Source organism: Gordonia heveisoli (genome assembly GCF_030315745.1).
GTDB lineage: Bacteria > Actinomycetota > Actinomycetes > Mycobacteriales > Mycobacteriaceae > Gordonia.
Map to the genome: position 1 here is coordinate 230,687 of NZ_JASXSH010000002.1, position 113,803 is coordinate 344,489.

114 protein-coding genes and 1 pseudogene (2 of these 115 cut by a window edge) are annotated in these 113,803 nt (G+C 67.9%); 51 read left to right on the forward strand and 64 right to left on the reverse strand.

The features are described from left to right. Positions 1-395: the 5' portion of a DUF3499 domain-containing protein gene (locus tag QSJ18_RS02745; protein WP_286324678.1), read on the reverse strand. The gene continues 127 nt to the left of window position 1, outside the view; only the first 395 of its 522 coding nucleotides appear in the window; the start codon lies at positions 393-395; its stop codon lies beyond the left edge, outside the window. A 105-nt stretch (positions 396-500) separates the two neighbouring features. Here QSJ18_RS02745 and QSJ18_RS02750 point away from each other — a divergent pair, with 105 nt between their 5' ends. Beyond that, positions 501-1,022, forward strand: coding sequence for a metallopeptidase family protein (locus QSJ18_RS02750; protein WP_286324679.1), 522 nt, complete (start codon positions 501-503; stop codon positions 1,020-1,022). A gap of 43 nt (positions 1,023-1,065) precedes the next feature. Here QSJ18_RS02750 and QSJ18_RS02755 read toward each other — a convergent pair whose 3' ends face one another. Continuing rightward, positions 1,066-1,323, reverse strand: a complete 258-nt coding sequence (locus QSJ18_RS02755) for a WhiB family transcriptional regulator (protein WP_286324826.1) — start codon at positions 1,321-1,323, stop codon at positions 1,066-1,068. 600 nt (positions 1,324-1,923) lie between these two features. Between QSJ18_RS02755 and cofD the strand changes: the two genes are divergently transcribed. From cofD to QSJ18_RS02770, 3 genes are read left to right on the forward strand one after another with little or no spacing between them, the layout of a single operon-like run. Continuing rightward, positions 1,924-2,946, forward strand: a complete 1,023-nt coding sequence (gene cofD / locus QSJ18_RS02760; protein WP_286324680.1) for a 2-phospho-L-lactate transferase — start codon at positions 1,924-1,926, stop codon at positions 2,944-2,946. After that, on the forward strand, positions 2,943-4,298 hold the full coding sequence (locus tag QSJ18_RS02765) for a coenzyme F420-0:L-glutamate ligase (RefSeq protein WP_286324681.1): 1,356 nt from the start codon (positions 2,943-2,945) through the stop codon (positions 4,296-4,298). The genes cofD and QSJ18_RS02765 overlap by 4 nt, the downstream gene beginning before the upstream one ends. Further along, a complete protein-coding gene (locus QSJ18_RS02770; protein WP_286324682.1) occupies positions 4,295-4,870 on the forward strand; it encodes an NUDIX hydrolase in 576 nt (191 codons plus the stop codon). The genes QSJ18_RS02765 and QSJ18_RS02770 overlap by 4 nt, the downstream gene beginning before the upstream one ends. 22 nt (positions 4,871-4,892) lie before the next feature. Here the strand turns inward: QSJ18_RS02770 and glgC are convergent, their stop codons facing one another. After that, positions 4,893-6,107 carry a glucose-1-phosphate adenylyltransferase gene (gene glgC, locus QSJ18_RS02775; protein ID WP_286324683.1) on the reverse strand — a complete coding sequence of 405 codons (1,215 nt, stop codon included), beginning with the start codon at positions 6,105-6,107 and terminating at the stop codon, positions 4,893-4,895. Between the two features lie 118 nt (positions 6,108-6,225). Here glgC and glgA point away from each other — a divergent pair, with 118 nt between their 5' ends. After that, the gene (gene glgA / locus QSJ18_RS02780; protein WP_286324684.1) at positions 6,226-7,389 is read left to right on the forward strand and encodes a glycogen synthase; all 1,164 of its coding nucleotides are present in this window, start codon (positions 6,226-6,228) and stop codon (positions 7,387-7,389) included. 34 nt (positions 7,390-7,423) lie between these two features. Here the strand turns inward: glgA and QSJ18_RS02785 are convergent, their stop codons facing one another. The 10 genes from QSJ18_RS02785 to QSJ18_RS02830 form a co-directional block, all read right to left on the reverse strand. Beyond that, positions 7,424-8,263, reverse strand: coding sequence for a putative RNA methyltransferase (locus QSJ18_RS02785; protein ID WP_462475966.1), 840 nt, complete (start codon positions 8,261-8,263; stop codon positions 7,424-7,426). 83 nt (positions 8,264-8,346) lie between these two features. After that, the gene (locus QSJ18_RS02790) at positions 8,347-8,514 is read right to left on the reverse strand and encodes a DUF3117 domain-containing protein (RefSeq protein WP_004019232.1); all 168 of its coding nucleotides are present in this window, start codon (positions 8,512-8,514) and stop codon (positions 8,347-8,349) included. Positions 8,515-8,578: 64 nt separating this feature from the next. Beyond that, positions 8,579-9,064, reverse strand: coding sequence for a DivIVA domain-containing protein (locus QSJ18_RS02795; RefSeq protein WP_286324686.1), 486 nt, complete (start codon positions 9,062-9,064; stop codon positions 8,579-8,581). A 113-nt stretch (positions 9,065-9,177) separates the two neighbouring features. Continuing rightward, positions 9,178-10,233, reverse strand: a complete 1,056-nt coding sequence (locus QSJ18_RS02800) for a glucosyl-3-phosphoglycerate synthase (RefSeq protein WP_286324687.1) — start codon at positions 10,231-10,233, stop codon at positions 9,178-9,180. Continuing rightward, positions 10,230-11,042 carry a dihydropteroate synthase gene (gene folP / locus QSJ18_RS02805; protein ID WP_286324828.1) on the reverse strand — a complete coding sequence of 271 codons (813 nt, stop codon included), beginning with the start codon at positions 11,040-11,042 and terminating at the stop codon, positions 10,230-10,232. Before folP ends, QSJ18_RS02800 begins: the two co-directional genes overlap by 4 nt. Positions 11,043-11,271: 229 nt before the next feature. Then, on the reverse strand, positions 11,272-13,050 hold the full coding sequence (locus QSJ18_RS02810; protein ID WP_286324689.1) for a long-chain-acyl-CoA synthetase: 1,779 nt from the start codon (positions 13,048-13,050) through the stop codon (positions 11,272-11,274). A gap of 119 nt (positions 13,051-13,169) precedes the next feature. Next, positions 13,170-13,727 (reverse strand): LOG family protein, encoded by a 558-nt coding sequence (locus QSJ18_RS02815; protein WP_286324690.1) that lies wholly within the window; start codon positions 13,725-13,727, stop codon positions 13,170-13,172. Further along, positions 13,724-14,581 carry an LOG family protein gene (locus QSJ18_RS02820; protein WP_286324691.1) on the reverse strand — a complete coding sequence of 286 codons (858 nt, stop codon included), beginning with the start codon at positions 14,579-14,581 and terminating at the stop codon, positions 13,724-13,726. Before QSJ18_RS02820 ends, QSJ18_RS02815 begins: the two co-directional genes overlap by 4 nt. Before the next feature lie 50 nt (positions 14,582-14,631). Next, positions 14,632-15,729, reverse strand: a complete 1,098-nt coding sequence (gene dapE / locus QSJ18_RS02825; protein WP_286324692.1) for a succinyl-diaminopimelate desuccinylase — start codon at positions 15,727-15,729, stop codon at positions 14,632-14,634. 35 nt (positions 15,730-15,764) lie between these two features. Then, complete coding sequence (locus tag QSJ18_RS02830; RefSeq protein WP_286324829.1) at positions 15,765-16,274, reverse strand: DM13 domain-containing protein; 510 nt, start codon at positions 16,272-16,274, stop codon at positions 15,765-15,767. A gap of 222 nt (positions 16,275-16,496) precedes the next feature. Between QSJ18_RS02830 and QSJ18_RS02835 the strand changes: the two genes are divergently transcribed. Continuing rightward, positions 16,497-16,913 (forward strand): VOC family protein, encoded by a 417-nt coding sequence (locus QSJ18_RS02835; protein WP_286324693.1) that lies wholly within the window; start codon positions 16,497-16,499, stop codon positions 16,911-16,913. Here the strand turns inward: QSJ18_RS02835 and QSJ18_RS02840 are convergent. Beyond that, complete coding sequence (locus QSJ18_RS02840) at positions 16,895-17,638, reverse strand: helix-turn-helix domain-containing protein (protein WP_286324694.1); 744 nt, start codon at positions 17,636-17,638, stop codon at positions 16,895-16,897. The genes QSJ18_RS02835 and QSJ18_RS02840 overlap by 19 nt on opposite strands. 28 nt (positions 17,639-17,666) lie before the next feature. On the opposite strand from QSJ18_RS02840, the gene dapD reads away from it, so the two are divergent. Continuing rightward, positions 17,667-18,635 carry a 2,3,4,5-tetrahydropyridine-2,6-dicarboxylate N-succinyltransferase gene (gene dapD, locus QSJ18_RS02845; RefSeq protein ID WP_286324695.1) on the forward strand — a complete coding sequence of 323 codons (969 nt, stop codon included), beginning with the start codon at positions 17,667-17,669 and terminating at the stop codon, positions 18,633-18,635. Positions 18,636-18,725: 90 nt separating this feature from the next. On the opposite strand, the gene dapC is transcribed toward dapD, so the two are convergent. After that, entirely contained in the window at positions 18,726-19,859 is a 1,134-nt protein-coding gene (dapC, locus tag QSJ18_RS02850; protein WP_286324696.1) for a succinyldiaminopimelate transaminase, read from the reverse strand. Between the two features lie 8 nt (positions 19,860-19,867). Then, positions 19,868-20,197, reverse strand: coding sequence for a ferredoxin (gene fdxA / locus QSJ18_RS02855; RefSeq protein ID WP_286324697.1), 330 nt, complete (start codon positions 20,195-20,197; stop codon positions 19,868-19,870). 508 nt (positions 20,198-20,705) lie between these two features. Here fdxA and QSJ18_RS02860 point away from each other — a divergent pair. Beyond that, positions 20,706-21,353 (forward strand): cysteine dioxygenase, encoded by a 648-nt coding sequence (locus QSJ18_RS02860; RefSeq protein ID WP_286324698.1) that lies wholly within the window; start codon positions 20,706-20,708, stop codon positions 21,351-21,353. Beyond that, entirely contained in the window at positions 21,350-21,745 is a 396-nt protein-coding gene (locus QSJ18_RS02865) for a rhodanese-like domain-containing protein (RefSeq protein WP_286324699.1), read from the forward strand. The genes QSJ18_RS02860 and QSJ18_RS02865 overlap by 4 nt, the downstream gene beginning before the upstream one ends. A gap of 126 nt (positions 21,746-21,871) precedes the next feature. Here the strand turns inward: QSJ18_RS02865 and cofG are convergent, their stop codons facing one another. The 7 genes from cofG to typA all read right to left on the reverse strand — a co-directional run bounded on the left by cofG (position 21,872) and on the right by typA (position 31,231). After that, the gene (cofG, locus tag QSJ18_RS02870; RefSeq protein WP_286324700.1) at positions 21,872-23,185 is read right to left on the reverse strand and encodes a 7,8-didemethyl-8-hydroxy-5-deazariboflavin synthase CofG; all 1,314 of its coding nucleotides are present in this window, start codon (positions 23,183-23,185) and stop codon (positions 21,872-21,874) included. Between the two features lie 21 nt (positions 23,186-23,206). Next, a complete protein-coding gene (locus QSJ18_RS02875) occupies positions 23,207-24,724 on the reverse strand; it encodes a flavin-containing monooxygenase (RefSeq protein WP_286324701.1) in 1,518 nt (505 codons plus the stop codon). Further along, positions 24,721-25,845, reverse strand: a complete 1,125-nt coding sequence (locus QSJ18_RS02880) for an FO synthase (RefSeq protein WP_286324702.1) — start codon at positions 25,843-25,845, stop codon at positions 24,721-24,723. Before QSJ18_RS02880 ends, QSJ18_RS02875 begins: the two co-directional genes overlap by 4 nt. A 64-nt stretch (positions 25,846-25,909) precedes the next feature. Next, the gene (locus tag QSJ18_RS02885) at positions 25,910-26,443 is read right to left on the reverse strand and encodes a facilitated glucose transporter (protein WP_353507197.1); all 534 of its coding nucleotides are present in this window, start codon (positions 26,441-26,443) and stop codon (positions 25,910-25,912) included. After that, positions 26,443-27,339 (reverse strand): N-acetyl-1-D-myo-inositol-2-amino-2-deoxy-alpha-D-glucopyranoside deacetylase, encoded by an 897-nt coding sequence (gene mshB / locus QSJ18_RS02890; protein WP_286324703.1) that lies wholly within the window; start codon positions 27,337-27,339, stop codon positions 26,443-26,445. The genes QSJ18_RS02885 and mshB overlap by 1 nt, the downstream gene beginning before the upstream one ends. Continuing rightward, a complete protein-coding gene (locus QSJ18_RS02895; protein ID WP_286324704.1) occupies positions 27,336-29,054 on the reverse strand; it encodes an ABC transporter family substrate-binding protein in 1,719 nt (572 codons plus the stop codon). The genes mshB and QSJ18_RS02895 overlap by 4 nt, the downstream gene beginning before the upstream one ends. Positions 29,055-29,320: 266 nt before the next feature. Continuing rightward, positions 29,321-31,231 carry a translational GTPase TypA gene (gene typA, locus QSJ18_RS02900; protein WP_286324705.1) on the reverse strand — a complete coding sequence of 637 codons (1,911 nt, stop codon included), beginning with the start codon at positions 31,229-31,231 and terminating at the stop codon, positions 29,321-29,323. Positions 31,232-31,391: 160 nt separating this feature from the next. Between typA and QSJ18_RS02905 the strand changes: the two genes are divergently transcribed. Next, on the forward strand, positions 31,392-31,568 hold the full coding sequence (locus QSJ18_RS02905) for a hypothetical protein (RefSeq protein ID WP_286324706.1): 177 nt from the start codon (positions 31,392-31,394) through the stop codon (positions 31,566-31,568). Positions 31,569-31,620: 52 nt separating this feature from the next. On the opposite strand, the gene QSJ18_RS02910 is transcribed toward QSJ18_RS02905, so the two are convergent. Further along, entirely contained in the window at positions 31,621-32,247 is a 627-nt protein-coding gene (locus tag QSJ18_RS02910) for a lysophospholipid acyltransferase family protein (RefSeq protein ID WP_286324708.1), read from the reverse strand. A gap of 83 nt (positions 32,248-32,330) precedes the next feature. On the opposite strand from QSJ18_RS02910, the gene QSJ18_RS02915 reads away from it, so the two are divergent. Continuing rightward, the gene (locus QSJ18_RS02915; RefSeq protein ID WP_286324709.1) at positions 32,331-32,954 is read left to right on the forward strand and encodes a TetR/AcrR family transcriptional regulator; all 624 of its coding nucleotides are present in this window, start codon (positions 32,331-32,333) and stop codon (positions 32,952-32,954) included. A gap of 10 nt (positions 32,955-32,964) precedes the next feature. On the opposite strand, the gene QSJ18_RS02920 is transcribed toward QSJ18_RS02915, so the two are convergent. Genes QSJ18_RS02920 through QSJ18_RS02930 form a run of 3 tightly spaced genes read right to left on the reverse strand, consistent with a single transcriptional unit; the run spans position 32,965 to position 36,685 of the window. Continuing rightward, positions 32,965-33,984, reverse strand: coding sequence for an ABC transporter ATP-binding protein (locus tag QSJ18_RS02920; protein ID WP_286324710.1), 1,020 nt, complete (start codon positions 33,982-33,984; stop codon positions 32,965-32,967). Further along, a complete protein-coding gene (locus QSJ18_RS02925) occupies positions 33,984-35,606 on the reverse strand; it encodes an ABC transporter permease (protein WP_286324832.1) in 1,623 nt (540 codons plus the stop codon). The genes QSJ18_RS02920 and QSJ18_RS02925 overlap by 1 nt, the downstream gene beginning before the upstream one ends. 11 nt (positions 35,607-35,617) lie before the next feature. Beyond that, positions 35,618-36,685: a thiamine ABC transporter substrate-binding protein gene (locus QSJ18_RS02930; protein ID WP_462475967.1), complete on the reverse strand. Its 1,068-nt coding sequence runs from the start codon at positions 36,683-36,685 to the stop codon at positions 35,618-35,620. A 306-nt stretch (positions 36,686-36,991) separates the two neighbouring features. Between QSJ18_RS02930 and QSJ18_RS02935 the strand changes: the two genes are divergently transcribed. From QSJ18_RS02935 to QSJ18_RS02945, 3 genes are all read left to right on the forward strand, one after another. Next, a complete protein-coding gene (locus tag QSJ18_RS02935) occupies positions 36,992-37,831 on the forward strand; it encodes an Rv1157c family protein (RefSeq protein WP_462475968.1) in 840 nt (279 codons plus the stop codon). Between the two features lie 324 nt (positions 37,832-38,155). After that, entirely contained in the window at positions 38,156-39,004 is an 849-nt protein-coding gene (locus QSJ18_RS02940; RefSeq protein WP_286324711.1) for a hypothetical protein, read from the forward strand. Then, a complete protein-coding gene (locus QSJ18_RS02945) occupies positions 39,001-39,687 on the forward strand; it encodes a lysoplasmalogenase (RefSeq protein ID WP_286324713.1) in 687 nt (228 codons plus the stop codon). The genes QSJ18_RS02940 and QSJ18_RS02945 overlap by 4 nt, the downstream gene beginning before the upstream one ends. 33 nt (positions 39,688-39,720) lie before the next feature. Here QSJ18_RS02945 and QSJ18_RS02950 read toward each other — a convergent pair whose 3' ends face one another. Beyond that, on the reverse strand, positions 39,721-41,238 hold the full coding sequence (locus QSJ18_RS02950) for a sugar porter family MFS transporter (RefSeq protein WP_286324715.1): 1,518 nt from the start codon (positions 41,236-41,238) through the stop codon (positions 39,721-39,723). Positions 41,239-41,358: 120 nt separating this feature from the next. Next, entirely contained in the window at positions 41,359-41,898 is a 540-nt protein-coding gene (locus QSJ18_RS02955; protein ID WP_286324716.1) for a hypothetical protein, read from the reverse strand. Positions 41,899-41,976: 78 nt separating this feature from the next. Here QSJ18_RS02955 and QSJ18_RS02960 point away from each other — a divergent pair, with 78 nt between their 5' ends. Both QSJ18_RS02960 and QSJ18_RS02965 read left to right on the forward strand, forming a co-directional pair. Beyond that, positions 41,977-42,555 carry an HhH-GPD-type base excision DNA repair protein gene (locus tag QSJ18_RS02960; RefSeq protein ID WP_286324718.1) on the forward strand — a complete coding sequence of 193 codons (579 nt, stop codon included), beginning with the start codon at positions 41,977-41,979 and terminating at the stop codon, positions 42,553-42,555. A gap of 36 nt (positions 42,556-42,591) precedes the next feature. After that, entirely contained in the window at positions 42,592-43,473 is an 882-nt protein-coding gene (locus QSJ18_RS02965; protein ID WP_286324719.1) for a hypothetical protein, read from the forward strand. Here the strand turns inward: QSJ18_RS02965 and QSJ18_RS02970 are convergent. Both QSJ18_RS02970 and QSJ18_RS02975 read right to left on the reverse strand, forming a co-directional pair. Continuing rightward, a complete protein-coding gene (locus QSJ18_RS02970) occupies positions 43,460-44,794 on the reverse strand; it encodes a WS/DGAT domain-containing protein (RefSeq protein ID WP_286324721.1) in 1,335 nt (444 codons plus the stop codon). The genes QSJ18_RS02965 and QSJ18_RS02970 overlap by 14 nt on opposite strands. Before the next feature lie 73 nt (positions 44,795-44,867). Then, on the reverse strand, positions 44,868-46,121 hold the full coding sequence (locus QSJ18_RS02975; RefSeq protein WP_462475969.1) for an acyl-CoA dehydrogenase family protein: 1,254 nt from the start codon (positions 46,119-46,121) through the stop codon (positions 44,868-44,870). Positions 46,122-46,341: 220 nt separating this feature from the next. On the opposite strand from QSJ18_RS02975, the gene QSJ18_RS02980 reads away from it, so the two are divergent. The 4 genes from QSJ18_RS02980 (at position 46,342) to QSJ18_RS02995 (ending at position 52,735) form a co-directional block, all read left to right on the forward strand. Then, complete coding sequence (locus tag QSJ18_RS02980) at positions 46,342-48,735, forward strand: acetyl-CoA acetyltransferase (RefSeq protein WP_286324837.1); 2,394 nt, start codon at positions 46,342-46,344, stop codon at positions 48,733-48,735. A 373-nt stretch (positions 48,736-49,108) separates the two neighbouring features. Further along, the gene (locus QSJ18_RS02985; RefSeq protein WP_286324839.1) at positions 49,109-50,266 is read left to right on the forward strand and encodes an AI-2E family transporter; all 1,158 of its coding nucleotides are present in this window, start codon (positions 49,109-49,111) and stop codon (positions 50,264-50,266) included. Between the two features lie 101 nt (positions 50,267-50,367). Further along, the gene (locus QSJ18_RS02990; RefSeq protein WP_286324722.1) at positions 50,368-51,600 is read left to right on the forward strand and encodes an acyl-CoA dehydrogenase family protein; all 1,233 of its coding nucleotides are present in this window, start codon (positions 50,368-50,370) and stop codon (positions 51,598-51,600) included. Between the two features lie 13 nt (positions 51,601-51,613). Further along, complete coding sequence (locus tag QSJ18_RS02995) at positions 51,614-52,735, forward strand: acyl-CoA dehydrogenase family protein (RefSeq protein ID WP_286324724.1); 1,122 nt, start codon at positions 51,614-51,616, stop codon at positions 52,733-52,735. Between the two features lie 84 nt (positions 52,736-52,819). On the opposite strand, the gene QSJ18_RS03000 is transcribed toward QSJ18_RS02995, so the two are convergent. Then, entirely contained in the window at positions 52,820-53,605 is a 786-nt protein-coding gene (locus QSJ18_RS03000; RefSeq protein ID WP_286324725.1) for an enoyl-CoA hydratase, read from the reverse strand. Between the two features lie 440 nt (positions 53,606-54,045). Between QSJ18_RS03000 and QSJ18_RS03005 the strand changes: the two genes are divergently transcribed. From QSJ18_RS03005 to QSJ18_RS03045, 9 genes are all read left to right on the forward strand, one after another. Then, positions 54,046-54,372, forward strand: coding sequence for a transglycosylase family protein (locus tag QSJ18_RS03005; protein ID WP_286324726.1), 327 nt, complete (start codon positions 54,046-54,048; stop codon positions 54,370-54,372). Between the two features lie 188 nt (positions 54,373-54,560). After that, positions 54,561-57,605 carry an AfsR/SARP family transcriptional regulator gene (locus QSJ18_RS03010; RefSeq protein ID WP_286324727.1) on the forward strand — a complete coding sequence of 1,015 codons (3,045 nt, stop codon included), beginning with the start codon at positions 54,561-54,563 and terminating at the stop codon, positions 57,603-57,605. Positions 57,606-57,668: 63 nt separating this feature from the next. Continuing rightward, positions 57,669-58,619, forward strand: a complete 951-nt coding sequence (locus tag QSJ18_RS03015; protein WP_286324728.1) for an ATP-binding cassette domain-containing protein — start codon at positions 57,669-57,671, stop codon at positions 58,617-58,619. A gap of 38 nt (positions 58,620-58,657) precedes the next feature. Then, the gene (locus QSJ18_RS03020; protein WP_462475975.1) at positions 58,658-59,452 is read left to right on the forward strand and encodes an ABC transporter permease; all 795 of its coding nucleotides are present in this window, start codon (positions 58,658-58,660) and stop codon (positions 59,450-59,452) included. Positions 59,453-59,455: 3 nt separating this feature from the next. Beyond that, a complete protein-coding gene (locus tag QSJ18_RS03025; protein WP_286324730.1) occupies positions 59,456-60,817 on the forward strand; it encodes a hypothetical protein in 1,362 nt (453 codons plus the stop codon). Next, complete coding sequence (locus tag QSJ18_RS03030; protein WP_286324731.1) at positions 60,808-62,052, forward strand: nucleotide disphospho-sugar-binding domain-containing protein; 1,245 nt, start codon at positions 60,808-60,810, stop codon at positions 62,050-62,052. The genes QSJ18_RS03025 and QSJ18_RS03030 overlap by 10 nt, the downstream gene beginning before the upstream one ends. A gap of 466 nt (positions 62,053-62,518) precedes the next feature. Beyond that, on the forward strand, positions 62,519-63,997 hold the full coding sequence (locus QSJ18_RS03035) for a condensation domain-containing protein (RefSeq protein WP_286324732.1): 1,479 nt from the start codon (positions 62,519-62,521) through the stop codon (positions 63,995-63,997). After that, positions 63,994-65,388, forward strand: a complete 1,395-nt coding sequence (locus QSJ18_RS03040; protein ID WP_286324733.1) for a condensation domain-containing protein — start codon at positions 63,994-63,996, stop codon at positions 65,386-65,388. Before QSJ18_RS03035 ends, QSJ18_RS03040 begins: the two co-directional genes overlap by 4 nt. Further along, positions 65,385-66,674: a condensation domain-containing protein gene (locus tag QSJ18_RS03045; protein ID WP_286324734.1), complete on the forward strand. Its 1,290-nt coding sequence runs from the start codon at positions 65,385-65,387 to the stop codon at positions 66,672-66,674. Before QSJ18_RS03040 ends, QSJ18_RS03045 begins: the two co-directional genes overlap by 4 nt. A gap of 8 nt (positions 66,675-66,682) precedes the next feature. On the opposite strand, the gene QSJ18_RS03050 is transcribed toward QSJ18_RS03045, so the two are convergent. Then, positions 66,683-68,242, reverse strand: coding sequence for a phospholipase C (locus tag QSJ18_RS03050; protein ID WP_286324735.1), 1,560 nt, complete (start codon positions 68,240-68,242; stop codon positions 66,683-66,685). A gap of 99 nt (positions 68,243-68,341) precedes the next feature. Next, on the reverse strand, positions 68,342-68,761 hold the full coding sequence (locus tag QSJ18_RS03055; protein WP_286324737.1) for a hypothetical protein: 420 nt from the start codon (positions 68,759-68,761) through the stop codon (positions 68,342-68,344). 185 nt (positions 68,762-68,946) lie between these two features. Between QSJ18_RS03055 and QSJ18_RS03060 the strand changes: the two genes are divergently transcribed. Genes QSJ18_RS03060 through QSJ18_RS03070 form a run of 3 tightly spaced genes read left to right on the forward strand, consistent with a single transcriptional unit; the run spans position 68,947 to position 73,780 of the window. Next, positions 68,947-70,908, forward strand: a complete 1,962-nt coding sequence (locus tag QSJ18_RS03060; RefSeq protein ID WP_462475970.1) for an amidohydrolase family protein — start codon at positions 68,947-68,949, stop codon at positions 70,906-70,908. Next, positions 70,905-72,308: an MFS transporter gene (locus QSJ18_RS03065; protein ID WP_286324738.1), complete on the forward strand. Its 1,404-nt coding sequence runs from the start codon at positions 70,905-70,907 to the stop codon at positions 72,306-72,308. The genes QSJ18_RS03060 and QSJ18_RS03065 overlap by 4 nt, the downstream gene beginning before the upstream one ends. Beyond that, positions 72,305-73,780, forward strand: a complete 1,476-nt coding sequence (locus QSJ18_RS03070; protein ID WP_286324741.1) for a pyridoxal phosphate-dependent decarboxylase family protein — start codon at positions 72,305-72,307, stop codon at positions 73,778-73,780. The genes QSJ18_RS03065 and QSJ18_RS03070 overlap by 4 nt, the downstream gene beginning before the upstream one ends. Before the next feature lie 9 nt (positions 73,781-73,789). Here the strand turns inward: QSJ18_RS03070 and QSJ18_RS03075 are convergent, their stop codons facing one another. After that, positions 73,790-74,830 carry a PHP domain-containing protein gene (locus tag QSJ18_RS03075; protein WP_286324742.1) on the reverse strand — a complete coding sequence of 347 codons (1,041 nt, stop codon included), beginning with the start codon at positions 74,828-74,830 and terminating at the stop codon, positions 73,790-73,792. Further along, a complete protein-coding gene (locus tag QSJ18_RS03080; protein WP_286324743.1) occupies positions 74,827-75,033 on the reverse strand; it encodes a hypothetical protein in 207 nt (68 codons plus the stop codon). Before QSJ18_RS03080 ends, QSJ18_RS03075 begins: the two co-directional genes overlap by 4 nt. Before the next feature lie 35 nt (positions 75,034-75,068). Between QSJ18_RS03080 and QSJ18_RS03085 the strand changes: the two genes are divergently transcribed. Then, positions 75,069-75,767: a guanylate cyclase gene (locus QSJ18_RS03085; protein WP_286324744.1), complete on the forward strand. Its 699-nt coding sequence runs from the start codon at positions 75,069-75,071 to the stop codon at positions 75,765-75,767. A 12-nt stretch (positions 75,768-75,779) separates the two neighbouring features. Here the strand turns inward: QSJ18_RS03085 and QSJ18_RS03090 are convergent, their stop codons facing one another. Then, a complete protein-coding gene (locus QSJ18_RS03090; RefSeq protein ID WP_286324841.1) occupies positions 75,780-76,835 on the reverse strand; it encodes an oxygenase MpaB family protein in 1,056 nt (351 codons plus the stop codon). Between the two features lie 133 nt (positions 76,836-76,968). Between QSJ18_RS03090 and QSJ18_RS03095 the strand changes: the two genes are divergently transcribed. Continuing rightward, positions 76,969-77,565, forward strand: a complete 597-nt coding sequence (locus QSJ18_RS03095) for a TetR/AcrR family transcriptional regulator (RefSeq protein ID WP_286324747.1) — start codon at positions 76,969-76,971, stop codon at positions 77,563-77,565. Here QSJ18_RS03095 and QSJ18_RS03100 read toward each other — a convergent pair. The 4 genes from QSJ18_RS03100 to QSJ18_RS03115 form a co-directional block, all read right to left on the reverse strand. Further along, positions 77,562-78,836, reverse strand: coding sequence for an MFS transporter (locus QSJ18_RS03100; RefSeq protein WP_286324749.1), 1,275 nt, complete (start codon positions 78,834-78,836; stop codon positions 77,562-77,564). The two genes, QSJ18_RS03095 and QSJ18_RS03100, sit on opposite strands and share 4 nt — an antisense overlap. Before the next feature lie 70 nt (positions 78,837-78,906). Beyond that, positions 78,907-79,407: a GAF domain-containing protein gene (locus QSJ18_RS03105; protein WP_286324750.1), complete on the reverse strand. Its 501-nt coding sequence runs from the start codon at positions 79,405-79,407 to the stop codon at positions 78,907-78,909. A gap of 97 nt (positions 79,408-79,504) precedes the next feature. Continuing rightward, positions 79,505-79,987, reverse strand: coding sequence for a GNAT family N-acetyltransferase (locus QSJ18_RS03110; protein ID WP_286324751.1), 483 nt, complete (start codon positions 79,985-79,987; stop codon positions 79,505-79,507). An 80-nt stretch (positions 79,988-80,067) separates the two neighbouring features. Beyond that, a complete protein-coding gene (locus tag QSJ18_RS03115) occupies positions 80,068-80,625 on the reverse strand; it encodes a hypothetical protein (protein WP_286324752.1) in 558 nt (185 codons plus the stop codon). Between the two features lie 49 nt (positions 80,626-80,674). Between QSJ18_RS03115 and QSJ18_RS03120 the strand changes: the two genes are divergently transcribed. From QSJ18_RS03120 to QSJ18_RS03150, 7 genes are all read left to right on the forward strand, one after another. Continuing rightward, complete coding sequence (locus QSJ18_RS03120) at positions 80,675-81,142, forward strand: PNPOx family protein (RefSeq protein WP_286324754.1); 468 nt, start codon at positions 80,675-80,677, stop codon at positions 81,140-81,142. Then, positions 81,139-82,464, forward strand: coding sequence for a diacylglycerol/lipid kinase family protein (locus QSJ18_RS03125; protein WP_286324755.1), 1,326 nt, complete (start codon positions 81,139-81,141; stop codon positions 82,462-82,464). The genes QSJ18_RS03120 and QSJ18_RS03125 overlap by 4 nt, the downstream gene beginning before the upstream one ends. A 158-nt stretch (positions 82,465-82,622) precedes the next feature. Further along, a complete protein-coding gene (locus QSJ18_RS03130) occupies positions 82,623-83,867 on the forward strand; it encodes an alkane 1-monooxygenase (RefSeq protein WP_286324757.1) in 1,245 nt (414 codons plus the stop codon). Positions 83,868-83,875: 8 nt separating this feature from the next. Continuing rightward, positions 83,876-84,043 (forward strand): rubredoxin, encoded by a 168-nt coding sequence (locus QSJ18_RS03135; protein WP_286324758.1) that lies wholly within the window; start codon positions 83,876-83,878, stop codon positions 84,041-84,043. Continuing rightward, entirely contained in the window at positions 84,040-84,219 is a 180-nt protein-coding gene (locus tag QSJ18_RS03140; RefSeq protein ID WP_286324759.1) for a rubredoxin, read from the forward strand. Before QSJ18_RS03135 ends, QSJ18_RS03140 begins: the two co-directional genes overlap by 4 nt. Then, the gene (locus QSJ18_RS03145) at positions 84,216-85,424 is read left to right on the forward strand and encodes an NAD(P)/FAD-dependent oxidoreductase (RefSeq protein ID WP_286324760.1); all 1,209 of its coding nucleotides are present in this window, start codon (positions 84,216-84,218) and stop codon (positions 85,422-85,424) included. The genes QSJ18_RS03140 and QSJ18_RS03145 overlap by 4 nt, the downstream gene beginning before the upstream one ends. Further along, positions 85,421-86,041, forward strand: coding sequence for a TetR/AcrR family transcriptional regulator (locus QSJ18_RS03150; RefSeq protein WP_286324762.1), 621 nt, complete (start codon positions 85,421-85,423; stop codon positions 86,039-86,041). Before QSJ18_RS03145 ends, QSJ18_RS03150 begins: the two co-directional genes overlap by 4 nt. A gap of 21 nt (positions 86,042-86,062) precedes the next feature. Here QSJ18_RS03150 and QSJ18_RS03155 read toward each other — a convergent pair whose 3' ends face one another. From QSJ18_RS03155 to QSJ18_RS03185, 7 genes are all read right to left on the reverse strand, one after another. After that, entirely contained in the window at positions 86,063-87,697 is a 1,635-nt protein-coding gene (locus QSJ18_RS03155) for a hypothetical protein (RefSeq protein WP_286324763.1), read from the reverse strand. 48 nt (positions 87,698-87,745) lie between these two features. After that, positions 87,746-88,696: a DUF1254 domain-containing protein gene (locus QSJ18_RS03160; protein WP_286324764.1), complete on the reverse strand. Its 951-nt coding sequence runs from the start codon at positions 88,694-88,696 to the stop codon at positions 87,746-87,748. Between the two features lie 79 nt (positions 88,697-88,775). Continuing rightward, positions 88,776-89,714, reverse strand: a complete 939-nt coding sequence (locus tag QSJ18_RS03165) for a glycoside hydrolase family protein (protein WP_286324842.1) — start codon at positions 89,712-89,714, stop codon at positions 88,776-88,778. A 167-nt stretch (positions 89,715-89,881) separates the two neighbouring features. Then, positions 89,882-90,319: a VOC family protein gene (locus tag QSJ18_RS03170; RefSeq protein ID WP_286324765.1), complete on the reverse strand. Its 438-nt coding sequence runs from the start codon at positions 90,317-90,319 to the stop codon at positions 89,882-89,884. Positions 90,320-90,450: 131 nt separating this feature from the next. Continuing rightward, the gene (locus QSJ18_RS03175; protein WP_286324766.1) at positions 90,451-91,407 is read right to left on the reverse strand and encodes a pseudouridine synthase; all 957 of its coding nucleotides are present in this window, start codon (positions 91,405-91,407) and stop codon (positions 90,451-90,453) included. 12 nt (positions 91,408-91,419) lie between these two features. Continuing rightward, a complete protein-coding gene (locus tag QSJ18_RS03180) occupies positions 91,420-92,733 on the reverse strand; it encodes an MFS transporter (protein WP_286324767.1) in 1,314 nt (437 codons plus the stop codon). Positions 92,734-92,824: 91 nt separating this feature from the next. Continuing rightward, positions 92,825-93,250, reverse strand: coding sequence for a MarR family winged helix-turn-helix transcriptional regulator (locus tag QSJ18_RS03185; RefSeq protein WP_286324768.1), 426 nt, complete (start codon positions 93,248-93,250; stop codon positions 92,825-92,827). A gap of 97 nt (positions 93,251-93,347) precedes the next feature. Between QSJ18_RS03185 and QSJ18_RS03190 the strand changes: the two genes are divergently transcribed. From QSJ18_RS03190 to QSJ18_RS03210, 5 genes and pseudogenes are all read left to right on the forward strand, one after another. Beyond that, positions 93,348-93,785, forward strand: coding sequence for a carboxymuconolactone decarboxylase family protein (locus QSJ18_RS03190; RefSeq protein WP_286324769.1), 438 nt, complete (start codon positions 93,348-93,350; stop codon positions 93,783-93,785). Positions 93,786-94,035: 250 nt separating this feature from the next. Continuing rightward, positions 94,036-95,187, forward strand: a complete 1,152-nt coding sequence (locus tag QSJ18_RS03195) for a DUF222 domain-containing protein (RefSeq protein WP_286324770.1) — start codon at positions 94,036-94,038, stop codon at positions 95,185-95,187. Next, entirely contained in the window at positions 95,184-95,534 is a 351-nt protein-coding gene (locus QSJ18_RS03200) for a hypothetical protein (protein ID WP_286324771.1), read from the forward strand. The genes QSJ18_RS03195 and QSJ18_RS03200 overlap by 4 nt, the downstream gene beginning before the upstream one ends. A gap of 44 nt (positions 95,535-95,578) precedes the next feature. After that, positions 95,579-96,781, forward strand: coding sequence for a zinc-binding dehydrogenase (locus QSJ18_RS03205; protein WP_286324772.1), 1,203 nt, complete (start codon positions 95,579-95,581; stop codon positions 96,779-96,781). A 149-nt stretch (positions 96,782-96,930) separates the two neighbouring features. Then, positions 96,931-97,554, forward strand: a pseudogene (locus QSJ18_RS03210) (MBL fold metallo-hydrolase); the annotation flags it as partial. A gap of 181 nt (positions 97,555-97,735) precedes the next feature. Here the strand turns inward: QSJ18_RS03210 and QSJ18_RS03215 are convergent. The 11 genes from QSJ18_RS03215 to QSJ18_RS03265 all read right to left on the reverse strand — a co-directional run bounded on the left by QSJ18_RS03215 (position 97,736) and on the right by QSJ18_RS03265 (position 104,481). Then, positions 97,736-98,422 (reverse strand): TetR/AcrR family transcriptional regulator, encoded by a 687-nt coding sequence (locus QSJ18_RS03215; protein ID WP_286324773.1) that lies wholly within the window; start codon positions 98,420-98,422, stop codon positions 97,736-97,738. Continuing rightward, positions 98,419-99,033, reverse strand: coding sequence for a dihydrofolate reductase family protein (locus QSJ18_RS03220; RefSeq protein ID WP_286324774.1), 615 nt, complete (start codon positions 99,031-99,033; stop codon positions 98,419-98,421). The genes QSJ18_RS03215 and QSJ18_RS03220 overlap by 4 nt, the downstream gene beginning before the upstream one ends. A 67-nt stretch (positions 99,034-99,100) precedes the next feature. Next, positions 99,101-99,496 (reverse strand): hypothetical protein, encoded by a 396-nt coding sequence (locus QSJ18_RS03225; protein ID WP_286324775.1) that lies wholly within the window; start codon positions 99,494-99,496, stop codon positions 99,101-99,103. A 119-nt stretch (positions 99,497-99,615) separates the two neighbouring features. Then, positions 99,616-99,972 (reverse strand): zinc ribbon domain-containing protein YjdM, encoded by a 357-nt coding sequence (locus tag QSJ18_RS03230; RefSeq protein WP_286324776.1) that lies wholly within the window; start codon positions 99,970-99,972, stop codon positions 99,616-99,618. A gap of 86 nt (positions 99,973-100,058) precedes the next feature. Beyond that, positions 100,059-100,349, reverse strand: coding sequence for a putative quinol monooxygenase (locus tag QSJ18_RS03235; protein WP_353507198.1), 291 nt, complete (start codon positions 100,347-100,349; stop codon positions 100,059-100,061). A 3-nt stretch (positions 100,350-100,352) separates the two neighbouring features. Then, positions 100,353-100,655 carry a HigA family addiction module antitoxin gene (locus QSJ18_RS03240; RefSeq protein WP_286324778.1) on the reverse strand — a complete coding sequence of 101 codons (303 nt, stop codon included), beginning with the start codon at positions 100,653-100,655 and terminating at the stop codon, positions 100,353-100,355. After that, positions 100,642-100,923, reverse strand: a complete 282-nt coding sequence (locus QSJ18_RS03245; RefSeq protein WP_286324779.1) for a type II toxin-antitoxin system RelE/ParE family toxin — start codon at positions 100,921-100,923, stop codon at positions 100,642-100,644. The genes QSJ18_RS03240 and QSJ18_RS03245 overlap by 14 nt, the downstream gene beginning before the upstream one ends. A gap of 103 nt (positions 100,924-101,026) precedes the next feature. Beyond that, a complete protein-coding gene (locus tag QSJ18_RS03250; RefSeq protein WP_286324780.1) occupies positions 101,027-101,581 on the reverse strand; it encodes a VOC family protein in 555 nt (184 codons plus the stop codon). 86 nt (positions 101,582-101,667) lie between these two features. Further along, entirely contained in the window at positions 101,668-102,744 is a 1,077-nt protein-coding gene (ychF, locus tag QSJ18_RS03255; RefSeq protein ID WP_286324781.1) for a redox-regulated ATPase YchF, read from the reverse strand. 45 nt (positions 102,745-102,789) lie between these two features. Further along, positions 102,790-103,968, reverse strand: coding sequence for an AI-2E family transporter (locus QSJ18_RS03260; RefSeq protein ID WP_286324843.1), 1,179 nt, complete (start codon positions 103,966-103,968; stop codon positions 102,790-102,792). 123 nt (positions 103,969-104,091) lie between these two features. Further along, positions 104,092-104,481, reverse strand: coding sequence for a hypothetical protein (locus tag QSJ18_RS03265; RefSeq protein ID WP_286324782.1), 390 nt, complete (start codon positions 104,479-104,481; stop codon positions 104,092-104,094). 119 nt (positions 104,482-104,600) lie between these two features. Here QSJ18_RS03265 and QSJ18_RS03270 point away from each other — a divergent pair, with 119 nt between their 5' ends. From QSJ18_RS03270 to QSJ18_RS03285, 4 genes are all read left to right on the forward strand, one after another. After that, entirely contained in the window at positions 104,601-106,073 is a 1,473-nt protein-coding gene (locus QSJ18_RS03270) for a DNA-3-methyladenine glycosylase 2 family protein (RefSeq protein WP_286324783.1), read from the forward strand. Between the two features lie 81 nt (positions 106,074-106,154). Next, positions 106,155-106,685: a methylated-DNA--[protein]-cysteine S-methyltransferase gene (locus tag QSJ18_RS03275; RefSeq protein ID WP_286324784.1), complete on the forward strand. Its 531-nt coding sequence runs from the start codon at positions 106,155-106,157 to the stop codon at positions 106,683-106,685. A 46-nt stretch (positions 106,686-106,731) separates the two neighbouring features. Beyond that, positions 106,732-107,901 (forward strand): DNA recombination protein RmuC, encoded by a 1,170-nt coding sequence (locus QSJ18_RS03280; RefSeq protein WP_286324785.1) that lies wholly within the window; start codon positions 106,732-106,734, stop codon positions 107,899-107,901. A gap of 23 nt (positions 107,902-107,924) precedes the next feature. Then, positions 107,925-108,749, forward strand: a complete 825-nt coding sequence (locus QSJ18_RS03285; protein ID WP_286324786.1) for a DUF6542 domain-containing protein — start codon at positions 107,925-107,927, stop codon at positions 108,747-108,749. On the opposite strand, the gene QSJ18_RS03290 is transcribed toward QSJ18_RS03285, so the two are convergent. The 5 genes from QSJ18_RS03290 to trhO all read right to left on the reverse strand — a co-directional run bounded on the left by QSJ18_RS03290 (position 108,730) and on the right by trhO (position 113,447). Beyond that, positions 108,730-109,281, reverse strand: a complete 552-nt coding sequence (locus tag QSJ18_RS03290) for a nucleosidase (RefSeq protein ID WP_286324787.1) — start codon at positions 109,279-109,281, stop codon at positions 108,730-108,732. The genes QSJ18_RS03285 and QSJ18_RS03290 overlap by 20 nt on opposite strands. Before the next feature lie 46 nt (positions 109,282-109,327). After that, positions 109,328-110,269, reverse strand: a complete 942-nt coding sequence (locus QSJ18_RS03295; protein ID WP_286324788.1) for an SDR family oxidoreductase — start codon at positions 110,267-110,269, stop codon at positions 109,328-109,330. Positions 110,270-110,322: 53 nt separating this feature from the next. Continuing rightward, positions 110,323-111,354 carry an N-acetylmuramoyl-L-alanine amidase gene (locus tag QSJ18_RS03300; protein WP_286324789.1) on the reverse strand — a complete coding sequence of 344 codons (1,032 nt, stop codon included), beginning with the start codon at positions 111,352-111,354 and terminating at the stop codon, positions 110,323-110,325. 216 nt (positions 111,355-111,570) lie between these two features. Next, positions 111,571-112,602, reverse strand: coding sequence for a CobW family GTP-binding protein (locus QSJ18_RS03305; RefSeq protein ID WP_286324790.1), 1,032 nt, complete (start codon positions 112,600-112,602; stop codon positions 111,571-111,573). After that, on the reverse strand, positions 112,599-113,447 hold the full coding sequence (gene trhO, locus QSJ18_RS03310) for an oxygen-dependent tRNA uridine(34) hydroxylase TrhO (RefSeq protein WP_286324791.1): 849 nt from the start codon (positions 113,445-113,447) through the stop codon (positions 112,599-112,601). Before trhO ends, QSJ18_RS03305 begins: the two co-directional genes overlap by 4 nt. Positions 113,448-113,449: 2 nt before the next feature. Between trhO and QSJ18_RS03315 the strand changes: the two genes are divergently transcribed. Continuing rightward, positions 113,450-113,803, forward strand: the 5' portion of a protein-coding gene (locus QSJ18_RS03315) for a hypothetical protein (RefSeq protein ID WP_286324792.1). It continues 507 nt past the right edge of the window; only the first 354 of its 861 coding nucleotides appear in the window; its start codon is at positions 113,450-113,452; its stop codon lies beyond the right edge, outside the window.

The window sequence follows — 113,803 nt, forward strand, 5'->3', positions numbered from 1 at the left end:
GCGTCGTCGTCGAGGCCGTCGAAGAGATCCGGAGCCGATGTCCGCGGACCCAGGCCGGCGCGGTCGTAACCTGCGCCACGGTCATATCCGGTGTGCTCGGCGAATGCGCCGCGGCCACCCGCGGCGACCCCGGCCTCGCGGACCGCCTCGGCGAGCGCGGTGAGTTCATGATCCTCGGCCAGAGGCGCGGAGAAACCGCGCTCGCTGCGCAGCATCTCCCAGCCGCGGGGCACCGTGATCCGACGTGCATGGTCGTCGCAGAGATCCCACGAATGCGGCTCGTCGGCGGTGGCCAGCGGGCCGATCACCGCGGTCGACTCCGCGTAGACAAAGGTCAACGTGGCCACCGCGGACCGGGCGCAGCCTGGCCTGCAGCACTGTCGGGGAAGCTTCACGTGTCGAGATTAGCCCCCTACGGCCGACAACACGATCTCGACACGCGGCCACCGCTTCGCGCGGCCACACGAGACAATGTCGCGCCGAACTCCTACACTCACGCCATGCGAATCGAGCCGTCCCGCCGACGTGTGGTCGGCGGGCACCGCGGTGGCCCACCCCGGCCGCCACGCCGACCAGCGCGTTTGCGCGATCGACGGGGCCGCGGCCTGCGTGCACCACTACTCCCGCCGTCGGTGCCTGCCTGGAACAGCCGATCCGACGAGTTCGACGCGGTGGCGCTGGAGGCCTTCGCCGAGATCGACGCGTCCTGGCACGATCAGATTTCCGAACTCGACATCGCGGTCGACGAGATTCCACGTCTACTACCGCGCGATCCAGAGACGGTGCAGTGGCCCGACGAGGTCACCGCGGATGGCGCGGTCCCGTTGGCACGACTGATCCCCGCAGGCATCGACGTACACGGACTCCCGACGAGGGCGCAGATCATCTTGTTCCGCCGCCCCTTGGAGAGCCGGGCGAAGAAGGGCACCGAGCTACTCGAATTGGTGCATGAGGTACTGGTCCAGCAGGTGGCCACTCATCTAGGCGTGGATGAGGACGTGATCGACCGCGGACCTGAGTGAAATCGGCCCGCGGTGATCGATCGACGCTGATCGACGTGTCGACTCAGATGATGCCGCGCTTGAGGCGACGACGCTCCCGTTCGGACAGTCCGCCCCAGATGCCGAAGCGTTCGTCGTTGTGCAGCGCGTATTCCAGGCACTCCGCCTTGACCTCACAGCCCGAGCAGATGCGCTTGGCCTCGCGGGTGGAGCCACCCTTCTCCGGGAAGAAGGCCTCGGGGTCGGTCTGCGCACACAGTGCGCGATCCTGCCACTCCTCCTCGACAGCGTCGAAGAGACCATCGAAGTCGTTGGACACCACCGAGAGATGACGGCGGTGATTGGGTTCGCACAGTTCTTCCGATGCCGGAGCGGACTCGACAGCAGTGCCGCCGATCATCGAAACATCCACGGGCCCAAGACTCTTGAAGAGATCGTCCGCCTCGGCGACGATGCTCGGGCGACCCGGTGACCCCTGCGGCCGAACAGGTTCAAGCGGATTGCCGATCGTGTTGTCGAAAGCCATCGTCGGCGCCTCCTAACTCGGGAAGTCGTAGTCTGTCTTGTCGTCTGCCGGCGTCGGCCGGGCCTCCCCGCTGTCGCGAGGCGCCCCATCCACGTCGGCTACATCTGCCACACCATTTTTCGATCTTCACCAAGTGCCCGAACGAACGACCGTACCCACGGTGCCCGTTCTCACCACCCGGATTCGAACACCTGATCGAAACCGTTGCCCTTCAGCGGTTCTCGATAGCAAACCCGGAATGACACTGTTGTGATTACACACGCCCAAGGCGGTTCGGGTCAAGCCGAGATAGAAAAAATCTCAATACCACCGTGAAGGTTCATCCTGTGGATTGACACGAACCGGCGTGCCCGGAGTGTGCTAAGTCACATGCGGGTCGACCAGTAGAGTGTTCGTGTGAAGGTGACCGTACTCGTCGGTGGCGTCGGTGGCGCCCGATTCCTCAGTGGCGTCCGCGAATTACTCGGCGCCACGCCGTTTCCCGCACACCAGGACGACCCGGGCACCGGCGGCGACCACGAGATCACCGCGATCGTCAACGTCGGCGACGACGCCTGGATGCACGGTGTACGGATCTGCCCGGACCTGGACACCTGCATGTACACCCTAGGTGGAGGTATTGACACCGAACGGGGATGGGGTCGGGTCGACGAGACCTGGCACGCCAAGGAGGAACTCGCCGCCTACGGTGCCGATCCCGATTGGTTCGGCCTCGGTGACCGAGATCTCGCCACCCATCTGATCCGCACCCAGATGCTCGACGCAGGCTACCGCCTCTCGGACGTGACCGCGGCGCTCTGCAAGCGCTGGCAGCCCGGTGTCCGCCTGCTGCCGGCCACCGACGATCGACACGAGACCCACGTGATCGTCGCCAAACCCGACGGCGAGGACGGCGAGCGCGTGGCAATTCACTTCCAGGAGTGGTGGGTTCGTCATCGGGCCCAGATCCCGACATTCGGTTTCGCCCAGGTCGGCTCCGACGACACCGTGGCCGCACCCGGCGTCGTCGACGCCATCACCGGTGCCGACGTCGTGCTGCTCGCCCCGAGTAATCCGGTGGTCAGCATCGGCGCGATCGTCAGCGTCCCGGGTATCCGGGCCGCCCTGCGTACCACGGCCGCGCCGGTCGTCGGGATCTCACCGGTCATCGACAATCGCCCGCTGCGTGGGATGGCCGACGAGTGTCTCTCCGTTCTCGGTGTCGAGACGTCGGCCGAGGCCATCGCCGAGCACTACGGCGCACGCAGCGGCAACGGCATCCTCGACGGATGGCTGATCGCGGACGGCGACAGTGCGAGCGTGGACTCCATCGCGATCGGATCGGCCCCGCTGCTGATGACCGATCCGGCCACCACCGCGGACATGGTCCGCGCGGCCTGCGCCCTCGTCGGTGTCGCCACCCCGGGCGGCGACGCGTGAACCTCTCGCCACGGGCCGATCACCGCGCACCCGGCAGCATCGAGATCCGACCGGTCACCGGACTTCCCGAGTTCGCCGACGGCACCGACGTCGCCGCCGAGATACTCAGCGCCGCACCATGGTTGACCGACGGCGACATCCTCGTCGTGACCAGCAAGATCATCTCCAAGACCGAGGGGCGGATGGTCGAGGCCCCCACCGACCCGGACGCCCGCGACGCCCTGCGCCGCCGGCTCGTCGACGAGGAATCGGTCCGCGTCCTCGCCCGCAAGAACCGCACCCTCATCACCGAGAACCGCATCGGTCTCGTGCAGGCGGCAGCCGGGGTCGACGGGTCCAACGTGCCCGCCGATCAGCTCGCCCTGCTGCCGGTCGACCCGGACGGCAGTGCTGCCCGCCTACGAACGGCGCTGCGCACGCAGGCCGGCCTCGACGTCGCGGTGGTCATCACCGACACGATGGGACGGGCGTGGCGCACCGGACAGACGGATGTGGCCATCGGCGCGGCCGGCCTGACGGTCACCCACCCCTACGCCGGCGGGAGCGACGAGCACGGAAATGAGTTGCTGGTCACCGACATCGCCATCGCGGACGAGGTGGCAGCGGCGGCCGACCTGGTCAAGGGCAAACTGGCGGGTGTGCCGGTGGCGGTGGTCCGCGGTCTCGACCCCGTCGACGACGGCACCACCGCGGCCAAGCTGATCCGGCCGGCCGAGGAGGATCTGTTCCGCCTCGGCACCGAGGAGGCCATCGCGCAGGGCCGGGCGGAGGCCGTGCTGGCGCGACGGTCGGTGCGCGAGTTCGCCGACACCCCGGTCGACCCGGACACCGTGCGCGCCGCGCTCGGACAGGCGCTGACCGCACCGGCCCCCCATCACACCCATCCGGTCCGGTTCGTCTGGGTGCGCTCGGCCGAGCGCCGGGCCGCGCTGCTCGACGCGATGACCGCGGCCTGGCGCCAGGACCTGGAGTCGGACGCCAAGACACCCGACTCGATCGAACGTCGGCTACGCCGCGGTCAAATCCTTTACGACGCACCCGAACTCATCATCCCGTTCCTGGTCCCCGACGGCGCACACGACTACCCAGACGAGCGTCGCAACGCCGCCGAGCACACCATGTTCACCGTCGCCGGGGGTGGCGCGGTGGCAACTCTGCTCATCGCCCTGGCCGCGCACGACCTCGGTAGCTGCTGGGTCGGCTCGACCATCTTCGCCGCCGACACCGTGCGCGCCGCCCTCGACCTCGGCGACGATTGGGAGCCACTGGGCGCTGTCGCCGTCGGGTATCCGGCGGCCGCGCAGGCACCGCGTGCGGCCGCCCCGACCGGTGACTGGGTGATCGAACTGTGAGCCGCGAATCCCTGCACGCCTCGGCGACCGAACTGCTGACCGGCTGGCGAGCGCCTGACCAGGACCAGGACGCGCTGCGGCACGCCTATCTGGCGTTCCTGGCCGCCACCGACGACGCCTGCCTACGCGCCTGTGCGGCCGGACATCTGACGGCCTCGGCGATCGTCTTCGACACCGCACGCACCCATGTGCTGCTGACACTGCACCCGCGGGTCGGTGCATGGATTCAGCTGGGCGGGCACTGCGAACCCGAGGACGCCACCCTGCGCGACGCAGCACTGCGCGAGGCGCGCGAGGAATCGGGCATCCCCGACCTCGTACTCGTCGGCCCCATCGCCCAGCTGCACACCCATCCGATCACCTGCTCACTGGGAGTGCCGACCCGCCACCTCGACGTGCGATTCGTCGCGGTGGCTCCCGCCACCGCCGACGGTTCGCTACCCGCGATCGTGTGCAGCGACGAATCGGTCGACCTGCGCTGGTGGCCGGTCGACGATCTGCCCGCCGACACCCGCGACAGCGACGTCGCACGGCTGATCGAGCTCGGGCGTACCGCCTCGGCTCGAACGTAGGGACGACCGGCCACGCCGGGCGCTAGACGCGAATCCCCTTGCCGACCGTCACCACACCACCGGCGGACACCGAATAGCGTTCCCGGTCGTGGTCGAGATCCACACCGAGGTGCTCGCCCTCCCCCACCACCACGTTCTTGTCCAGGATGGCGTGCCGGACCACCGCACCCTTGCAGATGCGGACACCCGGCATCAGCACCGTACCCTCGACGATCGCGCCGTCCTCGACGACGACATTCGACGACAACACCGAATCCCGCACGGTCGCAGCCGAAATGATGCAGCCGGCACCGACAACCGAATCCTGTGCCATCCCGCCCTGCACGAATTTGGCCGGCGGCAGATTGTGGGTCTCACCGCGGATCGGCCAACGCCGGTTGTACAGGTTGAAGATCGGATGCACCGACACCAGGTCCATGTGGGCGTCGTAGAAGGCGTCCAGTGTGCCGACGTCGCGCCAGTACCCACGATCGCGTTCGGTGGCCCCGGGTACCTCGTTGTTCTTGAAGTCGTAGACGTAGGCGGCGTTGCGTTCGACGAAGGCGGGGATGATGTCGCCGCCCATGTCGTGATCGGAGTCGGAGTCGGCGGCATCGGCGCGAATCGCCTCCACGAGTGCCTCGGTGGTGAACACGTAGTTACCCATCGAGGCGAAGGTGACGTCAGGATCGTCGGGGGTGCCCGGCGGATCGCTCGGCTTCTCCAGGAAGCGCGTGATCCGGCCCGACTCGTCGGAGTCGATGCAGCCGAACGCGGTCGCCTCCGACCGCGGCACCCGGATACCGGCGACCGTGACGTCGGCACCGGATTCGATATGCGCCTCCACCATCTGCGAGGGATCCATCCGGTACACGTGGTCGGCGCCGAAAACGACGATGTACTCCGGCTGTTCGTCGGTGATGAGGTTCATCGACTGGAAGATCGCGTCGGCGCTGCCGGTGTACCAACGCGGCCCCAGGCGCTGCTGCGCGGGGACCGGCGTGATGTACTCGCCGTGAAACCCAGATGTCCACCAGGTCTGCGAGATATGACGGTCGAGTGAATGCGACTTGTACTGTGTCAGCACGCAAATGCGTTCGTAGCCGGCATTGACCAGGTTCGACAGCACGAAGTCGATGAGACGGTACGCACCACCGAACGGCACCGCGGGTTTCGCACGATCCATCGTCAACGGGTACAGGCGTTTACCTTCTCCGCCGGCGAGGACGATACCGAGGACGTGCGGCTGGGATCTCACCCTGTCAACTTAACCGCCATCGCACGCGGGGGCCAGACGAAACCGCCCGCTGCGACAGCTCGGCACGCCGAGCGCTCATCGGATGCGCCCGGCGCCGGTTGGCACTAGCGTTTCCCCCATGAGGGTGGCGATGATGACCCGGGAGTACCCACCCGAGGTGTACGGCGGTGCCGGCGTACACGTGACCGAGCTGGTCCGTCACCTGTCCACCCTCGCAACCGTCGACGTGCACTGCATGGGCGCCGCCCGGGACACCGCACAGGTCTACGGCCCCGACCCGGCGCTGGCGGGCGCAAATGCCGCGATCACCACGCTGTCGGCCGATCTGCGGATGACCGTCGGCGCCGCCGCCGACATCGTGCACTCACACACCTGGTACACCGGGCTGGCCGGCCACCTCGCCGCCGCCCTTTACGGGATTCCGCACGTACTGACCGCCCATTCGCTGGAACCGATGCGCCCATGGAAAGCCGAACAACTCGGCGGTGGTTACCGGGTGTCGAGTTGGGCCGAACGCAACGCGGTCGAATATGCGGACGCCGTGATCGCGGTGAGTTCGGGGATGCGCACCGATGTCTGCGACACCTACCCGCGACTGGACCCCGACCGCGTCCACGTCGTACGCAACGGAATCGACACCACGGCATGGTTTCCGGTGGACGATCCGTGGGGGCCCGAGTCGGCACTGGTGCGGCTGGGCGTCGACCCCGACCGGCCGATCGTGGCCTTCGTCGGTCGCATCACCCGACAAAAGGGGGTGGCCCACCTGGTGGCCGCCGCGCACCGCTTCGACCCCGACATCCAGCTGCTGCTGTGTGCCGGCGCCCCCGACACCCCCGAGATCGGCGCCGAGATCGAAGTCGCGGTCGCCGAACTGTCCGCGACGAGATCCGGGGTGTACTGGGTACGCGAGATGCTGCCCCTGCCGCGCATCCGCGAGATCCTGACCGCGGCATCCGTTTTCGTCTGCCCTTCGGTGTACGAACCGCTGGGGATCGTCAACCTGGAGGCGATGGCCTGTGCCACCGCGGTCGTCGCCTCCGAGGTCGGCGGCATCCCGGAGGTGGTGCGTGAGGGTGTCACCGGCCGCCTGGTCCGCTACGACCCGGCCGACCCGCGCACCTTCGAGATGGCCTTCGCCGACACCGTCAACGCCGTCGTCGCCGACCCGCAGACGGCCCGCACGATGGGCGCGGCCGGGCGCGAACGCGCACGTTCAGAGTTCTCCTGGGATGCCATCGCCGCTCAAACCCTGCAGGTCTATCGCGGCGTGCTGCACTGACGATTCGCCGCGAACACCGCCGAGGTTCCAGCGATCAGCGGCGTGGCCGGCACACCGTCAGTGTCACCGACACCGTGACGTCGATCGTGCTGTCACCGACGAGCGACCGTGCGGTGTCCGCGATCTCGTCGGCCGCCAGGTGGAAGGCCGATGGACCCATGCCTGCCAGGTCAGCGACCGTCCGGGCATCGAGTGCGCGCCGATAGGTGAGCGCATACTCGTCGACGATGTCGAAGTGCTCCCCCACCGAGTCGTGCACCCGTGCCGATTTCGCATCGCCGACGGCGAGCATGCCCATCGCGGAGACGATCTCGCCCAGATGGTCGGCGCGCGGATGGACCACGAACAGCGCTCCGTCGGCGGCGAGCACCCGGGCGAAGTCGGCGACGTTGCGGGGCGCGAATACCGACAACACCACGGTGGCACTGTGGTCGGCGACCGGCAGGCCCTGCCAGACATCACCGATCACCGCGGAGATCGAGGGCCGGCCGCGCAGCATCGCGCGCGCACCGGCTTTGGACAGATCGATACCGAGTGGGCGCGGTTGGCGCGTCGGGTCGGCGGCCGTCGCCGCTTGCGTGACCGCCCGGAGATAGTGTCCGGCACCGGCACCGGCGTCCACCAGCACTGGATGCCCACTCGCAGCCGCGGTGATCACCGGTGTGGTCCGGTCGGTCAAGGTGTTGATCAGCGGGGCGAAGACCTCGGCGCCGTGTACGCGGTCCCGCGCGTCGATCATCGCAGCGGTATCGGCCCGCAGCGTCCCCGACGCACCATGGAGCAACGACACATACCCCTGCCGGGCCAGGTCGAAACTATGCCGCTGCGGACAACGCAATACGCCGCCGACCAGTGTGAATGTGGCCATACACACTGGACAGCGGAGTACGTCGAGAATCGCGCGGACAGCCGCCGTCCGACCCGGAGCCGGGTCGGTCGACGCTTGGTCGTCTCCGGTCAGCCGGTGACTCCGCGCAGTTCCTCGCCGAGGGCCGCAGCCTCATCGGCGGTCAACTCGACGACGAGCCGCCCCCCACCTTCGATCGGAATCCGGACAACGATTCCACGCCCTTCCTTGGCCGCTTCGAGGGGGCCGTCCCCAGTACGTGGCTTCATTGCCGCCATTTCTCAAGCTCCCTTCAGAAGGCACTGCTGGACATCATGATACTTGGCAGTCACTACTGACAGGTCAGCTGGCGGACGTGTCCGTGTTGTCAGCCCCGTCCGCAACGCCGGAATCGGGGTCCGGGGCACCGTCGATGAGGTTCGGCGACGCTGTCTCGCCCCCCTCCTCCGCAGCCGCAACGGACGGTTCAGCGGTCAACGGAGTGGACTGTGTCGCCGTCGGCCACTCGTCGGTGACCTCGTCGGCGATTGCCTGCGGGATGGGACCGGCATGCACATACGCCAGCCGTTGACGGAGTTCGTCGATCTCACCGGCCAGCCGGGCCAGCGCCCAATCCACCTCGGACTGCCTGTAACCGCGCAGGGTGACCGCGAATCGCAACGCGCGCACGTCGTCTCCGGCAACGCCGGATCGGGGCAGCGTCGTCAGTGTCGTCCCCGGCTGCAGCGGCGGCAGGTCCTCGCCTCGCCCGAATACGAACCAGACGACGGCGAAGACGGCGGCGACGACGATCGCCATGATCAGCAGGTACAGCAGTATCGTCTGCATACCGTCAATCTTGGCAGACGTGCCGGTCGGCGATCCGGGGGCACAGATGCGCCGGCGGCCGGGTCATCACGACCCGGCCGCCGGCCACGTTCTCGACGGGTGACACCCGCGGGTCAGGAAGCCATCTCGGCGTCGGAGTCGTTCATCGAACGCAACGTGTTCATCGCCGGTCGGTCCTCGAGGTACACCTCGGTGGTGTGCGGGGTGAACGAACCGTCCGGTTCCGCGGTGAACTGGGTGAGTCCGACACCCGAGTCCGACAGCCCACATCGACGCATCAGGGTTCCGACGATCTGCCTGCTCATCACCCCGAGTTCGATCAGCGGACGGTTGCGGTGGGTACGCACCCCCAGGTTGACCTGGCCGATGCCCTCCAGACCGTAGCGATCGTAGGTGTCGATCAGCAGGCCGATCTCGACGCCGTAGCCGGGGGCGAACGGCACCGACGACAACAGTTCGCGGGTACCGGCGTATTCACCGCCCAGCGGCTGCAGCACCGCGGTGAGATCGGGCTTCTGCGAGGCGAGCAGCGGGCGTGCCACAAGTTCGGTGACGCGGCCGCCACCGTTGGCGTCCTGGGTATCCCCGGTGCGCAGCGGCCGACGGTAGTAGCCCTTGACGAGCTGAATGTCGGGGTTCACGAGCAGCGGACCGAGCATCTTGGGGACGAACATCGGGTCGGGATCGATCAGGTCGGAGTCGACGAAGGCGATGATGTCGCCGGTGGCGACCGCGATCGACCGCCACAGCACCTCGCCCTTACCCTTGACGGGTTCGAGTTCGGGCACCGCCTCCTCACGGGAGACGACCTGCGCACCAGCGGCTGTCGCCCGTTCCGCGGTGGCGTCGGTGGAGCCGGAGTCGAGCACGATCAGTTCGTCGACCAGGGTGCCGACGAGCGGGCGGATCGAGGCGATGACATCGGCGACGGTCTCCTCCTCGTTCAGCGCGGGCAACACCACCGACACGGTTCGGCCGTCCTTGGCGGCGATGAGTTCGTCGATCGTCCAGTCGGGCTGTTCCCAGGTGTGGGTCGTCGACCAGCGCTGCTTGCGTCCGGCCGTCTCCGCAGAGGTCGGCCAGATGGCCGTGCGGTCGCGATTGTTGTTTGCGGTCGCCTTGCGGGCGGCGCGGTTGAGCGGTTGGTCTCGGCGTACCTGTTTGGTCATGCGAGTCCCCTGACTGTTCGGGCGGGAGGTCGTGTTCCCGCTATGGCAGCAACCATGTCGATCGTGCGCCGGGTGGCGGCAACCTCGTGAACGCGAAAGATCCGGGCGCCCTGGGCGGCGCTCAGTGCCGTCGCGGCGAGTGTTCCCTCCAGCCGTTGTTCGAGTTCGACACCCAGAGTCTCCCCCACAAAGTCCTTGTTGCTCAGCGCCATCAGCACTGGCCAGCCGGTATTAACAAGATCTTTTACGTGGCGTAACAAGGTCAGCCCGTGGTGGGTGTTTTTGCCGAAATCGTGCGTCGGATCGATCACGATGCCGTCACGCGCGACACCTGCTGCCAGGGCACGTTCGGCCGCTGCGGTGACGTCGGCGAGCACATCGGCGACGACATCGGTGTAGCCGACCCGATGTGGGCGGGTCCGGACGGTCGCCCCGCCGGTGTGCGAGCAGACGATGCCCGCCCCGTGCGCGGCGGCGACCGCGGACAGGTCGGGGTCGAAACCCGCCCAGGTGTCGTTGATCAGGTCGGCACCGGCCGCGCAGGCGGCATCGGCGACGTCGGCACGCCAGGTGTCCACACTGATCAGCAGGTCCGGGTAGCTGTCGCGGATCCAGGCGATCATCGGGACCACCCGGGCAGCCTCGGTGACGGCGTCGACCTCGTCGCCCGGGCCGGCCTTGACCCCGCCGATGTCGACCAGATCCGCACCCTCGGCGACGACCTGGGCGATGCGGGCCTGCGCGGCTTCGTCGGAGAAGCTCGCACCCCGGTCGTAGAAGGAGTCGGGGGTGCGGTTGACGATCGCCATCACCAACGCCCGATCGGTCGCCACCGGACGCCCACACAGCGTCGGGGAGATACCGGCATCGGGTCCGATGCCGGTCTCGGCGTCGGCGTCGAAGCCGGCCACGAGGCCCCTGTCACTCATGCGACCCAGGGTAGGCGACCGCGATGCGGACCAGTCCCAGGGTGGCCCAGCGGTTGGGGCACTCAGCGCTGTGGGTATTCAGCGCGGTGGGTATTCAGCGCAGGGACACTCAGCCCTTGGGCACCCGGGCCGCGGCTACGTCGGCGGCATAGTCGTCGTAGTAGGCGACATACCCGCCCGCGCGTCCCGCGAGTACCAGCACGGTGTCGTCGGCGGTGTCGGTGTAACCCTCGTCGCGGAGTTCCACCTTGCGGTTCTTGAAGGTGGACGTCTGTTCCAGATGGTCGACCACCCGGATGAACAGCGGCACGGCGTAGGCAGGCAGCGCGTTGTAGAGGTGTTCGGCGAGCTTGCGCCCGTCGAGTTCGGCGCCCTCGTGCAGGGTCACCGCGGCCATCCCGGCCTTACCGTCGGTGCCGGGTACCTCTACACCGAAGGCGACCGAACCGGTGATCTCGTCCATGCCGTCGAGGCCGGCCTCGACCTCCGTGGTGGCCACGTTCTCGCCCTTCCACCGGAAGGTGTCGCCGAGACGGTCGACGAAGGCGATGTGACTGAAACCCTGATCGCGCACGAGATCGCCGGAGTTGAACCAGACGTCGCCCTCTTTGAAGGCATCCCGGACGATCTTCTTCTCGGTCTCGGCCGGATCGGTGTAGCCGTCCACCGGAACCCGATCGTTGACGCCGGTGATGAGCAGACCGGTGCCGCCCCGGCCGACGCGGCGCAACCGTCCGTCGGCACCGCGTTTCGGTGCGCCGTGCTCGTCGTAATCGACGATCGCGTACGGGAGCGGGCAGAAGCCCGCGGTCCGGCTGGCACCGAAAGCGTTGACGAACACCAGGTTCAGTTCACTCGCACCGTAGAACTCGACGATCCGGTCGATGCCGAATCTCTGCTGGAACTCGTCCCAGATGTCCGGGCGCATACCGTTGCCGACGATCAGCCGAACCGAATGTGCGCGGTCGGTGGGTTTGGGCGGTTGCGCCAGCAGATAGCGGCACAGCTCGCCGATGTAGCAGAAGGCGGTGGCCCGGTTGGCGATCACGTCATCCCAGAATCGCGACGCGGAGAACTGTCGGCCGATGGCGATACAGGCACCCGAGGCCAGCACCGACGACAACGACACCGACAGCGCGTTGTTGTGGTAGAGCGGCAGCGGCACGTACAGGGTGTCGCTGGCCCGCAGCCGAACGGCGAGTCCGCCGATACCCGACATACTGGCCAGCCATCGGTTGTGGCTCATCACGCTGGCCTTGGGCAGCCCGGTGGTGCCCGAGGTGAAGATGTAGAACGCCTCGGTCGAGGCGGGCAAGGTGGCGGTGATCGCCGGATCGGTCTCCGGCTTACCCTCGGCGGCGGCGTCGAAGGCGGTGAAGTCGTAGACGTGGGCGGGCAGTATCTGGCCAGGGATCGAGTCGAAGGCCTCGGCGCAGTCGGGGTCGTGGACCAGCACCCGCGCGCCGAGCAGCTTGACGCTGTGTTCGAGGACGCCGCCCCGCTGGTTGTAGTTGAGCATGCCCGCGATGGCGCCGATCTTCACCGTGGCGAGCATCAGCAACAGATCGGTCGGACAGTTCTTGGACAGGATCGCGACCACGTCGCCCTTGCCGACCCCGTCGGCGGCCAGTGTCGCCGCATAACGGTTGACCCTGCGGTTGGCCTCCCCGTAGGTCATCGACTTGCCTTCGAACCGAAGGAACGGACGATCGGGATGTGCGGCGGCGTGCTGGGCGAAGATGCGGCCGATGGTCCTCTTCGCCTCCGGCGGGCGGCGGAGCATGCCCGGCGCGTGCCGCAACATCAGCGGCGCCTGCGGCGCCATCTTGATCACGCCCTTGAGCAGATCGGTGATTCCGACAACCGATTTGGTGCCCGATGAGGCCATCACGTGTCTCGCTCTCTGACGCAGGAAGCGGGTGAATGAATTACCGTGCGCGAACTCATACAACGCGCGTTGACGAAGTATGCCCTATCTTACCGACCAGTAGGAAATGTGGGTCACAGTCACCCGACGCCCTCGGCCGCATCGCCTGGGCCGATCAGTGCCAGGGCCGCATCGACCGATCCGACGACCAGCAGGCGGTCCAGCGACCGTCGGCTCACGAACCCGCGGGTCGACAGGTCCTCGAGCCACCCCCGCAGCGGCGCGTAGAAGTCGAACGGGTCGAGTAGCACCACCGGTTTGTCGTGCATCCCAAGGTATCCGCCGGTCCAGGTCTCGAAGAGTTCCTCCAGCGTCCCGATCCCACCCGGCAGGGTGATGAAGGCGTCGGCGCGGTCGTCCATGATCTGCTTGCGCTGCCGCATGGTCTCGGTGACAACGAGTTCGTCGGCATCCAGATCGGCCACCTCACGGGCCATCAAGGCCCGCGGGATCACCCCGACGGTCCGACCGCCGGCCGCGCGCGCGGCGACGGCGAGCGCACCCATCATCGAGATGTTGCCGCCGCCGGACACGGTCACATGACCGCCCCGCGCGAGCGCCGTGCCGAGGTCGGCAGCGAGGTCGATGTAGCGCTGCTCAACCGGCCCCGACGCACAGTAGACGCAGACCGCGCTCATGGTTTGACAGATCCGCTGCCGGCCCGGCCCGCGCGCGCCGCGTCGATGATCTCGACGACCTCCGCGGGATCGTCGACGATATGCAACAGATCGAGATCCTCGGCGGCGATCATCCCCTTGTCCAGCAGCACGGTCCGCATCCAGTCGACCAGTCCGCCCCAATGCGCCGAACCGACCAACACGATCGGGAAGCGCACCACCTTCTTGGTCTGCACCAGGGTCAGCGCCTCGAACATCTCGTCGAGGGTGCCGAAACCGCCGGGCAGACAGACGAAGGCCTGCGCGTACTTGACGAACATCGTCTTGCGGACGAAGAAGTAGCGGAAGTTCATGCCGAGGTCGACCCACGGATTCAGGTGCTGCTCGAAGGGCAATTCGATATTGAGCCCGATCGAGGTGGCCCCCGCTTCGGAAGCACCCTGATTGGCCGCCTCCATCGCACCTGGTCCGCCACCGGTGATCACCGCATAGCCCGCCTCACCGAGGACCCGTCCCACCTCGACACCCAGCTCGTAGTCGGCGGTGCCGGGCGCGCTGCGCGCCGACCCGAACACCGTGACCGCCTCGGCGACATCGCTCATCGCGTCGAAACCGGCGACGAATTCGGACTGGATGCGCAGCACCCGCCAGGCGTCGCGGGTGGTGCGTTCGGCGCGAAGGCCGGTGTCGCGCGGATCGATCCACTCCAGCAGCCGCCGATCGGTGGTCTTGACGTCGTCGGTGTCCCGGCGGACCCGCATCGGCCCGATATAGCGGGTGTACTGGCTTTCCTCGTCCACGATGGTCGTCTCCCCGATCGAGACCTCCTCGGCGGGAGCCGGCGGAACATGATGGGCTTCTGGGGTGCTGGGCATGACGGCCACGCTAGCAAGCGCCGACGACGCCACGCGCCCGTCGCCACACCTCAGGACAGGTAGGTGCGCAGAATCTCGGTCACCTCGCGGATCTGGGCGACCGGTACCCGTTCATCGACCCGATGGGCCAGGTTCGGATCCCCCGGCCCCAGGTTGACCGCCGGGATCCCGAGTGCGGAGAAGCGTGACACGTCCGTCCAGCCGTATTTGGCGCGGAAGCGACCGTCGGCGGCCGCCACGAGTGCGGCCGCGGCCGGATGCGCCAGGCCCGGTAGCGCACCCGACGCCGAGTCGGTCACCTCGAAACCGAGGGTCCCGTCGGCCAGATGATCGGCGAAGACCTCGCGTACATGGTCGATCGCCTGCTGCTCCGACCGGTCCGGGGCGAACCGGAAGTTGACGTCGACGTGGGCGGCATCGGGGATGACATTGCCGGCCACCCCACCGCCGACACCGACCGCCGACAACCCCTCCCGGTACTCGCAGCCGTCGATGTCCACCCGCCGTGGGGTGTAGGCGGCCAGTGTGGTCAGCACCGCACCCAGCTTGTGAATCGCGTTGTCCCCCATCCATGCCCGCGCCGAGTGGGCGCGTGTCCCGGTGGTGCTCAACCGGATCCGCGCGGTGCCCTGACAGCCCGCCTCGATCTGTCCGGCGGTCGGTTCACCCAGGATCGCCACGTCCCCGCGCAACCACTCGGGTAGCTCCCGTTCGATGAACCCGAGGCCGTTGTACCGCGCGGCGATCTCCTCGCAGTCGTAGAAGACCAGCGTCAGGTCATGGGCCGGCTCGGCGAGGGTCGCAGCCAGATGGAGGAAGACCGCATCCCCCGATTTCATGTCGACGGTGCCGCAGCCGTGCAGGACATCACCTTCGGGGCCGGCAGGTTCACGACGATGCGGCAGGTTGCCCGCGACCGGCACGGTGTCGAGGTGCCCGGCCAGGATGACCCGCTGTGCGCGACCGAGATGTGTGCGGGCGAGCACCCGATTGCCGTGGCGGAGGACCTCGAAGTTCGGCGCCTGCGCGCGCAACGCCAGCTCGACGGCGTCGGCGATGGCCGCCTCGTGATGGGATTCGCTCTCGATATCGACGAGGGCGGCGGTGAGATCGACGGGATCGGCGGTCAGATCGAGAGCAGACGGCATGGTCTCACCGTAGTCCGGTGTCGGCGCCCCGCGGATCAGGCGGGTTCGAGCGACGCGGCCCCGAAGGAGACGCTGAAGCGCACACACCAGAGGAAGACCGCCGGATACTTCGCGAGGTCGACGTCGGCCGGGATCATGTACACCTGATTGCCCTTGTTGCCCTTGATCTCACCGAGGTCGACGTTGTCTGCGTTGGCGGCCTTGCGCCACCCACCCACTCCCCCGACCACTGCGCCGTCGGACAGATAGACGTGGACGTCGGGGCCGGTCGTCGTATCCAGATCGGCGATCGCCAAGATCCGGGTCCCGTCGGGCCGCTCGATGATCGACGCCGAACCCGAGGTGTCGTGCTCGTGGCTGATGAATTTTCCGGTCGACAGCAGCACGGGCTGTCCGGGCGGCACCGGAGCACCGGGTGACGGGGCGGTCACCGCGACCGGGATCTCGTCGTCGACCACGGTGTCGACGAAGATCAGCCAGGGCTGGAACAGATATGCGCCGACCGACAGCGCGATCACGACGACTGCGGTCACGCCACCGAGAATCCATCGTCGGCGCCGTTTACGTCGCGCCGGCGACAGCTGTGTGGACGTCGCCTGCGTGGGCGGATCCTGCCGGCCGAGATCGGACATACCGCCACGGTAGAGACGCGACAGCCGCCTGACCAGAGGTGTGGCCCGAATGTATGACGCCCCGCAATCGCGACGATCTCATCCCGTGTCCGATTCGTTCATGACGACGGTCGGGCGATCGTGTTGGCTGGATCCATGAGCATCCCCGATCCGGCCGCATCGGCCACGCCGCGTCCCAACGCCCTCTCGATCGTCGTCGCCGATATGGCGGCAGCGCTCGCCTTCTATCGGCGCTGCGGGCTGACCTTCGACGACGGTGCCGAATCCGCACCGCACGCACAGGCCCAGGTCGGCGATTTCGCGATCATGTTCGACACCCAGGAGGTGGCGCGGTCCATCGACCCCGAATGGACGCCGGGGACCGGTGGCCCGCAGATGTCGCTCGCATTCGCCTGTACCGATCCGGCCGCCGTCGACGCCATCCACGCCGACCTCGTCGCGGCCGGATACCAGTCGGAACTCAAACCTTTCGATGCCTTCTGGGGGCAGCGGTATGCCAAGGTGCGCGACCCGGACAACAACACCGTCGACTTCTACAGTGCGCTGACGTGAGTCCCAGCGGCGTGTGAGGACGGCGCACGACCGGTGAGGGCGCGCACTTCGCGATACATATGCGCGTAGTCGGCATAGCCGCACCGCGCCGCAACGTCGCTGAGCGAACCCGCCCCGGGCGTCGAAAGCAGGGCAGTCACCGACCGCATTCGCAGGATGCGGCCCAGCGTCTTCGGGCCATAGCCGAAGTACCGCAACGACTGTCGATGCAACGACCGCTCCGTCATGCCGACCGTGCGGGCGCAGTCGGCAACCGACGTCCCGGCCCGCAGCGCGTCGACCGCAACCCCCACCCATTCCGGTGTCACCCCGCGCGTATGGGCGGCACACCAGCGTTCCAGGTCGGCACCGGGGGTCGGCGACTCATGCAGCCGCTCGGCGAGCCGCTCGATCTCGTTGCCCGTCCAGATGTCGCGGGCGGGCACCCGGACGTCGCGGAGGTCGGCCGCCGAGACGCCCAGTACCGCGGGCGCACAACCGGGATCGAAGCGGATCCCGGTGACCGTCGCAGTGGTGTCGGTCGCCGCAAGGTTCGCGACGGTGTCGGGACCGGCCACCAGAAGTGTCCGCCCGGTCCAGATCAGGTCCATACACCCGTCGGGATCGATACTCGAGCCACCGGCCTGCCGTTCGACCCGCCAGATCGTCGCAGGCAGCACCGCTGCCCGGACCTCACGGTAGGGCTGAGGCGGGTTCGCGCCGGAGTCGGCCGTCACCTGTTCCACTATTCCTCATCGCCTAGACTGACGTCCCGTGACTACGACTGGCGCAATCGCAACCGGCATCGCGACCGTGACCAACGGCGGCTCCGACGACCTCGGGGTCGTCCTGGACGTCTGGTTCCCGGCACCCGAACTCAGCACTGAGACCACCTCGGAGACGACCTTCCCCGACTCCGCCGCCGTCCCCGCCGAACTCCGCGAGCTCGTCGGCGTGGATGAGGCCCGCGGGGTGAAGACGATCGCCGTGCGCACCACGATCAGCGATCTGTCGGCAGCCCCGGTCGACGCCTACGACGTCTACCTGCGCCTGCACCTGCTGTCGCACCGGCTCGTCAAGCCGCACGGCGCCAACCTCGACGGTCAGTTCGGGCTGCTCGCCAACGTCGTGTGGACCAACCACGGTCCCTGCGCCGTCGACGGTTTCGAGCAGGTACGCGCCAAGCTGCGTGCGCGCGGACCGGTGACCGTGTACTCCATCGACAAGTTCCCGCGGATGGTCGACTACGTCGTGCCCGGCGGTGTCCGCATCGGCGACGCCGACCGCGTCCGTCTCGGCGCCCATCTGGCCGCCGGTACCACCGTCATGCACGAGGGTTTCGTCAACTTCAACGCGGGCACGCTCGGCTCGTCGATGGTCGAGGGCCGCATCTCCGCGGGCGTCGTCGTTGGCGACGGCTCCGACATCGGCGGCGGCGCGTCCACCATGGGCACTCTGTCCGGCGGCGGCAAGGAGATCATCGCGCTAGGTAAGCGCTGCCTGCTCGGCGCCAACGCCGGCTGCGGTATTCCGCTCGGCGACGACTGCGTCATCGAGGCCGGGCTGTACGTGACCGCGGGCACCAAGGTCACCGGACCCGACGGCACCAGCATCAAGGCCCGCGAACTCGCCGGCCAGTCGAATCTGCTGTTCCGGCGCAACAGCCTGACCGGCGCGGTCGAGGTGGTGCCGTGGAAGGGTGACGGCATCGCCCTCAACGAGATGCTGCACAAGCACAACTGAGCCGGTCACGGCCGGAGCGACGACGGCGCCGGTGGGATTCCCGAATGGGATCTCACCGGCGCCGATGTCATCTGTGGCGTTGTGGTCGCGTCAGGCGGTCAGCCGCCGTGCGGCCTCGGCGATCCGTTCGTCGGTGGCGGTCAGCGCCATCCGGACGTGGCGGACCCCGGCCGGACCGTAGAAGTCGCCCGGCGCGGCCAGGATGCCGCGGGCGGCCAACCAGTCCACGGTGTCCCGGCACGGCTCATCCCGGGTGGCCCACAGGTACAGACCGGCCCGCGACTCGTCGATGCGGAAGCCCGCGTCGAGGACGGCCGTGCGCAGCACCTCCCGGCGGGCGCGGTAGCGCTCGTACTGCGCGCGGATGTGCTCGTCGTCGGCGAGCGCGGCGGTCATCGCCCCCTGGATCGGGAAGGGCAGCATGAGTCCGGCATGTTTGCGGACCGCCAGCAGTTCGGCGATCAGCTCCCGATCGCCGGCGAAGAACCCGGCCCGGTAGGACGCCAGGTTGGAGACCTTGGACAGCGAATGCACCGCGATCAGCCCGGTGTGGTCACCATCGCAGACGCGCGGGTCCAGAATCGACAATGCCTGCTCATCCCAGCAGAGATCGAGATAGCACTCATCGGACACCAGGATCGTGCCGCGTTCCCGCGCCCACTGCACAACCTTGCGCAGATGGTCGACGCCGAGCACCTTGCCGGTGGGATTCGACGGCGAGTTGATGAACATCAGGGCCGGCCTGGACGGTCCGAGCGCCACGGTGGAGTCGGCGCGCACCGGAGTCGCACCGGCGAGGAGCGCACTCACCTCGTAAGTCGGATAGGCGACCTCGGGGATGACTACGACGTCACCGGCACCGACACCCAGCGTCGACGCCAGACCGGCGATCGCCTCCTTGGTGCCGATCACCGGCAGGATGCCCGACTCGTCCAAGCCGGTGACGGAGTGCCGTCTGGCCAGGGCATCGCAGGCCGCGGTGCGCAGGTCCAGGGTGCCGATCGTCGTCGGATATCCGGGAAACTCGGCGGACGCGGCCAGCGCGCGCTGGATCAGCGGGTCGACCGGATCCACCGGGGTACCGACCGACAGGTCGACGATCCCGCCGGGATGCGCGGCCGCCGTCGCCTTGGCTGCGGCGATGGTGTCCCACGGGAAGTCGGGCAGGATCGCACTCACCCGGCGACGCCCGGCCCGTCGGCCTCCGGCTGAATCCGCGGTCACCGGTGCCGTCACTCCTCTTGGTTCATCGGCGGCAGGGCCTTCACGAACGGTGCGTCGTAGTCGGTTTTGCCGATCTTGCTGGCACCGCCCGGCGAGCCGAGCTCGTCGAAGAAGTCGACGTTGGCACCGACGTAGGGTTCCCACTCGTCGGGCACATCATCTTCGTAGAAGATCGCCTCGACCGGACACACCGGCTCGCAGGCGCCACAGTCCACGCATTCGTCGGGCTGGATGTACAGGCTGCGCCCGCCCTCGTAGATGCAGTCGACCGGGCATTCCTCGACGCAAGCCTTGTCCATGACATCGACGCAAGGCTCGGCGATGATGTACGTCACCACACTCTCCTTCGCTGAAAATCTGTATGCGGCAGGGGCGTCACGGCTCGCCGCGAACCCCGGTCCGGCACGACACAAGGGCTGGTTGTGCCGTCTGTGCGGACACCCGGCGGTGCTGGATCGGCAGCCGAACAGACGGCACGCCGCGCCCCCGGGCAGTCCACCCGACAAGAGTATCCGCCCCGCATCCACGTACCGAACAGCCGCCCCCTGGCGACCTGGCCGGATATCGGGGTTTCGTAACGTGGATCACACCGCGGCGGCATGGTCGGATGATCCCGCCTTTGGAATCACGCCGCCGCGAACCCTGGTCCGCGCGCGCGAGATGCTTCATCGTGACCACATGATCGTCGTTCCGAGCTCGGCCGAAGCCATGGGTTCCCGCACCCTGATGGCCATGCGCTGTCGTCACGTGTCCTGCTGTCGCTGACACCGACGCACCCGAGCCGACCTGACCGATCCATCGTCGCGACCCGTTGTCGTCGTGACGGATTCTCCCAAGGAACATCCGATGACCTCCACGCTCACCCGGCCCACCGTCCGGACCCCGGCCTCTCGCAGCGCCGCCGACCGCGCCCGCGCCCGCGCCGACCGCACCCTCGACCCGGCCACCGTCACCCGGCCGCGCACGCATCTCCCGACTCGGCTACGCCCGGCCGACCTCCTGCGCATCACCGATCAGGGCGTCGCCGACGTCCTCGACGGACGGCACGACCATCTCCTCCCCGCGACGTGGGACCCAGTCGAGCGCTGGGCGACGCGCATCCACGCCGACGACGACGTCGACGTCTGGCTGATCAGCTGGACTCCCGGCGAGGCGACCGAGTTGCACGATCATGCCGGCTCCCTCGGCGCGCTGACCGTACTGTCCGGTTCGCTGCGCGAGTACCACTGGACTGGCCACGACCTCCAGGTCCGCATCCTCGACGAGGGCGACCAGGCCGCTTTTCCACTGGGCTGGGTGCACGACGTCATCCGCAACGAACCACCCACCAACCCCGCGCCGGTCACCACCGCCAGCGCGGCGGTCGACTTGGCCACGCCGACGCTGAGCGTGCACGCCTACTCACCGCCGCTGACCGCGATGTCCTACTACGACGTCACCGAGGCGGGGCACCTGCGCCGAGACCGCACCGAGCTGACGGATCAGCCGGAATGACCGCCGCACGAATCCGGGTGGCCACCACCCCGCCGACCATCGACGACATCCTCGACGCCGCGCGTGCCCGTATCGATCGCCTGGCCGCCGACGAAGTCGCCGCCGAAGTCGCTTCCGGCGCAATCCTGGTCGACATCCGACCGCAGGCGCAACGCGCGGCCGAGGGGCAGGCGGCCGGTGCCATCGTCATCGAACGCAATGTGCTCGAGTGGCGCTGCGACCCCGCGAGCGACGCCCGCCTGCCTGCCGCCGTCGACCACGACGTGCGCTGGATCATCCTGTGCTCGCAGGGATATACGTCGAGTCTGGCGGCTGCCGCGCTCCAGGACCTCGGCCTGCACCGCGCCACCGACGTCGTCGGCGGCTACGAGGCACTCAGCGCGGTGGCCTGACCCCTCCTGCACTTAGGGGACGAACGGTTCCTCCCCGGGTTTCGTGTTCGTCGCCCAGTTGCATCGCGGGGAAGTACCGGAAACTCGGGGAAGAACTCCTCCCCTAGTTTCGTTCCTCCCCCACTTTCACCGGGGTGCCGTCCGGTCAAGAACCTCGCGCCACGGCCGGCCGGTAGGTCGCGTGTCGATCGCCAGACCCGTCGCCCGGTCGGTCAGCGCCGAAACATGATCGGCGAGAGCGGGATCGATCCACTCGTCGGCGCCGAGCACATACGGCGGCTGGGCCGTGACCCGCTCGGTCAGCGTGAAACCGGACTGCGCGGTGAGGTCGGCGAGCACATCTAGATTCGGCCAGGGTCGCTCCGGATTGACGTGGTCGGGGGTCAGCGGTGACACCCCACCCCAGTCGTCGACGCCGGAGGCGATCAGCGCAGCACATTCCTCGGCCGACACGAGGTTCGGCGGCGCCTGGATACGCATCGCCGACCCGAGCACGATCCGGGCGGTCGACACCGCGGCGAGGAATTCGGTCATCTCGGCGTCGGGGGTGCCGCGCATCGCGGTGTCCGGCTTGGCCCGGAAGTTCTGCACGATCACCTCCTGAACGTGGCCCGCGGAGGCGATGTCGGCGAGGGCCAGCAGCGATTCCGCACGCTCGGTGAGGGTTTCGCCGATGCCGACCAGGATGCCGGTGGTGAACGGAACCCCGACCTCGCCCGCGTCGCGCAGCACCTGCAGCCGCACCAGCGGATCCTTGTCGGGACTGCCGTAGTGCGGTTGCCCCTTGTCGGTGAACAGTCGGCGCGAGGTGGTCTCCAGCATCATGCCCATCGACGGCGCCACCGGTCGTAGCCTGCGCATCTCCTCGGCACTCATCACGCCGGGGTTCAGATGCGGCAGCAGCCCGGTCTCGGTCAGCACCGCGATCGCTGCGGCCCGCACATAGTCCAGCGTCGAGGTGTAGCCGCGCTCGGACAGCCATTGCGCGGCCTGCGGCCACCGATCCTCCGGCCGGTCACCGAGCGTGAACAATGCTTCCTTGCAACCGAGTTCGGCTCCACGGCGGGCAAGTTCGACGACCTGCTCGAGTTCGAGGTACATCCCTTCACCCGCGCGAGCGAGTTTTCCGGGCACCGTCACGAAGGTGCAGTAGTGACAGCGGTCGCGGCACAGTCGGGTGAGCGGGATGAACACCTTGCGCGAGTAGGTGATCTGGCCGGATCGACCGACGGCGGCCAGACCGTCGTCGCGCAGTCCCGCGGCGATCTCCTGCAGAGCGACGAGATCGTCGCCGGCACAGGACAGTAACGCCTCGACCTGCGAAAGCCCCAGGGGCGCCCCGGTGCGCGCTGCCGCGAGCGCCCCGGATCGGTCATGTACCCATCCGTGGTCTGCCGATTGATGTTCTGTCTCAGTACCGTTCGCCGCAGATTCGCGCATGCGACTCACCTCCCATGAGAGTCATCCGACCCCGAAAGCCGCCGGATCGAAGTTGCCGTTGCGGGCACGGAAGGACTCCGCGGTACCCGGCCACAACAGCGTCAGCCGACCACTCTCCGGGTCGACATACCAACTGTCACATCCAGTCATCCACACTGTGCTGGCGCTGCGTTCGTCGATCTCCCGGGTGTAGGCGGCTTCCGCCTCGGCCGACACCTCCAACGACCGCACCTGCCCGTCGCCCATGAAATCCAGTGCACCGACCACATATTCGAGCTGGGTCTCGATCATGTAGATCGCCGAGTTGTGGCCCAGCGCAGCGTTCGGGCCGTCGAGGACGAACATGTTGGGGAATCCGGTGACCACCGTGGAGGCGTATGAGGTCATCCCCTTCGACCAGTGATCGGACAGCCTGCGCGCACCGCGCCCGACGACCCGGTTCGCCGCCGGCGGGCGGGCCGCCTCGAAACCTGTTGCCATCACCAGGATGTCGAGGTCATAGCGACGACCACTGCGGGCGGTGGCCTTACTCTCCACCACACCGACCAATGCGCTGGGCTCAAGCGTGACATTCGGCAGGCTCAGCGCCGGATAGAAATCGTCACTCAGTAGGATCCGCTTACAGCCGATCTCGTAGTCCGGGGTGAGCAGAGCACGCAGATGCGGGTCGGGCACCTGGTCGTGGAGATGGTCGCTAGCCCGCTTGCGGATCATGTCGATGTCGGGCCGTAGTCCCAATCGTTGCGCAAACGCGCCGTCGGCCTCCCGCAGCAACCGGTTGCGGGTGTCGTCAGCCTGGGCGGGGTCGAGCATCGCGGCGCGCTCGGCCGCCGAATACGCCCGGTCTGCGCGGGGCACCACATACGGCGGGGTGCGCGAGAAGACCACCACCTCGTCGGCCACGGTGGCCAGGTGCGGAATGACCTGGACCGCCGACGCGCCGGTCCCCACCACACCGATGCGGGCACCGGCGACCCGAAGGTCGTCGGACCAGGCTGCGGTGTGCACCACCTCGCCCGAGAAGTCCGCCAGCCCATCGATTTCGGGAATCCGCGGCTCGGACAGCCGGCCGACGGCCAGCACCAGATTCCGTGCGCGGATCGGGTGGGCGACATCGCCGGTCACCCGATCGGCACCGGCCCGCGACGCATCGACGGTGGTGGTGATCACCCAGCGGGCGTCGTCGGCATCCCAGTGCGCCCCCTCCAGTGCGCGGCCGAACAGGATGTGCGGTGCCAGGCCCTCGTCGGTCACCGTCTGCTCCAGGTAGTCCCGGATCTCGGCACCGCTGGGATACAGCGACGACCAGTCACGCGGCGGCCGGAAGGAGAACGAATAGAGGTGTGCAGGAATATCGCAGGCGATACCCGGGTAGACGTTGTCGCGCCAGGTTCCGCCGACGGCGTCGGCCCGCTCCAGGACGACGAAGGACTCCCGACCCCGCCGCGCGAGGTGAGTCGCCATCCCGAGTCCGGCGAATCCGGCACCCACGATCGCCACGTCGACCTCGGTCGGCGACGACGGCTCCAGTGCGGTCATGGTTGTACCTGCGGAATCGGATAACGCTGTGCGGCAGTGGGTTCGCCGTATCGGGTGGTTCGCTGTCGGGGACTGCGCCCGATACGTGTGGCGACGTCGAGGAGATCGTCGGCGCCGAGCACCAGACCGGCCTCGGCACCGGCATCCGGACGCAGCGTGCCGTCCAGCAACAGTCCGCCGATATCGTCGGCACCACCGTTCAGCAGATCGGTGACCAGGGCGCGGTCGAGTTTGGTCCAGGCCACCTGCAGATGATCGAAACGGCCGAGGGTGATCAGCCGGGCCACCGCGTGCACCGCACGAGTCTCTCGCTCCGACGGCCCGGTGGCGGCGAGTGCGGCGACCGGCGGCGGCGCGTTCTGCGGCAGCATCGGCATCAGGATCAGCTCGGTGAAACCGCCGGTCTCGTCCTGAATGCGGTTGAGCAGACGCAGATGTGCCACCTGCTGTGCCGGGGTCTCCAGATGTCCGTAGAGCAGTGTCGCGGTCGAGGTCAGGCCGACGCGGTGAGCGGCGATGATGGATGCCTCCCAGGTACTCGCCGACGGGACCGGCGCACCTCCGGCCAGCGCGGACCGGACCTCGTCGTCGAGGACCTGCGCGGCGGTGCCGGGCACCGACCCCAAGCCCGCCGCACGCAGCGCGGCGAGATGGTCATGCAGGCTCAGCCCCAGCCGGGCGGCACCGTCGTGGATCTCGGTGGGCCGGAAGGCGTGCAGATGCAGATCGGGTGCGGCGCCGACGATCCGCTCGACGAGCCGCAGATAGCCGTCCGCAGGCGCCGTGGCGGGCAACGGCCCCTGCATACAGATCTCGGTGGCACCCAGCGCGCGCGCCTCGGCGACGAGTTCCTCCAGGGTCGGCGCGGATTCGAGGGCTGCGGCCACACCGGTGTCGAGGTTGCGGTTGACCACGAAGGTGAAGGCCGTCGGGTCGGTGACCCGGGCGCGGGCGGAGTCGGCGAGACCGGCGAGTTCGTCCAGTTCGGCGCCGGCGGCACCGAGCAGGGCCACCCACTCCCGATCGTCGAGGGTCGCCGGGTTCTCACGTACCCGGCTCAACGCACTTCGGACGTCCCCGACGGGGGCGTGGATGTCCTCGGCCCACGCGCGCAACACCATGCTCACACTCTAACGTCAGGCGCCGAACCCGCCCTCGGGCCGAGTGGTCCGCTCCGGGCGCGCACTATCTGCCTGCCCGCTTGCGGCCGGATTTCGTCTTCTTGGCCGGGCTTTTCTTCTGGGCCGGGCTCGTCTTCTTGGCCGTGCTCGTCTTTTGGGCCGGGCTCGTCGTGGTGGCCGGTGTGGCCTGTCGCGCACTGCCGGGCTTACCCGGGGCGGTGGCCGCCTTGCCCTTCGGTGCCGGCAGGCGACCCGAGAGGATCAGCACGGCCGGCAGCCCCGCGCCGAAGGCGAGCAGCAGCATCGTCGGGACGGTCTCCGACGCATCCCCGGCGAGCACCACATCCCCGCCTGGTCCCGGCACCGCGCCGAGGAACACCCCGACCATCCACCCGGCCAGCGGCGCATATCGCCAGCCGGTCGCAGTGAATCCGGCCGCCAGCCACAGCAGCACACAGTTCACCAGGCCACCGACGAGTCCGGCCACCGGCCAGGCGACCCCACCGAAACGCGTGTACGCGAAGAACAGCGACAAGACGCCGACCACCAGCCCGTCCACGACGAGCAGGGCGAGCATCACCCGGTCGACGACGCGCATCAGTCCAGACCCGCGAACAGGTCGGTCTCGCGCTCCCCGCCGGTCGGGGCCGGAGCAGTCCGGATGAAATGTTCGTGGCCGAAGATCGGCTGCAGGATGTTGTTCGACAGCGCGTACTCACGCCCCGACGGCGCGACGGTCACCTGGGTCGCATGCGCCGCCAGACCCGCGGCCTTGCGTTCGTAGACCGACCGGACGTCGACCTCGGTGGTGATGTCGGTGTCGGGGTAGCTGGGCAGTTCGCCGTCGTGCGGCATCCGCCAGCCGTCCGGGACCCGCTGCGTGGCGTCGGCCAGGCCGGTCCGCAGCGCGGAGGCCTCGGTCACCGACTCGTACACCTTTGCCGGTGCGATCCCGAGTTCACGGGCCCGGTCGACCGCACGCACCGACACCTCGTGCACGAGTCGATGATCGGGGTGCCCGTAGGTGCCCGCGCTGTCGTAGGTCACCAGCACCTGCGGTGCGAACGACCGCAGTTCATCGACGAACGCCTCGACGAGCATGTCGATGGGGGCCTGGACGAGAGCGCGCGGATGCTGCGCCGACGGCGAGCCTGCCATTCCCGAGTCCCGCCAGCGACCGGCCCCGCCGAGAAAGCGTGGCGCCAGCGGCGGTTGTCCGGCCGGGCTGAGCGCCGCCAGCGCACGGGTGAGTTCGGCGATGCGGTAGCCGCCGAGCTGATCGGCGCCACCGTCGGCGACGAGGGCGGCGTACTCGTCGCCGATGACCTCCCCCTCCTCACCGAGGGTGAACGTGAGCACCCGGACGTCGACCCCGTCGGCAAGGTATCGGGCGATCACCCCGCCGGTCATGATCGTCTCGTCGTCGGGGTGTGCGTGGACGAGCAGCAGGCGCCGCGTCGCGCCGCGCGGGGAGCTCGAGCCGGGTGCGGTCACTGGGGCAGATCCCATGTGCCTGCCGAACCGAAGATCGACACCTGGATCGGTCCGGTGTCGGGGACCCCGACAACCGCCGGCCGATCGACCCCGACCAGCATGCTGTCCTGGTAAAGCGGAATGTAGCTGAACTGCGCGGCCAGCAGCGGTTCGGCCGCGTTCAGCGCAGGCATCGGATCGTCGGCCGACAGTGCGCGCCGGGCCAGCTCGATCAGGCGAGCATCGCACAGCCCGGAGATGTTGCTGGCGTAGCTGGTCGCGGCGTCGGAGTCGCTGGGTGCGACACTCGTCGGCGTCGGCGGTGTACTCAGCGAGGGTTCGGTACCCGGCTTGGGCTGGTCACAGTCGACCTGAGAGGCCAGCGACGCCGCCGGTGGGACACCCAGACCGCTCCAGCCGACGATCACGTCGACCTTCTGCCGGGTCAGGGCCGCCCCGTAGAGCTCGCTGTTGGGCATGGTCACGACCTGCGCCCGGATACCGCCGGCACGCAGTTGATCGACGATGGCAGCTGCGGCGGAGGTGGCCCGCACGTCGCCGCTGACCGCGCCGACCCGTACCGCGAGATCCGCGCCGTTGCGCTGCAGCGGTGCGACCCCCACCGGCAGGGTAGGCACATTCGGATCCGCCTGTTGCCCGACCGGGGTCGGTGCCCCGGGCACATAACCTGCGTCGCGCAGGTATCCGGCAACCTGCTCGCGCGACGGGCGTGGGCGGTTCACCGGGGTGTAGCCGCGATCTGAGGGCGCGAACACCGTGTTGGCATAGGGTTCGACGATCCAATCGCCGGTGGCGGCGAAGGTGACCACCCGCGCGTCGATGAGCCCGAGGACCGCACGGCGCACGTTGATGTCGGCCATCACCGGCGTCCGCGCGTTGACGCTGACGCCCAGTGACCGCGCGTTCAGGTCGCGCCGCACCGACATCCCGGGCACCGAGCTGAGCACGCTCTGCAACGAGGCACCCCCACCGAGCATGGCGATCGACGAGTCACCCGATCGCACCGAATCCAGCATCTGCGCGGTCGTACCGGCCCGCCGCAACACGATCTGGTCGAGTTTCGACGGTGTCATCCAGTATCGGTCGTTGCGGGTCAGTCGCACCTCGTCGCGGGTCGAATCGATGGCGACGATCGCGAAGGGGCCCGCCGACACCGGCTTCCCGGTGTCCATGCCGGTCTGGAATCCGGCAGGCGCGCCCTTGAGTACGTGGCTGGGCAGCAGTCCGGAGAACAGTTCCCGCCACGCCGGATACCGCTCGGCGAAGGTGACCAGAACCGTCTTGCCACCCTCACGGGACTGCACCGAGTCGATCAGCCGGTAGCCGGCCGGGGCGACGACATTCGGCTGCCGCGACATCTGCTGCCACAGGTAGCTGAAGTCGTCTCCGGTGACCGGCAGTCCGTCGGACCACTGCGCGTCGGTGTGGATGTGATACGTGACCGTGAACGGCTTCTCCGAGGTCACCTCGGCCGACGTCACGAAGTCACGCTGAAGCTGCCACTGCACACCGGTCGGGGTGGACACCGGCGCGAAAGCGCTCGGCAGGGTCATCGCGGCGATTGCGGTCGTCACCGGGCTCTGATCGGAGGCGATGTGCGGGTTGAACCCCGAACCCACCGAATCGGTCGCGATGTAGACCGACTTCTCGGTCGGATATTCGGTGGGCGTCGGGATGGGGCCGGTGTCGCGCACCGGTGGCGGCGGATCGGACATACACCCCGAGGCGACCAGCCCGAAGACTGCGACGGTCGCCGCGAACGCGGTGGCGAGCCTGCGAGAAGAGCCGCCGCGGCCCGGCCTGACTGACGTCCGACTCACGTACGTACCCCCAAACACCTTGGTCCTGCTTCCACCCGACACACTGCCATCGCCAACGGACGACCCGTCCACCACACACCCCGCCGGGCCGGACCGGACGCCCAGGGGTGGCGCCGGTGTGCCGGCCGCGGCGGTGTGTGGTGGATCAGGTCACCGATCTATCAGCTCACCGATGCGTCGCGGGCCTTGGCACGCGAACGCTCGCGGGCGCGGGTCGAGCTGTCGAGATGCACCTTACGCACTCGCACCACCTCGGGCGTGACCTCGACACATTCGTCTGCGGCGCAGAATTCCATCGCACCTTCGAGGTCGAGCTGCATCGGCTTGGCCAAGGTTTCCATCACGTCGGCCGAGGACTGACGCATATTGGTCAGCTTCTTCTCGCGCGTGACGTTGATGTCGAGGTCCTCCAGGCGCGGGTTGATGCCCACGACGTGACCCTCGTAGCTGTCCTCACCCGGGTTGACGAAGAAGGTGCCGCGGTCGGCGAGCTGGATCATCGCGAACGGGGTGACGGTGCCGGCCCGGTCGCTCACCAGCGAACCGGTGTGGCGGGCCCGGATCTCGCCTGCCCACGAGTCGTAGCCGTCGAAGACGGCGTTGGCGATGCCGGTACCGCGCGTCTCGGTGAGGAAGTCGGTACGGAACCCGATGAGACCACGGGAGGGCACGATGAACTCCATCCGGACCCAGCCGGTGCCGTGGTTGTTCATCTGTTCCATGCGGCCCTTGCGCGCGGCGAGCAGCTGGGTCACCGCACCGAGGTACTCCTCGGGGACGTCGACGGTGAGATGTTCGAAGGGTTCGTGCACCTTGCCGTCGACCTTGCGGGTGACCACCTGCGGCTTGCCGACGGTCAGCTCGAAGCCCTCGCGGCGCATCTGTTCGACGAGGATGGCCAGCGCCAGCTCACCGCGGCCCTGCACCTCCCAGGCGTCGGGTCGGCCGATGTCGAGGACCCGCAGCGAGACGTTGCCGATGAGCTCGGAGTCCAGCCGGGTCTTGACCATACGCGCGGTCAGCTTGTGTCCGGAGACGCGACCGGCCAGCGGCGAGGAGTTGGTGCCGATGGTGACCGAGATGGCTGGCTCGTCGACGGTGATCCGCGGCAGCGGCTGCGGGTTGTCGACGTCGGCGAGGGTGTCGCCGATCATGATCTCGGGCATACCCGCGACGGCGACGATGTCGCCGGCCGAGGCGGACTCGGCGGGTGCGCGGTCGACGCCGACGGTGGCGAGCAGTTCGGTGATCTTCGCCCGCTCGACGACGGCCTCGCCGTCGACCTCACGGCACCAGGACACCTGCTGTCCCTTGCGCAGCGTGCCGTTGTGGATGCGGACGAGTGCGAGACGGCCGAGGAAGGCCGACGCGTCGAGGTTGGTCACGTGGGCCTGCAGCGGCGCCTCCGAATCCCCCTTGGGAGCCGGGACGTGCTTGAGCAGGACGTCGAAGAAGGGGTCGAGGTTGTCACCGGACGGGATCTCGCCGTTGGCCGGCTGCTCGGTGCTGGCGATGCCGGCACGCCCGGAGGCGTAGAGCACCGGCAGGTCCAGCACGAGTTCGGCGGCCGCGGCTGCTTCCTCGTCGAGGTCGGAGGCCAGGTCGAGCAGGAGGTCCTGGGTCTCGTCGACGACTTCCTGGATGCGGGCGTCGGGGCGGTCGGTCTTGTTCACGACCACGATGACCGGCAGTGACGCGGCGAGCGCCTTGCGCAGCACGAAGCGGGTCTGCGGCAGCGGACCCTCGGAGGCGTCGACGAGCAGCACCACACCGTCGACCATGGACAGGCCGCGCTCGACCTCGCCACCGAAGTCGGCGTGACCGGGGGTGTCGATGACGTTGATGATGACCTCGGTGCCGTCGGGCTGACGACGGTGGACCGCGGTGTTCTTGGCGAGAATGGTGATGCCCTTCTCGCGTTCGAGGTCGCCGGAGTCCATAACCCGGTCGACCAGCTCGGCGCGTTCGCCGAAGACGCCGGACTGCCGGAGCATCGCATCGACGAGGGTCGTCTTTCCGTGGTCGACGTGCGCAACGATTGCGACGTTACGGAAATTAAGTGCAGCGCTCACGGGCTCTCTTTCGTGTAATGGTGGGATCGGCAGCCGGAAACGGACGCCACCGAAGGCTGATGCCGCAGATCACCGATACATTCTCAACCAGACAGAGTATCGCCTCCGGCGGTGAGATCGCGATCACAGCACCATTTGCGCGCCGTGCTAGCCTCCGGGCATGGGCAAGGTTAATCCGGCCAAGGTGGGTCGACTCAAGCCCAAGAAGAAGTGCTGCCGCTCGTCGACGCGGTGTGTGCGCTGTCCCGTCGTGGTCAATCGGATGCGCAAACTCGACGTCGACGATATGTCCAAAAAGGACCTTGGCAAGGCGCTCAAGAAGGCCCGCAAATCCTGATCGGGTAGTGCGGATATCTCTGCTGCACAGTCGTTTTCAACGAAACTCGCCGTCATCGCCGGTCGCGTTGGGCATACTCCCCGACGACGCCGACCGCGGCCAGCACGGCAATGTCGGCCATCAGCCGATCGGTCGCCGCACGGGCATCGAGGTCGGCCGTCACCTCCGGCCCCAGTGGCGCCCCGATCACCACCGACGCGCGTGCCCACCGACCTCCGGTACCCCGGATTCCCACCGGATACACCGCCGCCCCGGTGGTTTGTGCGACCCGCATCACCCCGGTCCGGCCGCGATAGATCCTGTCGCCGGGAGTGCGGGTCCCCTCCGGATGGATCGCCCACACGCCGCCGGCGTCGAGGATGGCCGTCGCAGTCGCCAGCGCGGCCCCGGCATGGTCCCCGCCGCGCCGATCGATGGGGATCTGACCGGCCGCGGTGAAGAACCACCGCCGCAGCCGAGCGGGCCACCCCACGCCTGCGAAGTACTCCTGTTTCGCGACGAAGTACACCGGCCTCGAGATCGCGAAGCAGATGAGCAGGGAGTCGACGAAGGCGCGGTGATTGGCCGCGACGATCACCGGCCCCGCGGACGGGATGCGGTCGGCACCGACGACCCGCGGACGGTAGCGCAGCCACAGCAGCGGTCCGACCAGCACGTATTTGAACAGCCAGTACCACATGGACCCACCCTCCCGAACATTCGACGACACAAGTAGACACTGTCTACGTGACAGCCTAGGGCTGCCCGGTAGACACTGTCTACATGGTCGAATCGACGAGTCCCGACAGCATCCGCTGCCGGTTGGTCGACGCCGGGGTGGCGCTGCTCGATGAAGGAGGCGCCGACGCGGTCGGACTGCGGGCCATCACCCGGCGGGCCGGCGTGTCCCATGGCGCCCCGCGTCGCCACTTCCCCACGCACCGAGCCCTGCTCGCGGCCATCGCGCGTCGCGGGCTGGAGGACCTCACCCAACTCCTCGTCCCGATCCTCACCGCACCTCTCCCTGACGTCGGGAACCATCCCGGCCGGTCCGGCGAACCGGCACACCGGCTGCGCCGCGCCGGACAGGTCTACGTCGACGTCGCCGTCTCGCGGCGGGCGATGTTCGAGCTGATGTTCCGCCACGACATCCTCGACGGCGCCGGGGCCGATCTCCGCGCCTTGTCTGTCCCCCTGGTCGGTGCCCTGCACGAGATGGTCATCGCGGGCCTACCCGACCCCGCGCTCCCCGACCCCGACAGGTGGGCGCGTACCGCCGGACTGTGGACCGCGTTGCACGGCATCGCGATACTCACCGCCAACCGCACCCTCGAACCGCTGGGTGCGGCGGGCGCGATCACCCCAGGGCGACTCATCGCCGACGCGGTGGATCACGCGCTGCGGTGACCGTGCGGCGTCACCCGCCGATGACCGCGACCCGGCCCGGCCGCAGGCCCAGGGTGACCCCATCTCCCACCGACACCGGGGCGGTGGCCACCGCCTCCACCTCACCGGCCACACAATCGACCCAGACCCGGGTGCCGCCGGGTAGCGGCGCGACGCGCACCACCAGGCCGGTCCCGCCGTCGGCGTCGGGTCCCACCGGGTCCGCCGACACCGATTCCGGACGCAATCCCAGCCGCCGCGGGCCGTCGGGCAGATCTACCGGGACCGGACCGAACGCGGTCTCGGCGACCCGCCCGCGCACGGTCGCGTCGAGCACCGTGGTACAGCCCAGGAAGCGTGCGACCTCGGCGTCGACCGGTGCCAGCCACAAGTCGTCCGGCGTCGCCGACTGCACGATCCGGCCAGCGCGCATCACCGCGATACGATCGGCCATCAGCGCCGCCTCGGTGTGATCGTGGGTCACCACGATGGTCGGCGTGGCCGCGTCGCGGACGATGCCTGCGATGTCGACGGCGAGTTGTTCCCGCAGGCCTCGATCGAGCGCGGCCAGCGGTTCGTCGAGCAGGAGCAGCCGCGGACTCGGCGCCAGCGCCCGCGCCAACGCCACCCGTTGGGCCTGACCGCCAGACAACTCCCCGACGCGCCGGTCAGCGAGGTCGGGCAGTTCGACGAGCTGGAGCATCTCCGCGACCCGGTCGGCGATGCGGCGGCGTGGCCAGCGGCGCATGCGCAGTCCGTAGCCGACATTCGCCGCGACGGTCCGTCCACCGAAGAGCTGGCCGTCCTGGAACACCACCCCGAAGTCGCGTCGGTGCACCGGCACCTGGGCGAGATCGTCGCCGTCGAACCGGATGTGACCCGCGGCGACCGGCTCGAGTCCGGCCACTGCACGGATCAGCGTCGACTTGCCGCAGCCCGACGGACCGAGCAACGCGGTGACCGGCGCACCGGCGGTACCGACCTGCCAGCTCAGGTCGTCGATGACCGTCGTCGCGCCGTAATCGAGACGCACACCATCGATGTCGAGCATCACAGCACCCCACTGCGCGGCCGGAACACCTCGACCACGATCACCGCCGCCGTCGTCACCGCGACCATCAGCACCGATGCCGCCATCGCCGTCGCGAAGTAGTGCGCGCCCGGACGATTGAGCGAGGATCCGATCAGCACCGGCAGCGTGGTGGTGTCCGGCCGGGCCAGGAAACTCGTCGCACCGAACTCGCCGAGCGCCATCACGAAGGCGAAACCGCCTGCGGCACCGAGAGACCGGCCGATGATCGGCAGGTCGACGTCGACGAACACGCGGATCGGACCGGCACCGAGAGAGGCCGCGGCCGCGCGTAGTCGCGGCGGGATCGATTCCAGCGCGGGCATCATGATGCGAATGACCAACGGAATCGCGATCAGCGCCTGCACACACGGGATGATCAGCGGTGACGCCGCCACCTCATAGGGCAGAGCGGCGAGCACCAGCAGGTATCCGAAGCCGAGTGTCACCGCACTGATCCCGAGCGGGATCATCGCGATGATCCCGCCGATGCCGGCCACCACCCCTCGGGGCCGGTGCAGCGCCAGCGCACCGAGGAGGCCGACGACGAGCGCGATCACCATCGCCAGAGCGGCCGTGCCCAGCGAATACCGCAGGGTCGCCAGGGGTGTCACCCCGTTGACCGGATCGGCCAGCGCACGGTAGCCGTCGAGCGTCGCACCACCGGCGCTGTCCGGAAACACCGATCGCCACACCAGACCCAGGATCGGCGCGACAAGCAGTGCCACGGTCCACACACCCGCGGCGGCCAGCGCCAGCAACTGCCCCGGCCCCCCTCGGCTACGCCTCGGTTCGAATACCCCGGCCGATCCGGCGCCCGCCGAACCGCTGACCACCCGCGAGACAACCAGTGCCGCAACCACGACCACGATCTGCACCATCGACAGCACGACCGCCTCAGGCAGCCGGAAATAGCTGATCGCCTGGGTGTAGATCTCGGTCTCCAGGGTGCGCAGGGTGCCACCGCCGAGGAGGATGATGACCCCGAAACTGGTGGCGCAGAACAAGAACACCAGTGTCGCCGCGGCCGCCACGGCCGGAGCCAACCGGGGCGCGACGACGGTGACAAAGGCACGTAACCGGCCCGCTCCCAGGGTGCGTGCTGCGTCGACGACCCGCGGGTCCAGTGCCCGCCAGGCTGCACCGACCACCCGCACCACCACCGCGACGTTGAGGAAGACGTGGGCGACCAGGACGGCAGGCAGTCCCGACTCGATGCCGGTGAAAGCCAACGGGCCGTCGAAGACGGCCCGGAAGGCGACGCCGACGACGACCGTCGGCAGCACGAAGGGCACCGTGACGACCACCGTCAGCACCACTGCGGCCGGCCCGCGGACGCGGGTATAGAGCCAGACGATCGGGATGGCCGCGACGATCGCGAGCACCGTCGAGGCGGCTGCCTGCCCCAGGGTGACCCCCAGCAGGTGTATCGCGTCGGTACGTTCGACGATCGAGCCGATCCCACCGGATTCGGTGTCGGCCGCCGACCACGCACGGCGCACCAGGGTTGCCACCGGCCAGATGAACAGGCCGGCGATGAAGACTGCCGGGATCGCCCGCCAGGCGATCCCGCCGACACGCCGCATGATCGGCGAGCCCGGCATCGCTGTCGCGGTCACCGCCCGACGGCGGTACGCCACTGATCGAGCCACTTCTCGAAGTTCTGCGCGATGAAACGCGGCGGCATGTTCACCGTCGACGACGGCAACGGTGCGCGTTCCTGCCAGCCGTCGGGCAGCGGGGTGTCGCGCTGCACCGGGTAGACGAACATCGACGACGGCAAGGCCTTCTGCACCGTCGGGCTCAGCATGAAGTCGACGAGTTTGCGCGCACCGTCGGGATTGCGGGTGCCCTTGAGGATGCCGATGTACTCGATCTGACGGAAACAGTTGTCCAGCAACGCTTTCGTTCCGGCGGTGGCGGCCGGCGATGACGCGTAGGACAGGACGATCGGGCGGTCGCCATGGTTGGTGCCCGCGGTGAACCGGTCGTTGTAGGCCTCTTCCCAGCCGGGCACGATCTCCGCACCGCCGGCGACCACTTTTTGCCAGTACGACTGCCAGCCACCCTCACCGAGGACGCCGATGGTGGTCAGCAGGAAGGCCATGCCCGGTGAGGAAGTCCCCGGATCCATCAAGACCGACTGGGCCGCGAACTTCGGATCGGCGAGATCGCGGAAGTTGGCCGGCGGCGTGATGTTGCGTTCGGCGTACCAGCTTTCGTCGATGTTGAGGCAGACGTCGCCTCGGTCGACCGCGGTGAGCTGATCGCGCGCCTCGGGAATCGCGTACTGGCCCGCACCGTCGACGGCGGCGGGCGCCGCATACGGTTCGAGTGCCCCGGCCTCGATCGGCCGGGAGGCGAAGGTGTTGTCGATCCCGAACACCGCGTCGGCCTTCGGCGAGCCGGGCGTCAGCGACACCACCGATGCCAGCTGGCCGGCGTCACCGCCGCGCACGATCTTGAGGGTCATCCCCGTCTCACGGCGGAACTCGTCGAAGGCAGCCTGCGGGAGATCGAAGGAGTCGTGGGTCAGCAGGGTGACCTCGGCTCCGGCCTGGGCGTCGTCGGCGCATGCGCCGAACAGCGACACCGAGCCGAGCAGCACGACGATCAGACCGAGGGTCCGACAGCGTGGCCGAGACGGCAGTACTCGCGTGTGGCCGGTTCGACGATTCCGCACGTTGCCCCGCTCTCCTGAGGGTCACCAGGGTGGGGAGGGTTTCCCACCGACACCTGATCTAACCAGGCGAACCGGCGCACCGACCATCCGAAAAGCTCGAGTCACTTTGATAACAATTGCATCAATAACCTCAATAATCACTGCAACAACAGTGCGGTCCGTCTGGACAGCCATGGTGACGTGATGCATAGAATGACCGTCGACATGACCCCTCGACGCCACCGTCGAGCGGGCTTCGACACCGTCCCGGCGCCGGGCTGTCCGACCGAAGCCAGCCCCGGCACCCCGACCGATAGGACAGCATCAGTGGGTTTCACAGGGCCGCTCAACGCACGCTCACGCTCGGGCCGCGGACGACGGATCACCCGGATCGGCACCGCGACCATCGCGCTCGGCGCTGCAGTCGCGCTGGCCATGCCCACCGCCGCGCAGGCCGCACCGGCGCCCGCCGCACCGCGCGTCGACCAGCAGGTTCTCGATTCCCTCGGCGCCTTCGCACCGGCGATCATCGGCTCGGTCATCACCCCCGGCCCCGACGGCAAGGTCAACGCCACCCTGCTCAAGCAGGCGAGCACCCTCGCCGCGACCCCGGGCCTACCGCCCGAGGTCAGCGCGATCTGGAAGTCGGTCGTCAGCTTCCTCAGCGAGCCCGGCCGCCGCGAGATGGTCAGCCGCACCGAGGTCGCCGAACGCAAGCCCGGTGACCCGGAGATCCCGAAGGGCCCGAACGCCCCGAAGATCCAGGAGTTCCTCTATCCGACCATCGGATTCAACTGCAAGCCGGACGGCAACTCGCTGGGCCGCGCCCTGGTGACCGCCGGACCGCAGAAGGCGCCCGCCCCCGGTCCCAAGCGCGGCGAGGCCGGCTACGTGTACACCAGCCTGGGCACCGGCCCGGCCGTGGACCGTCCCGGACATCAGCTGACCGTCACCTGGATCAACATCGACAACGGCCGCACCGGGCAGACCCTGCTCAAGCGCAACCCGAAGATCAACGTCAAGGAAGGGCCGGGCACCTTCACCGGTATCGCCAAGACCGGTAAGGGCCGCGTCATCTCGACCATCTACGGCGAGGTGACCACCAAGACCAAGGGCCGCGTGATGTCCTGCGGCATCGTCCCGACCATCGGTCTCGCCTACATCTGAGCCCCAGGAGAATCGCGACCAGCGGCATTCTCGACAGGCGGCGCCCCGACCATCCGGTCGGGGCGTCGCCTTTTGTCCCTGACACCGAACCGTCCGTGCTGATCCAACCGTCCGTGCTGATCCAACCGTCCGGGCTCATCTGCGGGGTATCCCTGCGATCGCATCGGGGTCACAGCTCGGACTCATCACTTGTGGGTCGACGACGCCCCATGCTTTTCTGTTAACTCAAACAACTTCTGCCACATGCGCCACATTCTTCACAGCGTGTTCTGCCGGTGGCGAGACCCGCACGACAACGAGATCCGAAAGACTAAGGAGTCAGTCATGCCGAGCTTGCGCGCCGGACTGGTCGGGACCGCAATCGCCGCGGCGACCGTGCTGGGAACCGCGATCGGCGGGACCGTCGTCGCAGGCACGGGTGTCGCCACCGCGACACCGGCGGCCACCCCGGTCGATGCGATCACCCTGCCGTCCAATCCGCTCGACTCCGAGCTCGCCGCCGCCGTGCGGATGCTCAAGGCGGCCGGCGTCGACCAGATGGCCTTGCAGGCCGCGCAGGCGATCATCGGGGCGACCGGTCAGCTGAACATCACCGACCTCATCGGTCAGCTCGGTTCACTGCAGGCCGGCGCGCAGGTTCCGGCCCGGCCGGTGGCCGCGACCGATCCGACCGCGTTGTTGCGCGCCCTCGGAATCCAGACGCTCTCCCCCTCGGTGTCGCCGTTCTGTGCCACCCCGACCGCCGACAACCCGCTCGGACTGGTGACCGCGGGTGCCGGCGCGGTACCCGGCCCGTGGCCGCTCAAGCAGGACCCGCTGGCCCAGCTCGCGCCGATCCTCACCCTCATCCCGGGCGTCAAGATCCCCGACACCCTGAATCTGGTCGACAAGGGTGAGACGGCCTACGCCTTCGTACCCGCGACCACGGGCGGCGGATCGGGTGGCACCATGCAGGTCGCCTGGTTCAACACCACCACCTTCCAGGGCGGTCTCGCCGACCTCAAACCGGTCAGCGATCCGCGGATCACCAGCGTGCTGCCACTGCTGTCGGGCGTTCGGCTGGCCCCGGTCAAGACCGGTCAGGGCACCGTGCTGTCGGCGGTGTTCGGCACCGCGCAGAACGGCAACCGCAGCTGCTTCTTCCTGCCCGCGGTGGGTGTGATCAACGCATGACGCGACGCCGCCTGCGGCCCCGGATCATCGCCTACGCGGTGAGCGCGGCCGCCGCGACGGCGTGCGGCGCCCTGGGGTCCCGACGATCGGCTGCGATCACCAAACCGATTCCGATCGCGCTGCTCGCCGCACATGTCGCGGCCGGCGGCCGGGAACGTCCGCCGGTCGACAACGTCCTACTCGCCGGCGTGATCGGCTTCTCCGCCACCGGTGACCGGTTCATGCTGAACGAGGAGTTCGAGACCGAACCCCAGGCCAAGGATCAGAATCTCCGCCTGGGTGCGACGCTCTTCGCCGGCGCCCAGCTCTGCTATGCGGCCACCATGTGGCGCCGTGGGGCGCGCCCGGAACCGCGGACCCTCGCACCACGCGGGCTACTACTCGCCGAGTCTGCCGCAGTCCTTGCGCTGCATCGTCCCCGGTTGCTGCCGGTTCTCGGCGCCTACGGTCAGACCCTAGTGCTGATGTCGGCGCTCGCGTCCACCACCCCGACCCCCCAGCCCCAGGTCCGCATCGGTGGCCTACTGTTCCTCGCCTCCGATCTGACGATCATCAACAGGCGGCATCTACTCCGTCATCCGCGCGTACGTCAGGCGGCCGAGATCTGGGTGCTGGCGTCCTATTTCGCGGCGCAGGCCCTGCTGCTCGACGGCGTGGGCCGAGCGGCGGACGACGGCCGCTGAGCCGATCCGGGTCCGCCGCCAACCGGCTCGGAGTCACTGACCGAGCTTCGCGATTCGAACCGCCTCGTTGGCCTCCAGCCGAGACGCCGCGACCGCATCCATCTCTTCGAGTTCGAGCCCCTTGGTCTCCTGCACGCGTCGGTGGACGAACAGGAACGACAACGCCGCGCAGACGGCGAAGAAGCCGTACACCCAGCCCAGACCGAGTTGCTCGGACGCAGTCGGGAACAGCATGGAGATGGTAAAGTTCGCAATCCAGTTGACCGCGGTGCAGACGCCCAGTGCCACACCACGAATCGAGTTCGGGAACATCTCCCCGAGCATCACCCACATGACCGGCCCCCAGGTGGCGGCGAAGGCGACCACGAACAGATTGGCACCGATGAGTGCGAGGACGCCCCAGGGGTCGTCGAGGGTGAGACATTCCTTGGTGGTGTTACCCGCCTCGCAGAGGACGTCGCCCACGCTCCCCGATTGCTTATAGGTCGATTGGGTGAAGGCGACACACGCCATCAGCAGGCCGATGAACATGCCGACCGAGCCGATCAGCAGCAGTTTGCGACGACCGATGCGGTCGACGAACAGGATGGCCACGAACGTCATCACCACGTTGATGACGGCGGTGATCACCGAGGTCTTGAACGACGCGCTCTCACTGAAACCGACCGACTGCCACAGGGTCGTCGAATAGTAGAAGATCGCGTTGATGCCGACGAACTGCTGGAAGACGGCCAGCCAGATGCCGACCCACACCAGCGGGTGCAAGCCGAACACGGGACCCCGGATGTCGTGGATCGACGCGGAGGACTCGCGCCGGACGGTGAGCTTGATCTCGCGCACACGATCCAGCGGGGCGACCTCGCCGGTCACCTCCTGCAGGATGCGCGCGGCCTCCTCGTCGCGATTGCGACCGACCAGGTAGCGCGGTGACTCCGGGATCAGCAGTGCGATCACGCCATAGACCACCGCGGGCACCACGCCGACGAGAAACATCCACCGCCAGGCCTCCAACCCCCACCACAGGTCGTCGGAGGCCGCGCCTGCGCTGTCGGCGAGCAGTGCGTCCGAGAGTAGGGCCGCGAAGATGCCCAGGGTGATGGCCAGCTGCTGCATCGACGCCAGGGCCCCGCGGAAGCGGGCCGGGGCGATCTCGGCGATGTAGGCGGGCGCGATCACCGAGGCGATACCGATACCGATACCGCCGAGCACGCGCCACAGCAGCAGATCCCAGACGGTGACCACCAGCGAGGTGCCGATCGCCGATACGACGAACAGGACCGAGCCGAGCAACATCACGCGTTTGCGACCCCAGACATCGGCCAGCCGGCCGGCGAACCAGGCACCGAGCGCGCAGCCGAGCAGGGCGATCGCCACCGCGAAACCGGTGAAGAGGCTACCCAGACCGAAGGTGTCCTGGATGGAGTCGACCGCCCCGTTGACCACCGAACTGTCGAACCCGAAGAGGAAGCCGCCGACCGCGGCGGCCACACTCACGCCGATCACCTTCGCCCGGTGCTGATGGGCGATCTCCGACTGATGGGTTTCAGACATGAGGACCTCGCTGTCCGCTGTCGGTTCCCTCTCACCACAAGAGGCGCAACAACCTCAGGCTACGCATCAGTGCACTGGCACCACGGCCTTTCGGGCTATCGGTGACCGCGGCGTGATCCTTCAGGCGACCGCGCGCCCACGACACGTCGAGTACTGCGGATTGACCATCGGGACGAAGAGCATCAGACCGACCTTCTGGTGGATTGTGAAGGCGACCGGACCGCTACCCGGATGCAGGTCGACCTGCCAGCGCACCGATTGCGCCCGGCTGGGCACGGTCACCGACCCGGTGCGTCCGGTCCGCTGATTGCGCCAGTTCACCCGTACCTCGATGGTGTACTCGAGCGCCTGCGGGCGGGTGAGGCTGTAGCCGATCAGCGAGATCGCCGGGCCGGGCAGCCCGTCCGAGGGGAAGGCGATCTGGTTGTAGACGTCCACCCGCACGGGCAACGGACCATTCCCCAGCGGATTGGCACTGCCGCAATTGAGTGTGGTCACCAGATTCGGTTCGGTGTACTCCGGGATCGCTTGCGCCACAGGTGCACTCAGCAACGCCGCGAACAGCGCCCCGACCGCGCCGACCAGGCCGAGTCGCACCGCTCGCCGCCGCGACCCGTTCGTCGCCACCCCATCACGTACCCGCTCCACCCCGGTGATCATGGACACAGTGTAGGAGGGTCGGATCGGCGCGCAGGCCGGATTGGGTCACCCGGGACGTCGATCTGCCAGAATCGATCCATGGTGAAGCTGCAGATTGCTCAGGATCCCGCCGCCGACGAACTGCTGTCGACCGACTCGTTCGCACTGCTGACCGGAATGCTCCTCGACCAGCAGTTCCCGATGGAACGGGCCTTCGCCGGACCGGCCAAGATCCGGGAGCGTTTCGGCAGTCTCGACCCGGCCGCCATCGCCGACGCCGACCCCGAGGCCTTCGCCGACCTGTGTGCCACCCCGCCGGCGATCCACCGCTACGGACGGTCGATGGCCGGTCGAGTACAGGCACTCGCCCGCGTGGTCGCCGACGAATACGGCGGCGACGCCGCCCGCATCTGGACCGAGGCCCCCACCGGCGCTGATCTGCTGGCCAGGGTGCGCGCGCTACCCGGTTTCGGTGACCAGAAGGCGAAGATCTTCACCGCCCTGGTGGCCAAACAGCTCGGTGTCACGCCGACCGGCTGGGCGAAGGTCGTCGGCGACTACGGGAAGTCGGGCTTCCGTTCGGTCGCCGACGTCGTCGACCCGGATTCGCTGCAGAAGGTGCGCGATTTCAAGAAGGCCGCGAAGGCGGCCGCCAAAGCCGACGCGCAGGCGAAGTGAGCGGCACAGCTGCGGGCGAACAGTAGGGTCGGTCCCATGGAGAACGAGTCGGCCGCACGCGCCGTCGTCGAATTGCCGTTCCGGCTGGGGTTCGCAGTGGCCGGGGTGGCGCTGACCGCCGCCGAATCGGCGGTGACCATCGCGCGGATCACCGCCAACAGCGTTCAGCATGAGGTGAACACCGCGCTCGGGCTGTCCGGCGACGAACTCGGCAGCGCCCGCACCCCCATCGCGCTGCTCAGCCAGCTCGCCGAATTGCTCGGCCCGGATCGGCCCTTCGGCCGTATCCTGGCCACCGGCGGCCCGTTGGAGCGACTGCTCAACCCGGATGGGGTCATCGACCGCCTGACCGCCAAGGACGGCCTGCTGGAGAAGCTGACCGAGCCCGGCGGCCTGATCGACCAGATCGCCGAGGACGACGGAATCCTGGTCCGGCTCACCGCGAAGAACGGTCCGCTCGACCGGCTAACCCGGCCGGGTGGTGTGGTCGATCAGTTCACCGAGAACGAGGGCATCCTGGAACGCCTGACGTCCGAACACGGGATCGTCGACAAACTCACCGCGCCCGACGGCTTGCTGGAGAAACTGACCGCACCGGGTGGCACGCTCGACCGGCTCGCCGACGACGGCGGCCTGCTCGATCAGCTACTCGGCGACAACGGCGCCGTCGAGCGCGCGATCGCCCCCAACGGTCCCCTGGACCGCATCACCGAGCTGACCGAGGTGATCGGTCAGCTCGCCCCGAGCCTGATCGCGATGCAGGACACGGTGCACGAGTTGTCGGCGACCGTCGAGTTGCTGAACGCCACGGTGGCACCGCTGGGCGGACTGGCCGACCGGCTGCCCAAACGTCTGACCCGCGGCAAGGGCACCGCGGTCGACGTGCCGGCCACCGGTCGCGACATCACCCCGTACTGACCGACGCGCCGACGACCGCGATCGCGGACCGCAGGTCCTCGACGTAGCGGTCGAGTTCGGCCGACCCCAGGACGGCCGGGCTGGTGGTCACCGAGATGGCGACGGTGTCGCCGAGTCCATGGATCCCGTGGGTGAGTCCCTGTACCGGCGACAATGCGGGGAAGCCCGCGCTGAAGACCACTGTCCCGGCGCCGAGCCTGAGGTCGGCGGGGCCGCGGTTCACCGACGACACAACGGTATTGCCGGTGACCTGGGCCGGCTTCCGGCTGGTGTCGAATCGTGTTGTCCCCCAGCGGGTCAGGAAGGCCGGCGCGGACATCTCGGCCTGTCGGGCCACCGCCGCGGCCGCCCTGGTGGCGTGCCGGCGTGCGTCGTCGATACGCAGCGAGATCTGCCGGGCACGGTCGCCCAGGTCGTCGACGTCGAGCGCGAGGTCGACGCTCACGTTACCGAAGTTGTTGCGCGCCAGCCCATCCGGAACCCGGCCGACGGTCAGCTCCACACCCACCGACGGCGGGTCACCCAGCAGTCGCGGCAACGCCACCGACAGCAGGGTGAGCGCGGCGGTGGTCACGCTGGACGCACCTCCTCCGGTCAGTTCGGCACGATCGACGGTGATCACGCGCAGCGACCGGTCGTCGTCGGGACCGACGTTGACCGACGACAGCGCATAGCCGCCCGGCGACGAGCGGTCGGCTCGCCGCGTCGCCTCCTCGTGCCGGGCCAGTCGATAGGAGCGGACACCTCCGGTCGCCACCGCCGCCATCTGCCACGGCATCCGTGCAACGCCACCGGCCGCGGCCAACCCCCGGGTGAGGACATCACTGCGCAGCCGGATGGGTACCGGCACGTCGGCCGGCGCGTCGAACAGTTCGCGGGCGATCTGCGCGGTCCGACGGCCGTCGCCGAGCGCGTGCACGATCTGCAGGACGACGACCACCGCGTCCCGCCCCGCCCTCGGCGCGTCGGCGACCGGCCCGAACAGATGCAGACGCCAGGCCGCCTCGGTCGGCGCCAGTTGCTCGCGCATCGTCGCACCGAGCACGTCGAGGCAGGATTGCCAGGTATGTGAACCGGTGTGCACCACAACCTGTTCCGCACGTGCGGGGGCGTCCACCCAATAGGGATGATCGAGCGCGCCGGGAACGTCGACGATCCGCAGGTTCAGATCCGGGACGGCCCGCGCCCGCGCCCATAGCTGGATGGCACACCCGTCCAGGTCCATTCCCGGATCGGCGAAGCAGTAGAGCAGGAACTGATCGTTGGGAATCGACGCCGACATCCAATACGACACCGCGTCCGCGTGAGCCATCCGCTGCATATGCCCCACCGTAACGATTCGGCCGGGGGACCCGCTCCGGTCCCCCGGCCGAATCGCCTTGTGCAGCCGCGTCCTACTTTGCTCCGGCACTCCACGCGTAGGGCAGATCGGCGTCGTTGAGCACATGGTCGCCGACCGCCTGCAGCTTGTAGATGAGCGGATTGTGCGCGGAGATGACCCGCGCGTTGCGCCAGTGCCGGTCGAAGCGCAGTCGCTCGGAGGTGATCGATGCGCCGCCGACCTCGAACAGCCCGGTGACCGCGTCGAGTACCAGCGGGATGATGACGCTCTGCGCGCGGGCAACGTCGAATTCGACCCGATCCAGCAGTTTCTCGTCGGTGCCGCCCGCCGCCAGCAGCCGGTCGAGTTGATCGGCGATGTCGAGGACCAGCGTGCGCGCGGCGTAGACCGCTCCGCTCGCACGGCCGATCACCTGCTGCACCAGCGGATCGCGGCGGGGCAGGTCGGCAGGCGAGTGAGTGAAGGTTCGGGTGCGGTCACGCACCCAGCCGGAGACGTCCTCGGTGGCGCGCTGGGCGATGCCCGCGAGCACGGCGAGTTGCACGAGCTGGAGATAGGAGGTGCCGTAGGTACGGCCGTCGGCACCGTAACCCGGTCCGAGCACCCGATCCTCCGCGACCTCGACGTCCGCGAATTCGGTGGTGCCACTGGCGGTCAGGCGCTGCCCGAAGCCGTCCCAGTCGTCGTGCTGGGTGACACCGGCGGCATCTGCGTCGACGAGAATGGACACCCGCTCGCCGTCCCGGTCGGCGGCGACCAGAATGTAGTCGGAGTACAGGCTGCCCGTGCTGTAGTACTTGGTGCCGTTGAGCTTCCCGTCGACCAGCGCGGTCTGATACCGGCCGATCGCACCCACGCCGGGTTCGGTGATGGCGTTGCCGACCAACTTGCCCGCCGACAACGCGTCCAGCCACGCATCACGCTCGGCGCCCGGTTCAGCGAGCAACTGATCTTCCACAAAAGACCAGTGCACCCGAAGTGCCTGCGGCAGATTGGATTCCGCCGCAGCCAGGTCGATGAGCAGCCGAAACAGCTGCCGGACGGATGCGCCGTAACCACCATGCGAGACCGGCACACGCAGTGCGCCGAACTTGGCTTCCCGCAGCCAGCCGACCTCGTCATAGGCCAACGCACGATCATCCTCGCGCCGAACCGCCCCGTCGGCGATACGGGCGAAGATCGGCGCGAAGATCTCGTCGAGTTGGTCGTCGGTGTAGCCGGCTGCCGGGCGCTCACCGCCGGGCTGGGTCTGCTCGCCCGAATGCTGCTGCTCACTCGCTGTGGTCGATGGGACGGTCGCGGTCACCAGGGGTCCTTTCTCCAGGTGGTTGTCTCAGGCGGCAAGTGTGGGCAACCCGATCCCGATCGGCCACGGTTGCGCCCGCGGTGATCGGAACGCGATCGGCATGAAGTCGGGGGCAGTGACGCGCCCCACAACGCGGCACGGTAGATGTATGGGCACCGACATTGCCATCGAGCAGTGTCATTGTGAGGCGACGCAACGTGAAGCGCAGGAGGCTGCCACCATGGCGACTATCGACCAGCTCGACCCGAATACCCCCGTGATCGTCGGGGTCGGACAGGCCTCCGAACGACTCCAGGACGCCGACTATGCGGCTCTGGGCGAAGCCGATCTGGCCGCGCGTGCGGTCACCGTGGCGCTGACCGACTCCGGCGCGGACGCCGCCGCACTCGCGGCCGTCATCGACACCGTCGCCGCGGTGCGGTCCTTCGAGATCTCCACACCGATGTCGGCCGCGCCGCTGGGCCGGTCGAACAACATGCCCCGGTCGGTTGCCAAGCGCACCGGCATGAACCCGCGTCGCGCGATCCAGGCCCCCACCGGCGGCCAGACACCGCAGACACTGCTCACCGAACTCGGCGGTCGGATCGCCGACGGGACGAGCGACGCCGCGGTCATCTTCGGCGTCGAGGTGATCTCTACCGTGCGCAACCTCCAGTCGCGTCCCGCCGACGACCGTCCCGATTTCACCGAGACCGTCGACGGAGATCTCGAGGACCGCGGTTTCGGACTCAAGGGCATCGTGAGCGTCGGCGAGGTCCGGCACGGCCTGAGCGCGGTGCTGCCCCAGTACGCGCTGCTGGAAAATGCCCGACGCCACCGACTCGGTGCCGACCGCGCCACCTACGCCCGCTCGATGGGTGAGCTGTTCGCGCCGTTCACCCGGGTGGCCGCCGCCAATCCGTATGCCGCCGCCCCGACCGAGCGCACCGCCGACGAACTGATCGCGGTGTCGGAGTCCAATCGCGTGGTGGCCGACCCGTACACCCGGATGCTGGTCGCCCGCGATCAGGTGAACCAGTCCGCCGCGGTCGTCGTGATGAGTGTGCGCGCCGCGCAGGAGGCGGGCATCGACCCGCACCGCTGGGTCTTCCTGCACGGACACGCCTCGCTCGTCGAACAGCCGATGATGCAACGTCCGGATCTGTCCGTCGCCCCGGCCGCACCGGCAGCCCTCGAACATGCGCTCGCGGTGGCCGGCATCGGTCTCGACGACGTCACCCATCTCGACCTCTACAGCTGCTTCCCGATCGCGGTGTTCAACATCTGCGACGCCTTCGGCCTGCGTCCCGACGATCCGCGCGGACTGACCGCGACCGGCGGGCTGCCGTTCTTCGGCGGACCGGGCAACAACTATTCGACGCACGCCATCGCCGAGATCGTCACCCGAGTGCGCCGCACCCCCGGCGAGTACGGCGTGGTCGTCGCGAACGGTGGTGTGCTGTCCAAACATGCGGTCGGCGTCTATTCCACGACACCGACCCACTGGCGGGCCGACCACAGCGCCGAGATCCAGGAACGCCTCGACGCCCGCCCGTCGATCGCCCGCATCGACGACGCCGACGGCACCGCGGTGATCGAGACCTACACCCTCACCTCGACCAAGAGCGGCCGCCGCAACGGAACCGTCATCGGTCGGCTGCTCGATCCGGGTACCGGCGAACGCACCCGACGTTTCGTCGGGACCGTCGAGTCCGATGACACCGAGATGATCGATTTGCTGGCGTCCGGCGAGCCGATCGGCGCGGAGATCTTCGTGCGGTCGACACCCGGCGGCAACCGGGTGTCCGCCGACCGCGCGACCGCGGAGCGTCGGCATCCCCGCTTCCTCGGTTTCCGGGATTCCTACGAGCACATCGAGATCCGACGCGACGGCCACCTGCTCGAGGTGACGATCAACCGTCCCGAGGCCCGCAATGCACTGCATCCGGCGGCCAACGCCGAACTCGACGAGGTCTTCGACGCCTACTTCGCCGACCCGCAACTGTGGGTGGCGATCCTGACCGGCAAGGGCGACAAGGCATTCTCGGCGGGCAACGATCTCGCCGCGACCGCGGGGGGTGCCGCATTCTCGGTGCCCAAGAACGGATTCGCCGGTCTCACCGCCCGGCCGAGCAAACCGAAGCCGGTGATCGCCGCGGTCAACGGCTTCGCGCTCGGCGGCGGTTGCGAAATCGCCCTGGCCTGTCATCTCGTCGTCGCCGATGAGCAGGCCAGTTTCGGTCTGCCCGAAGTACGGGTCGGTCTCGCGGCGGCGGCCGGTGGCCTGGTCCGGCTGCCGCGTTCGGTACCGCAGGCGCTGGCCCGCGACATGATCCTGACCGGTCGCCGACTGTCGGCGACCGAGGCCGCCGCGGCCGGTCTGGTCAGCCGGATCGCGCCGCGCGGCACGGTTCTCGACCTCGCCCGCGCGGTCGCCGCCGAGATCCTGGCCGGTTCACCGGTCTCGGTGCGTGCGTCGCTGGAGACCATGGAACACACCGATGCGATCGCCGACGAACTCGACGCGATCCATGCCAGCACCGCCGTACTCGACACCCTGATCGGCGCGCGCGACACCCTCGAGGGGATCACCGCATTCGTGACGAAGCGACCGCCGGAGTGGACCGGACACTGAGTCCGACGGGGGCCGAACGGCCTTCGGCAGGCTTATCACAACTGCCTTCGGCAGGACTTATCACAACTGCCTTCGGCAGGGGTGCCGAACCGACATCGGTGACGTGATCGGGGATTTCACCGCCCGCCGGCGCCGTCGGTGGGCAACACTTGTGGGGCATCCGCCAACCGGCGGATCCAGGCAGGGAAGGTCGGCACCCATGGCCCGTCACAGTTCCGCGTCCACCGGCCCCGATGCGGCCGGTCCCGCCACCCCCGACACGGACGCCACCAACACAGACGCCACCAACACAGACGCCACCAACACAGACGCCACCAACACAGACGCCACCGGCACCGCCGCGACCGCCACCGCTACCGCCCACTCCTGGGCGATGCCGCGTGGCGCGATCGTGCTGCTCACTCTCGCCGGCCTCGTGGTCGCCGTGGCCGGCATCAAATCGGTGGCCTCGATGGTCGGCCCGCTCTTCCTCGCGCTGATGCTCACCGTCGCGGTGCAACCCATCCCGAATTGGTTGCGCCGCAAAGGCTGGCCGCGTTGGTCGGCCTTCATCGTCACCCTGTTGCTGGTCTACGGCATCCTCATCGGGATGTTCGGCGCACTGGCCTACTCGATCGCCCGGCTGGCCACCATCCTGCCGACCTACAGCGACAAATTCGACGATCTGGTCGACAGCTTCAAAGGTTTCCTCACCGATCACGGCGTCGACGAGGACAAGGTGCACGAGATGCTCTCCCATCTCGACGCATCCAAGCTGATCTCGCTGGTGACCGATCTGCTCTCCAGCACACTCAGCGTGGCCTCGGCCCTGATCCTGGTGGTGACGGTGTTGCTGTTCATGGCCGCCGACGCGATGGGTTTCGACGAACGCATGGCGGTCGTCCGCGATGCCCGCCCCGACATCGCGTCGGCCTTCAGCACCTTCGCCCGCGGCACGCGCAGTTATCTGTGGGTGTCGACGGTCTTCGGACTCATCGTCGCCGTCTTCGACACCGGCGCCCTGTGGCTGATCGGCGTGCCACTGCCGGTGCTGTGGGGCCTGCTGTCGTTCATCACCAACTACATCCCCAACATCGGCTTCGTACTCGGCGTGATCCCACCCGCGCTGCTGGGCCTACTCGACGGGGGCGCATCGGAGATGTTGCTGGTGATCGCGGTCTACAGCGTGATCAATGTGATCATCCAGTCGGTGATCCAGCCGAAGTTCGTCGGCGACGCCGTCGGGCTGTCCACGACGCTCACCTTCGTCTCCCTGATCTTCTGGACGTGGGTGATCGGCCCCCTCGGCGCGATCCTCGCGGTGCCGCTGACTCTCTTCGCCAAGGCACTGCTCATCGATATCGATCCGTCCACCCGCTGGGCCGACGTGCTGGTGTCCTCCTGGCGGCCGGGCCAGGGTCCACCGCCACCGGCACAGGATGCCTATCTGCCTGCCGACGAACCCGAGCAGCCGGCCGACGAACCCGCGGCGCAGGCGGGTGCGGCGACGCCTGCCGGTGACACTCCCGACGGCACTGCCGCCGACACTTGAGCCAGGTCACACCCTGGACTGTTGCGCGATCTGGGGCATTGGGTAGATTCACCCGGGTACGAATCTGAACACAACCGTTTACAGATAGGTCTTCGCCGCTCATGGACATGAACTGGTCCCCGGCCGACGCCGCGTTTCGCGACGAGGTCCGAGCCTTTCTCGACGACAAGCTGACTCCCGACCTGCGGGCCGCGGGAACGCTGCGCACCAGCGTGTACTCCGACCACGAGGCCGCGATGGCCTGGCAGGCCATCCTGCATGAACGCGGCTGGGCCGCACCCGGCTGGCCGGTCGAACACGGCGGCTGCGACTGGACGCTCTCCCAGCACTACATCTTCAGCCGCGAGTCGATCCTGGCTGGGGCACCGGCGTTGTCGCCCATGGGTATTCGCATGGTGAGCCACGCCATCATGGCCTTCGGCACCCCGGAACAGAAGGACTACTTCCTTCCCGGAATCCTCGACGGCAGCGTCTTCTTCTGCCAGGGATACTCCGAACCGGAAGCCGGCTCGGACCTGGCCTCGCTCGCCATGGCAGCCGTCGAGGACGGCGACGACCTGGTGGTCACCGGCTCCAAGATCTGGACGACCCACGCGTCCGAGGCCAACTGGATCTTCTGCCTGGTGCGCACCTCGCGTCAGGAGCGCAAGCAGCAGGGCATCACCTTCCTGCTCATCGACATGAACGACCCCGGCATCGAGGTCCAGCCGCTGGTCTTCGCCTCCGGCGAGCAGATCCAGGCCCAGGTGTTCTTCGACGGGGTTCGGGTGCCCAAGAAGAATGTGCTCGGCAAGATCGATGACGGCTGGACCGTCGCCAAGTACCTGCTCATCTTCGAACGTGGTGGCGGCGCGGCCGCACCGGCATTGCAGGTGATGGCCGAGGAGCTGGGTCGCCAGGCCGCAGATGTCATCGCCCCCGGAGGTGGCCCGCTGTCGGAGGATCCGGCCTTCGTCGCGAAGCTCGCCGACATCCGTGTGCGCGCCAAGATCCTCGAGGTCTTCGAGTACCGCGCGCTGGCCGCGCTCGGCGCGGGTAAGGACGCCGGTTCGGTGGCGTCGATGCTGAAGATCCTGGGTACCGAACTGTCCCAGCAGATCACCACGCTCGCGGTGGAGGCCGCCGGCCCGCACGGCCGAGTCTTCCAGCCGCACGCGACCCGTCCGGGTGGCCCGATCTTCCAATACACCCCGCCTACCGACGGTTATGTCTCCGGACAACCGTGGCAGGCCGTCGCACCGCTGCACTACTTCAACGACCGGGCCGGCTCTATCTACGCCGGCAGCAACGAGATTCAGCGCAACATCCTGGCCAAGGCCGCGCTGGGGCTGTAAGGAAGACGAGACCATGGACTTCACACTCACTCCGGAGCAGCAGCTCCTCTCCGACGGCCTCAACAAGTTCCTCGAGGCACGCTATGACCTGGAGGCCAGCCGTACCGCGGCGAAGATCGGGCCCGGCTGGCAGCCCGAGATCTGGACCGCGCTCGCCGAGGAACTCGGTGTCATCGGCGCCTGCCTGCCCGAAGCGGTCGGTGGCGATGACGGCGGCGCCGAGGAACTCATGGTGGTCACCGAGGCGCTCGGTCACGCCCTGGTCGTCGAACCCTTCGTGGACACCGTCGTACTCGGTGCCCGGCTGCTGCACGCCACCGGCGCCCAGCCCGCGCTGGATGCGGCCCGCCGCATCGCCGAGGGCGAGGCCCTGTCGGCGCTCGCCACCCTCGAAGACGGGTCCGGCGGTGTCCCGACACGGATCGCCACCCGCGCAGTCCCCGACGGCGACGACTGGGTCATCAACGGCGCCAAGATCGTGGTCACCTCGGCACCGATCGCCGACTACCTGATCGTCAGTGCCGTTACCGACGACGGTGTGTCGCTGTTCCTGCTGGAACTCGGCGACGCCACACCCGCCGGCCTGACCTCTCATCCGCTACGCACCATCGATGACCGCCCGGCCGCCGACCTGGTGTTCACCGATGTGCGGGTCCCGGCGTCGGCCCGAATCGTCGCCGACGGCGCCGCGGTTCTCGACAAGGCCTGGGACGAGGCCACTGCGGCTGTCGTCTCCGAAGCCGTGGGTCTGCTCCGCAAGGTGCACACCGACACCGTCGAATATGCCAAGCAGCGCCAGCAGTTCGGTGTGGCGATCGGCAGTTTCCAGGCTCTGCAGCACCGCATGGTCGACATGCTGATCGAGCTCGAGCAGTCGGTCGCGGCGCAGTATTTGGCGATCCTGTCGCTGGAGGCACCGGCCGCCGAGCGTGCTGCCGCGATCTCGGCCGCCAAGGCGACCGTCAGCCGTGCGGCCCGCTTCATCGGCCAGAACGCGGTCCAGTTGCACGGCGGCATGGGTATGACCGAGGAACTCGCGATCGGGCACTACTTCAAACGGCTCACCGCCATCGAGTACGAGTTCGGTACGGCCGACGCCCATCTGGCGCGTTTCGTCACGGCCACCGCCGAGTAGCTCACCCGCTCGCCACGACCGACAGCCATCGCCGCGGTCGGCACTTCGGTGCCGGTCGCGGCGATGTCCGTTGTCGGTCACCGGTCAGGCGTCCCGCCACACCGGGGTGCGTTTGTCCAGGAACGCCGACATCCCCTCCTGGGCGTCATAGGTCATCGCATTGGCCGCCATCGTCTCCACCATCTCGTCATACGCGTCCGCCTCGGCGAGTTCGATCTGGCGGTAGAAGGCCTGTTTGCCGATGGCGAGGGTGTGCGCGCTGGATGCTCCGATGCGCCCGGCCAGCTCGCGCACCGCAGCGGCCAACCGGTCGTCGTCGACGACCTCGTTGACCAGCCCCCAGTCGGCCGCCGTGTCGGCGTCGATCGAATCGCCGGTCAGCAGCATGTGCATCGCCCGCTTGCGGCCCACCGCGCGGGTCACCGCGACCATCGGGGTGGAGCAGAACAGTCCGATACGCACGCCCGGCGTGGCGAATCTGGCCGAGCGACCGGCGATGGCGAGATCGCAGGTGGCGACGAGCTGGCATCCGGCGGCGAAGGCCACCCCGGCGACCTCGGCGACGACCGGACAGCGGATCGTGTGGACGGCGGCCATCATCTCGGTGCAAGCCGCGAAGATCTCCCGCTCGTCGTCGAGGGTGCGGTCGGTGAGCTCGGTGAGGTCATGTCCGGCGGAGAACGCCGGACCGAGCGCCCGGATGATCACCACGCGAACCCGGGGATCAGCATCGAATGCGGTCAGTATCTCGGTGATCTGCCGCATCGTCGCCACCGACAGCGGGTTGCGACGCCGAGCCGCCCCCAGGGTGATGATCCCGATCCCGTCGGTGACCTCGGTGCGCACCGGGTTCTCCTCGATCTCGCCCACCGTCTACCTCCTCATGCGTCACGCCGACCGGCGCCCGAACTTTTATCGGCATCCACTCTGCCGTCGGGTCCGAGCCCTGTCCGGGCATTGCCGGGATGGACGCGGGAACGGGCAAAAAATCGCGGCCGGCGTACCGCCGATGTCGAGTACCGAAGACGCCGCCGAAAAACGCCTGTTCGGCCACCTGTCGGTGACCTGGTTCACATATTCGGTGTGACCTTCGCCATGCCGGCACGGCCTGCGCCGCGGCACGCCCGGGCGTGCGACACGCCGACGTGCGCAGGCACAACGCGGAATTCTCCCAGCGTTATCACAGCGTTACCAAAACGTCGCGGCGCGATTCCGTGATGTGACCCCACCGTTATCAATCCGTAGTGTCGCCCACGGTCCGAAAGTCGACCACCCATTCAAAGCCGGGTGGTGAAGGAGGAAAACAGACCGTGAGCAAGAACATCACCAAGATCATCGCCCGTACCGCCGTCGTCGGCGCCCTCGCCGCCGCGCCGTTCGGCCTGCTGGCCGCACCGGCCTCCGCCGCCGGCCACAACTGGGATGCCGTCGCACAGTGCGAGAGCGGTGGCAACTGGGCCATCAACACCGGCAACGGCTACTACGGCGGCCTGCAGTTCAGCCAGAGCACCTGGGAGGCCAACGGCGGCTCGGGTAGCGCCTCGAACGCCTCGCGCGAAGAGCAGATCCGCGTGGCCGAGAATGTCCTCGCCACCCAGGGTGCCGGCGCCTGGCCGGTCTGCGGCCAGTACCTGTAAGCCGCCAGCGCACTGACCACCGGTCGGGGCCGACACATCACCGATGTGTCGGCCCCGACTGCGTCTGTTCCCCAGACCACGCCCGGCCGACGCTGTGAGCTGCACCCGTGGAGGGGGCACCGGCCCGCACGGTGTGCTGGACTTGGTACCGGTGTTCGGACAAGTCGGGTGTCCGAACGGGTTGGGGAATGATGTTCGAGCTGGTGTCCGTGCTGGGACCCACGACGGTGCTGATCGCCGACGACGAGGTGCCGGTCACCTCCGGACGCCTTCGGGCCCTGGCCACCAGCCTGACCCTGGCCCATCCGCACGCGGTGGGCGTCGAGCACATCGTCGACGACGTCTGGCCCGACGATCCGCCGCGGCAGCCGGTGGGAGCCGTACACACCCTCATCTCCCGGCTGCGCACCCTCGTCGGCACTGAGGTCGTCGAATCCACGGTCGCCGGGTATCGCTGGCGTGTGCCGCACATCGCTTCCGATGTCGGACCCGATCCGGTATCCGATCTCGCCGCCGCGGAGGCCATCGCCCGTGACCCCGACGACCGGCGCGCCACCGCTGCGCTGGCCCTGTGGCGCGCCGAACCCGGTGCCGCACTGCCACCCGGACCATTGCGTGACCGGCTACAGGTCCGGGCCCGACGCTGCCACCAGGCGCTGCTGGAACATTCCTGGACCCACCGGCTGGCCACCGATCCGCGCCGAGTCGCCGAGGAGATCGCCGCCCATCGGGAACACGGCGCCGACCTCGACGAACGGCTGGCCGCGCTGGAGATGCACGGCTGGATCCGGGCCGGGGACGCCAACCGCGCGCTCGGTGTCTTCGCCGCGGTGCGTGGCGCCCTGGCCGAGGAACTCGGCGTCGACCCCGGATCGGAGCTGCTGGCCGCGCACACCGCGGCACTGCGCTCCGGACGTGACACCGACGGCGGCGTGGTCGCCGAACTCACCGCAACTCCCCCGCCCCCACGGAATGAATTCGTGCCCCGCCCCGCCCTCCTGGCCGAACTTCGCTCCGCACTCACCGAGTCGCCGGTGGTCTGCGTCGTCGGACCGGGCGGTATCGGGAAGACACGTCTGGTCGCACATCATCTCGCCGCGCATCACCGCGCCGATTCGGCCGGACGCACCGACCCGGACGTCTTCGTCGACCTGTCCGCCGCCCACACCGCCGCCGATGTCACCGCGGCGGTGGCCGCCGCGGTCGGCAGCGGTGCCGTCTTCGACATCGATTCCGCTACCGGGCCGCCCACGAGATCTCCGGCGACGATGCTCGCCCAGGTGCTGCCGTCGCGCGCGCTGATCGTCTTCGATGCGTGCGAGTTGGTCGCGGGTGTCGTCTCCGACCTCGTCCGCGAGGTCGGCGACCTTCGTCGCGACATCCGGGTGCTGGCGACCAGCCGGGTACCGCTGGACCCGGGCACCGGCCGCATCATCGAGGTGACAGCGCTCCCGGAAAGTTCTGCGGCACAACTGTTCACCGTCCGCGCACGGGATATCGCGCCGCAGAACCGATTGGATCCCGACGCCGTCGGCGCACTCTGCCGCCGGCTCGACGGCGCCCCGTTGGCCCTCGAACTGGCCGCGGCCCAGCTACGTCATCTGACGCTGGCCGACCTGATCGACCGACTCGACGCCGACATGACCGTGCTACGAGTCGGTGACGGCGGGCGTCACCATTCCCTCGCCGACGTCGTGAAGTCCAGCTGGGAACTGCTGCCGGTACCGGCCCGGGAGGCGCTCGCCGCACTCGCCCGCTTCTCCGGCGTGTTCTCCCTCGACGACGCGCTCACCTTCGACGAGGTCGACATCGACCACCTGGGAACACTGTGCGCCCACGGCCTGCTGCGAGTGGTGGACGAGCCGGACAGTCCCGGCGACAACAGCACCGGGCGTACGCATTATCGGCTGACCGAGACCATCCGCGACTTCGCCCGCGAACGCACCGCGGCACTGCCGTCCCTCGCCGAACATCTGGCCGCCCGGCACCGCCGATGGGCCGGTGAGCAGGTCCGGGATGCGCTGACGCAGTTGCGTACCGGACAGGTCGCGCAGGCCGCGGCCGCCTTCGATCGGACTGCCGAATCGATATTGTCGCTACTCGATCCGGACTCGCCGCCGGATCTGACGCTGCTGCCCGCGGTGTCGTGGCGCTGGCTGCGGACCGGCGGCCACGACGACACCGTGCGGCTGTGCCGCGCGGCGGTTCAGGCAGCGTCGGCGGGAAACGCCGACCCGGTCGGGTTGTGCTTCGCCATCGTCCACCTCGTCTCACTCGGCGCCTACCGAGATGCGGCTCGCGGACGAATCCTGCTGCGGCGCATCCCCATCGACGAGGACACTCCCGGCATCGACACACTCGGACGCACCCTGCTGGTAGCACCACCACGCACCGTCGGCCGCATCCTGGCCACCGCTGCGGACGCGACGGATCCGGTGGTGGCGGCCGCCGCCGACCTCGTCCGCGCCGAAGTTGCCGAACGCAGCGCGAATCCGGTCTTCGCGCGACGCTGCGCCCGGCGCGCCGGGGTCGCCGCCGACCGCGCCGCCCATCCGTGGCTGTCCGCCAACGCTCGCGGCCGCCTCGGCCGGATCAGCAGCCAGCTCGGCGAGTATCCAGTTGCCGCAATCCATTTCGAACGCAGTGCGGAAATCTTCGACTCCATCGGCCTCCGCGAGGACGCCGCCCGCATGCGCGTGCACCAGGCGGCCGCCACGGTCGGGGTGGATCGTGCTGCCGCCGCCGAACTGCTCGCCGAATGCCTCCATGACTCCGGTGCGGGCCACCGCCCGTATGTGGCCACCGCGCATATGGCTCGCGCCCAACTCCTCATCGACTCCGACGCCGACCGTGCGCTGAGCGCCGCCGACCGCGCACTGTCGATCGTCGGCGCCCCGTCCGACGGACACTCGGTGCATCTGCACGCGGTCGCCGTCGCCCTGCTCGCCCATGCCGGTCGTACCACCCACGCGCGCATCGCCGCCGACGATCTCGAAGCGGCGCTCGATCGTCGGCTGCACCGCGGCGACCACGCCGACCTCCCGTCCCTGGGCGCTGCTGCCGCCGCCATCGTCAAGGCGCGCGGGCTGGCCCCCGACAGTCCGCCGGCCACCGCCGCGCGCACCCTTCGTCACCGGCGCGACTTCGCCGTCCTGGCCCTGCCCGATCTGCCCACTCCCGGGTCCGGCAGCCGTCCCACCAGAGCCGCCGCAATCCATCGTCTGCTGCGCTGAAACCGGTTTGAAAGTGGCGTCGGCCAGGCTGAGCGGGAACACGCACAGCATCGGAGGACACCAGTGGTCACCTTGCCGGAAACGGCCGTCTACGCCGAATCGCTGCGGAAGTCATTCCGCGGCGTCCACGCGGTCGCCGACGTCAGCTTCGCCATCCCGACCGGCACCGTCTGCGGAATGCTCGGCGCCAACGGCGCGGGGAAGACGACGACGGTCCGCATGCTCGCCACCTTGATCCGACCGGACGGTGGCCGGGCCGAGATCTTCGGCCGCGACGTGGTCAGCCAAGCCACCGCCATCCGGTCACTGATCTCGCTGACCGGCCAGTATGCGTCACTGGACGAGGATCTGACCGCCATCGAGAACCTCGAACTGTTCGGCAGGCTGCGCGGCCTGAACGGCCGGGGCGCCCGTACCCGCGCCGGTGAGCTGGTCGACCGGTTCGGACTCGCCGCGGCCGCCGACCGCCCGATCACCGGCTTCTCCGGCGGGATGCGTCGGCGCATCGATCTGGCCGCCTCACTGATCACGCCGCCCGCGCTGTTGTTCCTCGACGAGCCGACCACCGGCCTGGACCCGACCACCCGCGCGCAGGTCTGGGCGTGTGTACGCGATCTCGTCGACGAGGGCACCACGGTCCTGCTGACCACCCAGTATCTCGACGAGGCCGATCAGCTCGCCGACTCGCTGGTCGTCGTGGATGCGGGGCGGGTGATCGCCGAGGGCACCGTCGACGTCCTCAAGGACCGCGTCGGGGCGCGATCGCTGGAGGTCAGCGTCGCCGATCCGACCCGCCTCGACGACGCCGTCGCGATCGTCCGCGCCCGCCTGGGCACCGAGGTCGTTCCCAGCCCCGAGGCGGCCCGGCTGTCGGCCACGCTGACCGACCCCGGCCTGTCCGCCCGGATCGTCACCGACCTGGAGGCGGCCGGCGTCGTCGTCGCCGAACTGGCGGTGCGCCGCCCGACCCTCGACGAAGTGTTCTTCGCCATGACCCGACAGGAGCCCGCATGAGTACCTCACTCGACGTCAGCACCGCACCGGCCGCGTCGATGCGGGACTGGCCGGTGTCACCGGCTACCCGCGTCGGTGTGGGCCAGGCGGTACGCGACACCCTCACCCTCGCCCGGCGCGGTCTGCTGCGGATGCGTCACACCCCGCAGCAGCTCTTCGACGTCATCGTCGTGCCGATCGTCTTCACGATCCTGTTCGCCAACATCTTCGGCGGTGCCATCGCCGGCGGCGTGCAGTCCTACCTGCCCGCCCTGGTGCCCGGGGTGCTCGTGTCGGTCGCCATCACCAGCTCGGTCGTGACCGGCGTGCAATTGCGCGAGGACATCGACAGCGGCGTCTTCGACCGACTGGTGTCACTGCCCATCGCCCGCATCGCGCCGCTGGCCGGCTCGCTGACCGCCGACATCCTGCGCTACGCGATCGCCACCACCATGTCGCTGGTCGTCGGACTCGTCCTCGGCTATCGGCCCGGGAGCATCGTCGGCACGCTGGGCGGCATCCTGCTCGTCGTCTTCGCCGCCTTCTCGATGAGCTGGATCTTCGCACTGATGGGTGTGATCATGTCCAAGGCCAGTGCGGTGCAGGGTATCTCGATGCTGATCCTGATGCCGCTCACCTTCACCTCGAACGCCTTCGTACCCACCTCGACGATGCCGGGCTGGTTGCAGACGCTCGCCGACATCAACCCGGTATCGCATCTGGTGTCGTCGTTCCGGTCGCTCGCCAACGACGGTGCGCTGACCGCGCACATCGGCTGGACGCTGCTCGGTGCCGGGGCGATCATCGCGGTGGCCGCCCCGCTGGCCTTGCGCGCCTACCTGAGCCGGGTGTGACCGATGAACCCTCTTGCCCCCGAACGCCTGACCCCCGACGACGACCTGTTCGTGCGGATGGAGCACGCTCTGGGCCTGCCGGTCACCAATCAGTGCGTCTGGCAGATCCCCGGCGACACCCCCGAACACGTCATCACCGATCTCGCCGACCGGCTGCGCCGCGGCCGTCTCAGCCGACTCGTCCGGCGGCGCCGGGTACCCGGCCGAGACCGGTGGATCCACACCCCGGGCGCCGGACGATTCCGGATGTCGCGTCAGCCGATCCCGGCCGGTGCGGAGGCCGCCTGGGCCCGCGATCGCGTCGACGAACCTCTTGACACCCGGCACGGACCGTCGTGGCGACTGACCACCGCGCCGTCGTCGGACGGCGAGTCGATCTTCGTGTCGCTCATCGTCTCCCACGTCGTCGCCGACGGCGGCGCGATCATGGCCGCGGTGTCCGAGGCGGTCGCGGGCATCGACTACGACGCGACCGACGCAGCCGGCGGGGTCATCGACAGCCTGCGCGACTCGGCGACGCTGATCGCCACGGCGGGCCGGATGGCCTTCGCCATGGCCGCCGACCGCTCGTCGAGCACCTCGCCCACCGCTCGGGCGGTGCCACCTCTCCTGACCACACCGTCCCCGACCATGCCGGGCGGGGACGCAGCATATGCACCGACCACCATCCGCACCATCGACGCCGCCGACTTCCGTCGGGCCGCACAGGACGCGGGTGGCACCGCCAATACCCTGTTCGTGGCGATCATGGTCGGGGTTCTCGAAGACAGCGGACGGGTCGCCCGCGGAACCACCATCGGTGTGTCACTACCGATGTCGGCACGCACCGACGGCGATCGCCGGGCCAACGCGACCACCGGGGTCACCGCCAGCGTCGAGGTGAGCGCCGACCGCTATCGCGATCTCGGTCCGCTGCGCACCGCCTGCAAGGAGGCCTACCGATCGGCTGCCGCGGGACCCGGTCCGACCGCCCGGCTGGGGATCGTCGCCCAGGCGCTCGGCGACCGGATGGTCGCCCGGCTGGCCGCCGGGCTCGGCGCACCCCTGTGCCTCGCGTCCAACCTCGGCGACCTCGACGACGACTTCGCATCGCTGGGCTCGGCGCTACCCGGCCCGGTCGCGATGCGGTCGGTCGCCGCCGTCGGCGACGGGGATCGACTGCGCCGCATGGCCGGCGGGGTCAGCGGCTGGGTATCGCAGAGCGCGGGCACGATCACCCTGTGCGCCACCTCCCTCGATCCGGACCGCATCACCGACGACGCCGCACTGACCGCCGCACTCGACGTCGAACTGGCCCGCTGGGGGTTGACCGCGGCAGGTTGGGGAGGCCGCCGTCCCGCGGCGGAAGAGGCGTTATGCGAATAGCTTTCGCTCTGCACGGTAGCCGCGGTGACGTCCAGCCGGCTCTCGCGGTGGCCGCCGCCCTCGATGCGCGCGGGCACCGCGTGTCGATCGCGGTGGCCGCCGACCTGGTGGAGATGATCGAACGCACCGGCCTGCCGACCCGCACACTGTGCCCGTCGACCGCCGAGTTGCTGGCCACCCCGTTGGTCGCCGAACGACTCAAATCCGCCAATCCGCGCACCCGCATGCAAGCCCTACGCGAGGTCGGGTCCTACGGGTCCGCGATGTCCGAACAGGTCATGGGTGAGCTCGCCGACGAGTCCGACGTGCTGGTCACCGGGCTACTCGCCCAGGAGCGGGCAGCGACCATCGCCGAGAGCCGTGGTATCGGATTCATCCCACTGCACTACTGCCCGGTCCGGGCCAACGCGGCGGTGTCACCCACCTACCGACGCCTGCCCCGCCCGGCCCGGGCCGCCCTGTGGTCCGTCGTCGACCACGGCTATTGGCTCAGCACGCGGGGCGACGACCGCGCGTTGCGCGTACGGCTCGGGCTGCCCGTCGCCGACCAGCCGCTGGGCCGACGATTGCGTTCGGCCGGCCGGCCCGAAGTGCAGGCCTACGACCCGGCACTCTTCGACGGACTCGCCACGGAGTGGGGAGACCAGCGTCCGTTCAGCGGATTCCTGGTGCCCGACGACATGACCCGGCGCGCCCTCAACGGCGACGACACCGCCACCATCGATGCCATCGCCTGGGCCGATACCGGCCCGCCGCCGGTGTATGTCGGATTCGGCAGCATGCCGGTACCTGCGGCCCGGATCGGCTCCATCGTCGGCCACCTGCGCGCCCGCGGGCTGCGGGTCATCGCCCACACCACGCATCACATCACCGAGGGCGACGGCGGCACCGACGATGCGGTGCTTGCGGTTGGAACCGGCCTCGACCATGAGCGGCTGCTGCCCCACTGTCATGGCGCGGTGCATCACGGCGGGGCCGGTACGACCGCGGCCGCGGCCCGTGCGGGCATCCCGTCGGTGATCGGATGGTTCAGTGCCGATCAACCGATGTGGGCGGGCGCGCTGGCCCGAGCCGGGGCCGGCCGCGGCGCGCGGCTCACCCGTCTGGCACCCACCGATCTGGATGCGCTCACCGATCCCGCCGTCATCGTCGCCGCACGCACCCTCGCGCGGCGACTCGTTCCGGTGGCCGAAGCCCGCGACACCGTCTGCCGAGTCATGCTCGAGTCAGCATAGGCCCACGATGCCGTCCGCCACAGTGAGCAACAACACGCACCCGTCGGTTGTGTGCCGCGACACAGAAATTCGGCCCGGCCAACTTTTTCTCATCGTGAAAACAATCGGCTGCCAGGTGATTTCATCTTGCGTTAACCAGCGCAAGAACAGGTTTCGCACTCGGACCGGAAGTCTGGTCAGACTCGGCCGCGCACCTTAGGCTCACGAACGAATGCAGTACGCATTCATCGTCCGTCTGTCGGTTGGGGGTAGACGGGCACCAGAATCGAAAAGTGTCAGACGAATCCGCTCACCGACGCGCGTTCGTCGGTCGATGCCATGCCGGCGATGTCCGCAACCCGCGGATCGCAAGCGGCACGACCGGTCTGACACTCATCTCGAGATACCCAACGACAGGCCGGAGAGTCCGCCATCGCGGCTCCGGCGCTGTCCCGCCATTGCACTAGCGCCAGAGGTATCAAGAACAGTGGAGTACACGGAGTTCGCCGACTATCCGACTCCTTCGGGGGTTATCACCGAGTGGATCCCTTCGACCGCGGAATCCGCCTGGGCCGACGATGATCGGCCGTTGTCGACCAATCACGCCGCACATCTCGCCCACACTCGCGACCACGACACGTCATGGATCGGCACCGCCTTCTACCTCGAGGGCACCCTCGATCCGAGAGCCTTCGCGACCACGCTGCGTCGATGGTTCGCACGCCACGAGACCTTCCGGACCACCGCGGTCGCGGCCGGCGACGGACTGCGCCGTCGGGTGCTGGACACCGGGTCGCTGGCCATCGATGTCCGCCGGTACGGCCGGGTCCGCTCCTCGCTGGACGTCTATCGCCACATCGAGGCCTTCCTCGCCTCCGAGGTGCGTGCGCACACCTGGCCGCACATCGTCTTCACCACAGTCGAACACGCCGCGCACGCCGACGACCGCGCCAACTGCGATCCGCAGACCACCGAGGGATTCACCGTCGTCTTCGGCGCCGACCATGCGGTGATGGATGCCTACACCCAGGTCGTGGCCATCGTCGAGCTCCGCGAGATCTATCGCGCGGTCGTCGCCGGAACCGAGCCGGCACTTCCCGGCTGCGGGTCCTTCGTCGACCACAGCGCCGCCGAGAGTCTGGCCGCCGCCGCACTCACCGTCGACCATCCGGCGGTGCGCGCCTGGGATGACTTCCTGAGCGCGGATACCGTTGCCGCACACTCGGGCAGCGACGCTGACCGGCTTCCGGCATTCCCGCTTCCGGTGGGGCCGAAGGAAACCGATCGCGCGGGTGGCACCACCCAGTCGAGCGTCTCGCTGTGGATTCTGCCGCGCGCACAGACCGAGGCGTTCAGCGCGGTCTGCAAGGCGTCGGGCAGTTCCGGTTCCACCGGCATCCTCACCGCGATCGGCATCGCGCTGGCCCGGCTCAGCGGCGACCGGGTCAATCGCTACATCATGCCGATGCATACCCGGACCTCCCCCGAGTGGTATCTCGCGGCGGGCTGGTTCGTGGGCCTGATCCCGGTGCACGACGACCTCGGTGCGGCCGAGTCCTTCACCACCGCACTCACCGGCACCGCCACCGCGTCGAAGGCGCACCGCGCCCTGGCCGCGCATTCCTTCGGCCGGGTGGCCGAACTTCTGGAGATCTCGCCCCGACCGCGTTTCGTGGTGTCCTACATCGACGGGCGGACCATCCCCGGTGCCGGCGAGTGGACCGCGCGCGACCGGGCGTTGCGCAGTCCGGTCCGGAGCGACGACGAGGTCTACCTGTGGATCAACCGCACGGCCGACGGCATCAACCTGTCCACCCGGTTCCCCGGCAACGACACGGCCAGCGCCTCGGTGCACGCATTCATCGCCGAGTTCTCCGCCGTGCTGCGTGAGGTCGCCGAGCACGGCGACGCACCGGTGATCGCCGATCCCGTGGTCGTCCGGACGGACGGCGGTGACCGGCGATGAGGATCGTGGCCCGACGTGAGTGGCATCCCGAAGCCGGCACCGTCGTCGACTGGGTACCGACCGCACGCACCATCAATGCGGCGAAAGGCGCTCCACCGCATCCGGTTCCGGTGTCTTTCCTACAGCGTGATCACATCACCGGCGTGCTGGCCGCCCGCGCCGAGGACCGACCGCATCGCGCCTACACCTGTGCCGCGGTCCAGGTACCCGGTCGGTTCGACGAGTCGCGGCTGACCGCGGCTCTGACCTCGTTCCTGCGCGATCATCCTGGCCTGCGCTGTGTCTTCCGCGCCGACGGCGAACAACTCACCCGTCATCTGATCGTTGCCGGCGACGTCGAGCTGACCACCGAGCATCCCGTGGTGGCCGACCGGGACATCGCCGCGCACATCGATGCCCGGCTGGCGCGGTCGGCCGTCTTCGACTCCTTCCCGGCCGTCGTCTTCGGTGCGGTCGTGCGTCACGACGGATTCGATCTGTACTTCGGCATCGACCATGCCTTCGGGGACGGCAGTTCCCAGGCCATCGGGATCGCCGACATCCTCGACCGCTATCACGGCGGCGCGGGGTTCCGGTCCGGCAGTCACATCGACCATGTGGCAACCGAATACGCGCTCGCCGGACAGATCGCGGAACGAGACGCCGAGGTGGCGGAATGGGCGGATGCCCTGCGGCCCACCGACGGTCGCCTACCCGGGTTCGCCCTCGATCTCGGACTCGAGCAGACTGCTGCCGGTCCGGTCCCCCAGCGGGTCCGGATTCGTCGTGCCCAACTCGCCGACGCCGAGGACACCGAGGCGATAGCGGCCGTCGCGGCGGCGGCCGGGACCGGGTTCACCGCCGCCGTCTACGCCGCCCTCGCCCTCGCCGACCGCGAACTCGGTGGGCGCGATCACTTCGCCACCGCGACAGTGCTGAGTACCCGGGGCAGCGCTGAACACCAGCTCGCTCAGGGCTGGTACTGCAATTTCGCCCCGGTCGCCTTCCCGGTACAGGGTGCGACGCTGCGGGAGGTGATCGGCGACGCCGCCGCCGGTCTGTCGCGAGCGCGCCGGTTGTCGGCGCTGCCCGCACACGCCGTGCTGGCCACCCTGATCGGGACGGGCCGGGTCGATCCGTCGGTGGCGGGCAGCCCACAGATGGTGTCCTACCTGGATTTCCGGTGGTTCCCGGCTCAACGCGAACTGTCCGACGCAGTGCTCTTCACCGGCGAGGGCCGCACCCGCAATGCGTCGCAATGGATCAGCCGCGACCACGACGGCTTGTGGATCGCCACCCAGTGTCCGGACAATCCGGTCGCCGGGGCTGCGGTCACCCGCTACTTCGACACGGTGCGGGCACATCTGACCGCCGCGCTCACCGCTCCCGTCGCGATCGGACTGGGCGCTTGAGGGTCACCGCGGTCGGACACGTCGAATTCCGCGGCGCCCTGGTGGAATTCGTCCTGGACTGGGCGGGAGAACCCGACCCGCAGGGCGCGCCGGTGTCCTTCAACCAGGGCAATCACCTCCGCCAGCACGCGACACCCGGCAGCCGGCCGGTGTGGCTGGCAGGCAGCGTCGAGCTGGCGGGCCCCGCCCTCCCCGACGGCGACGTCGCGGGAGTGGATATCGCCCGTGTCGCCACGGTGATCGGGCAGGTGATAGCCGAACAGGAGGCGCTCCGGCTGCGATTCCGTTGCGACCCGGAGCCCCGCCAGCATCTCTTCAGCCCCGACCAGCTACAGGTCACCCCGCGTCACGCCGGGATGGTGGACACCGATGATGTGGTGGCGCTGCTCAATTCGCGCTGTCATCCGCGGGCGAGTCCGGGTCTGTGCTTCGCGCTGGTCGGCACCACCCTGCTGTGCGGTTTCGACCATGCCCACGCCGACGCGTTGACGATCGACATCGTGCTGCGCCGCATCGTCGCCCTCTACCACGATCCGGCCACCCCGGCGCCGGTCGTCGCGGGGTTCGTCCAACGGTGCATCAGCGAGGATGCCCGTCCGACCATGAACGAATCTGCGGACCGGGCAGCGGGTTTCGCCACCTGGGAGCAGTTCTTCGCCGAGACCGGCGGCAAGGTTCCGCGCTTCCCACTACCGCTGGGCGACGTACCCGCCGCCACCGGTCAGGCGACTCACGTCCGGACGTTGCTCGCCGACGAGGACGCTGCGCACCTCGACGACGGCCTGTTCGCGGCCCTGCTGTCCGAACTCGCGGGCGCCGTCGCCGACCTCGGCGGTCCCGATCGGCTGGCTACGCTGATCCCCCTGCACACCCGCGGTCGGCGGGACTCCGGGTGGCATGCCACGGCAGGCTGGCTGGTGACCAACGCGCCGGTGGTCGTCGACGGCGGTGACCGGCCCGGCGCGCGGGCCGCGATACGGCGGGCGGTGGATGCCGCCGGTATCCCGCTCCCCGATGTGCTCGCCCGCTGCGCACCGCAACTCCCGGCGGGCGACCTGTTCATGGTGTCGTTCCTGGACTATCGCAAACTGGGTCCGGAACTTCGCGGCGGACAACATATCTCGGCCTGCTCGACCGCCGATGACGTACAGATCTGGTTCTCCCGCACGCACCGTGGACTCGACGTCCGGGTGCGGTATCCGGCGACCGCGACGGCCACAGCGGCCGTCGTCGGCCTCACCGATGCCCTCGCCCGGCGGCTTCGCCAACCGGTGCCGGTCTCGTAGCGGTCGGGCTACCCGACCGGGCCGCTGGGCGCCCGCCGCGACCCGGGCTGCTGGCGCGGCATCGAATTGCGCGGCACCGGATAGGGCGTACCGTGCCCGAGCGTCCCCAGCGCCACATTCGGACCACATTGGGCCAGCGAGTTCTTGGCCTGCGGTACCGGATCGCCGAATCGTGGCCGGGAGGCGTTGGGCCGACGCGCGAAGTCGAAGGTCGAGGTCATGTCGCCGGTCACGCTGCGGCGCCACGGTGTCAGGTTCGGCACCTCGACACCGAACCGCTTCTCCAGTAGGCGCAACTGCGAGGTGTGGTCGAAGGTCTCCGAGGCGACGAGACCACCTCGGCTGTAGGGCGAGATGACCAGACACGGCACCCGGTAGCCCAGCCCGATCGGTCCGCGGATTCCCTTCGACGACTTGACCTTTCCGATGTCGGGAACGCTCACGAACTCCCCCGGCGTGCGCGCGGGCGGGGTGGGCGGGGTGACATGGTCGAAGAATCCACCGTTTTCGTCGTAGCTGATGATCAGCGCGGTCTTCTCCCAGACCGCCGGATTCGAGGTGAGGATGTCGAGCAGTTGCACGATGCCGACCGCACCGAAGGAGGCAGGCAGCGCCGGGTGTTCGCAGGTGAACGCCGACGGCACCACCCACGACACCTTCGGAAGCCTACCGGTGCGCACATCCTCGGCGAAGCCCTGCGGATACACCGGGTCGATGCCGCGACGCGCCAGCTCCGACCGCGGATCACGGGCCTGCCGGAAGCAGCCCATCATGCCGTCGAGGATCACCGACGACACCGGTCCGATGTCGCGGTTGTTGTAGATCTTCCAGCTGACGCCGGCGTCGCGCAGATTCTCCGGCATCGTGCGCCACGAATAGGCGAACTTCGGGATGAGCGTAGGGGTTTCGAGCAGCGGTCCACCATGGCTGCCGTCCGGGTCGATGGTCGCGCTCATCCAGTACAGCCGATTCGGGTCGGTGGGCCCCAGCACCGAGCAGTGGTAGTTGTCGCACAGGGTGAACGCCTCGGCCAGCGACCGATGTACGGGTATGTCGGCGCGTTCGTAGTAGCCCATCAGCGCGGGCGCGTTGGCTGCGCCCACCGCCTCGACCGACATCGGCAGCCAGCCGTCGTTGCGACCACCGTTCCACGCGCGGTGCATACCCGCCCACGAATGATCGGGGTCGTTGATGCACTCGCCATCCAACCGGGTGTCGTGGCGGGTGTCGAGGCGGAACGGCAGCGTGTACCCCGTGCGCGTGGGCCCGACACCCGGCGCCCAGCCGTACTGCTTCCACACCGAGGACTGGTCGCCGAAACCCCGAACTCCTGAATAGGTGCCGAAATAGTGGTCGAAGGACCGGTTCTCCTGCATGAACAGCACGATGTGCTCGATGTCGTTCAGCGATCCGGTGCCTGCCGGGTCGGCCGAGGCGTAGGCCTTGTCGATGATCGGCGCCGCCCACGAGGTCAGCAGCGCCCCACCACCGGCGGCGGTGACCCGGGCGAGGAAGTCGCGTCGTGACAATCCCCCGAAAAGCTGCTCGGAACGGGTCTCCTCGGACAAGCCGGCCTCCTGACCACGATGCGTACTGGGCGCGGTCAGTCTACGACCGATGGTTGTCCGCGCGGTGGCGAAAACGTGGTCGGCCGATGAAATTCGGGCTCACTGTTCGTCGGGCCTGCTGTCGTCGCGTGCAGCGGGTAGCAGCGGGTCGAGCGCGCTGACCGCGATCCCGTAGGGCAGGAACCGCACCCGGCGTTTCGGGTCGGTGTTGGTCTGATGGGCGCGCAAGGCGTCGAGTTCGGTGGCGTAGACCTGTTCGACACGGGCACCGCCGTCTTCGTCGACGACGAACACCGCCCACACCCCGGCACCGCTGTCCCCGGCGGTCGCGGGGTCACCGCGCCGCCGTGTCCGGGTTCGGCCGTCGTCGAAGAACGACGAGAAAGCCGAGGTCGACTGCCCTTCGAAGAGTTTTCCGAAGATCTCCCGCAAACCGTCCTGCGCCTCCCGCGCGAATCGGTCGAAGTCTTCAGGTCCGAAGCCGAATGGCCCGTTCGAGGAATGCCGATCGTCGGTCATGGCGTGATCCTTCCGCCGGTTGCGGTACGCGCCGGGAAGCTGAGCACGGCGTCTGACCCCAGTGTCCGCAGAAATCGGCCCGCTCGCCACCACCGGTCGCCGATGCCGCCGACTCACCGCGCGTCCTACCACTCATCGTGAGCCAAACTCCCCGGCACCGGCGGATATCTGGCAACCTTCCCCCAATGCGGGTGGGGGTACACAGGACGTCGCCGGGCGCCGGATTCCGGCGACCCGTCACCCGAGTGGCGCTACCGCTACTCGCCGCGCTCGCACTGCTGACGGGCGCGATGCATTCTCCGGCCGCCGACGCGACCCCAACCACCACCGCCGAGGTCAACGCCCTGGCGGGGCGCTGCGTCGCCCTGTCTCACCAGGGTGGTCCGCTCGGTACCGGCTCGGGTCCGTTCCGCGTGCGGGCCGCGGGCCTGGGGCGGTTCCTGTTCTACGGCACGGACGCGCGGCTGCTCAGTGCCGGTCCACGCGGATCGGTTGCGGTGGAGCCGAGGCCGACCTCGCGATCCATCTGGGCCGCGACCGGTTCGGCCGCGGGCATCACCCTGCGATCGGGCGCCGTCGAACTCCACGGGGTGCAATCGCGAGCGGCCACCGGATGCCGGAACTTTCCGGATGCCGAACTCGATGTGGACGGCGCACCGTTCACCGGTGTCGACGGTGACGGCAACCTGCGCGGATTCGTCGATTCCCACGCCCACCTGATGTCCGAACAGTTCCTCGGCGGCGAATTCCATTGCGGCGCGCCCTATAGCCCACTCGGGGTCACCGTCGCCCTGCGGGACTGTCCCGACCACGGTCGCGACGGCGTCCTCGCGGTCGGCGAACAGGTCCTCAGCCGACCGGGACCACACGACACCGTGGGTTGGCCGACCTTCCGCGACTGGCCGCGCTGGGATTCCCTGACCCACGAGCAGACGTACTACCGCTGGATCGAGCGCGCGTGGCGGTCCGGCCTGCGCATGATCGACAACTACTACGTCCAGAACCGCGTGCTCTGCGAGAACTACCCGCTACGCGATCAGCCGTGCGACGAGATGGAATCGATCCGCATCCAGCACCGCATGCTGCTCGGTCTGCGCGACTACATCGACGCGCAGGCCGGCGGTCCCGGCCGCGGGTTCCTGCGCATCGTGACCACCGCGGCGCAGGCCCGCCGAGTCGTCGCCGCGGGCAAACTCGCCGTCACCCTCGGCATCGAGGTCGCCGAACCGTTCGGATGCCGCGAGGGTGCCCCCGGCCGGCCCGCCGCCTGTGACCGCGCAGCCATCGACCGTGGGCTCGACGAATTGCGTGCCCTGGGGATCCGGCAGGTGATCCTGACCCATAAATTCGACAACGCGCTCGGCGGCACCCGGTTTGATCAGGGCGCCACCGGTGTCGCGGTCAACGCCGGGCAGCAACTGTCCACCGGACATCCGTGGGTGACCCAGCCGTGCCCCACCGACCAGCACGACAACCCCGTCGTCGGCTATCCCCGTAACGCCTGCAACGTCCGGGGATTGACCGCCCTCGGCGAGTACACGGTGCGCGCGATCATCGCGCGACGCATGATCGTCGACGTCGACCACCTGAGCGTCAAATCTGCCACCCGGGTCCTCGACATCATTGCCGCACACCACTATCCGGGAGTCGTGTCGTCACACAGCTGGACCGACAAGACGAACTACCGGCGCATCCTCACCGCGGGTGGCGCGGTCGGCCTGTTCGCCACCCCCGCCGAAGCCGAGCCCGGTGAGGTCGGCCGCCACGGCGACCTGCCACCAGACTTCCTGTCCGCGTGGCGGATCCTGCGCGCCCAGCGCGATCCCCGGTTCTACTTCGGAGTGGGGTTCGGACCGGATATGGGCGGGCTGGGCAAACAGGCCCACCCGCGCCCGTCCGCCACGCGCACACCCGTCGTCTACCCCTTCCTCGCCGCTGATGGCCGCACCCGGATCTGGCGGCAGGTGACCGGCCGCCGGGTCTTCGACGTCAATCGCGATGGAACCGCCCATTACGGACTACTTCCTGATTGGATCGAGAGCCTGCGCGTGCAGGCCGGTGCGGACGGCCCGCGACTCGTCGGCGATCTGTTCGCCGCCGCCGAGGCCTACGTCCGGATGTGGGAGCGGGTGGAAGGATCTCGATGAGTGCAGGCGAACCCCCGGCACGGGTTCGGCGGCCGGTGTTCGCGGCCTATGCCGCGGGCAGTGTCGGCACCGGCGGTTTCGGCGTACTACCCGGGCTGGTCCTCGCCTACTACCTGACCGACACACTCGGCGTCGCCGCACTGGTCGCGGCGGCCGTCGTCCTGCTCCCCAAACTCATCGACATAGCCGTCAATCCACTCATCGGCACCCGCAGCGATCACGCACGCCGGACCCGCGGTCGACGCAGCGGCGGCATGTTGGTCGGCGCCGTCGCACTCGCCCCGCTGTTCGTGCTGACCTTCTGCGCCCGCCCCGGTTGGCCCGAGTGGGTCGGCGCGATCTGGGTGCTCGTGTTCTTCTCCCTCGCCGCGGTCGCGTACGCGCTGTTTCAGGTGCCCTACGTGGCGTTGCCCGCCGAACTGACCGGTGACTACCACGAACGGACCCGTCTGGTCGCCGCCCGGATCGCGGTGCTCGCGGTGACCATCTTGCTCGTCGGTGCGGGCGCCCCCGCCATCCGAGATGCGATCGGCGGCACCGCGGGTTATCTCGTGATGGCGGTGGCCGCGGGCGTGGTGATCTCCGGCGGCATGCTCGCGGCCACCCTCGGCGCGGCCCGCCGTTCCGGCACCGCCGAGCGGGCCGAGGGAGCCGCCGAACACGGATACCGGCATGCCGTGCAGGCCTGGCGCACCAGTCGCCGGTTCCGCGCCTTGCTCGCCGTCTACGTGGTCCAAGCGTTGGCCAGCGCGGTCATGCTGGCCGCGGCCCAGTATGTCGCCACCTACGTCCTCGACGACTCGGGGGCACTCACGCTTCTGTTCGTCGCGCTGGTCGCACCGGCGATCGTGGTGATGCCCGCCTGGTATCGGTTCGGGCACAGGTACGGCAAGGAACGTGGGCTGCTCGCCGCCTCCGCCTTCTTCATCGTCGGCTCCGCGGCGCTCCTGCCCGCCGCCGCCGGACCCGGCGGTTGGATGTTGGCCGCGGTGGCCGTCGCCGGCGTCGGGTACGCGGGTATGCAGACCTTCCCGCTCGCGCTGCTCCCCGACGTCATCGACGAATATTCGGCGCAGGCCGGCGAGGATCGCGGTGGCGCCATGTCGGGATTGTGGACGGCTGGTGAGACGGTGGGCCTGGCCATCGGCCCCGCCGCGTTCCTCGGCATCCTGGGCGCGACCGGTTTCGTCTCGTCCACCGGCGACGAGCACGCCGACCAGCCCACCACCGCCCTCGTCGGCATCGTCACCGGATTCTCCGCCGTACCGGCGCTGCTCGTGGCCACCGGGGTGGTCATCCTCATCCGCGGCTTCGGCCTGCATCCGCCGACGCGCACCGCCCCCGAATCCGCCCCCGACGCCGTGCCGCAGCGTCCGGTCACGAAGGGATCCCGTCCATGACCACCCCACCACAGCGATCGGCGGCCGAGATCCTCGCCGAACTCGACGACCTCCGCGCCGCGGACGCCCCCACCCATGGCGGCCGCATCCTCGCCTACGTCTACGACGCCGGCCGGTCCGAACTCGACGACCTGGCGGCCGCCGCGATCGCCCGCGTCCAGCCGGTGAACGCACTGGACCCGACCGTCTTCGAATCGGTGGCGGCGATGGAGCGTGAGCTGATCACTTTCGGGCGCAACATCTTCCACGCAGCCCACGCGGTCGGGACGGTGACCTCGGGCGGCACCGAGAGCTGCATCCTCGCGGTCAAGGCGGCCCGCGACGCCGCCGGCCTTGCACCCGGGACCGGATCAGTCGTGCTGCCCTCCACCGCCCATGCGGCGTTCACCAAGGCGGCGAACCTGCTCGGTGTCCGCGCGATCCGACTCAGCGTGAACCCGCAGACCTCCGTTCCGACACCCGAATCCGTCGCCGCCGCGATCTGCGACGACACCTTCCTCCTCGTCGCCTCCGCACCCAACTATCCGACCGGCTGCATCGACCCGATCGAGGCATTCGGCCGCATCGCGGGCGAACGGGGCATCGCGCTGCACGTCGACGCCTGCCTGGGCGGTTTCGCGCTGCCCTGGTGGGGTGCGGACACCCCGGCCTGGGATTTCCGGGTGGCCGGGGTCACCAGTCTCTCGGCCGACCTCCACAAGTACGGCTACACCCCCAAGGGCGCCTCGCTGCTGCTGCACACCGACCGCGATCGGCATCGCGCCCAGTACTTCTCCACCACCGATTGGCCGGGCTATCCGGTGGTCAATCCGACGCTGCTCGGTTCGCGGTCCGCCGCAGGCATCGCGTCGTCCTGGGCGATCACCCGCTTCCTGGGCACCGACGGATTCGCCGAGTTGGTGGCCGCCACCCGCGACGCGTCGCAGTCGCTGATCGCGGCCGTCGACGCGATCGACGGACTGCGCGTCGTCGGCTCACCGACCGGGCCGGTGTTCGCGGTCGCCGCCGACCCCACCGCCGACGTACCCGTCGATCCGCACCGGTGGGCAGCGGCCGTCGCCGAGCGGGGCTTCACGCTCCAGATGCAGCCTGCTTACACCCAGCCCGACGGGACGGATCTGCCTGCGACCACCCACCTCACGGTGACCCCGGTCACGGCTACCGTGCGCACCGATCTCGTCGACGCCTGTCGCCGCGCCGCGGACGCGGTGCGTGGCCAAGCCGCCGCGAAACCTCCTGCCGCCCTGTCTGATCTGGCCGCCGCCTTCGCCGACGGAACACTCGCCGTCGCCGATGTACTGGCTCTGCCGAGTGAGGCCACCGAAGCCGCGCTGGTCGCCGCCGGGATCGATCCCCACGCACGCGGCGGCCCGCTGGACATGGCCGCGATCATCGCCGCCGTGCACACCCTCCCCCGCCCTGTCACCGCGAAGATGCTGACCGAGTTCCTGGCCGCCTTCACCAACCCGTGAGCCCACGGCTCAATGCGCGACCCAGGCCAGCACGCGGTCGACCGGCCAGGTGGTGACTATTCGATCGACGTCGATCCCCAGACGGTCGGCACGTTCGGCTCCGAGCGACTTGAACTCCAACTGTCCGGGGGCGTGGGCGTCGGAGTCGATGGCGAACAGGCAGCCGGCGTCGCGGGCCAGGACCAGGAGGTCGTCGGGCGGATCGACCCGCTCGGGACGAGAATTGATCTCCACCGCGGTACCCGATGCCGCGCAGGCTGCGAACACCTCGGCGGCGTCGAAACGAGACTGCGGCCGGGTGCCCCGACCACCGGTGATCAGTCGGCCGGTGCAGTGGCCCAGCACATTCACCCGCGGATCGGTGACAGCGGCGAGCAGCCGCCGGGTCATCGATGGCTCGTCCATACGGAGTTTCGAGTGCACCGACGCCGTCACCACATCCAGTCGGTCGAGCAGCGTGCGGTCCTGATCGAGGGTCCCGTCGTCGAGGATGTCCACCTCGATGCCGGTCAATACGGTCAACCCGACATCCGATTCGTCGAGTGCCGCAATGGTGTCCATCTGCCGGGTCAGTCGCTCGGCGCTGAGTCCGTTGGCGACCGTCAGCCGTGGCGAATGGTCGGTGACCGCCAGCCATCGGTGCCCCAATGCCGCTGCCGCGTCCAGCATCTCGGTCAGCGGTGCCCCGCCGTCACTCCAGTCGGTGTGCGCGTGCAGGTCGCCGACGATCTGTTCGGCGAGCCGCTCACCACCACTGGTCAGGGGTTGCTGGTCACGCTGCAGGTCGGCCAGATACTCCGGCATCTCGCCGCGCAGCGCCGCGGTGATGACCGACGCCGTGCGCGCGCCGATCCCGCGGATCTCGGTGAGGCTGCCCGAGGCCGCCCGGTGGCCGAGTTCGGCAGGACCGAGCTCCGACGCCGCGACGGCCGCACGCCGGAAGGCCTCCACCCGGTAAGAATTCGCCCGGGTGCGTTCGAGTAACCACGCGATCCGCGTCAGGGCCGTCACCGGATCGGTGGGCGGCACAAGCGGATCGAAGGTTCTCATGGTTGTCGCTGGTCCCCCGTGGATGCCGCCTCACCTGCGGCCTCATCAGCGGCCTGCGCCGCGGCCAGCCGCTCATGCAGTCGACCGCGCACATCGTCGGCGCTGTAGGAAGTCCTCTTCCGCTGGTCGCGGGCAACCACCGCACCACCGGCGGCAACCCCGACCGCCCCGGCCAAACCCAGCCATTTCCACACGCTACGCATGCCCATCAGGGTAGTCGGTGGACTACTCTGCATCCGTGGATCCACGACGCGCGACCGGCGCCATCAGCCTCGACGAAGCGCTCGATTCGACGCGCACCGGCGACATCTGGCTGTTTCGCGGGCATTCCGGTCCCGACCGCGCGATCCGTACGCTCACCAACTCGCCGGTGAACCATGTCGCGATGACTGTCGCCGTCGATGACCTACCTCCGTTGATGTGGCATGCCGAACTCGGCGACAAACTTCTCGATGTCTGGACCGGCGATCATCACCGCGGGGTCCAACTCCACTACGCCCGAGAGGCCGTGGAGCAGTGGATGATCAAGTATGACCAGCGCTGCTGGATCCGGCAGCTGAGTCCCGATGTCACGGCCGCGCAGGAGGATGCCCTGTTGCGCGCGATCGCCCGGCTCGACGGGACACCGTTCCCGTCGACGGCCCGGCTGGCCACCCGCTGGTTCCGCGGCCGGATCCCGACCAGTGTCGACGTCGTCCGTGGTATCCCGGTGCTGGAGCGGAAGGCGCGCGAACGACAGTCCCGGCGACAGGAACACGCCCCCGGCCTGGAGGCCGCCTACTGTGCCGAGGTCGTCGCGATCACCTATGCCGACATGGGGCTGATCGACGCGGGCAAACACTCCAACTGGTTTGACCCTGGCCGATTCTGGAGCGGCGACCGCCTACCCCTGGTCGCCGATTTCCGCCTCGCCGACGAGGTCGAGGTAAAGCTCTGACCTGTACGCCGGCTAACTGAACGCAGCCTCGACCTCGTCACGATCGAGTTCGGGATCGGTTCCGAGCACGTAGGTCGGGAGGGTGTGCGGGACCGTCGTCCCGGCCGCGACCCGGCGCCGCGCCGCCGCGAATTCGGGAGCTTCGCCCATGCTGAGGTGCACACCGTTGATGGCCGCCCATACGGCACTGCGCCGGGCGCGACGTTCGACGGGATTCGGACGCTGATGGAGGACAAGTTTGGCGGCCCACGTCGGCATCGTGTCCCGGATGGCCCAATCCACCGCCGCCTGAGCGGGATTGGTGATGTTGCTGCCGGTGGCGGCGGCGTTACCGTAGGTCAGGCCGAGTTTGGGCAGATACTCCTTGAGGCACTCCAGGGTGTCGGCCTTGGTCTCCGGCAGATCCGTACCACCGAGCGCGTGACCGACCCGGACGAACTCGCGGTAGTACCGTTCCAGATCATCACCCCGCAACGGCTTCGGGTGGTAGATCTCGTGTGCGGTGGCGATACCCCAGACGACGGTCGCATAGTTCCAGCGCAGCCACGCCGGATCGTCGGCGTCATAGGCCAACCCGTCGGGCCGCACACCCTTGATCGTGTGATGCATCGCGCGCACCGTCCGTGCGAGACGTTCAGCGGTCTCGGTCGAGCCATAGGCCGTACCCATGAAGAAGGCGAGCGAGTGCCCGAGCCGGATATTCGCACCCTCCGGGTCCACCCGGACCGGCGCATCAGGCGAGTCCGCCCTGGTCACCAGCCGTGAATGGTGCATGCCCATCCAGTAGATACTGGGGTCCAGTCGCTCCAGGTACGACGCGCACTGCAACCCGAACAGCAATGCCGGGGTATGCGAGTGGACGTACCAGGTGGCACTGTCGGGGCCGAACCAGCCCGGATCTCCAGCCGGATTCTCGAAATCCATCCCGCGGAAGAACTTGGTTCGGATGTTCTCGTCGAATCGGTCGTTGAGCCATCTCCCGATGACCTGGTGTGGCAGGCCGATCGGCACCGCGGGCAGTTTCGGAATCCGTACCGCATCGATCTTCGGGATCCGCACCGGCGACATCGACAGCAGGTCAACAGACAGCGACATGACACACCCTCCCGTGTGGTGACAGGTGTACCCAGAATAGATCATTCTGGGAACACCTGTCACCAAATATCCGTTCACGATTGTCGACAGCCGTATGCTGAGGATCGTGTCCAGCCCCACCAGATGGGCCGGCGTACCGCTGGCCGACCGACGAGCCGAACGCCGCGCCCGTCTTATCGATGCCGGTTTCGACATCTTCGGCACCGACGGCGAAGCCGCGCTTTCCGTCCGATCCGTCTGTCGTGCATGCGAATTCAACTCACGCTACTTCTACGAGAGTTTCGCCGACACCGACGCCCTGCTCGGCGCCGTCTACGACCGTACGTCCGCCGAGCTGACCACGGTGGTCACCGCGGCGATCGCCGACGCGCACGACTCGGTACGCGCACGCACCCGCGCCGGAATTCGCGCGGTCCTCGACTTCGGGTCCGCCGACCCTCGGCGCGGTCGGGTGCTGTTCACCGAGGCGCGCGCCAATCCGGTTCTGGCACAGCGTCGTGCCGCTACCCAGGACATGCTGCGGGAAGCATCGGTCACCGAGAATCGCACGCGTGACGGCGACTCGATCGCCTCCGCGGTCCGCGCCGCGATGTTCACCGGATCGATGGCCGAACTGGCCCAGCAGTGGCTTGCAGGCAACCTCGGAGACGATCTCGACGCCATCGTCGACGTCGCGGTCCGCGTCTTGCTGGGTCCCCGCTAGCTGTTCGGCGCGTTCTCCCCGACCGCGCGCGCATATCGTCGGATCTCGGCAGGTCCGACGCCGCGATCGAGGCCGGCGACCAGCACCGCGCAACCCACCGCGGAAAGCACTGCACTGGCGGCAAACAGCGCGCCGAAGCCGAACAGGTCGCCGACGATGCCGCCGACCACCCCGGCGACTCCCTGTACGATCACCACAGCGCAGGCCGCCAGGGTGTAGTCGCTGCCCGCATGATCGGCCTGCGTCGCATCCATCATCAGCGTGAACACCGCAACCGTCGCCGCACCACCGAGGATGTGCTCGGCCAGGCTGGCGACGACGATCAGCCCGAATCCCCCGGCGCCTGCCGCACATACGACGTACAGCCCGAGGCTCAGGGTCTGCGCGATGCCGCCGTACAGCAGCGCGTTGCGTCGCCCGAACCGGTAGGCCAGCCAGCCGCCGATGGCGGCGCCGCCCAGCGCCCCCACCGAGGACAGCGCGCCCTTGACGAGCGCGATCTGTCCGTCGGTCAGTCCGGCGTCGACCATGAACGAGCCCACATGCGCCGACCCCATCGAGTCACCGAACTTGAATGCACCGATGATCAGGATGAAGGCGACCATGCCAGGCCGACGCAACCGGCGCAGCCATTCGCTCGCGGTCTCGCGCACCGAACCGTCACCCCGGTCGCGTCGCGCACCGCGGATCGACGTGCCCGCGCGCATCCACCAGACCGGCACGGTGGCGAGAAGCATCAGTGCCGCCATCGCGACGAACATCGCACGCCACCCGGCGAGCGACAGCAGCCATAGCAGCCCGCCGCCGCCGACGATCATCCCGATTCGGTAGGCGCCCACCTGAATCCCGTTACCGACGCCGCGCTGCGACGGAGCGAGCAGTTGGACAGCCAGTCCGTCGGTCGCGACATCCTGCGTCGCCGAGAGCAGGTTGACGACGGCGATGCCGATGAACAACCAGGTCAGCGTCGACGACAGATTCAGGCAGGCCAGCCCGAGCGCCACGGCAGCGGAGCCGAACTGCATCCACAGCAGCCACTGCCTGCGTGTTCCGTAGCGGTCGACGAAGGGCGCCCAGATGAATTTCAGTGCCCATGGCGCGAAGAGCACGCCGGTCGCACTGATCTCGGTCAACCCGAAACCGGAGCGTCGCAGGATGACCGGCACGGCCTGGGTGAAGAAGCCGAAGGGAAGCCCTTGCGCGAAATACAGGGCGGACAGCACCACCACGGTCCCGGCGGCGATCGGCGCCGTCCGGTTCGCGAAGTTCATGCGGCCATCGTCGCAGATGGGCGTGTCGGGGTGCGTCGGCACCCGCGCGCTGTCGAGTCCACCGCGGCGGTCAGGCCACCGCGTCGACCAGCACCGCCGCGATGGCCTCCAGTCCGGACTGATCGGCGTCACCGAATCTGTCCGGGACGGGGCTGTCGAGGTCGAAGACGCCGATCAACTCGCCATCCCGCACCAGCGGTACCACCAGTTCCGAGCGGGATTCGGAGTCACAGGCGATGTGGTCGGGTACGGCATGGACGTCGGGTACACGCTGCGTGGACCGGGTCCGCGCTGCCGCACCGCAGACGCCGCGATCGAGCGGAATCCGCACGCACGCCGGCTTGCCCTGGAACGGTCCGACGACCAGTTCGGTCCCGTCGTACAGGTAGAAGCCAACCCAGTTCAGCCGCGGTAGCGCGTGGTACACGAGCGACGAGAGGTTCGCCGCGTTGGCGATCAGATCGGATTCTCCCGCAACCAGGGCCCGCGCCGACTCGATCAGCGCCGCATACCCCTCGTCGGCCCGCTCGGACCAGTCGACGCCGGCCACGTCCCGGATGTCGAAGCTCATCGGTCCAGTATGCCGATACGCCACCGGAGATCCGGTGCCGCTACCGGTTTGCGCGCATACCGAACGAAAGGCCCGTCGACCGAACGGGAGCGCCGAATCAGTCGGCCGGGATGCGGGGCCGAGTGAGGAACACCAGATCGTAGGGGCCGATGGACTCGCGCCTGCATTCGGCGAAGCCGAGCCTGCGATAGAGCCGAATGTTCGCCGCACTCTTCGACCCGGTGAACAACTCGATCCGGTCGACGTCATCGTCGGCCACCGTATCGACGATGCGCAACAACGACGAGCCGAGGCTACCGCCCTGCCGGTCCGGCACCACCGTTACCCGTCCTACCTCGGCGACGTTGCGGCGCGCACGAATTCGCATGGCGGCTACCAGTCTGCCGCCGTCGCGGATACCCCATGCGGTCACCGACTCCTCGGACAGCTCCGCCTCCAGCTCGGCCATCGTCTGGGTGAGGGCCGGCAGATCGAGATCGTCGTGCAGCCGCGCCTCGCTGACGTATGCGGCCCGCTGAAGCGTCAGCATCTCCCCGGCGTCGGCGACGCCCAACCGTCGGATATCCACCTGTCCCCCCATTCGACTTTCCGAACAGCAGGCTAGCGCCACAGCTGTCCCCGACGCGAGCAGATTTGCGCCGTCGTCGGCGGCCGCGACCGCTATCCGATACCTGCGCCGACGACCTCGGTCAGCGCGGCGATCGCCGATTCGTCGCCGGTGATGGCGACGGTCTCCCCTCGCGTCCACGCCCACCGGGCGAGGTCGTCGACCTCCGCGGTCACCGTCGCGGCCGGCGTCCCGGTGGACGCCCGCACCGCCCGTGGAAACCGCTCGCCATCGGAATCCTTGGCCCAGGAACCACATTCGACGAGCCACCGTCGATCGACGTCGGCGGCGACGAACTCCACGACCGCTTCGGCACGGTAGCTCGCGTCGCCGGGCAACCATCCCCACATGACGTCCACGGCATGATCGACGACACCTTCGGCGACACCAGACTCCAATGCGGATACTCCGACACCGGCGGGCAGTTCGGCCGCATCGATGATGCGTCGACGCACGATCTCGCCCCAGAACAGATGCACATTCACCAAGTGCCACAAGAGATCAGCCGGTGTCCAGTCCGGACACGTCGGACACCGCGTCCCGGGATCGGCCCGCGCACACGCATCGGCGAGACGTTGCGATTCCACCGCGATCACGGCTGCCCGGTCCATACCCGCGATCGTCGCACGTTATCCGTGGTGACCTGGGTAAAATCCGCTGATGGACGACTCCGCGATCCCGCAACTACAGAAGATGCGATTCCAGACCGCAGCGAACCGCCTCGTCCGCACCCTCCTGGCGACTCCCGGCGTCAGCCGCGGCATCGGCCGGCGGCTGGTCACCCTCTATTTTCCCGGCGCGCGCACCGGGCGTGCGTACACCGTGCCGGTCGCCTACGTCGACCACGACGGTCGACTACTCATCAGCACCGGCTTCGCCTGGGGCAAGAATCTGCGGCCCGGGGTCCCGATCGAGGTCCGACTGCTGGGGACGCGCCGTCCGGCCGATGTCGAGGTCTTCACCGACGAGGCCACCGTGATCGCCCATCTGACCGAGATCTGCCGGAAGAATCCACGGTTCGCCGAGTTCGGTCACATCCGGACCGATGAGGCCGGCAACCCCGAACCGGACGACCTGCACGCGATGTGGCAGGCCGGGGCCCGTACATTTCTGGTCGCACCGCGATGAACAGGATTCTCGCGGTAGTGGCCCTGATCAGCGCTGCCGCCTGCGTGGCCATCGTGCTCATCTTCACCATTCGCAATGGAGTCGACGTGGCGTTCGGCCTGTTGGGCATCGCGGTCGCCGGCGCGGGCGCATGGTGGGTGGTGACCGAACGCCGTCTCCGTCGTGCCGGTGGCGTGCTGATCCTGTTCGCCGGACTCGCGATCACCATCTCCGCGCTGGCCGACGCCGTCTCCGGTCCCGGCGCCCTGATCCTCCGGGTGGCCGTCGCGGTCATCCCCTTCGCACTCGCCACGGCGTGCGCACGGCAGGCGCTGGTCCCCGAGTTGCATGCGCTGGACCAGCGGCGCGCCGCTCACATCCCCCGCCGGCCGGTCCTGATCTGCAATCCGAAGTCCGGCGACGGCAAGGTGGAACGCTTCGATCTGGTCGGCGCCGCACGCGAGATCGGCGTCGAGACGATCGTCCTCGGCCCCGACGACGACCTGGCCCAGTTGGCCCGTGACGCCATCGAGCGCGGGGCGGACTGTCTCGGTATGGCCGGCGGCGACGGCTCCCAGGCACTCGTCGCCTCGATCGCGATCGACCACGACATACCCTTTGTATGCGTGACCGCGGGCACCCGCAATCATTTCGCCCTGGACCTCGGCCTCGATCGCGACGATCCGCGAAAGACGTTGAGCGCCTTCACCGACGGCATCGAACATCGCGTCGACTATGCGACCGCCAACGGCCGGCTCTTCGTGAACAACACCTCACTCGGGGTGTACGCCGAGATCGTGCAGAAGGACTCCTATCGCGGCGACAAGACCAAGACCTTCGCCGACGAACTACCCAATCTCCTCGGACGGGAGGCCAGTTCCTTCGACATCCAGTTCACCGACCCGGACGGCCGCGAGATCGACGGCGCCTACCTCGTCCTGGTGTCGAACAACCCATACACCACCACCGCCTCGCTGGAAGCGGTCGACCGCCCGTCGCTGGAGACCGGCCGACTGGGTGTCGTCGCGGTCTCCGCTTCCACGGCCGCCGAGGCGGCCGCACTGATGGCGCGCTCGGCCGTCGGGCTCCGGCGCACCAGCCCGTACTGGCATGAGTTCACCGCAACCGAATTCCAGGTCCGGGCCCGCAGCGGTCGCGTCGCAGCCGGCGTGGACGGCGAGGCGTTGGACTTCGACACCCCACTGGACTTTCGTATCCATCCCGGAGGCCTGCGCATTCTCGTCCCCGCAGGCACCGGTCTCGTGCGAGCCCGGCGCCGCGCTCGCGGCATCCCGGTCAGCGCGCTGGTCGACGTGGCGCGCGGTCGGCCGATGCCGGTCTAGCACTCCCAGCTCACCCGCGCCGCCCCAGCCCGACTCATCTCCCAGGGGCATTCCGCCATCGTGGTCTTTACATACAGACTGATTTGTATAGACATCAGACGTACTTGGGTATATTGTCCAGTGATGTACGGCACATCAAGCTCTGCCCAGGAGGTCCCATGAGCACCCCGATGCACTCACGCTCGGCCGTTCCGGCCGCGGAGTGGCGTGACCGCAAACGACATCTGTGGCTACTTGGCCTCATTCCGCCGACCGCGATCTTCATCGCCACCGGATTCGTCGCCGCCATGAACGCCATCGGCCATGGGCTGCAACACATCTCTCCGGTGTGGTGGTGGATCGGCCCGCTACTGCTGTTCGTCATCCTGCCCGCGCTGGACGTCTTCTTCGGCCCCGACGGCGACAACCCGCCCGAGGAGCTGATGGAACAGCTGGAGAACGACAAGTACTACCGCTATTGCATCTACGCCTTCATCCCGTTCCAGTTCGCCAGCCTCATCTATGCCTGCTACCTGTGGACGACCGACGACCTCTCCTGGCTGGGTGTCGACGGCGGGTTGAGCGTCGTGTCGAAGATCGGCGTGGCACTGTCGATCGCGGTGATGGGTGGTATCGGCATCAACACGGCACACGAACTCGGTCACAAGAAGGACGAGTTGGAGCGCTGGTTGTCGAAGGTGACACTGGCACAGACCTTCTACGGCCACTTCTACATCGAGCACAACCGCGGCCATCACGTCCGGGTGGCCACACCCGAGGATCCTGCGACCTCCCGGTTCGGCGAGTCCTTCTGGCGCTTTCTGCCCCGAAGTGTGTGGGGCAGCCTGACCTCGTCGATCGAGTTGGAGCGCAAACGCCTTGAGCGGTCGGATAAGTCGTTCTGGCATCCGAGCAACGACGTGCTCAACGCGTGGGCGATGTCGATCGTGCTGTGGGGGGCGTTGACCGCGATCTTCGGCTGGGAGATCCTGCCCTACCTGCTGATTCAGGCCGTCTACGGCTTCTCCCTCCTGGAGACCGTGAACTACCTCGAACACTATGGGCTGCTACGGCAGAAGACCGCCAGTGGCCGATACGAACGCTGCACCCCACAACACAGTTGGAACTCCGATCACATCTGCACCAACATCTTCCTGTACCACCTGCAACGCCATAGCGATCACCACGCGAATCCCACGCGTCGCTATCAGACCCTGCGCAGCTTCGACGGCGCACCCAATCTGCCATCGGGTTACGCCAGCATGATCACGCTCGCCTACTTCCCGCCGCTGTGGCGCAAGGTGATGGACCAGCGAGTGCTCGATCACTATGACGGCGACATCACCCAGGTGAATATCGCCCCGACCAAACGGGACCGGATACTGAGCCGTCACGGTGTCTCCCCCGCCGCCGACAACGTCTAGGAGCCAGCATGTCCGACTACCGTTGCCCGGTCTGCGATTACGTCTACAACGAGACCGCGGGCGCACCACGTGAGGGTTTTCCGCCCGGCACGCCCTGGGCGGAGATCCCCGACGACTGGCCCTGCCCCGACTGCGGCGTACGCGAGAAGATCGACTTCGAAGGAGTTCCGTCATGAACTACAAACTGTTCCGTTGCGTCCAATGCGGATTCGAATACGACGAGGCCCTCGGCTGGCCCGAGGACGGCATCGAACCCGGCACCCGCTGGGCAGACATCCCCGATGACTGGAGCTGCCCCGACTGTGGTGCTGCCAAAGCAGATTTCGAGATGGTCGAGGTCGCCCGGCCATGACCTTCACCTCACCGGCCGGACGGGTCGTGGTGATCGGCACCGGCATCGCCGGGATGACGGCGGCGGAGGCGCTGCGCACCAGTGGATTCACCGGACCGATCACCCTCATCGGCGAAGAACCCGACCTGCCCTACCGCCGCACCGCACTGTCGAAGAACCTGGCTTCGGCCGATCTGTCGGCCGAAACCCTGACCTTACGTAAACGCGACTTCTGGTGGGACCGCGACATCGTCATCCGGACCGGCACCGAGATCACCGCCATCGACCCCGGTCGGCGACAGATCGTCGCCGACGGTGAGGACATCGGGTACGACGCACTGATTCTCGCCACCGGCGGTACCCCGCTCCGGTTTCCGTGGATGTCCCCCGGGGTCGCAACCCTGCGGACCCGCGCCGACGCCGTCGCCATCGGTGCGGCCCTCCGGTCGGGACAGCCGCTGATCGTGATCGGCGGCGGATTGATCGGATCCGAACTGGCTGCCTCTGCGGCGACGGCCGGCGGCGATGTCACCGTGCTCGAAGCGCAGGACCGGCCGATGAGCCGGGTCCTACCCGCACCGGTGGCCGATCTGCTCACCGCGCAACACCGCCACCATGGGGTGAGTGTGCACACCAGGGCGGTGGTCACCTCGGCCGACGCCGACCGCGTCGACGGCGACGGGTTCGACACGGCAGCACACGGATTCGTCGTCGCCGCGCTGGGCATCACGCCGAACACCGGACTCGCCGCACGCGCCGGCATCGAGGTCGGACCCGACGGCATCCACACCGACGCACAGTTGCGCACCTCCGCGGAGCGCGTCTACGCCGCCGGCGATGTGGCCGCACCGCCGCATCCGCTGACCGGGCAGCCCCGTCATTGCGAGCAGTGGATGACCGCGGCCGAACAGGGCAAGGTCGCCGCCGCGACGATCATGCGCGATCTGGGTGCGGCCGTCGAGATACCGGCGCTGCCGATTCCGTTGGCTTGGACAGTGCAGTACGGCATCAACATCCAGATCGCGGGATGGCCGACCGCAGGCGACCGGATCGTCATCGACGGTTCCCTCACCGACCTCGACGCCGGGGTGCGGGTGTATGCAGGCGACGGGCTCATCGGCGCGGTCAGCGTCGGCCGCCCCGCCGACGGCCGACGCTACCGGGCAGAAATCGCCGACACCGTGGCCGCGGCCAGGCAAGGTGAGCCGATAAGCTTGTCGGGATGACCGACCGTCCGACCTACGCGCAGGCCAGCAAGGCATTGCTCCGCAATTCCCTGCTCGATGCGTTGCGCGATCTCCTCGACGATCGCGACTGGTCGGCGATCACGATGGCGCAGGTGGCGAAGGCCGCCGGGGTGAGCCGACAGACCGTCTACAACGAATTCGGTTCCCGCTACGGGCTGGCTCAGGCGTACGCCCTGCGCATCGCGGCCGATTTCACCGCCCAGGTGCATACCGCCTTCGCCGCGAATACCAACGACGTGCAGGGCGCCATGCACGATGCGTTCACGGTCTTCTTCACCCGGAGTGCCGAGGACCCGCTGATCCGCTCACTACTGGCCGGCGAGGCGAATGCCGATCTGCTGAGGCTGATCACCACCGACGCCGCTCCCGTGATCGCCACCGCCGCCGATGCCCTGACCAAGACCCTCACCACGACCTGGGTGAGCCTGTCACCGGAATCGGCCGCACCGCTCGCGTCGGCGATCGCCCGGATGGCGATCAGCTATGTGGCGATGCCCCCGGAACCCGGCGTCGATGTGGCGGCCGACCTGGCGGGTGTGATGGCACCTGCCATCGACGCGGCCCGCGGTCTGACCCCGACCGACGTCAGCGTCTGAGCCGCACGTCCCACCCGAACCTCAGCGAACCACCAGGTCATGGTCGGTGGCGCTCAGCGTGATCGCGGCGATCGACTTGCCGCGCATCCACGACTCCACGAACCTCGTCAACACCGGATCCGCGCTGCGCCTGGCGAAGTCCTCCGGCGCAATCTCGATGGCCCCCACCAGATGTCGGGGTGTCGCGGTGAGTCCGACATGTCCGGGCGTCATCCGCATGCCGTCGGCGGTGTGCAGTAACACCGGGATCCGCTCGCCGGTGGGCGCGACGACGACCGCGGTACGGGTGGTTACCGCGGGATCGAAGTGGTTGACCACCAACCGATATCCCGACGGTGCGGCATGCAGCCCGACCAGATCCAGCAATCGCGGGTCGACCACGCTGTAAGGCAGGCCGATGTCGATGAGTGTTCGACCGTCGATCGCCGCGGTCCGCGACGGCAGCGGTCCCGACAGATGCCATGGCTTCGGCGGGGCGAGGGTGTCGGCCGACCGGTCGGACGTTGAGTTCGGCAGGAGCCGCCCTTGCAGCGGCGATCCGGTCGGCACGAATGTCCACGCCGAATCCCGGATGTGCTTGCGCCAGAATCCGGTCCGACCACCGTCGCGGCCCTCGACACGCAACTCGCGGTTCTCCGCCCCCGGACCCGCAGAGATCACCGTGATGGCCGAGGTGATCTCGCCGGGTATCTTCGGCTGCCGTGTCCAATCCGGTGCGGGCAGTTGCACCGCAGCCTTGCTCCGGTCCCAGGTCTCCTCGTTCAGGTCGGTGGCACTCGGCTTTCCGGTCTGCGGTTCCCAGCTGTAGCGGAAGAACACCGAATCCGAACCGGAGGAGTCGAAGTCGAAGGTCCGCGTGAACATGTCGCCGTAACGATTCATGACGAAGGTGGTCGAGGCTGCCGCCGACAAGGACACCGACCGGAACCGGCCGCCAAGCGGGCTGCCGATCTCATAGCTGTTGTCGTTGGGCAGCCAGGGGTCGGCGTAGGTGATGCGGCTGCCGTCGCCGGTGAGCGCCGGGATCATCGTCATCTTCGCCTGTCCGCTCGGATGCAGCCGGCCGGCGATGTCGGCGTACACGCGGTTCGCAGTCGGCGAGGTGACGCTCAGCGCCCATCCCCCGGTGCGACGGTCGGGCAGCTTACGTCCCGGTGCCATCCACAGCATCGCACCCCACGCCGACGTCCAATTCCACAGCCGCGGAGCATGTGTCACGTTGTCCATGGTGTAGATCCAGCCGGCCCGGTCGATGCCGACCAGTTCGTCGTCGTCGAGCGAAATCGCGGTGAGCCTCCCGTCCAGGCAGGACGGCAGGCGCACGATCCGCCAGCCGGATGCGGCCTGCCGGGGCCGGGTCAGCAGGTGCCCGTCCGCGAGCGCGAACTCCCAGTACCGGTTGAACTGGGTGCGTTCGGTGCGCAGGTCGACCCGGGCGGGCGCGAGTGCACCACGGTAGGGCGTGAAATCGTTCAGTCCGGTCCGGTCTCCGGTGGACGGCGCACCCGGCGGGAGCTGCGCGGTACCGAAGGGGACGCACCCGGCGGGGCCGGCATCGGCGTCACCCGGGGGCAGTCCGATGAGGACGGCCGCCGAGGTCAGGATGGCGACGGCAGCGGCGAGGACCCGTGGCCGGCGGGTTGTGGAGACGAACACCTGAGCACTATGCCACGGCGCCCCGTCACGCGGTCGGCTTCGGCCGGTTCAGCCGCGCGGACGCAGCTCCGGCGGCATCCACCGGCCGGTCAGGATCTCCGGATGCGGGCGGTACAGGCGGATCAGGTAGTTCCACCCCGGCGGGGTGAGGATCGCGTTGGGCGGCAGGTCTCCGTCGGCGTCGGCCACAAACCGCACCACCGTCGACCCGTCCTGCTCGCGCGCCCCGGTGACGCTGTTGACCGTGTACAGATCGTGCGCGTTCGGCTCGAAGAAGCCGTCGGCGTTGTACACCGACACCGACCAGAACGCATCGACGGGAACGTCGGAGAACACCAGGTCATAGTCACCCGGCGGCACCTTCGGATCGACGCCGACATAGGCGGCCTCCGACGTCGGCAGACCACCCCAACCCGCCGCACAGGCGATCAGGTGACGCACCGGTCGGACCTCGTCGGCGCGGCCGAAGGAGTGGTCGAAGTTGGTGAGACCGGCGGCCAAGCCGAGCAGCAGGTGCCTCGTCGCGTCGAGTCCGGCGATGTCGTAGTCGGGCATGACGAAGGACTCGCCGGAGCCGGCGGTGATGCTGATCTGGTCTTGCAACGCCGACACTGCCGCGATATCGGCCGGATCGACGGGGTCGACCAAGATCCGCACGCCGACAAGGACATACCGTGACCCTTGCTCATCGCGAGTGATGACGTGATCACCGGCATCGTGGATCACGGAGTTGATGTAATGATCCTCGTTGACGATCATCGCCGACACGTACCGGTCACCGGCCTCGGGCAGGGACAGTCGGACCGGTTCGGCCAGGTCGACGATGGCGAAGCTGTACAGGGTGTCGCGGTTGAGCCGGATCACCGTCTGCTCGTCGATGCGGGCCGGCTCCCGGTTGTGCCGGAACACCCCGATCCCGCCGGCGTCGGCCTGGATGTCGGCGAACATCCGATGCGTCTCGGCTCGGACAAAATTGTCAGCATTCACCGGAATCGTCATGGACGCATCATCGCATCACGATCGACACCACGTCGGGCAATGATCCATCACGGGTGTGCATCCAGCTCCGCGGAAGGAGTCAGGCAGGTTCACGCATGATGCCGATGTGTCTGACCCGCCCGGACAAGTACGGGTCGGTCTTCACCGCCGACCACGTCCGCAGCCCGTCGGCACTGTCGGAGTAGCGATACTCCCCCTGCCGGTAGGCGTCGAGGTACATCCGCCATACCCCGTTGGGCAGCTGAACCAGGGCCGGACCTTCGACCAGCATTCCCCAATTCCCTGGTGCGACATAGCGGTACGGGCCGATCAACGCCGGCGCGACGGCATGCTGGATGACTTTGCGGGTCTCGTTCTTGGTGAAGGCATGATAGGTGGCACCGATCTTGACCACCGTCGTGTCGATGTGGTCGGCGATGATGCCGTTCAACGGGATGGGTAGGGACCACAACCGCAGTCCCGGTTCAAGTGCCGTCATCACGTAGGGCGTGAAACCGCCGCCGGTGGACAGCGACAGCAGCAGGTTCACCCGACCTCCGTCGACGAACCATTCCGGCGCCCACGCCTTGGTGGTGAATGGGGACAACGACGGACCGTCACTCGAACCCGCCGACCCCGACGAACCCGGCCCGCTCGACGACCCGAACCCCCTGCCGTCACCGCTGCCCGGCAGAAACGCGCAGCACAGCGGCACCGGCCAGTCGATGACGTGCGTCCAGTGGATGCGGTCACGGCTGCGCGCGATGCCGACATTCGCACCGTTACCCGTCGTATAGGCGACGTAATAGTTCCCGTCGGAGTGTCGGAAGATGCTGGGATCACGCACCAGTCCGGCAGGTGGCCGGTACGCCGCCTTGCGCAAGACCTCCCAGTCGGTGCCGTCGGTGGACTGATAGACGTCCATGTCGCGGGCACTCGCGTTACTGAACGCGACCAGTGTGTACCGCCACTGCGGTGGTGCCGCGCCGCTGCGGCCCGGCACCGCGACCAGCGTGCCGGCGGCAGCGAGGATCACCATCAACAGGGCGCACAAACCGACTCGACCCGAACGCTTCACCGATGCAGTGTCACCGAGAACGCGACGCACCGCGCGACTTTCACCCCGAGCGGACCAAATCGTTACCGATAGGTGGCGACATATCCCCCGCCGACCACGTCCCGGCTGTCGGCCCGCGACATCCCCCGTCAGTTCTTCGTCAGGTCCTCGGCGAGCATCACCAGGATGTCGCTGGGGCCTCGGAGGTAGGTCAGCTTGTAGACGTCCCGGTAGTTCGCCACCCCGCGCAGCGGATGACAGCCGTGCCGGGCGGCCACGGCAAGCGCCTCGTCGATGTCGTCGACCGAGAAAGCGACCCGATGCATACCGATCTCGTTGGGACGCACGGGCGCCGATTCGATGGCCGTCGGGTGGATGTACTCGAAGAGCTCCAGACAACCATGCCCATCGGGGGTCTGGAGCATCGCGATCCGGGCATGGTTGCCATCGAGCCCGACAGCCGTGTCGGTCCAATCACCGCTGACCGTGTCCCGGCCGGTGACGGTGAGACCGAGATCCACGAAGAAGGCGATCGCCGCCTCCAGATCACGTACCGCGATGCCGACATTCTCCAGCTTGATCGCCATGTCCCGACGATATCGACGGACGCGGGTCACAGATGGTTGTGACACGCCTACGGCGAGAAGATCGACCAGTCGTCATGTTTGGGGACTATGCGGGCGCTTCGATCAGTCCTACCCGGGCGCTTCGCTCAGTCCTACCCGGGCGCTTCGCTCAGTGTCCGACCGGTCACGAATCGTCGGGCAGAGCCGGTCAACGGATCGACGAAGTCCAGTTGTCGCGCCAGCAATTGGAGAGCGAGGTCGGGATCGTCTGGCCCCTCCGACTGAAGGTCGGGGTACCAGCGGTCGCCCAAGATCCCGATACCCAACGCGGACAGGTGAACTCGAAGCTGATGGGTTTTCCCGGTGTGGGGACGCAATGTCGTGTGGATCACCGACCTTCCGGCAGTGCTGATCCCAGTCCCCCGCAGCTCGATCAGCGTCTCGGCGTTGGGTTCCCGATCGCCGTCGACCCGCACGCGCAGCTCACCCCGACGCGCATCGATGTGATTGCGGTAAAGCACCGGAAATCCTTGTCCCGCAATGGTGGGCCGCTGCCGATCCCAATCGGGCGGGAGCGCCGAGACCGCTTCGTACACCTTGCTGACCCGGCGCCGTTCGAACAACGACTGATACGCCCCGCGAGTCTGCGGCCGCGCCGAGAACATGACCAACCCGGCGGTCAGGCGGTCCAGACGATGGATCGGCGTCAGATCCGGGTTGTCGAGCCGGAGGCGCAGTCGCACCAGAGCCGATTCCCGAAGATATCGCCCACCCGGCGTGGTCGGCAGAAAATGCGGTTTGTCGATCACCACGAGGTCGTCGTCGACATGCACGATCTCCTCATGGAACGGCATCGGCGCCTCGTCGGGCAGGTCACGGTAGTACCAGAGGAAGAGATGTTGACCGAGCGGCGCGTCGACGGCGATCGGCCTGCCGTCACCGTCGACGATCTCCCCGGTGTCGAATCGTCGACGCAGGTCGTCGGGGTCGAGGTGATCAAAGCGCGCGATCACATAGTCGGCGATCGTCGCCCACGGCCCAGCGTCCGGGACACGCAATCGGGTCGGCCCCACGCCGTTCCTGACGGGTAGCGGCGGTGGCATCGGCATTGCGCCATCATCTCATCGGCGCACAGTCGGTGGCCCCGCCACAACCATCCGGCGTCTACTCGTCGCCGAGGGTGATGATCTCCGCCTCCTGGAGTGGCGTCTCGTGCACCACGTGGCTCTTGCGGGTGAGATACCCGAAGAAGCACAGCAACAGGATCGCACCGACCACGGCCGTGCCCCGGCGAACAGGAGCGGGGCGCCGACACCGAATGCGGCCAACGATGTCCCGACCGGCGCGCCGATCGCACCGCCGAAGAAGCGGACACCTGAATACGCGGAGGAGGCCACCGGACGAGGCAGGTCGGTTGCCTCCATGACCGCTTCGGTGAGCACGGTGTTGAGCAGTCCGATCTCGAAGCCGAGCAAGACCACGAAGACGATCAGCAGGGGCAGAACACCACTGGAAAACGCTGCCGCAGCATGGGTCGCGGCGAAGACGACCAGCCCCATCCACAGCACGTGCAGTGGTGCGACACGGGAGGTCAGACGCGGGGCGATCACGATACTCGTCACCGCGAGACCAATACCGAAGCCGGTCATGACCAGTCCGATACCGACGGCCGGCAGACCCAGCGGATACGGAACATAGGCCAAGGTGACGAAGAAGGAGGAGTTATAGAAGAAGGCGACGACACTCAGGATCAGCAACGACGGGATGGTCAGCGCCTTGAACGGTGCCGAGATCCGGATCGGGCCGTCTGACCGACCGGCGCCACGAACGAAGGTGATGATCGCGACGAAGCCGACCGCCATCAGGCTTGCGGTACCCCAGAAGGCGAAGACCCAGTCGATCTCACCAAGCAGACCACCGACCAGCGGGCCCACGGCCAAGCCGATGCCGAGTGCCGCCTCGTAGAGGATGATCGCTTGTCCGGCAGAACCTTTCGATGCGGAGATGATCGACGCCAGCGCGGTCGACAGGAACAGGGCGTTACCGAGTCCCCAGAGTGCGCGGAAGGCGATGACACCGACGACCGTCGACGACAGTGCACATCCGATCGCGGCCACCACGATCACGGCGAGGCCCACGAGCATGACCGTGCGCGTACCGAATCGGCCGGAGAGCCAACTGGTGAAGAACATCATCACCGCGGTCACCGCGAGGTAGCTGGTGAACAGGAATGACGTCTGTGTCGCGGTGGCGTTGAGATCCTCGGAGATGGTGGGCAGAATCGGCCCGACCAGACCGATGCCCATGAAGGCGACCATGGACGCGAATGCGACGGCCCACACCGCAATCAACTGGTGAAACAGGGAAGTCTTCTCTTCGACTATCTGGTGATCGTGTACGTCGCGATCACCGGCGGCGATATCCGTCAGCGTCATGCGCATGCCCTTTCGTCGGGCTGGGAACACGTCGGCCACGGCATGCGCAGTCGGCAGGAATGTCGGTGGGCGGCTACCCACCAGGTCTGGATCAGCTGACCGAATGGTCGAGCTGGGCGTTCACGACGGCAACAGCCCGCGCGAGGGCCTGAATGTCCTCGTCGGACAGGGCTTGGAACCGGGGCTCGAGTGCATCACCGAGCCGCCGATGCCACTGCTTCTGCATCGCGATGCCCTCTTCGGTCACCTCGAAACGCGATGCCCGCGCGTCGGCGTCGGCGACCCGCCGCACCCACCCCTGGTCGGCGAGCGTGGCGAGGAGGCGCGTCATCGCGGGCTGTGTGACGCGTCCGTGGGCCGCGAGGTCGCCGGTCCGCATGGGTCCGTGGTCGGTCAGCGCCGACAGGGTCAGAAACGTCAGCGGCGAGGTACGTTCCCCCGTCTCCGACACAGCAAGACGCGTGAGTCGCTGGCCCGCGATCACGAGGTCACTGAGAAGGGTGCTGAGGTCCGTCACCACAAAAACATAACACAGTTATATACCTAGCGCATACAAATGTGGGCGGACGAACTCTAGCCTGAAAGAACTAGCCCCCCACCGGAAGGCGACGACGATGACCACCGTGAACCTCAGCAAGCTGCACACCCCGCTCTACGAGAAGGTGGTCGCACTAAGCCAGGCGGCCGACCAGGCGATGGCCGATGCGGGCCTCGACCCGAAACTCGGCGAGTTGGTGAAGATTCGCGTCTCACAGATCAACGGCTGCGCCTTCTGTCTGCGGATGCACACACGCGACGCGATCGCCGGCGGGGAGTCGACCGATCGACTTGCGGTCGTGGTTGCCTGGCGCGAGTCGCAGTACTTCTCCACGCAAGAGCAGGCCGCACTGGCCCTAGCCGAGGACGTGACGCATCTTCCGGTTCCCGACCGTCACGAATGGGATAACGGCGCCCTGACCGACGAACAGGTCTCGGCAATCAGCTGGCTCGCGATCGTCATGAACTCCTGGAACCGCATCGCGATTCGCAGCCACTACCCGGTCGCGCCGTGACACTCTCGTGAACCCAACACTCTCACAACACATTTGACGACAGATCAGCACCCATCCCCCACGACCATTCATCCACAGACCCGAGTTGTGGTCCCGATCTTGTCGGATGTGCGGGCTAGTGTTAGCACATACGTTCGATCAGATCGTGGGGTGGGTGTTGATGTCGGAAGTCGAATCAGTCGAGTCGGGTGCTGTTGAGTCGGGTGCTGTTGAGTCGGGGGTGGTGCGGTGGGCGTGTGTGGCGCCGGCGGTGACCAAGACGGTGATGGTGCCGGCCGACTCGGCGGCGGCGGGTGTGGCGGGTTTGTCGGTGTGTGCGCAGGCCGAGGCGTTCGCGCAGTGGCTGTCGTATCGGCTGATCGGTGAGCTGCATGATGCGGTGTTGGCCGACGAGATGGCTGTCGGGGTCGACGTCGATGCGGATACGCGTTTGTTGGACACCACCATTCAGGTCGCGGCACGTATCGCGGTCAGTCGTCATATCACCCAGTGCGCGGCGGAACGGTTGTTGGCGGCCGGGTTGGCGATGCGTGATCGCCTCCCCGCGGTGGGGGCGTGTTTGCGGGACGGTCTGATCGCCGGCTATCAGTTCGCGGCGATCGTGACCCGCACCGATCTGGTCGATGGTGAGCATATGTCGGTGGTGGATGCGGGGATCGCCGACCGGCTACGTCGCGCACGTGGGGGCTGGTCGGTGGCGGGGTTGCGGACGATGGTGGATCGGATTGTGTTCCGCCATGATCCGGACGCGGTCCGCCGCAAACGTGACGCCGCCCTGGCCGATCGGGGTACGTGGATCACCTCGGCTGAGGGTGGGATGGCACATCTGGGGGTATCGATGTCGGCGGAGAATGCCCGCATCTCCCACGACGCCGTCGTGCGGTTGGCTGCCACCGCCTGCCGGAACGACCGACGACGTAAGCCGGCCCGGGAATCGGATGCCATGTTCGCCCTGCTCTCCGGTGAACCATTCATCTGTGAGTGCGATCGCGCCGACTGCGACGCCCAGATTCCTGAGCCGGTGCACTATCGGGGTGTTCATGCGCGGGTGATGGTGCATGTGGTGGCCGATGCGGGCACCGTCGCCGGCGAGGCGAACCGTCCTGGTTTTGTGGACGGGTCGGAGTCATCTCCGGGGAACACGTCCAGCAGATCGTGGCCCGCGACGACACTGTGCTGCGGCCGTTGGGTGGAGATGACGCCGACCACCCGCTACCGCCGCATCTGCGCTCGGATCCGTATCGGCCGTCGACCGCGTTGGACACCTTCCTCAAGATTCGGGACGGTTTTTGCACGGTACCCGGCTGCACGCGGTCGGCGTGGAAGGCTGATGGTGATCACGTCACCGAATACGACCATGATGATCCGGCTGCCGGTGGGCGGACCAGCCCGGAAGGCATGAACGTCAAGTGCCGGTTTCATCATCTACTCAAGACGTTCGGCGATTGGGTTGATGATCAGTATCTGGATGCAGACGGGCATACCCGGATCGAGGTGATCACCCCGGAAGGGGTGGTGATAGATGGTCCGGCGGAAAACAATCTGGACCTGTTCCCCGGACTCCAGCGGGTGCGGTTCGCGGTGGCCCAGCCACCACCATCGCCGAGGGTTCTGGGTGATGGTGAGGTACCGCGACGACGTCGACCGCGCACGGCGGACAAACATGCCCGGCGGCGGGCGTTGCGACGCCGTAACCGGGCCGAACGCGAATCCACCCGCACCAATCCCGGCGAAGAACCGCCCTTCTGATGGCGGTACGCCTCGAAGGCTTGGTCACCTGGAGAATTCGGCGGATGATTCATCGACAAATCCACGTCGTACGACTGATGGTGCCCATCCCCGATGGACTGTCCTACCCGGATGCGGCAGCCCTTCCGGTTGGTCTGATCACCGAGCATGACGCGCTCAATCAGGCCGACTTCTCGGCCGGTCAGAGCGTTCTCATCGTCGGCGGCACGAGTTCCATTGGCCTGGTTGGTATTCAGTTGGCCAAGGCGCTGGGAGCAAGCACGGTCATCGCCACCACCACCAGCGCAGGTAAGCGCCAGGCGCTACTCGATGCCGGCGCCGACGTCGCGATCGACACCAGCGACGACGATCTCGTCGAAGGTGTCCTGGCCGCTACGGACGGCGCCGGAGCCGACATCACCCTCGACCACGTCGGTGGCCCACAGTTCGAGTCACTGCCGAATGCCACTGCGATCGGCGGCCGGATCGTGAGCATCGGACGCCTGGCCGGACCGGGCACCGGCCTCGACCTGGACACCATCGCGTTCCGCCGCCAGAAGCTGATCGGCACGACCTTCAGCATCCGAACCCGAACCGAACTCGGCGACGTCGTCGCAGCACTGACCGATCAAGCCCTGCCCGCAGCGGCCGAGGGCAAGGTCACCGCCCGCGTCGACAGCGTATACACGCCCGAGAAAGCCTCGGAGGCGGCCGAGAAGCTGCGCGCCAACGGCGCTACCGGCAAGATCGTCATCTCCTTCGCCGACGCCCACACCGGCGCCGCGCCCGCCCCGGCCCCCGTGGCCAACTTCTTCGGGTCCATCCGCCAGATCGGCTACGTCGTCAACGACATCGAGGCGTCGATGGCCGGATTCGTACAGGCCGGCATCGGCCCGTGGTTCTATCTCAAGGACGTCAAACCGGGTGACTTCACCTACCACGGTGAGCCGTCGGATATGACGATGGATGTGGCGGTCGCCAATAGCGGCGACATCCAAATCGAGTTGATCAGCCCGACCAACGACGCCCCGTCGATGTACAAGGACTTCCTGGACGCGGGACACGAGGGCGTGCAGCAGTGGCGTATTGGTCGGAGAACTACCAGGATCTCTACGACCGCGCGCTGGCCGCCGGATTCACCGTCGGACAGGAAGGCCGCATCGGCGGCGAGGACGGCCGGTTCGCCTACCTCTCCACCGAAACCCATCCCGGAACCGTCATCGAGATCAGCGACCTCGGTGGCACCAAAGCCTTCATCTTCGGACTGATCAAGATGGCCGCCGAGAGCTGGGACGGCTCCCACCCCGATACAGGAGGTCGACGCCGCGCTGATCGGCGGCGACCCCGAAACCGCCGCCAAGCTGCTCGCGGAACTAGGGTGACTGCGATGAAGGTCCATCACCTCAACTGCGGCACAATGCGCCCCTACGGCACCCGTGACGGTCTCATCTGCCACGTTCTGCTGATCGAGACACCATCCGGGCTGGCACTCGTCGACACCGGCCTCGGCCTGCGATACGGACGTGAGCCCGGAAAGCTGTTCGGTCCGTCGCGCTTCTACATCCGCCCCGTCTTCGACGAGGCCGAGGCGGCGATCCGGCAGGTGCAGTCACTCGGCTTCGATCCGCACGACGTCCGCGACATCGTGCTGACCCACTTCGACGCCGACCACGTCGGCGGACTCGGCGACTTTCCCTGGGCGCGGGTCCACCTGACCGGTGACGAGGCCACCGCCGCTCTCGACCCGCGAACGATGATCGAGAAGGCCCGCTACCTGCCGGCCCAGCGCGACCACCATCCTCAACTCGTCCGGCACGAACCTGCTGCCGGTGATCAGTGGCGCGGATTTGCCGCCGCGACCGAGTTGACCGAGATCGGCGACGGGATCGTTCTGGTGGCGCTACCCGGACATAGTCGCGGCCACGCCGCCGTCGCCGTCGACGCGGGCGACGACCGCTGGATCTTGCACGCCGGCGACGCCTTCTACCACCACGCGCAGATCGACGGCCATGGCAAAGCACCGCTCGCGATGACCAGCATGGAGCGCGTCATCGCTTACGACTGGTCGAAGGTCCGTGACAATCACGACCGACTCCGCGAACTGTGGACATCCGGCGCTCCGAACATCCAGATCGCCAACGCCCACGACCCCACACTCTTGCGGGCCGCGCAGAAGGCCTCGCGATGGACGCTCGGGCCACTACGCCGAAAGTCTTTCCACGCTAGACGGTTTCGCGTCCGGGCACACGACGAAGGACGGCTTCCAGCGCCAGCTCGACCGCGTACTCGAATTCCTCGTCGGCGTCGAATGCCGCAAGGTGGGGTGCCGCGGCTGCGACAGACGGTAGGTCGGAGGCCTCCAGGACGGCCGTCCGCTCGGCGATCCCGGCGGCATCGTCTGATCCGTAGGTCGGTCCGGCGTTGACCTCGCGCAGCAGCGTGCCGATCAGCGCGGCCAGCACGACACGCAGAAGATGGACCGATTCCTCGCCGCCGAAGCCTGCGTTCATCAAGATGCTGAGCACGACCTCGACCGGCGCAAGCCCTTCGAATGAGGACAGCTGGCGGGTCAGGACCAGCGAGGCGGCCTCGGGATGCGCGAGGGCCCGCTCCCGGAACGCGTAAGAGATAGATCTGAGATCGGTCGCGAGATCGCCCGTCGGCTCGGGCAGGTCGAGCGCACCCAAGAGCGATTCGGCCACCGAATCCAGCAGTCCGTCCTTGCCGTCGACATGGTTGTACAAACTCTTGGGATCAACGCCGATGACGCGTCCCACGGCTCGCATGCTGACGCCTCCGACTCCCTCCGCGTCGATCACCTGGAGGGCCGCACCGACAATGACCGCTTTGGACAACAACGTTGCCCCCTTCGGCGGGCGGCCTCGGCGCGTACTGGATCCGTTCGTCACGACCCCAATAGTGCCATAAATCCACAGAGTGGGTATTTCCGCGAGGCGGATCTCACTCGGCCCGTCGGTAGTGCATCGAGACCGCGCCGTTGCCGAGCGACTCCACCGACACCAGGTCGAGGCGGCGGGTAGTGGGCAGTCCTGCCCTGGTACAGCGTGGGGCCATGGCCGGCGATCATGGGGTGGAGGAGGAACCTGTACTCATCGATCAGATCCAGGCGGTCCAGTTCTGTCGCCAGTGCGCAACTGCCGACGAGCACCCCGGCGGGGATCTGATCCTTGAGTTCCTGCACCGCCGTCCGTAGGTCGCCGACGACCCGGTGACTGTTGGTCCACGGAAAGTCACTCCGCGTCGTCGACGCGACGTACTTGGGTTTGGCCTCCAGCTTGAGTGCCCACTCGCGCGTCGCCGGCGACACATCGACGTCACCGCGGGCGACCGCCGGCCAATACGCCTCCATCATCTCGTACGTGATGCGGCCCCACAGCAGTGCACCGGACTCGTCCATGAGGCGCGTGTAGTGGGCGTGCGTCTCGTCGTCAACAATGCCCTCCTGATGATCGACGCAACCGTCCAGGGTGACGTTGATACTGAATGTGAGGCGAGACATAAGCCGAGTCTAAGGTCGGGATGCGGGGCAGAGAGGCCTGTTACACGCCGCTCACGGAAGCCGCCGCCTACGTCGGTTCTTGATCATCCGTGATGGCCAGCGCGACCATCGCCCCGCCGACAGCACCCATTGCCGTCACCGCGGTCCAGGCGCCGACGGCCGGCCCCAACTCGCGCTTACGACGCTTGATAGCCGCCAGCTCGACAATCTCTACTGCGACTCCGAGCTGAAACCAACGCCGGACAGGCGCCTTGGATCCCAGCGCACTGAGCGTCCCCACTCCCAGGACCAGGTCGCGAACGGCCAACGCACGCAGGGCCACATCGCCACCGCCAGTGTCGATTCCGTCCCCCAACCAGGACCGCCCCACCGTCGACGGTGCGGCGAGCAACCCGGCCGCCAGGGCCGTCCGAGTGATCGCATGGTTCCAGGCCAGCATCCGAACGGCCTTCTGAAAATTCATGCGGCCCATTCTTTCTGGCGATCAACGCCAGGTCAACGTCTCGAACGGTCGGGGGCGTCGGTGTGCGCGATGGTAGCCACCGCGGATCGTTGGGATCGGTCCTGCACCTCCCTGAAGGGTCAGAGGACCTTCTTGACCACACTCGACTTCAGTTGCATCTGCCCGAAATCCGGGACCTTGGCATCGATGTCGTGGTCGCCCACGCCGTCGGTGATGAGGCGGATGCCGCGCACCTTGGTGCCGATCTTGATAACACCGCCCCCACCACCCTTGACCTTGACGGTCTTGACGATGGTCACGGTGTCGCCATCGGTCAGAACGTTGCCGACCGAGTCCTTGACCACCGAATCCTCGACGATCTCGTCGGCGCCTTCCGCCGACCACTCATGCCCACACATGGGGCACACGAGTAATGCACCCTGCTCGTAGCTGAACGCCTCACCGCACTCCGGACACGGAGGGAGTTCATCAGACATCGAACCGTCAGACATTGAAGCGTCAGACATTGAAGCGGAACTCGACCAGGTTCCGCGGCCGAACAACCTATCGAGCCGATCCCCTGTCACGCGCCCCGGATCGTGTAGTTGCGCTCGATGTGTGCGGTGACGCGACCCCATTCGCTCGAGGCGACCCGGCGTTGGTGGGCTTCGAATGCGTCCACATCGACGAACCGCTCGTCCACCTGCCAAACCATTGCATCCAAGGAGGTTCGGACAACTTCGAAGGAAGCGCAGCCCGACTCGGCTCGCGTCAATGCGATGTGACTCGCCAGATACCGCTCGACCAGTCCAACCTCACCGGCGTCCTTGCAGATCAGTTGCCCGCTGAGTACAACGTCACCCAATGCGGTCAACCGTCACGCCGTACACAGCGGCTCGATCGCTGCGATCTGGTCGGCTGCACGGTCCTCAGCCACGTCGAGGTCGTAGCGGTCCTGCAGGTTCAGCCAGAACTCCGCCGACGTCCCGAAGTACCTCGCCAGCCTCAGAGCGGTGTCGGCCGTGACTCCACGCTTCCCGTGGACAATCTCGTTGACTCGGCGGGGCGGAACTCCGATTGCCACCGCGACCTTGTTCTGCGTGAGACCCAGTCCGTCGATGAAGTCCTCCATCAGGACCTCCCCGGGATGGACAGGCGCGAGCTTGTCAGTGGTAGTCAACGATCTCCACCTCCTCCGGACCAGCGTCCGTCCACACGAAACAGATCCGCCACTGGTCGTTGATTCTGATGCTGTGCTGACCAGATCGATCACCCTTCAACCGCTCCAGCCGATTTCCGGGCGGTACACGAAGATCATCGAGGGTCACGGCCGAGCCGACCTGACGCAGCTTCCGCAAAGCGACCGTCTGCACCCGCGGGTCCAGTGAACGAACCCGCTCACGACGCCACAGCCGCTCGGTGTCCTTGTTCCCGAAGGACCTGATCACCAAGAGACTCTATAACGCCATGCGTTATTAACGCTACACGTTAAAGCGGAACTCTACCACGTTCCAGACCTTCATAGAAATTCTCGACGTGACCGCCGCACAACTATCTCCTGGGCAGTTTGCGTCGCGCCTGCATGCCGAGAGCCGGAACCGAGTTCGCCAAATCCTCTCTACTACGCGTGAAAGCCTGCAACGCGCGGTACGACGCCCATGCCTGACGGGGAGATGGAATCGTCGGAACCCACGCCAGCTCCCAGTGGATCCCGTTGATGGGATCGTCAAAAAACACAGCGTAATAACCAGGCCAGTACTGCGGATACGCCGCAGGCTCATCAGTGACCGTGATCGCCCGCGGAAGGAGGAAATCTCGATGGAACCGATCGACCTCGCGCCGACTGCGCGCCCAGAGTGCGACGTGGTTGATACCCACAGCCTGACTGCGGTGCGTCAGGCGTTCGCCGGAGGCAGCCGGCTGGATACCGATGTAGCTGTGTGGACGCACGTGATCTCTGGTCATGAAGTACGTCGACTCATACTCCATGTTCAGCGAGGAAAAGCTGCTGTAACCGAGCCAGCCGAAAAGCGCATCGTAGAACTCCAGAGAACTTTCGTAGTCGAGGACCGCGAACTCAACATGGCTTACTCCTCGCCAACGCATGCGCACCTCCCTGTCACCGTGCAACCACCGCGACAACTTGTCGGAGGTCGGCCGACACAGCTTCGCGGCTTTGTGTTCGGAGACGTTTATCCATGCCGGAACTCCACCACGTCCCCGTCGACCATGACGTAGTCCTTGCCTTCCATCCGCACCTTGCCCGCGGCCTTGGCGGCGTTCATCGAACCGGCGTCGTCGAGGTCGGCGAAAGACACGATCTCGGCTTTGATGAAGCCCTTCTCGAAGTCGGTGTGGATCACTCCGGCCGCCTTCGGTGCCGTGTCACCGCGACGGATCGTCCAGGCGCGCGACTCTTTCGGACCGGCGGTCAGATAGGTCTGCAGGCCGAGGGTGTGGAAACCGGCGCGGGCCAGCTGACGCAGGCCCGGCTCATCCTGGCCGATCGAGTCGAGCAGTTCCTGGGCGTCGGCCTCGTCGAGTTCGAGCAGTTCGCTCTCGACCTTCGCGTCGAGGAAGACGGCGTCGGCGGGCGCGATGGCGTCGCGCAGCTCCTGCTTGCGGGCGTCGTCGGTGAGCACCGACTCGTCGGCGTTGAAGACATACAGGAACGGCTTGGCGGTCAGCAGGTGCAGTTCGCGCACCGACGACAGGTCGAACTCGTCCCTGCTGGCGAACAGCGTCTTACCGCTGTCGAGGATCGCCTGCGCCTTCTTGGCGGCCTCGGCGATCGCAGCCTGATCCTTGTTCTTCTTGGCTTCCTTCTCCAGACGCGGAATAGCCTTCTCCAGCGTCTGCATGTCGGCCAGGATCAGTTCGGTCTCGATGACCTCGATGTCCGACAGCGGGTCGACGCGACCGTCGACGTGCACCACGTCGTCGTCGGCGAAAACGCGTACCACCTGGCAGATGGCGTCGGCCTCACGAATGTTGGCCAGGAACTGGTTGCCCATCCCCTCACCGACCGAGGCACCCTTGACGATGCCGGCGATGTCGACGAAGGAGACGGTCGCGGGCAGGATGCGTTCGCTGCCGAAGATTTCGGCGAGACGGCCCAGACGCGGGTCCGGGAGTTCGACGACACCGATATTCGGCTCGATGGTGGCGAACGGATAGTTGGCCGCCAGCACGTCGTTACGGGTCAGGGCATTGAACAGGGTCGACTTGCCGACGTTGGGTAGACCGACGATTCCCAGGGTGAGGCTCACGGGCGTTGAGTGTATCGCCTCACCCGGACATCCCCACCCGCCGACTCAGGCCGGATCGGGTGACGGGTCCCCCGGCCGCTCCGACTCGTCCTCGTCCACCGGCGTCCCCGGCGGCGGCAACGACTCCCCGGCACGCTCGGCTATCTGCTCGTTGATGTAGCGCAGCATCACGGTCAGCGCCGACGCCGCGGGCACCGCCAGGAACGCGCCAGTGATCCCGAACAGCGTGCCGCCCAACATGACCGACAGCAGCACTACCACCGCGTGCAGGTCCATCGACTTGGCCTGCAACCACGGCTGCAGCACATTGCCTTCGAGCTGCTGCACGGCGAGGATCACGCCGAGCAGGATCAGCGCTGCGGTCACACCGTTGGACACCAACGCGATCAACACCGCGAGCGCACCGGCGACGAAGGCACCGACGATCGGGATGAAACCGCCGAGGAAGGTGATGACGATGAGCACCCCGGCCAGCGGGACGTTGAGCACCAGCAGACCGATACCGATCAGTGCGGCATCGACGAAACTCACCAACGCCTGGGTACGGATGAACCCGCCCAACGCATTCCACATCCGCACCAGCACCTCGCCGATGTGGGTGCCGCTGGGTTTGCCGACCGTCCGGTCCAGCCACGGCACGAATTTCGGGCCGTCCTTGAGGAAGAAGAACACCAGGACGAGCGTGGTGAACACGGTCACCAGCATCGACGTCGCGGTACCGACACCGCTGAACACACCCTCCGCGATCGTCGACGAACTCGACTGGATCTTCTCGGTGATCGTGTGGACGATGTTGTCGAGTTGTTCGTCGCGGACGTTCAGCGGCGGACCCTGAATCCAATCCTGCAGACGTTTGACGCCGTCGACCGCCTTGTTCGCCAGGTCCGGCGATTGATCCACGATCGACGGCACGATGGCGCCGATGACACCGGCGAAAACGCCGAGCGCGACGAGCATCATCACCAATGCAGCCGCGGCGTCAGGCACCCGATGGCCACGCATCCAACGGACCGCCGGCCACAGAATCGTGCACGCGATGATGGCCAGCAGCACCGGCAGCAGGATCACCCACAGCTTGGCCAACAGCCACATCAGCACCCACAGCGTCGCCACGACGAGGATGACCTGCAAGCCGACCATCGCACACTGACGCAGGCCCGACATCATCACCGCGGTGCGGGTGGGGAATGCGGTCTCGGACTTCAGATCCCCCGACGGCGGCAGGGTCGATTCAGCCTCTCCGGATGTATCGCTCACGCGACGATCCTCACATACCGGGCCGACATCAGCAGGAAACGTCGGACATACGGCGCGGGAGGTCGCCGGCGAATTCGCCGCGACCGGCCGTCAGTGCTTCCGGAATTTGCCCGTGATGTAACGCACCAGGGCGTTCATCGCCTCCAGCTCGATGTTCACCGGGGTATAGCCGTCGTAGTAGCCGACCACCGGACGGTCGGCGGGGGCAGGATCCGTCGCGGGTACAACCATCCGCATCGCCGACGCCGACTCCGCGCGACCGGCGGGGGCGACCACCGTGCGTCGACGCGACTCGGTACGTAACAGTGCCGCGAGTTCGGCGTCGGGATCGATCGCACCGTCGGCGCGTTCGGCATCACACGCCTGTTTGATCGTGTCGGGCCCGTACAGCCCCATCATCATTTCCAGTCCCCACGCCGGCAGTTCGGCGAGGAGAAGGTCATCGCCGACATTCCGCGGACTGCGCCCCTCGAATTTCATGGCTCACATCGTGCCAGTAATTGTTAGGTACGTCACTCGAATCGTCCTACTCACCGGACACAATCGCGATGTCCGATACCCGCCAGCACGGGCGGTCGTCAGCTGCCACAGTGGAGGTCATGACCCCGTCCGCAGTGACCACCGACCTCGACTTCGATCGCTGCTACCGAGCCGTGCAGGCGCGTGACACCCGCTTCGACGGCCAGTTCTTCGTCTGCGTATCGACGACGGGCATCTACTGCCGACCGTCCTGCCCGGCCCAGACGCCGCGGCCGCACAATGTCTCCTTCGTCCTGACCGGGGCGTCGGCGCAACAACAGGGATACCGGGCCTGCCGTCGCTGCGCGCCCGACGCCGTGCCCGGGTCCCCGCGGTGGAACGCCGGCGCCGACACCACCTCGCGGGCAATGCGGCTCATCGCCGACGGGGTCATCGAACGCGAAGGCGTCGGGGGCCTCGCCGACCGTCTGCGCTACTCCCCACGCCACCTCACGCGCGTCCTGACCGATCACCTCGGGGCAGGGCCGCTCGCACTGGCGCGGGCCCACCGCGCCACCAATGCGCGCATCCTCATCCAATGCACGACGCTGCCGATGTCGGAGATCGCGTTTGCGTCCGGATTCGCCAGTGTGCGGCAGTTCAACGACACCGTGCGCGACGTCTTCGCGATGACCCCCACCCAGCTGCGATCGGCCCGCGGAGCGCATCGCGACATCACCGGAACCACAGGCGGGATCACCCTGCGACTGGCCTATCGCCCGCCCTACCGCTGGGCATGGATGCGCTGGTTCCTGACCTCGCACGCCGTCGCCGGGGTCGAGACGGTCACCGACGGCCCCGACTGGACCTTCCGGCGCGTGTTGTCACTCCCCCACGGCACCGCATCGGTACTGGTCAGCCCGCAAGCCGACCATGTCCGGATCACTCTGCGCCACCTGGACATGCGGGACCTGGGCGTCGCGGTCAATCGGATCCGGCGCCTGCTGGACCTCGACGCCGACGTGGCCGCCGCCGAGGAGGTCCTCGGTTCCGATCCCGCACTCGGGCCGCTGGTGGTCGCCGCGCCCGGCATTCGACTTCCCGGCAGCGTCGACCCCGCGGAGACGATCATCCGCACCATGATCGGCCAGCAGATCAGCGTCGCCGCCGCCCGAGTCCACCTCGACAACCTGGTCGACGCCCTCGGCGAACCCACCGACTGGCCCGACGACCAGGGCCGCTGCTTCCCGACCCCGGCGTCGATCGCCGAACACGGCCGGTCGGTACTTCGCGGCCCACGACGACGGATCGACTCGATCGTCGCGGTCGCCGCCGCACTGGCGGACAATCGGGTGGAACCGCACCCGGGGATGACTGCGTCAGATCTATATGCACAGTTGGTGGAGTTGCCGGGGATCGGTCCGTGGACCGCCGACATCGTCGCCATGCGCGTGACCGGGGATCCCGACATCGCACTCACCCATGACCTCGTCGTCGTCCACGCCATGAACGAACTCGGTATCGATCGCGGCGCGGCCGAGGGGTGGTCACCCTGGCGCTCATATGCGTCGATGCATCTGTGGCGCCACCGGTTGGCCGCCGCCGGCGCCTGACCTTGGCCATCCCCCGATACCCGAACCACCAGCACTGAACAGACCAACCCGAACAGCCCCACCCCGACCCGGGAGGTACCCATGCCCACTACATCCATCCCGCTCGCCGCGGCAACGGCCACCATCACCACTCCGGACGGCCCCTTCACCGTCGTCGCCGACGCCGAACTGCGCGTCCTCGCCTCCGGCTGGACCGACGACCCCGGCTACCTGACGACCCTCATCTCCCGGACCCTGCGCCCGTCGGAGGTAACCGCGTCCGGTGGTCTCGGTGCCATCACCGACGCGGTCGAGGCCTACTACGCCGGCGATCACGCCGCCCCCGACCGGATCGAGGTGGTGCAACGGTCGGGACCGTTCCTGGAGCGCGCCTGGGCCGTGTTACGCAAAGTCGAGGCCGGGTCGCCGGTGAGCTACACCGAACTCGCCGAACGCGCCGGGGAACCCGCCGCCGTCCGGGCGGCCGCGTCGTCGTGTGCCCGCAACGCCGCCGCACTGTTCGTGCCCTGCCATCGGGTGCTCCGCAGCGACGGCTCGCTGGGTGGATTCCGCTACGGCCTCCCGATCAAACGGGCCCTGCTCGACCGCGAGGCCGTCATCGACGGATCCTGAATCAGGCCGCCGATTTCTGTCGGTGCCGCCCGGCAATATCGATGACGTGATCACCGCAACCCTCGCCCTGCTGTTCGGTGTCGTCCTGGGGACGATCATCGGCTGGTCCGTGCACGCCGCGCGGTCGTCGGCCGCGGTCGCTGCGGCACACGCCGAGGTCGACGCGTTACGCGCCACGCGCGAGGACGTGGCGTCGTCGCTCTCCTGGGCCACCGAGGACGCCGCGCGCAGGCAATCTTCGGCGATCGGATCCCAGGTCAACCACATCGTCGATCCACTCCGGACCACACTGGCCCAGCTGACCGACGAACTGCGGCGCGTCGAACACAACCGAGTCGGCGCCTACGCCGGGCTGTCCGAGCAGGTCCGCGGGATGCGCGCGGCGTCACAGGCCCTCAACGACCAGACCCGGCAGCTGGCCAACGCATTGCACACCACCCACATCCGCGGGCGGTGGGGTGAGGTGCAGTTGGAGCGGGTGGTCGAGCTCGCGGGGATGACCAAACACTGCGACTTCGCCACGCAGGTGTCGGCGCGCACTGCCGAGAACGCCACCGTCCGTCCCGACCTGGTGGTCAATCTCGCCGGCGGCAAGACGATCGTCGTCGATGCGAAGGTTCCACTCGACGCGTATCTGCGCGCGGCGAATGCGGTCGAGAACGCCGACCGCGAGCGGTTGCTGAATGAGCACGCCCGGGCGGTCCGCACCCATGTCGCCAAGTTGTCCGGCAAGGCCTACTGGTCCGCCTTCGAGAATTCGCCGGAACTGGTGGTGATGTTCTTGCCCGGCGACGCGGTGCTGGAGTCGGCCGCCCGCATCGATGCCGAGCTGATCGAGACGGCCTTCGCCCGCAACGTCGTCATCGCGACGCCGACGACACTGATCGCACTGTTGCGCACGGTCGCACTCGGGTGGCGGCACGACGCCATGGCCCGCGACGCCGCAGTCATCCACGAGTTGGGCACGCAGTTGCATCGGCGCCTCCACAGTGTCCTGTCCCATCTCGACGCGGTCGGCACGTCACTCCGCCGAACCGTCGAGTCCTACAACTCCGTGATCGGAGTCACCGAAAATCGTCTCGGCGTGACCGCCCGCCGCCTGGCCGAGCTCGAAGCACTGGGCGAAACCGACGATCCGCCCACACCGAAGGTGATCCACGACACCTGCCGGACACCAAGTACGACACCTCCGGCCCGGCGTTTAACCGATTTCTGAGGAAGACCCGGTAGCGTGATCACGTGCCTTCTCCACAACGCGCCCGAGCAGCTGTACCGCTCGATCAACAGTCGGTGCTGCCGACTGTGCGTGGCGTCCCGTGGTGGGGCGCGGTGCTGGTTGCCATCGTCTTCGCCGGCGTCGGCGCCATGCTCGACGACACACCGAACGGCGATCTGGGCTCGACGTACAAGTTCTTCCTCTTCGTCGGCTGTGTTGCGGCCGCCCTCGCCGTACGCCGCCGCGCCCTGTTCACCGCGGCGGTACAGCCTCCGCTGATCGGCCTCGGCATCAGCCTCGCGACGCTGTACCAGATCCACCACGACCAGGCCGACAACCTCAAGGGCCTGCTGGTCACGGTGATCCCGAAGCTTGCCGCAACCTTCCCAGCGATGGCGACGACCTTCGTCGTGACCTTGCTGATCGTGGTCGGACGCTGGTACATCACTCGCTCCGCCGGCAATGGTGGCAAGAAGTCGGACGCCAAGGACGCCGCCCCCAGGACGAGCGCAGCCAAGGCGACCGCAGCCAAAACCACAACAGCCAAGACCACAACAGCCAAGACCACCGCGACCCGCAGCCGGACCGCGCCGAAGTCGACTGGCGACACGACTGCGACCGGCACACCGGCGGGCGCCACGAAGGCCCCCGGCGAGCGTGGCGCTTCCGCAGCGACCCGCCAGCGCGCACCGCGCCCGCGCGAAGCAGGCACCGCCCGGACGACCGCCGCGCCCGAAACCCCGCGGAAGCGAGCCACCGCCGGTCAGGTGCTGCGCAAAGACGGCGGACCCCAGCTCGGCGACGACCCGCAGGCCGCTGCGGGACCGGTCAGCCGAGATTCTCGCTGAGCCAGTCGCCGAGCCGGCGAGCAGCCGCATCGACGAGTGCCGGCCATTCCATCGCACCTTCATCGGCGCTGTCGCTGACCACCTTCACCAGTCGGCAGGCGACGCCGAATTCGCTGCTGACGTGGGCCACGGCCGCACCTTCCATATCCACGAGGTCCGCACGACGAGCGAGTTGCGCACGCCGGGCCGAGTCTGCGACGAAGGTGTCGCCGGACGCCAACACGCTGCCGTCGCCATCGGGTAGTTCCCAGACGTCGACCATGTCGTAGCCCATGGTGCGCAGTTCGGTCGCACTGATGTCGTGTTCGACGACCGTGGACGGCACGAACAGTCCCGCATGGTGGTCGTGCAGGGCGCCAGCGGTCCCGATGTTGATGATCTGCGCGACCGGCGCACCGAGGGTCAATTCTCGTGCCAAGGCCATCGTTGCGCGGACCTTGCCGATACCGGTGATCAGCAACCGTGATCCGGTGGGCACGTAGTGGGCTTCGGCGCGGGTCGCCGACACGATCAGGACGGAGTCATCAGGCACGCCGACGATTATCGCGTGTGCGTAGCCATTTCACCGCAGGCGGGCGTCAGGTTCCGGAGGGAAGGTCGCGATCGGCGGCCGCCTTGGCTTCCAGCGCACGCCCGCTCACCCGGGCGAGGTGATCGAACTGATTGTTGGCGATGCGCATCACGATCTCGTAGGGCAGCGCGAACTTGCGCGCCCACCAGTAGCCGAAACGGATGTCGAAGGACGTGTAGACGATGAAACGATTCTTGCGGATGCCCTTCAGAATCGCCGACGCCGCCTTGTCCGGGCTGACCGCAACCTTGTGAAAGTTGTCGATCTGCGCCTTCACCCGTGGATCCGCGCGGTCGACCCCGACGATCTCGACGGTGTCCACCAGCGGGGTGTCGACGCCGCCGGGGCATACCAACGACACCCCGATGTGATGGCGACGCAGGTCGAAGCGCAGTACCTCCGAGACACCGCGGATGCCGAATTTGCTGGCGCTGTAGGCACCATGCCATGGCAGTGCGAGCAGTCCCGCGGCCGACGCCACATTCACCAGATGACCACCCGCACCGCGGCGAACCATCTGCGGGACAAAACATTCGATGATGTGGATGGGGCCCATCAGATTGACGTCGACCATCTTTCGCCAGTGCCGATGTTCGAGGTTCTCGACGGTCCCCCACGCGGAGACACCGGCGATGTTCATCACCACGTCCATCGTCCCGACTTCGGCGTCGACCTGGGTGGCAAAGGATTTGACCCAGTCGTAGTCGGAGACATCTCCGGCGAGGTGGTAGATCACCGCCTCGTCGGTGGCGTTGATCTCGGCGACCACCGCGTCGAGTTGGTCGGCCCGCAGATCGGTCAGTACGAGTTCGGCACCGGCTGCGGCCGCGGCCCGCGCGGTGGCCGCGCCGATTCCGCTGGCCGCCCCGGTGATCAGTACCTTGCGTCCGCGCAGGGTGGGCACCGGGGTGTCCATGACGACGAGATCCTTGAGATCGCTCAGGCGCATACGATCGACCCTAGTCGTCTCGGGCGGCGGACTCAGCCGAACACCGCCGCGTCTCAGATCGGCAGTTTGCCGCCGAAGAGGCCATAGATCACCCCGAGCATGGCCTTGAGTACCTGCGCCGAGACATCTTGTCCTTCACCGAGCATCAGCTGTGCCATTACCTGCGGGTCGCTGGTGGCGAGCAGCTTCTGCACGAACGGGAGCACGATCGACAGGCCGGGATCGTCGGTGGCGGGCGGAGTGCTCGCCTGCGGATTCGGCGTAGTGGCCGACGCGGCCGCGTCACCCTTGACGTAGCCGAGGATGCCGTTGGTGATCGCCATCGCATACTTGAGCTGACCGCCCTTGTCCGACAGCTGTTTGGCCTCGGCCGGGTTGGACAGGTTGCCCATCTCGACGAAGACCAACGGCACGGTGGTCAGGTTGGAACCCGCGATATCCGAACGTGTCTGGATGCCGTTGTCGGCACCGGCGTAGTTGGCGGCCGGGAAACCCGCCTTAAGGAAGGCGTCGCGCATCACGGTTGACGCCTTGCGCCCCTCGCCGCCCTGCACCCGGCTGGCGGTGGCATCGGGTAGCGGCAGCTTGGGCACGATCAGGTGGAAGCCCTTCTTGCCGGCGTCGGCGCCCGTGGTGGTGGAGTCGGCGTGGATGCTGACCGCGACTGCGGCACCGGACCGGCTGGCCGCGGCGGCGCGCTGGTCGACGCAACCGCCCCATCCGGTGTCGTCGGGGCGGGACAGCACCACGCGTGCGCCCTGGTCTTCCAGTCCGGCCTTGACCAGTTGGGTGATCTGCCAGTTGATGGTGTGTTCCTTGGCGCCGGTCACCGCGGTCGCACCGGTCGTCTGGCAGGCCTTCTTGCCGCCGCGACCGTCGGGTACCTGGGCGTTGAGGTTGTGTCCGGCCGAACTGCCCTGGTGGCCGGGGTCGAGGAAGATAGTCTTACCGGCCAGGCTCTTGGCCGCCGGGGCGGCGGATGCCGGTGCCACCGAAGTCGCGGCCGTGAGCACTGTCGTACCCGTCAGCAGCGCAACCGCGGCGGCGGCGAACGGCAGGCGGCGAGAACGTCGTTGTTGGGTCATCGCGGTACTGGGCGATGAGCACATGGGTGCTCAGGGTTCGCCCCTCTCCCTTCCATTAAGCAACTCTGGCCACTCTAGTCACAGAGTTATCAGTGAATCAGGGCGTGTCGCGTTTGGAAAATCGTCGACCAGCGATTAGTGGATTTCGTTAGCCAGCTGTGACGTCGGGGCAACCATCGACACCCGCATTGCACCCAAAACGGGCGCGCCCCCGGGTCAGGACTCCAGATAGCGGGTGATCGCCAGGACCCCTTGATCGTCGACCGTCTGCGGTTCGGCGACGGCCTCCCCCAGTTCGCGCAGCACCGCATCGACGTCGAGGCCGGCCCCGATGGCGACGATGCTCGTGGCGGGTGACCCGGCACCCCAGGAGTCGCGCTGAACCCGGACAAAACCACCGACGGCATGGACGACGTAGCGCCCCCGATGACGCGGGATGTCGAAGTGGACGATCCCCTTGATCCGAAAACAGCCCTCCGGCGGCCGTTCCAGGAAGAGAGCCAGGCGCCGCGGATTCATCGGTGCGGCGCTCTCGAAGGACACCGACTGATAGTCGGCGTGCAGATGATCGTGCGCGGGCTGCTCCCCCGTGAGTAGGGCGTCGAGGGTGAGCTGAACGGGAAGATCCTCCGTCGCCGCGCGGCGGCGGGTCACGTCGAAGAGGAGCGCGGGATCGAGGGCGGCGTCGACGGTGCGTAGATGCGGCGCGGTCGGGTTCAGCGAGGAGATCTGCGCCGACACCCGGATCAGCACGTCATCCGCGACGAGATCGGCCTTGTTGAGCACGATGAGATCCGCGATGGCGACGTGTCCGTCGAGTTCGGGGTGGACGGCGCGGACATCGTCGACATGAGCCGCATCGACGACGTAGATCAGCCCGCCGTAGCGCATCCGACGGTCGGCGATACCGGTCACCATGCGGATGAGTGCCTTCGGCTCGGCGATACCGCTGGCCTCGATGACGATCGCGTCCAGCCCGGCCGAGGGTCGCAACAACGCTCCGAGTGCGTCACCCAATCCGTCGGCGTCGACCGAACAGCACATGCACCCGTTACCGAGCGAGACCGTCCCGTCGGCCTGACCCGAGACCAGTAGCGCGTCGATGTTGACCGCGCCGAAGTCGTTGACGAGCACTCCGATGCGCGTGCCGGTCGGGCCCGCCACCCGGAGCAGATGGTTGAGCAGGGTCGTCTTCCCCGATCCCAGATAGCCGGCCACCACGATGACCGGCACGGCCCCCGGCGTCATCCTCCGAAGCAGTCCTGGCAGATGACGGCCAGTTCACGGCCGTCGTGATCGGGGTGGTTGGCGACGTGGTTGGTGGGTACCCCGCATTCGACGCACTGCCCCACCACCTTGGCGTGATCGGAGAAGTCCGTGCTCATCCGGCTGTCGAAGACATATAGGGACCCCTCCCACAGGCCGTCGTCACCGAAGGTCTCGCCATAGCGGACGATGCCGCCGTCGATCTGGTAGACCTCGGAGAAGCCACGGTGACGCATGAGCGCCGACAGCACCTCGCAGCGCACTCCGCCGGTGCAGTAGGTGACGATCGGCCGGTCCTTGAGGTGGTCGTAGGCCCCACTGTCGAGCAGCGGCACGAAGTCGCGTGTCGTCTCGGCGTCGGTCGAGACGGCGCCGGCGAAGTGGCCGACCGCGGCCTCGATCCGGTTGCGGCCGTCGAAGAAGACCACGTCCTCACCCCGCGCGGCCACCAGTTCGTGGACCTGCGCCGGTGACAGGTGAGCGCCGCCGCCCACGACGCCGGACTCGTCGACCTCGATCTCGTCGGGAACCCCGAAGGTGACGATCTCCGGACGGACCTTCACACTCAGCCGCGGGAAGTCGTCGCCGGTGCCGTCGGACCATTTGATGTCGGCGTTTTTGAACGCCGGATACTCTCGGGTGGCCCGCACATAGCGCTTCACCTGCCGAATATCGCCACCGACGGTGCTGTTGATGCCATGTCGTGACACGATGATCCTGCCGCGCAGCCCCAGCGATGCGCAGATCGAGTGCTGCCACAACCGGATGGCATCAGGATCGGGCAGCGGGGTGAACACGTAGAACAGAACGATCTTGGGGGTCGACACAGGTGCAAGGGTACGGATACCCGGACGACGCCCCGACGATGAGTTCGCGGGACGGTGCGCGACGCCGACCCCGTGTGGGCCGTCTCGCCCTCCCCCTACTGTTCGCGAGCACCCTGGCTCTCGGCGGCTGTGGACTGACCGCCGACCCGGCACCTTCTCCCATCGTCATCCCGCCCACCAATGAACTTTCGACCGAAAGCTCGACGTCGCCCACGACCACCACCACCCGCACCACCGACGACAGCGCCAGGGCATTGCCGAGTTGGTCGATCGGGCGGGTGATCTCGATGGCCCCGCGGGTCCAGAACTCGCGCTATCGGCAGGGCTCGGTGACCGAACGGTCCGCGCTGCAGGAC

Excerpts from the sequence above, each read along its gene's own strand:
- QSJ18_RS03135 (WP_286324758.1), top strand. The coding sequence starts at position 83,876 with ATGTCCGACTACCGTTGCCCGGTCTGCGATTACGTCTACAACGAGACC.
- QSJ18_RS02885 (WP_353507197.1), bottom strand. The coding sequence starts at position 26,443 with ATGCGCGTCGTCGACCGGGTGATGCTCGCCCTGCTCGTCGTGGACGGG.
- QSJ18_RS02980 (WP_286324837.1), top strand. The coding sequence starts at position 46,342 with ATGGCGACTATCGACCAGCTCGACCCGAATACCCCCGTGATCGTCGGG.
- QSJ18_RS02865 (WP_286324699.1), top strand. The coding sequence starts at position 21,350 with ATGACCGCCGCACGAATCCGGGTGGCCACCACCCCGCCGACCATCGAC.
- QSJ18_RS02955 (WP_286324716.1), bottom strand. The coding sequence starts at position 41,898 with ATGATCACCGGGGTGGAGCGGGTACGTGATGGGGTGGCGACGAACGGG.
- QSJ18_RS03175 (WP_286324766.1), bottom strand. The coding sequence starts at position 91,407 with ATGCCGATGCCACCGCCGCTACCCGTCAGGAACGGCGTGGGGCCGACC.
- QSJ18_RS02920 (WP_286324710.1), bottom strand. The coding sequence starts at position 33,984 with ATGCTCGACATCGATGGTGTGCGTCTCGATTACGGCGCGACGACGGTC.
- QSJ18_RS02895 (WP_286324704.1), bottom strand. The coding sequence starts at position 29,054 with ATGTCCGATCCGCCGCCACCGGTGCGCGACACCGGCCCCATCCCGACG.
- QSJ18_RS03065 (WP_286324738.1), top strand. The coding sequence starts at position 70,905 with ATGAGTGCAGGCGAACCCCCGGCACGGGTTCGGCGGCCGGTGTTCGCG.
- QSJ18_RS03180 (WP_286324767.1), bottom strand. The coding sequence starts at position 92,733 with ATGACGCTGACGGATATCGCCGCCGGTGATCGCGACGTACACGATCAC.
- QSJ18_RS03060 (WP_462475970.1), top strand. The coding sequence starts at position 68,947 with ATGCGGGTGGGGGTACACAGGACGTCGCCGGGCGCCGGATTCCGGCGA.
- QSJ18_RS03070 (WP_286324741.1), top strand. The coding sequence starts at position 72,305 with ATGACCACCCCACCACAGCGATCGGCGGCCGAGATCCTCGCCGAACTC.
- QSJ18_RS02815 (WP_286324690.1), bottom strand. The coding sequence starts at position 13,727 with ATGAGCGCGGTCTGCGTCTACTGTGCGTCGGGGCCGGTTGAGCAGCGC.
- QSJ18_RS02790 (WP_004019232.1), bottom strand. The coding sequence starts at position 8,514 with ATGGCGGCAATGAAGCCACGTACTGGGGACGGCCCCCTCGAAGCGGCC.
- QSJ18_RS03130 (WP_286324757.1), top strand. The coding sequence starts at position 82,623 with ATGAGCACCCCGATGCACTCACGCTCGGCCGTTCCGGCCGCGGAGTGG.
- QSJ18_RS02950 (WP_286324715.1), bottom strand. The coding sequence starts at position 41,238 with ATGTCTGAAACCCATCAGTCGGAGATCGCCCATCAGCACCGGGCGAAG.
- QSJ18_RS02965 (WP_286324719.1), top strand. The coding sequence starts at position 42,592 with ATGGAGAACGAGTCGGCCGCACGCGCCGTCGTCGAATTGCCGTTCCGG.
- QSJ18_RS03025 (WP_286324730.1), top strand. The coding sequence starts at position 59,456 with ATGAACCCTCTTGCCCCCGAACGCCTGACCCCCGACGACGACCTGTTC.
- QSJ18_RS02910 (WP_286324708.1), bottom strand. The coding sequence starts at position 32,247 with ATGTGGTACTGGCTGTTCAAATACGTGCTGGTCGGACCGCTGCTGTGG.
- QSJ18_RS03030 (WP_286324731.1), top strand. The coding sequence starts at position 60,808 with ATGCGAATAGCTTTCGCTCTGCACGGTAGCCGCGGTGACGTCCAGCCG.
- QSJ18_RS03010 (WP_286324727.1), top strand. The coding sequence starts at position 54,561 with ATGATGTTCGAGCTGGTGTCCGTGCTGGGACCCACGACGGTGCTGATC.
- QSJ18_RS02915 (WP_286324709.1), top strand. The coding sequence starts at position 32,331 with ATGGTCGAATCGACGAGTCCCGACAGCATCCGCTGCCGGTTGGTCGAC.
- QSJ18_RS03040 (WP_286324733.1), top strand. The coding sequence starts at position 63,994 with ATGAGGATCGTGGCCCGACGTGAGTGGCATCCCGAAGCCGGCACCGTC.
- QSJ18_RS03160 (WP_286324764.1), bottom strand. The coding sequence starts at position 88,696 with ATGACGATTCCGGTGAATGCTGACAATTTTGTCCGAGCCGAGACGCAT.
- dapE (WP_286324692.1), bottom strand. The coding sequence starts at position 15,729 with ATGCCGTCTGCTCTCGATCTGACCGCCGATCCCGTCGATCTCACCGCC.
- QSJ18_RS02945 (WP_286324713.1), top strand. The coding sequence starts at position 39,001 with ATGACGCGACGCCGCCTGCGGCCCCGGATCATCGCCTACGCGGTGAGC.
- QSJ18_RS02820 (WP_286324691.1), bottom strand. The coding sequence starts at position 14,581 with ATGCCCAGCACCCCAGAAGCCCATCATGTTCCGCCGGCTCCCGCCGAG.
- QSJ18_RS03220 (WP_286324774.1), bottom strand. The coding sequence starts at position 99,033 with ATGTCTCGCCTCACATTCAGTATCAACGTCACCCTGGACGGTTGCGTC.
- QSJ18_RS02835 (WP_286324693.1), top strand. The coding sequence starts at position 16,497 with ATGAGCATCCCCGATCCGGCCGCATCGGCCACGCCGCGTCCCAACGCC.
- QSJ18_RS03115 (WP_286324752.1), bottom strand. The coding sequence starts at position 80,625 with ATGGACCGGGCAGCCGTGATCGCGGTGGAATCGCAACGTCTCGCCGAT.
- QSJ18_RS03270 (WP_286324783.1), top strand. The coding sequence starts at position 104,601 with ATGACCCCGTCCGCAGTGACCACCGACCTCGACTTCGATCGCTGCTAC.
- QSJ18_RS03250 (WP_286324780.1), bottom strand. The coding sequence starts at position 101,581 with ATGCGTTGGCGAGGAGTAAGCCATGTTGAGTTCGCGGTCCTCGACTAC.
- QSJ18_RS03275 (WP_286324784.1), top strand. The coding sequence starts at position 106,155 with ATGCCCACTACATCCATCCCGCTCGCCGCGGCAACGGCCACCATCACC.
- QSJ18_RS02990 (WP_286324722.1), top strand. The coding sequence starts at position 50,368 with ATGGACATGAACTGGTCCCCGGCCGACGCCGCGTTTCGCGACGAGGTC.
- QSJ18_RS03120 (WP_286324754.1), top strand. The coding sequence starts at position 80,675 with ATGGACGACTCCGCGATCCCGCAACTACAGAAGATGCGATTCCAGACC.
- QSJ18_RS03305 (WP_286324790.1), bottom strand. The coding sequence starts at position 112,602 with ATGACGCCGGGGGCCGTGCCGGTCATCGTGGTGGCCGGCTATCTGGGA.
- QSJ18_RS03105 (WP_286324750.1), bottom strand. The coding sequence starts at position 79,407 with ATGAGCTTCGACATCCGGGACGTGGCCGGCGTCGACTGGTCCGAGCGG.
- QSJ18_RS03145 (WP_286324760.1), top strand. The coding sequence starts at position 84,216 with ATGACCTTCACCTCACCGGCCGGACGGGTCGTGGTGATCGGCACCGGC.
- QSJ18_RS03140 (WP_286324759.1), top strand. The coding sequence starts at position 84,040 with ATGAACTACAAACTGTTCCGTTGCGTCCAATGCGGATTCGAATACGAC.
- QSJ18_RS03300 (WP_286324789.1), bottom strand. The coding sequence starts at position 111,354 with ATGACCCAACAACGACGTTCTCGCCGCCTGCCGTTCGCCGCCGCCGCG.
- QSJ18_RS03265 (WP_286324782.1), bottom strand. The coding sequence starts at position 104,481 with ATGAAATTCGAGGGGCGCAGTCCGCGGAATGTCGGCGATGACCTTCTC.
- QSJ18_RS03100 (WP_286324749.1), bottom strand. The coding sequence starts at position 78,836 with ATGAACTTCGCGAACCGGACGGCGCCGATCGCCGCCGGGACCGTGGTG.
- QSJ18_RS02880 (WP_286324702.1), bottom strand. The coding sequence starts at position 25,845 with ATGGTGTTGCGCGCGTGGGCCGAGGACATCCACGCCCCCGTCGGGGAC.
- QSJ18_RS02860 (WP_286324698.1), top strand. The coding sequence starts at position 20,706 with ATGACCTCCACGCTCACCCGGCCCACCGTCCGGACCCCGGCCTCTCGC.
- QSJ18_RS03170 (WP_286324765.1), bottom strand. The coding sequence starts at position 90,319 with ATGGCGATCAAGCTGGAGAATGTCGGCATCGCGGTACGTGATCTGGAG.
- QSJ18_RS03150 (WP_286324762.1), top strand. The coding sequence starts at position 85,421 with ATGACCGACCGTCCGACCTACGCGCAGGCCAGCAAGGCATTGCTCCGC.
- QSJ18_RS02905 (WP_286324706.1), top strand. The coding sequence starts at position 31,392 with ATGGGCAAGGTTAATCCGGCCAAGGTGGGTCGACTCAAGCCCAAGAAG.
- QSJ18_RS03205 (WP_286324772.1), top strand. The coding sequence starts at position 95,579 with ATGATTCATCGACAAATCCACGTCGTACGACTGATGGTGCCCATCCCC.
- QSJ18_RS03090 (WP_286324841.1), bottom strand. The coding sequence starts at position 76,835 with ATGTCGCCGGTGCGGATCCCGAAGATCGATGCGGTACGGATTCCGAAA.
- QSJ18_RS03165 (WP_286324842.1), bottom strand. The coding sequence starts at position 89,714 with ATGGTGATCCTCGCTGCCGCCGGCACGCTGGTCGCGGTGCCGGGCCGC.
- QSJ18_RS03225 (WP_286324775.1), bottom strand. The coding sequence starts at position 99,496 with ATGAATTTTCAGAAGGCCGTTCGGATGCTGGCCTGGAACCATGCGATC.
- QSJ18_RS02925 (WP_286324832.1), bottom strand. The coding sequence starts at position 35,606 with ATGCCGGGCTCGCCGATCATGCGGCGTGTCGGCGGGATCGCCTGGCGG.
- QSJ18_RS03110 (WP_286324751.1), bottom strand. The coding sequence starts at position 79,987 with ATGGGGGGACAGGTGGATATCCGACGGTTGGGCGTCGCCGACGCCGGG.
- QSJ18_RS02985 (WP_286324839.1), top strand. The coding sequence starts at position 49,109 with ATGCCGCGTGGCGCGATCGTGCTGCTCACTCTCGCCGGCCTCGTGGTC.
- QSJ18_RS03295 (WP_286324788.1), bottom strand. The coding sequence starts at position 110,269 with ATGCGCCTGAGCGATCTCAAGGATCTCGTCGTCATGGACACCCCGGTG.
- QSJ18_RS03055 (WP_286324737.1), bottom strand. The coding sequence starts at position 68,761 with ATGACCGACGATCGGCATTCCTCGAACGGGCCATTCGGCTTCGGACCT.
- QSJ18_RS02875 (WP_286324701.1), bottom strand. The coding sequence starts at position 24,724 with ATGACCGCACTGGAGCCGTCGTCGCCGACCGAGGTCGACGTGGCGATC.
- QSJ18_RS02940 (WP_286324711.1), top strand. The coding sequence starts at position 38,156 with ATGCCGAGCTTGCGCGCCGGACTGGTCGGGACCGCAATCGCCGCGGCG.
- QSJ18_RS02795 (WP_286324686.1), bottom strand. The coding sequence starts at position 9,064 with ATGCAGACGATACTGCTGTACCTGCTGATCATGGCGATCGTCGTCGCC.
- QSJ18_RS03080 (WP_286324743.1), bottom strand. The coding sequence starts at position 75,033 with ATGCGTAGCGTGTGGAAATGGCTGGGTTTGGCCGGGGCGGTCGGGGTT.
- QSJ18_RS02960 (WP_286324718.1), top strand. The coding sequence starts at position 41,977 with ATGGTGAAGCTGCAGATTGCTCAGGATCCCGCCGCCGACGAACTGCTG.
- QSJ18_RS02970 (WP_286324721.1), bottom strand. The coding sequence starts at position 44,794 with ATGCAGCGGATGGCTCACGCGGACGCGGTGTCGTATTGGATGTCGGCG.
- QSJ18_RS03075 (WP_286324742.1), bottom strand. The coding sequence starts at position 74,830 with ATGAGAACCTTCGATCCGCTTGTGCCGCCCACCGATCCGGTGACGGCC.
- cofG (WP_286324700.1), bottom strand. The coding sequence starts at position 23,185 with ATGCGCGAATCTGCGGCGAACGGTACTGAGACAGAACATCAATCGGCA.
- QSJ18_RS03200 (WP_286324771.1), top strand. The coding sequence starts at position 95,184 with ATGAACGTCAAGTGCCGGTTTCATCATCTACTCAAGACGTTCGGCGAT.
- QSJ18_RS02750 (WP_286324679.1), top strand. The coding sequence starts at position 501 with ATGCGAATCGAGCCGTCCCGCCGACGTGTGGTCGGCGGGCACCGCGGT.
- QSJ18_RS03125 (WP_286324755.1), top strand. The coding sequence starts at position 81,139 with ATGAACAGGATTCTCGCGGTAGTGGCCCTGATCAGCGCTGCCGCCTGC.
- QSJ18_RS02995 (WP_286324724.1), top strand. The coding sequence starts at position 51,614 with ATGGACTTCACACTCACTCCGGAGCAGCAGCTCCTCTCCGACGGCCTC.
- QSJ18_RS02800 (WP_286324687.1), bottom strand. The coding sequence starts at position 10,233 with ATGACCAAACAGGTACGCCGAGACCAACCGCTCAACCGCGCCGCCCGC.
- glgA (WP_286324684.1), top strand. The coding sequence starts at position 6,226 with ATGAGGGTGGCGATGATGACCCGGGAGTACCCACCCGAGGTGTACGGC.
- QSJ18_RS02810 (WP_286324689.1), bottom strand. The coding sequence starts at position 13,050 with ATGGCCTCATCGGGCACCAAATCGGTTGTCGGAATCACCGATCTGCTC.
- QSJ18_RS03190 (WP_286324769.1), top strand. The coding sequence starts at position 93,348 with ATGACCACCGTGAACCTCAGCAAGCTGCACACCCCGCTCTACGAGAAG.
- folP (WP_286324828.1), bottom strand. The coding sequence starts at position 11,042 with ATGGCGATCGTCAACCGCACCCCCGACTCCTTCTACGACCGGGGTGCG.
- QSJ18_RS03230 (WP_286324776.1), bottom strand. The coding sequence starts at position 99,972 with ATGTCTGATGAACTCCCTCCGTGTCCGGAGTGCGGTGAGGCGTTCAGC.
- QSJ18_RS03020 (WP_462475975.1), top strand. The coding sequence starts at position 58,658 with ATGCGGGACTGGCCGGTGTCACCGGCTACCCGCGTCGGTGTGGGCCAG.